This window comes from Enterobacter sp. EC_64 (genome assembly GCF_019584165.1).
In the GTDB taxonomy this organism is placed as follows: domain Bacteria; phylum Pseudomonadota; class Gammaproteobacteria; order Enterobacterales; family Enterobacteriaceae; genus Enterobacter; species Enterobacter roggenkampii.
Window position 1 is genome coordinate 57,113 of sequence record NZ_VDAS01000007.1, and the last position, 115,343, is coordinate 172,455.

Consider the following 115,343-nt stretch of genomic DNA (forward strand, 5'->3'; position numbering starts at 1 on the left):
GCGTGGACCTCGCCGCGGAAAATCGGGAAGCTCAGATGCAGGTCTTCAATCTTGAGAACCGGATCGGTCATCACTGTTTACCTCCTGACTTCGGATCCAGCAGATCGTGGATGCCATCCCCAAACAGGTTAAAGCCCACGGCGGTAATCAAAATCGCCGCTCCGGGAAACGCGCAGTACCACCACTGGTCCAGAACGTAGTTACGGCCGACGGCCACCATCGCGCCCCATTCGGCGGTCGGCTGCTGCGCGCCCAGGCCAATAAACCCCAGCGTGGCGGCCATCAGGATGGCGCTGCCGATGTCCAGCGACGCCTGCACGATCAGCGGCGGCAGGGCGTTGCGCAGGATATGCCAGCTGATCACATGCCAGCGGGATGCGCCAAAGGTGCGGGCCGCCTGCACGTAGGTAAACTGGCGCACCACCAGGGTTTGGCCGCGCGCCAGGCGGACGTAAAACGGAATGCGGACAATCGCAATCGCCAGCATGGCGTTAAACAGGCTTGGCCCGAGCGCGGCGGCCAGCGCCATGGTCAGCACCAGGGAAGGTATCGAGAGCATAATGTCCATCACCCGCATGATGACGGCGTCGCCGCGCCCGCCCAGCACGCCGGACAGACAGCCCAGCAGCGAACCGATGCCGCCCGCAATTACCACCACCGCCAGCCCGGCGGTAATGGACTGCTGGCTGCCCGCCAGCACGCGGCTGAACAGATCGCGGCCCACCTCGTCGGTACCAAACCAGTGCTGCGCGGACGGCGCCTGCAGGCGCGCGGTCAGATCCAGCGCGTTCGGGTCGTGCGGCACGATCCACGGTGCGGCCACCATAATGAAAAGCATCACCAGCATAACGACGCCGCCAACGATCGTGAGCGGACTTTGGCGCAGCATCCAGAACAGCTTTGCCCAGTTGATGCGTTGTCTGGCGGTTTTCACCGGGACGGGCGTTTCCTGCGTTAACATCATTCGGCACCTCCGCGCCCGATTCGCGGGTCAATCCACAGGTAAAGCAGATCGACCACCAGATTAACCAGCACGTAGGCCAGCGAAACAACGACGGCAAAGCCCATCACGGCGGGGAAATCGAGCGCCTGAATGGACGTCACCACCCAGGCGCCCATGCCCGGCCAGGCAAAGACGGTTTCGGTCAGCACGGCCCCGTAAAGCAGATCCCCCAGCGCCAGCCCGAGCACGGTAATCGACGGGATCATCGCATTCGGCAGGGCGTAGCGCAGGACGATATACCAGCCGGGCAGGCCGCTGGCGCGTGCCGTGCGGATGTAGTCCTCGCTAAGCTGCTCCAGCATTGCCGAGCGGACCTGACGCGCCACGATGCCGAGATGCACAAATGCCAGCGTCAGCGAGGGTAAAATCAGGTGCTGCAGCGCATTGAAAAAGACCTCGCCGTTGCCTTCCAGCAGCGCGTCAAGCAGATAAAAGCCGGTGACGTGCGTCGGCGGATCGAGCCAGTCGTCCAGCCTGCCGCCGCCCGGCAGGATTTGCAGGTGCCCGTAGAACAGCACAATGACGCCCAGCCCAAGCCAGAAGGCCGGGGTGGAGATCCCGGTCATCGCCATTAAACGCACCAGGTGATCCAGCCAGCGGTTGCGGTACACCGCCGATAAAACCCCCAGCGGCACGCCGATGACCAGCGCCAGCAGAAGGGAACAAAAGGCCAGCTCCAGCGTGGCGGGGAAAAAGGCCTTCAGGTCTTCCGCAACCGGGCGTCCGGTACGGATAGAGGTGCCTAAATCACCGTGGATCAGGGCGTCCACGTAGCGGCCAAACTGAACGTAGAGCGGCTGATCCAGCCCCAGCTGCTGGCGAATGTTCTGCACGATGTCGTCGCTGGCGCGGTCGCCGGCCAGCAGACGGGCCGGATCGCCGGGGATCAGGTGTGAAATAATAAAAGTGATAATACAGACACCGGCCACCACCAGGAGTAACCCCCAGCAGCGCTGGCGCACGATGCTCCAGAACGTCATACACTTTCCCCCGGCGAAACGGTTACTTGCTCATGGTGGCGATGTTAAACACCTGCTCGAGCATCGGATTAAAGGTGAAGCCTTTGACCTCTTTGTTCATCGCCAGCTGGTAGTTCTTCTGGAACAGATAAACGTAGGCCGCCTCGTCGATGACCACCTTTTGCGCCTGCTGGTAATCTTTGGTGCGTTCCGCCTGGTCCGTGGTTTTCAGCGCGGCCTGCAGCAGGAAATCGACCTCTTTGTTCTCATAGAACGAACGGTTGCCCGGCAGACCTTTCTTGTCCGATTCGAACCAGTAGTTCATAAACATGTACGGGTCGGCAAAATCCGGGCTCCAGTTGCCGATGGCGATGTCGTAATCGCCTTTGCCGACGCGGTCGCGCATGGTGGCGTTGGCCAGTTTCTCCAGCTTGACGTTAATGCCGATCTTGCCGAGGCTGGCCTGAGTCGAAAGGGCGATAGGCTCCCAGTTTGGATCGTTGTCCGAGTAGAGGAAGGTCAGGCTGGCGGGCTTGTCTTTGACCTTCTCCAGGGCTGCTTTAGCTTTGGCCTCGTCGAGGCTGTACTGCATTGCCGAGGCGTCAAAGCCCCACATGCCTTCCGGGATCGGGCCGCGCATCTGCTTGCCGTTGCCGCTCAGAATGCCTTTTACCATTCCCTGATAATCCGTCGCCCAGGAGATGGCCCGGCGTAAATCCACCTGATTGAGCGGCGCTTTGCTGTTGTTGAGATAGAGATAGGTCACGCGCAGGGAGGGGTATTCCGCGACGGCGACTTTGCCTTCCTGCTTCAGGGCCGCCAGCTGATCGACCGGCAGGGAGTCGGCAATGTCCAGATCGCCGCGGGAAAGCTGCAGACGGCGCGACGCGCTCTCACCGATAATTTTCACCGAGACGCGCTTGAAGTGAGGCTTGTCGCCCGACCAGTGCGGGTTTGGCACCAGCACCAGCTGCTGGCCTTTCTGCCAGCTTTTCAACATAAATGGCCCTGAGCCAGCGGTGTTTTGCGCCAGAAAGCCGCGCGCGTCGTCCGCGGCATTGGCCTTCAGCACCGTCGGGTTAATGATGGAGGCGCCGTCGTTCGCCAGGGTGTAGAGGAAAGGCGCGAACGGCTGGCTGAGGGTGAATTTCACCGTGTGCTCATCAACGGCCTCCACTTTCAGATCTTTCGGGAAGGCTTCAGACGGCCCCTGGCCGAGCTTCAGCAGGCGCTCAAAGGAGAGTTTGACCGCTTCGGCGGTGACCGGCGTGCCGTCGGAGAATTTGGCGTTATCCGCCAGGGTAAAGGTCCACTCTTTCTGGTCGTCGGACGCCTTCCAGCCCGTCGACAGATCGCCCTCCACCTCGGTAGAGCCGGGCTTGTACTTGACCAGACGCTGGTAGGACGGATAGGTGACGGTCCAGTCGTTGTTATCGATGGTGATGGCAGGGTCGAGCGTTTGCGGGTCGGCGGCTTTACCGATTGCCAGCATGTCTTTCGGAACGGCGGCCAGCGCCAGCGGTGCACTCAGGGCCAGCGTGGCGGCAATGACGGTCGAGAGAAGCGATGTTTTCATGGCAGTGCTCCAGGTTTAAAGAGGGGTGTGCGTCAGGGGAAAACAGGCAAAACGGTCATCAAGCAGCGGGTAGCTGGCGGCGTTCGGCAGTTCGAAGTGCCACCATTCGCTGCCGATCCCGACAAAACCGCCGCCGAACATGATGGCGTTCAACAGCAGACGGTTGCGCTGGGCGTGCGGCGGCACGGAAGGGTGATACGGATGCGAGCGGTCATGCATTTCGTCAAAACCGGCGCCCATATCCAGCACGACGTTATGCTCGTCCATCAGCGTGACGTCGATGGCCGTGCCGCGGCTGTGGTTAGAGCCAATCGCCACGTCGACCACATATTCCGGGTTCGGGCAGGCCTCCCACAGCTGGGCCTGCGCCTGCTGCGGGCGATAGGCGTCGTAGACCACCAGCTTCAGCCCGGCCAGCGTGGCAATGCTGATGGCTTTTGCCAGCGCGGTAGCAGCATCGGTATGCAGCAGGCACAGCGCCTCCTGATAGATCGGGCGGCCTGTGATGTTGTCGGCGGTGGCGTACTTCAGATCGATATGCAGCGTGGGGAACGTCTTCGCCACATCAATCAGTTCACTCTCTACGGGCATAGCTCCGCTCCTTTAGCGTTCGAATTGACCAAACTCTTGTTGTAATTGTCGGTTTACCGCCAGGCGCGCCGGGAGCGCATCGCCCAGCGCTTCCACCACGCCCGACAGGAGCAGGTTGAACAGACAGCTCACGGGGGCAAGTGAATCCCAGAAATGACCGGTATCGGTTTTCACCTGCAGTAAATCCATCGGGTAATCCCGCGCCCACGGGCACCAGATGTCGGTGATTAAGGCCAGCGGAATGCCTTTCTCGCTCGCGACGCGGCAGTACTGGCGGGCCATCGTGGAGTAGGTGCGCGTATCGGTCAGCACGACATAAGGGTGCGCAAACCCGGAGTTAAGGGATTCCACCCAGCTGCCGGAAGCGCCTTCGGCATAGCTCACCCGCGGGCGGAGGTATTCAAGGTGGCTGAAGAAGGCGTTGGCGATCCCGCGCGTGGACTGGATCCCCAGCACAAAAACCGCGTCCGCGTGGGCCAGATGGTGTACCACCTGGCGGAAGGCGTCCGTTTGTGCCAGCTGATACACCTGCGTGATGGCGTCCACTTCCAGCGACAGGGCGTGCTGAAGGCGGTTGGGCAGGGGGCGCTGCTGCTGCCAGGAGTCGAGGCGCTCGTTCATGCCCCAGGGCTGGTACGGATCGCGCAGGCTCTTTTTGGCATCTTCCAGGTTGCGATATCCCAGCTTGCGCAGGAAGCGTCCGACGGTGATCCCGCTGGTCCCGCTTGCCAGCCCGACGCTCTCCGCCGTTTCAAACGGGATTTGCGCGGCGTGCGCCAGTAGCCAGCTTCCGACCCGCTTTTCGCTGGGCGTGAGCTGGCTGAAGGTCGCCTCGATACGGCTTAACATCTCGGGTTTCGTCGTCATACCGCCTCGCTGTTAACAGGCTGTCAAAAGCTGAATATGTGTTACCGGGTTAACAATGCATGACGCGTGCCATGTTCACAGAAGGGCGAAAACCCGCTGCGCAATAAACTTCATGCAATATTTGGTTAACCAATGATCAACATTTGTGCAGCGTAGTTCACTTTTGGTGCACTGGCTGACCTGGCAGGGATGAATTTGGTGAATACGTCAGCCCGTTCACATTTTTGATAAGATAGAAAGACAGTGAACATAAAAGGGATCCCGGCATGGCGAATTGGCCCTGGCGAGTCAGCGTGCGCCTGGTGGCGCTTGCAAAGAAAACAGGGATGGTCGTGGGGATCGTCCTGGTCGTCCTGCTGGCGGTGCGGGTCTATCTCTCGCAGCAGGGGCCGGAACTGCACCCGTGGCACACCTGGCGGGGAGATGAGATGTCCGTGCGCGAGCTGGATAACGCCGATTTTGTCGGGTACCTCGCCCGGGAAAAAGCGATTTTCACCGATCTGGATAACGCGGTGACGGCGAAAGCAGCGGGTGAGGATCAAACCCCGTTAAACCGCTACTACCGCCAGAGCCTGGTGTGGCCCGGCCAGTTTGCCCCCGATGCCAACCGCTCCTTTGTGCTGATGCCAGCCGGGAAGCCCCGCGGCGCGGTGGTGCTGCTGCACGGCCTGACCGACTCGCCTTACAGCGTCAGGCACTTTGCCGTGAACTATCAGCAGCGCGGCTTTGTGGCCGTGGTCCCGCGTCTTCCCGGACACGGCACCGCGCCCGGCGCGCTGACGGACGTGGACTGGGAAATGTGGCTGGCAGCGACGCGGCTTGCCGTGCGGGAAGCCACGCGCCTGACGGGGAATAACGTGCCGCTGCATCTGGTGGGCTACTCCAACGGCGGGGCGCTGGCGATGAAGTATGCCCTCGATGCGCTGGAAGACCCTGCGCTGCGTAAGCCTCAGCAGATGATCCTGCTCTCACCGATGATCGGCGTGACGTCCTTTGCGCGGTTCGCCGGATTCGCCGGGCTACCGGCGCTGCTGCCGCCGTTTGCCAAAGCGGCCTGGCTGAATATCTCCCCGGAATATAATCCGTATAAATACAACTCGTTCCCGGTGAACGCCGCCCGCCAGTCGTGGCTGCTGACAAAGGCCCTGCAGGAGCAGATTGGCCGTGAGGCGCGGGAAAACAGGCTGGCGAATTTGCCGCCGGTGCTGGCGTTCCAGTCGGTGATGGACTCTACGGTCAGTACCCGCGCGGTGGTCAGCGGCCTGTTTGACCAGCTTCCGGCAAACGGCAGCGAGCTGGTAGTGTTTGATATCAACCAGGCGGCGAGCTTCCGTCCACTCTTTAAACCGTCGTCCTGGACGGCCACCACGGCGCTGCTGCCGGTCGCGCAGCGGCGTTACGGTGTCACGATTATCACCAATGCCGGCGAGCACAGTTTCTCGACGGTGGCGAAAATCACGCCGGCAGGCAGCACGCAGGAGACGGTCGTGCCGCTTGCCCAGTCCTGGCCGCAGGATGTTTATTCCCTGTCGCACGTTGCGGTGCCGTTCCCGCCGGATGACGATCTCTATGGTCGTGAACCACGCGTGAAAAACCGATATGGCATCAGCCTGGGGACGATTGCGCTGTGGGGAGAAACGTCCGTACTGAGCGTTGGTAAAGAGGCGCTTATGCGGGTCACCTCGAACCCGTTCTACGACTATATGCAGGAGAGGATTAACAGCCGGATCGGGGACCAGAAAAAGTAATGTTCCCTTGTGGCGTGAATATGTTAGGTCGCATTGATTAAGTATGTTACATAGTAGCTTCAAGGCACCTCTCTTTATCACTGGAACCCCTTTTTGTGCTGACGACGCTGATCTACCGAAGCCACTTGAATTTATCCCGCCCGTCCACCGAACTGCGGGAGCTGGTGGAGCGCGCCAGGGGCCGCAACGTAAAACTGGACATTACCGGCGTCCTCCTTGCTAAAGGCAACGACGTTCTGCAGATCCTCGAAGGGTCGGAAGAGAGTGTGGTCAAACTGTTCCATAAAATCCGCGAGGACAAGCGGCACAGCGGGGTAGTAGAACTGCTGCGGGACTATGGTCCGCGCAGACGCTTCGAAAACGTCGGTATGCTGCTGTTCGACCTGCAAACGCAGTCGCCGAAAGAGGTGCTGCAGTCGGTGCTGCGCTACAGCAAGCTGGACAGCTATCTGACCTCCGACGATCGGGTGTTCAAATTTATTCAGACCTTTATAACCGGTAAACGTCCGGTCCCGTCGGGGGCACGCTACACCGCGGACAAATGGACGCTCTCGACCGAAACGCTACCCTTTGGCGAACACCTGGGCCTGATTGCCGGACAAACCTGCCAGTTTGCGCTGCAGCCTATTGTCGAGCCCTCGGAAGGGAAGATCAGCTCCCTTGAGGCACTTATCCGCGGCAACGACGGCGGCAGCCCGGAGCATTTCTTCAGCACCGTCGACCCGGACAACGTCTACGAAGTCGATCTCCAGACAAAAGCCTATGCCTTTGCGCTGGCGGAAAAGCTGGGCATTGGCAGCCATAAAATCGCCGTCAACCTGCTGCCCATGTCGCTGGTGAATGTCCCTGGCGCGGTGGAATTTCTGGTCGATCAGATTAAAAAACATGGCCTTCAGCCGGAGCAGGTGGTCATTGAAGTCACTGAAAACGAGATGATCTCCGGGCTCAACCAGTTTAACAGCGCCATCAAGCAGCTTCGCGGCGAGGGGATTGGCCTGGCGATCGATGATTTTGGCTCGGGCTATGCCGGGCTTTCGCTGCTGACCCGCTTCCAGCCGGACAAAATTAAAATCGACCGTGAGATTGTCAGCAACATCCACCTGAGCGGCCCCAAACAGGCGATTGTGCGCTCCATCATCAGCTGCTGCTCCGATCTTGAAATCACCCTGGTGGCCGAAGGCATCGAGAAAATTGAGGAGTGGTGCTGGCTCGAATCGGCCGGGATCCGCCGCTTTCAGGGATTCCTGTTTGCCCGGCCGCAGCTTAATGGCGTCGGCGATATCCACTGGCCGCATCTGGTGCGGTAAGCCAATTTTCCCTCCCGTTATTTCCCCTTTGCCTAGCCTGTGCTTAAATAGCTAAAACGGTTTAACATAGTTTAGCTACGAGGATCACATGAAGAAAATCTGGGTACTTGGCGATGCGGTAGTGGATTTGCTGCCCGATGGAGAAGGTCGATTACTGCAGTGTCCCGGCGGCGCGCCGGCGAACGTCGCGGTCGGTATTGCCCGGCTGGGCGGCCAGAGCGCCTTTATCGGCAGGGTTGGCGACGATCCTTTCGGGCGCTTTATGGCGAAAACGCTCGCTGACGAGCGGGTTGACGTGACGTGGATGCGCCTTGACCCGGCGCACCGCACCTCAACGGTGGTGGTCGATCTCGACGACCACGGCGAGCGCTCGTTTACCTTCATGGTGCGCCCGAGCGCCGATCTGTTTCTCGAACCCGACGACCTGCCGACTTTCAGCGCCGGGGAGTGGCTGCACGTCTGCTCCATCGCCTTAAGCGCCGAGCCGAGCCGGACTGCGACGTTTCAGGCGATGGCCGCCATTCGTGAGGCGGGCGGTTACGTCAGCTTCGACCCCAATATTCGCCCGGACCTCTGGCCGGATGAGAACGCACTGCATGGCTGCCTGGAGCAGGCCCTGCAAAGCGCCGACGTGGTGAAACTTTCGGTAGAAGAGCTGGCCTTTTTCACCGGCAGCGCGGAGGTCAACGTTGGTCTGGAGGTGCTGATGCAGCGCTGCCCGGCACGTCTGGTGCTGGTTACCCAGGGAAAAGCGGGCGTAACCGCGTGGCATGAAGGTAGCGTAAAACACTACCCGGCAACGCCTGTGCAGTGCGTCGATACGACCGGTGCGGGCGATGCCTTTGTGGCGGGGCTGCTCTACGGGCTGGCCGCCGGACAGGACCTGACGCCGGTTATCGCGCTCGCCCAGCGCTGCGGCGCGCTGGCCACCACCGCCAAAGGGGCGATGACCGCGTTGCCCTGGCAGCACGACCTGTAATTTCTCCTCTCCTGGCCGCCATCCGGCGGCCTGAATTGTCGCCTCGATCACACTTACTAAATCGGTTTAGCAAAAAAGATTGCCGATCCAAAATTCACAGGTTTAGTATCAGCAACCTAAACCGGTTTAGCAATTTAGCACGTTTAATGACTTCTTTTAGGGATGCGACAAAATGTATAAAAAACGCAGACTTGCCGTGATGATAGGCATGCTGGCCGGAAGTACCTCTGTTTTTGCCCAGACGGATATGTCCAGTATTGAAGCGCGTCTTGCCGCGATGGAGCAGCGCCTTCAGGACGCGGAAACGCGCGCGCAGGTGGCTGAGAAGCGCGCTGCGGCAGCAGAACAAAAAACGCAGCAGCTGGTTGCCGCTCAGCAGCAGGCGCAAACGACAACCCAGGAGGTGGCGCAGCGCACCACCGCGCTGGAGAAGAAGGCGGATCAGACCGGCGGGTTTGAGTTCCACGGCTATGCCCGCTCTGGACTGCTGATGAACGATGCCGCCTCCAGCAGCAAAAGCGGGCCTTACCTGACCCCAGCCGGTGAAACCGGTGGTGCGGTAGGGCGTCTGGGTAACGAAGCAGATACCTACGTCGAGCTGAACCTGGAGCACAAGCAAACCCTGGATAACGGGGCGACCACGCGCTTCAAGGCTATGCTGGCCGACGGTCAGAGAACCTATAACGACTGGTCAGCCGATACCAGCGATCTCAATATTCGTCAGGCCTTCGCGGAGCTGGGCAACCTGCCTGATTTTACCGGCGCGCTGAAGGGCAGCACCTTCTGGGCGGGTAAACGCTTCGACCGCGACAACTTTGATATCCACTGGCTGGATTCCGACGTGGTGTTCCTGGCCGGTACCGGCGGCGGCGTTTACGACGTGAAGTGGAACGATTCGCTGCGCAGCAACTTCTCCATTTACGGCCGCAACTTCGGCAGCGTGGAGCAGACCGACAACAACGTTCAGAACTATATCCTCAGCATGAACCACTTCGCCGGCCCGTTCCAGCTGATGGTGAGCGGCCTGCGGGCGAAGGATAACGACGACCGTAAAGACACTAACGGCGATCTGATTAAAACGGATGCCGCCAATCATGGCGTTCATGCCCTGGTAGGCTTGCATAATGAGAGCTTCTACGGCCTGCGTGAAGGGACCGCCAAAACGGCGCTGCTGTATGGTCACGGGCTGGGGGCGGAGGTGAAAAGCATCGGCTCCGACGGCGCGCTGTTGTCTGAGGCGGATACCTGGCGCTTCGCAAGTTACGGTGTCACGCCAATCGGCGGTGGCTGGAGCGTTGCGCCCGCCGTTCTGGCACAGAGCAGTAAAGATCGCTACGTCAAGGGCGATAGCTATGAGTGGGTAACGCTCAATACCCGCCTGATCAAAGAGGTCACCCAGAATTTCGCGCTGGCGTTTGAGGGAAGCTACCAGTACATGGATTTAAACCCGGAGGGCTATAAGGACCGCAACGCCGTGAACGGCAGTTTCTACAAGCTGACCTTTGCGCCGACGTTAAAAGCGAGCAAAATCGGCGATTTCTTCAGCCGTCCTGAACTGCGCCTGTTTGCCACCTGGATGGACTGGAGCAGCAAACTGGATAATTACGCCAGCGATGATGCCTTTGGCAGCAGCGGCTTCAACGCCGGCGGGGAATGGAACTTTGGGGTCCAGATGGAAACCTGGTTTTAACCCATCACGCTCCCGCCTGGCGGGAGCGTTTCGCACATCATAAAAAGAAGTCAGGCAGAGGTATCTATGGATTTTAATCAAATCGCCCGCGAGCTTATTCCGCTGCTCGGTGGCAAGGAAAACATCGCCAGCGCGGCGCACTGCGCAACGCGTCTTCGTCTGGTGCTGGTTGATGACGCGCTGGCGGATCAGCAGGCCATCGGCAAGGTTGACGGCGTGAAAGGCTGCTTCCGTAACGCCGGGCAGATGCAGGTGATTTTTGGCACGGGCGTGGTCAACAAGGTGTACGCCGCATTTATTCAGGCGGCCGGGATTAGCGAATCCAGCAAATCGGAAGCCGCGGATCTGGCGGCGCGCAAGCTGAACCCGTTCCAGCGCATTGCCCGCTTACTCTCCAACATCTTTGTGCCGATCATTCCCGCGATTGTGGCGTCCGGTCTGCTGATGGGTCTGCTCGGCATGGTGAAAACCTACGGCTGGGTCAATGCGGATAACGCCATCTACATCATGCTGGACATGTGCAGCTCGGCGGCGTTTATCATTCTGCCTATTCTGATTGGCTTTACCGCCGCGCGCGAATTTGGTGGTAACCCGTACCTCGGCGCGACGCTGGGCGGCATTCTGACCCACCCGGCGCTGACCAACGCCTGGGGCGTGGCGTCGGGCTTCCACACCATGAACTTCTTCGGCCTTGAGATCGCGATGATTGGCTATCAGGGCACGGTATTCCCGGTATTGCTGGCCGTCTGGTTCATGAGCATCGTGGAAAAAAACCTGCGCCGCGCAATCCCGGATGCGTTAGACCTGATCCTGACGCCGTTCCTCACCGTCGTCATCTCCGGCTTTATCGCCTTGCTGATTATCGGCCCGGCGGGGCGCGCTCTGGGGGACGGTATCTCCTTTATTCTGAGCACGCTGATCGCCCACGCGGGCTGGCTCGCCGGGCTGCTGTTCGGCGGACTTTACTCGGTGATTGTGATCACTGGTATTCACCACAGCTTCCACGCGATTGAAGCCGGGCTGCTGGGGAATCCGTCGATTGGCGTTAACTTCCTGCTGCCGATCTGGGCCATGGCGAACGTGGCGCAGGGCGGCGCCTGTCTGGCGGTGTGGTTCAAAACCAAAGATGCCAAAATCAAAGCCATTACCCTGCCGTCGGCGTTCTCTGCAATGCTGGGCATCACCGAAGCGGCCATTTTTGGTATCAACCTGCGCTTCGTTAAGCCGTTTATCGCCGCGCTGATTGGCGGTGCGGTGGGCGGGGCCTGGGTGGTCTCCGTGCACGTGTACATGACCGCTGTCGGGCTGACCGCGATTCCGGGCATGGCCATCGTGCAGGCCAGCTCGCTGCTGAACTATATTATCGGCATGGTGATTGCCTTCGGCGTGGCGTTTACCGTCTCACTGCTGCTGAAATATAAAACGGATTCTGAATAATGACGTTACCTTCCCGCTGGCCTGCGATCCTGCAGGCCGTTATGACAGGTCAGCCGCGGGCGCTGGCGGACAGCCATTATCCGCAATGGCACGCCGCGCCGGTGACGGGGCTGATGAACGACCCGAACGGGTTTATCTGGTTTGCTGGCCGCTATCACCTGTTTTATCAGTGGAACCCGCTGGACTGCGGGCATCGCTTTAAGTGCTGGGGGCACTGGAGTTCTGCGGACCTGGTGCACTGGCAGCATGAGCCGCTGGCGCTCATGCCCGACGAAGCGTATGACCGCAACGGCTGCTACTCCGGTAGCGCCGTCGATAACCAGGGTGTACTGACCCTGTGCTACACCGGCAACGTCAAGTTCGATGACGGCAGCCGCACCGCCTGGCAGTGCCTGGCCGTGGAACAGCCGGACGGGACCTTCAGGAAGCTGGGGCCGGTGCTGGCGCTGCCGGAAGGCTACACCGGCCACGTGCGCGACCCGAAGGTGTGGCGGCACGACGGGGACTGGTACATGGTGCTCGGCGCGCAGGATGTGCAGAAGCGCGGCAAGGTGCTGCTCTTTAAATCAGCCGATTTGCACGCCTGGACATCCTGCGGGGAGATCGCCGGTCACGGGGTTAACGGCCTGACGGACGCGGGCTATATGTGGGAGTGTCCGGACCTGTTTTCCCTCGACGGGACGCACGTCCTGATCTGCTGCCCGCAGGGGCTGGCGCGCGAGCCGCATCGCTACCTCAATACCTATCCGGCCACCTGGATGAGCGGGGCGTTTGACTATGCCCGCGCGACGTTCGATCACGGCGAGCTGAACGAGCTGGACGCGGGCTTTGAATTCTACGCCCCGCAAACCACGCTGGCGGAAGACGGACGCCGCATCCTGATCGGCTGGATGGGCGTACCGGACGGGGAAGAGATGCTTCAGCCCACGCGGGCGCACGGCTGGATGCACCAGATGACCTGCCCGCGAGAATTGCGCTTCCGCGACGGCAGGCTCTGGCAAACCCCGGCGCGCGAGCTGGCGGCGTTGCGTGAAGATGAGCAGCACTGGCAGGGGCGCGCCAGCGACGCGCCCGAACTGGACGCGACGCGTCTGGAGTTTGAGCTGAGCGCATCGCAGGTGAATGTCGATTTTGGCGGCGCGCTGCGTCTCATGGTCGATGAGCAGGGTATACGTCTTGAACGCGCGAGCCTGAAAACCGGTGAAACATTGGCCCGCTACTGGCAGGGCGACGTCCGTCATTTGCGCGTCCTGTGCGACCGCTCCAGCGTCGAAATCTTCATTAACCATGGCGAAGGGGTAATGAGCAGCCGCTATTTTCCTGACCATCCGGCCCGGGTGCGATTCGAAGGTGCGTCCGATATCACATTACGCTACTGGTCGCTGCGCGCCTGCATGATAGAATGAGGGTTTTGGCAGCCGGATCTAAGTCGTTGTGAGAAAAACAAAACGCGTCACCATTAAAGACATCGCGGAGCTGGCGGGGGTGTCAAAAGCCACCGCCAGCCTGGTCCTGAACGGCCGCAGCAAAGAGCTTCGCGTGGCGGAAGAGACGCGCGAGCGCGTGCTGGCAATTGCAAAAGAGCACCACTATCAGCCCAGCATTCACGCCCGATCGCTGCGCGATAACCGCAGCCACACCATTGGTCTGGTGGTCCCGGAGATCACCAACTACGGTTTTGCCGTCTTTTCTCATGAGCTGGAAACGCTGTGCCGCGAGGCGGGCGTTCAGCTGCTGATCTCCTGCAGCGATGAAAATCCGGGGCAGGAGACGGTGGTGGTGAACAACATGGTGGCGCGTCAGGTGGACGGGCTGATTGTGGCCTCCAGCATGCTCAACGACGCGGACTACCATAAGCTGAGCGAGCAGCTGCCGGTGGTTCTGTTTGACCGCCACATCAACGACAGCGCGCTGCCGCTGGTGATCACCGATTCCATCACCCCGACGACCGAACTGGTGGCGGACATTGCGCGCCAGCACCCTGATGAATTCTACTTCCTCGGCGGCCAGCCCCGTTTATCCCCGACGCGCGACCGCCTGGAAGGCTTTAAGCAAGGGCTGCGTGAGGCAGGCGTGGCGCTGCGCCCCGAGTGGATCATTCACGGCAACTATCACCCGAGCTCCGGTTACGAGATGTTTGCTGAACTCTGCGCCCGCCTGGGGCGTCCGCCGAAAGCGCTCTTCGCTGCCGCCTGCGGGCTGCTGGAAGGGGTGCTGCGCTATATGGGCCAGCATAACCTGCTGCAAAGCGATATCAGGTTAGCCAGTTTTGACGATCACTATCTCTACGATTCGCTGACGATCCCGGTGGATACCATCCGCCAGGATAACCGCCAGCTGGCGTGGCACTGCTTTGATTTGATTAGCAAACTGATCGAGGGCGAGACCCCGGAACCGTTGCAACGCAAGCTGGCGGCCACCCTGCAGCGGCGCTATAAGTCAGCGAAATAGCCCGGTTCGATACTTCAATAACTTTAATTAATTTAAGTTTTGGAATGGCCGATAACCATAAGGAATAATTCTCCTTGAGGTATTGGTTTATGTCGTTGAAAAAGTCGTCCCTGATAGTCCTGTTCTCGCTGCTTTTCTTCTTTGTTGTCAGCACCGTCACCAGCGTTGGCCTCATCATTAAAAGTAATAATTCCCTGGATAACGTCAACAAAGAGATCCAGGTTGTGCTGTCCATTATTGACCCCATCAACCACAGCCGTACGCTGCGCGTGCGGGTGATGGAGTATGTGAAGATGGTGGAAGCGGGCAACGCGGCGGACGGCGCTGCAAAGCTGACCGCCGTGAAAGAGGCGCTGACCAAAGCGGACCACGCCTTTGCGGCCTTTATGGCGTCGCCGCGCCTGAGCGATGAAGCGTCGCTGGTCACTGCCTATCAGGACGCCTGGCAGAACTACCGCAACCAGGGGCTGGCGCCGCTGATCGACGCCGCCGAGGCGCACGATGTCGCCAAATTTAACGCGCTCATCCCGGAAGTCTCCCGCCTCGACCGCCAGTACGAGATCGTTCTCGACCAGGTCCTTTCCGTCCACCAGAAATACGCCAAAAGCCTGAACGAAGATGCGAGCAGTAGCTTCGTCTCCGGCCTGGCGATCGTTGCTGCTATCGCCAGCCTGTTTGTGGTGGTGATTATCGCCGTTAGCCTGCTGATGAAGCGCTTTGTCTTTGCGCCGATCAACCTGGCGCGCGAGCACTGCAGCCAGATTGCGGCAGGCAAGCTGGACATTCCGGTGCCGGTGAAGGGGAGTACAGGCAACGAAATCGACCATCTAATGGGCTCGATGGAGCAGATGCGTCAGGCGCTGCTGGCGACCATCGCCCAGGTGCGCGATGCGAGTCATACCGTGACGCACGCCGCCCAGGAGATTGCCTCCGGGAATATCGACCTGGCGTCACGCACCGAGCAGCAGGCTTCGGCGTTAACCCAGACGGCGGCCAGCATGGAAGAGCTGAGCGCGACGGTGGCGAACAATACCGATAATGTGTATCAGGCCGGGAAACTGGTGCAGGACGCGGTGAAAAATGCCCACACCGGTGAAGCGGTAACCCGTGAAGTCATCGACACGATGAATACCATCGCGGCGAACTCGAAGCGCATTGAAGACATCACCAGCGTGATTAACAGCATCGCCTTCCAGACCAACATCCTGGCGCTGAACGCGGCGGTTGAAGCGGCGCGCGCCGGTACGCAGGGACGCGGCTTTGCGGTGGTGGCCAGCGAAGTGCGCACTCTGGCGCAGAAAAGCGCGGTGGCGGCGAAAGACATCGAAAGCCTGATCGCGCAGTCGGTCTCCAGCGTGAAAAACGGTGCGGAGCTGGTGAGCCGCTCGGGCGAGGTGATTGACGCGATCATTTCGTCGGTGAATAAAGTGAATACGCTGATGGAGCAGATCTCCGTCGCCTCTGAAGAGCAGAGCCGCGGGATCGGCCAGGTCGGGCAGGCGGTGACCGAGATGGATGGCGTCACCCAGCAGAACGCCGCACTGGTGCAGCAGTCCGCCGCCGCAGCGGCCTCGCTGGAAGAGCAGGCGCAGCAGCTTTCACGGAGTATTTCGAGTTTTAGTTTGCCGGTGCAGGCTTGATTTTTTGAAATAGGCTTAAATAGGAAGTGACTGTAGAGCGAAATAGTCAATGTATTTTAACTTTGTTAATGATAATTAAAAGTTGAGTTTTATTTGGTGATTTCTAGCCCCAGCACTAAGTGTTGGGGCGGTTTTTTTATCGATTAAGAAATTCGTAAACAGGAGTTAGGTTTATTTGTAATTTTTTAGAACGATGTAAGTTTGACATTAATAAAGTGCATGTAACATCAGTATTACTGAATTTGCTTCCCAATTTAGTATTTAGCTTCATAACGCTATCTTTTAGATATCGCTGAAGTGCAACCTTTAACATTTTACCAGGGAAATCATAGATTATGTTTCCAGATGAATTATATTGTTCAGAATAATGCTGCTCTGCAGTTTCAACGTCATATCCATTTGGATATAACTTAGTAATAAGGTCGTCAACTTTTTTTGGACATACATTCCAACTATTATCCTTGCAAATGAATGCATCGCTCCAACTTTGCGCATCGCAACCTTCGTTATTTAATCTTACAGCCTCCACAGTTTGATAATAATATACGGCGTGAAAAAGTTTAATTAAAAGCGGAGTGCTATGTTCTATAAATTCGTCCATGTTAAACACGTCTTTTACAGCTTCTAATTTGAGCTTTATAGACATGGCGACAACAGCTTTTAAAACGTCTTCACAAAAATAGAAGTTTTCTATTGAATATCTTTCTAAGTGAACTAGTTTCTCATTATGACAGTCCAAAACATCAAAGTCGCGATCGATGATAAATATGCAATTACTCAGGCTAGGGTTTTCATTAATAAATGTTTTTATCCGAGGTTTGCCACCCGAATGAATAACATCGAAGTCTATATCTTCGTCCGTACTTGCCGATATGATATTTTCATAGATAGGAACATCATCGCTACCTTCAACGACAATAAATTTTAATGTTCGCTGCATGTCTATTCTTCGAAGGTTTTCTTCGATGTCATAAGTAGGAGTGCCAGCCATTATTTGCAGTCCTCTAGATTGATTTTGTTGATACCTTTAGTAAATATGGCGGGTGAATGTGTGGCAACTATTATCTGGGATAAAGGTGAAAGTTTTTTAATGGAATTTAATATTTTTCTTTGCCAGTCAAGATGAAGAGAAAGTTCAGGCTCGTCAGCTACAAATACCGCCCCATTCATGTTAGAAAGAGTTGCTCTGCCAAGTATGGTTATAATATGTTTTTCACCGGACGATAAGTCGGTTAATTCAATTTTTCTTTTTTTAGAGAAGATTTTAAAATCCCCATCTTCTGATAACTTGAATATTTTTGAATTGTTAAAATATGAGTTAACTTCATTTTCATAATCTGTGAATATTTTCCAGATTTGGTCTTTCTGATTTTGCATATTCTCAACGTCTTCCACAATCGATAGAAAACGGTCATAAATATTTGTGATGGAGAATAATGTCATGTAAGTATTATTGAACTTTTCTTGGGATCTTCGACGGGCTTCCAGTTCTTTTTCATTATTTGTGATTTTGAAACTTGAAAGTTCTGCATATTCTGTTCGGCATTTATAACCAAGATCAGACCATAATTGGAAATGCTCTTTTACTTTTTCTTCAGGTACATCAATGTTAGCATCTTTTAACTTCTTAAAATAGCTATTGCCATCAACAGTATTGTCTGGGCTATTCATTACTTTAGAAACAGAATGCAATGCTTTTTTAGACTGAGTAATGAGTTTTTGGTCAATCATTACTTTTTCAATTATTCTCGACTTAAGGTTTTCTAAAGAAGCTGTTATTTGTTTGCGACGAGCGTTAACTTCATCTATGAATTGTGACTGTATTGAGGAAATGACTCTAAAACTAGGGTCCATGATTTCAGTAATTTGTTTGTGATGGATTCTTTTCTTTCTAAGAACCATTTGTAAATATTCATCATGGCCTCCTTCATTAAAAATTTCGCTATCATGCACCCTTAATAATGGAACATGAGTGAGTGTAAGTTCGGAGAGTACCTTCTTCTTAAAATTCTCTATCTTGGCGGAAATGGAATTTTCAACTTCCTCCCAATAACCTGGTAGTTGATTATTTCCGTAAAAAGGGATTTCGATAAAATCAGGGTCATTAACGATTTCAATCTTTATGTACCCAGTTTCGAGCTTACTATCTATGATTTCAGGGTTTTTTTTGCGGACAATAATGAATTTTTTAGCCCTAACTTGTCCTGTTTTTGCTGTATATAAAGAAAGGGACTCAAAGGGCACAGTCTTAAGCTTATTTAAATCACAACTTAGCGAACTTACGATTAAATTAATTATAGAAGTCTTTCCTGTGCCGTTATCCCCATAAATACAATTGGCTCCTTCAATAAAATCAATAGAATAATTATTGTTTTTTCGAACAGTCCCTCGATTACAACTTTTCGTAAATAGTTTTCCATTTTATTCTCGATTAATGTTACTGGTATTTTGACTAACCTCTTGAAATGTTACCACATATACATGGAAGCTAAATAGTACCAACTAGAAATTTTAAAAAATCCTAAAAACCAGAAAGCACCTTGATTTACTATTTCATCTGAAACTATTTCATATCAAATTATAACGGTGGGTTGAGTTGATTTGTGATTGTTAAAAGTGGAGAATTAGGGAGTTTACTTCTGAGAGTTGAGGGTGATTTTTACAGTAAAAATCTTGAGTAATTGATGGATTTGAAACAATGGGTGCAACTAACAGATGTGTCTTTGTATGAACTCATACTATCAAATTAAATAACTTCACAGACCTCATGTGGAATGACTTAGCCAAACATATAAGACTCAGAGATTTCACGCACTAATCCTCAACTCGAACCTCAACATTTTTTCACTCATCCCAGCAATATTTCCCTCCCTCATCCGTCTACCTCATCACACGCCATAATCAATTACTGTAAACGAGGTAAACACCATGAGAGATTTTGAACTGCACGGCAGAGGTCACGGGCGCGGATTCGGTCGCCACCGTATGGGCAAAGGTTTAATCATCGGCGCGGTGATTTTCATCGTGCTCGGCCTTCTGATGATGTCCCTGTGGAACGCCTTGCTCCCGGCCATCCTCGGCGTGAAGGCCATCGGATTCTGGCAGGCGCTGGGCATTCTGGTGCTGAGCCGCATTCTGTTTGGCGGGCTGGGTTTCCGCCCCGGGATGTTTGGCGCGCACCGCCGCATGCACGAGCGCTGGATGAACATGACGCCCGAACAGCGTGAGGCGTTTATTCAGCAGCGCCGTGAAGGGTTTGGTCGCCACGGACGCGGTCACTGCGGCTGGCACGGCCATCGTGACGATAAGCGCGATGACGCTACGCCAAAAGCGCCGGACGCGGAGTGAGCGAGATGAAAGCCGGGGAGGCGGGCGGATCCATGCTGATGTCGGCGCTCAATGCCTGCCGCGCCCGGCTGAAAGCCTTCATTCGCGGACGGACCTCCGTGCGCGATGATGCCGACGACATTTTGCAGGAAGTGACGTATCAGCTGATGAAAGTGGAGCAGCCGGTCGAAAACGTTGCCGCCTGGCTGTTCCGCGCGGCGCGTAACGAAATGACCGACCGGGCGCGTAAGAAGCGCGAGGTGTCGCTCTCCGGCTATTTTACGGGCGAAGATGACGACGGTTATCCGGAAGACGAGCTGGCCGAAACCCTGTTCGGCGTACCGCACACGCCGGAGGAGGAGTACCTCAAAACGCTGCTGTGGGAAGAGCTGGGCCAGGCGCTGTCTGAACTCTCGCCGCCGCAGCGGGAGGTATTTGAAAAGACCGAGCTCCACGGCTACAGCATTAAAATGCTGGCAGAGGAGACCGGCGCCAGCGAACAGGCGCTGTTATCCCGCAAGCACAAGGCGGTGCTGTTTCTGCGCACGCGGCTGCGGGACGTCTATGACGCGCTGACGGGCGAATAGCGGCGGCAGACAAAACCTTACACTTCCGGCACTTGTAGATTCATCACTATCGTTTATGATCGGGGCGTCTTGTCACTCTGGAATGTTATGCGCAACCGTCAGCTCCTCGGAAAATGGCTTTTGATTATCACCTGTCTCGCGATGGCGCTTTGCCTCGTACAGCGTGCGGTGATGCTCAATCATTTTTTACAGGGACTGGATCCGCAGATTTCGCTGAGTGCTGATGCCCCAACGCAAACCAGCACCGAGCAGTCCGGGCCATCGCCCTGTCAGCTGGGCGCACACTCGCTTCTCTGCGCCCAGCCGCTGTTCTTCGACGGTGCGTTACCGGCCATTATTATCTTCTTCGCGCTGCTGCAGCTGTTTACGCAAGGGCGGGCACTGGTTCCCGTGGAACAGCCCGTTCAGGCGCCGCCTCCCCGAATACACCTGAAAAACTGCGTTTTCCGTGAATGAAAAACATCGTCCTCACACGATAATTTTTCACTGTTCACGGAGTACAACATGGTTAACCTCTTCAGGGGATTCGTCTTCCTGTGGCTGTCCTGCATCGGCATTGTCCATGCGGCGGACACCGGCTGGCTGGTCTCCCCACAAAACGATCACGCCCGCATCCGCTTTCAGGCGGAGAGGGAACAAACGCACATTAAGGGTCTGCTCACCGTTGAGCTAAAGCCCGGCTGGAAAACCTACTGGCGATCGCCGGGCGAGGGCGGCGTGGCCCCGAAAATCAGCTGGCCGGACGGCGTAACGGACAGCTGGTCCTGGCCGGTACCGTCGCGTTTCGATATCTCCGGCATGACGACGCAGGGCTATCACGATAAGGTCACTATCCCGATCGTTCTCGACGGGGTGAAGGGCGACACGCTCGACGGGACGCTCACGCTCTCCACGTGCAGCAACGTTTGTCTGCTGACGGACTACCCGCTGCATCTCGATTTTACCCAGCCGGTGGATGAGGGCTTCCGCAGCGCCTTCGGGCAAGCGATGCGCGCCGTTCCGGGCTCATCAGGCGTGTCGTCGGATCTTTCCGCCTGGCTCTCTGGCGACAAGCTGGTGATTACCGGCACCACGGACGGGAAATGGGACAATCCGGGGATCTACTTTGACCCGCTGGAGGGCGATATTCTGCCCGGCGAGCCGGTCATTAAACACGACGGCACTGCGCTTCGGGTGACGGTGCCCGTGACCGACGAATGGGGAGACAAACCCGCCTCGCTGGCAGGCAAGAGGCTGTCGTTTGTGCTGACCAACGGCGATCGGGCACAGCAAACCACCATGAGCGTTGGGACAACGCCCGAAGAGACCTCCGTGCCGGACGGGACGGGAAAAATGGTGCTCTTTGCGCTATTAGGCGGGCTGATCCTGAACCTGATGCCCTGCGTGCTGCCGGTAATGGGCATGAAGCTTAACAGCATCCTGCAGGCGGGATCGGACAGGCGTGCCATCCGGTTGCGCTTTCTGGCCACCAGCGCCGGGATCCTCACCTCCTTCATGCTGCTGGCCGGGATGGTCACCGCGCTGAAGCTGGCCGGAGCGTCGCTGGGGTGGGGCATTCAGTTCCAGAACCCGTGGTTTATCGGCCTGATGGTTGCCGTGACCTTCCTGTTTGCGCTGAACCTGTTTGGGGCGTTTGAAATGCTGCTCCCTTCTGCCGCCGCAGGACGGCTGGCGACGGCAGGGGGATCGGGGATTGGCGGCAGCTTCTGCGAAGGGATGTTCGCCACGCTGCTGGCAACGCCGTGCTCCGCGCCGTTCCTCGGTACCGCGGTCGCCTTTGCCCTTGGCGCGCCGCTGCACGCCCTGTGGCTTATCTTCATGATGCTCGGCGTGGGCATGAGCCTGCCGTGGCTGTTCGTTGCCCTGGTGCCGAAAGCGGCCATGCTGCTGCCGAAACCCGGCCGCTGGATGAACACGCTCAGGGTCATCCTTGGCCTGATGATGCTGGCCTCCAGCCTCTGGCTGGCGACGCTGTTGAGCGTGCATCTGGGCGAGGCGGTCAGCCAGATCGTGATGCTGGCGCTGACTGCCGCTGCGCTGGTGCTGTTCGCGCTGAAGGGGCAAAAATCTTCGCTCTTGTTCTGGCTGGTGGTCATCGCGCTGTCGGCGTTCGGCGGGTATCAGCTGCGCGGTCTGCTTAACGCGCCGCCTGACGCTCCTGCACAAAGCGTTGCGCAGACTATCCCGTGGCAGCCGCTCAGTGAAGAGGCTATCGAGAACGCGCTGGCGCAGGGGAAACGGGTGTTTGTGGATATCTCCGCGGACTGGTGCGTGACGTGCAAAGTTAACGAGCACCGCGTACTCAGTCAGCCGGACGTGATTGCCGCGCTGCGCCAGCCGGACGTGGTGGCCCTGCGCGGGGACTGGAGCCAGCCGTCCGCGTTTATCGCGGATTTTCTGGCGAAGCGAAACCGCTACGCCATTCCGTTTAACGCGGTGTATGGCCCCGGCCTGCCTGATGGCGAGATCCTCTCGCCGCTGCTGGACAAGCGCACCTTGGTCACCACCCTGAACAACGCAAAAGGCTAACTGTGTCATGAAAAAATTCCTTATTACGCTTCTGCTCCTGCTGGCCCCGCTTCAGGTATTCGCCGCGCAGCCGCTGACGCCGGACCAGGAGCAGCGCGCGCAGAAGATAATCGCTGATTTCCTGTTTAACGATCCAAACTCCCCGCGCATCGGCGCGAAAAACCCAAAGCTCACCCTGGTGGTGTTTACCGACTACAACTGCCCGTACTGTAAAAAATTCGATCCGTACCTGGAGAAGATTGTCGAAAAACACCCGGACGTGGCGGTGGTGTTTAAGTTTTTACCTTTCCGCTCGGACAGTTCGCTGACCGCCGCACGAGACGCGTTAACCGTCTGGCGTGCGCATCCTGAGCAGTTTATGAAGCTGAACCACACCCTGATGGCGAAAAAGGGGTACCACGATGACGCCAGCATTCAGGAGGCGCAAAAGCGGGCGGGCGTGAACGTGACGACGCCGGACGAGGAGAGTTTTCTGACGATCAGGCGCAGCCTCATTGTGGCGGAAAAAATGGGGATCCAGGGCACGCCCGCCACGCTTATCGGCGAGGGGCTGCTTCCCGGCTGGGTGCCGTTCGAACAATTCGACGAAATGGTCAGTGAAGCACTGAAAAACCGCTAACCTGAAGGGGGCGAAATGCCCCCGATAAACCGGAGAGGGAAATGAAAAAATTACTGTTACTTTCGGCGCTGGCGACGTCAGGGCTGGTACAGGCGGCTGAAGCCATACCGGATGTGGTGAAGCAGTTCAGCGAGCAGCAGCAGATCAACATCATCAAGAAGCTGGATGCGCCGGGCGGGGCGCCAGCCTGGCTGGGGCAGTATCAGGATATGGGCGTGACGCTCTTTTTAACCCCGGACGGCAAACACGTCATTTCGGGCTATCTGTACGATGACAAAGGAAAAAACCTCAGCGAAGGGGTTTTCCAGAAAGAGATCTACGCCCCGATGGGACGCGAGATGTGGAAGAACCTCAACGCGGCGCATCCCCTGAAGGAAGGGGCGGATAGCGCCCCGCGCAAGGTCTTTGTCTTTGCCGATCCGTTCTGTCCGTACTGCAAGCAGTTCTGGTCCGAGGCGCAGCCGTGGGTGAAGGCCGGTAAGGTGCAGCTCAATACGCTGCTGGTGGCGTTTCTCAACCCTAACAGCGGGCGCAACGCCGCCGCCATTCTGAATGCGAAAGATCCGGTTTCGGCCTGGCGCGAATACGAGCTTTCCGGCGGCAAAAAACTGCCCAAGCCTGAAGGGGACGCTTCTCGCGAAACGGTAGAGATCCTGCAGAAGCACCAGACGCTGATGGACAGCCTGGGCGCTAACGCCACGCCCGCAATTTACTATCTGAATGCGGAAAACGAGCTGCAGCAGGTGGTGGGGATGCCGGATGCGCAGCAGCTCGAGGCGATGTTCGGGCCGAAGCCGTAAAAAACAGGCAGAAACGGGCGTTTCTGCCTGGTGGTCACTCAGCTACCCCAGCGTCCACGGAGATAGTTTACCGCCTGCTGGGTCTGCGGCTGGTTCAGGTAATCTTCCCGGAACAGGATGGTGCCGTTGACGTTGGGCAGCGAATCGTTGAGATCGAGCTGCTTTTTCAGCTCCGGCACGCCGCCCTGAACCGTCCAGTCCGGCTCTTTTTTCGACGGCTCGCCCACCTTGTAGAACGCAATGCCGATATACAGGCGAGTGTGGGTCGGCTTCACCACGTCGGCCCACCATCTGGTCAGCACGTCGTAGCGCGCGGCATCCCGGGAGAAGGGCCAGTAAATCTGCGGCGCGATGTAGTCCAGCAGGCCCTGCTGCACCCACTGACGCGTATCGGCGTAGGATTCATCATAGGCCGCGGCGCCGCGGGTGTCGGAGCCTGCCGGGTCAAAGGAGCGGTTGCGCCACACGCCCGCCGGGCTGACGCCAAACTCCACGTTGGGTTTTGTCTGCTTGATCGCGCGGGAGACCTGGACAATCAGCTGCTGCGTGTTGTGTCTTCGCCAGTCGGCTTTTGAGGCAAACCCCTGGCCGTACTGCCGCCAGCTCTGCGCGTCATTGAGCGCGGATCCCGGCGATTCGGCATAGAAGTAATCATCAAACTGCACGCCGTCTACCGGGTAGTTCGCCACCACTTCGGTGACCACTTTGGTTATCCAGTCGCGCACCTCCGGAATGCCCGGGTCGAGCACAAAGCGGTCACCCGAGATGCGGACCCATTCCGGATGCTGGACATAAACGCTGGACGGCGTCTGGGATGACGTCCGGTTCAGGGCGGCGATGGTGGACGGTTTGGTGTTGGTCGACACGCGATAGGGGTTAAACCAGGCATGGACCTTCATGCCGCGCTTGTGCGCTTCATCAAGCATAAACTGCAGCGGATCGTATCCCGGATACTCACCGATGTTGCCGGTCAGCATATCTGACCACGGTAAAATTTTGGATGACCAGAGCGCCGTGCTGTCCGGCTTCACCTGAAAAAATACCGTGTTGATGCCGAGCTGCTTAAGGTTGTCGAGCTTTGCGATCAGCGCCTGCTTTTGCATCGCCATGCGCTGGTCCGCGCTGCGGCCATTCACCGAGGCCACCGGCGGCCAGTCAAGACGCGAGACGGTCGCCAGCCAGATGCCGCGCATCGGGGCGTTTGCCTGCGGCGTCGGTTTACTGACGGTGGGAAGAGGGGTAACCAGCGATTTGGGTGGTTTTGAGGAGCAGCTTACAAGTAAAAGCGCGCAGGCAGCCAGCGCACCAATCCGTTTTACGTGTCGCGTCATTTGCGTATTAGCTCTTGATAATCCTGCTGTTGGCCCAGGGATTAAAGGCGGGCGCCGCCTGCTCTGTATTTCCCTCATCGCTGAGAGAGTCCAGATACAGGGCTTCAACCTCCGCGCGCGCCCACGGGGTGCGGCGCAGAAATTTCAGGCTCGATTTAACGCTGGGGTCTTTTCTGAAACAGTTAATTTTGATGCGGTCACCCAACTCGCTCCAGCCATATTTCGCCACCAGGGCGTTGACCATCATCTCCAGCGTTACGCCATGCAAAGGATCTTTGGAAATATGTGCAGTCATAGGCGTCCGGATGTCTCGATTTTTAGGGGATTGGGGTAAACGCTGAAAGGGTACAAGAAAGCAGGGGAAGCGGCAATTTTCCTTTTCCCCTCGCTCACTTTATGACGGACTCCGTGCGCTGATTTTCGCCGACAATTTTTCCCGCGCTGTTTTCAATCGTAAACCGAATCGACACGTCGTCCTGGCCCACGGGCGTGGCCGTGACCGCTTTTACCATCGTTCCCGAGTCTGCTGCGATCGTCATCGTCGTCGTGCCATTTGCCAGCACCTTATCGCGCTGGGTGATGCGCCAGCTCAGACGGCATTCGCGGCACGGTTTCCAGGTGTCGTTGATGGCCCACAGACGCACGGTCGCCGCCGCCCCGGATTGCCACTGCGCCGTGACGGGTTCAATGGACGGCAAAACAGGCTGGTAGGCGCGTTTTAAGGCGTAAAACCCGGCTTTAGACTTACGCAGGTAGTCCACCACGCCCCAGTTGATGGAGGGCCAGGTTTCTACAAACATGAAGTGGAACAGGGCCGTCACCGGCTGGTAGCGCTGTCGACGGTAGCTCTCTGCCGCCGTGGCCACCAGCTGCGACTGGTACGCCTGAGTATTGCGGATCATCGCCTGAATGTTGTCCCCACGCGAAATACCGGCAAACTTAAAGGTCTGGAAGGGCTGAAAATTATGGTATTTCCAGACGGTCCAGCCGGGATCGTCAGCGGCGGTCGTTTTGGGCCAGAGTGACGCCGCCGGGATGATGGTTTTTAGCGTCGACAAGCGGGGAAGTGCCTGCGCGCCGAACTCGGTGATGATCCCCGTTTTGGCCGGAGCAAGCAGGTCGCGTACGGTACCAAAGTACCAGCCCGCCCAGTAATGCTCCTCAACGGCGGAAAAGCGGTGCACGATGCGTGAGGTATCTTCGGCAAGCGTATCCGCCACCTTTTGCGTGAGCTCGCGATTCAGATTTTTATTCCAGTCCGGGAAGCGTTTTTCCATCCACGGCGAGTTCCACGGCGGTTCGTTATGCCCGCCCCAGACGATGATGGCGGGGGAATTGCCGAACTGTTCGATCATCTCCCGCGTCTGTCGAACCGCATTTTCCGTGAAAGCCGCACTGTTGTTGTAACCCCACTGCAGCGGAACATCCTGCCAGATCATCATGCCCATCTCATCGGCCACGTCATACAACGCACGTCCGGCAACGTGTCCGTGCACGCGTATGGCGTTGGCGTTCATGGCTTCCACCAGACGAAGATCGCGACGGTATTTTTCTCGCGTCATGGTGCTGAGCCAGGGGGAACCGATGTAATTACTGCCCTTAATGAAAAGGCGTTTGTCGTTAATGAGCCAGCCCTTATTGTCGGGCTGCTCGACGATCTTGCGCAGCCCGGTGCGGGTGACCGCCGTATCCATCAGGCCGTTTTCATCCCGCAATGCCACGCGAATGGTATACAGGTGGGGTTTTCCGGTACCGACGGGCCACCACAGTTTTGCCTTCGGCATGGGCAGCGTCAGCTGCACGGAATGGGCGCCGCTTTCGAGGGTAACCGGAAAGTCAGCCTGGAAGCGCTTGCCGCTGAAATTGGCGGGCGTGGCGGTGAGCCGCACGGTCGCCGGGCCCTGATCGAGCGCGCGATAGCGAATGTCTGCTTTCAGCGCGGGGTGCGTCAGCCCCTGTGACCAGTCTGGCCGCAGGATGGTCTCATCAAGGGTAGCGCCCCGGCTAAGATGCAGCCTCACCGGCGCCCAGATGCCGCCCGAGTTGGCGTCCTGTCCTTGCGGCGACCAGGCCCCGCCGGGACGGGTGTCATGCTGGTTAAGGATCCCCTTCATGACCGTTTTATGCAGCGGCCAGATCTTAGTGGGATCTTCGTAAGGGCTGTCCACCCTGACCACCAGTCGGTTGTGACGTTGTAACGCTTGACCGGCATCCAGCGAAAAGCGCTGAAAATAGCCCTCATGCTGGCCGAGCGGCTGGCCGTTCAGGGTGACCTCGGCCAGGTAGTCGACGCCGTCAAACACCAGGGTGCTCATTACGTCGGGCGGCTGCACGGGCAGGGAAAACGCGTGCTTGTACCACAGCGCGCCCTGATGATCGTACCCGGCGCTGTACCAGTTGGCGGGGACCTGAAGCGGGCGCCAGCCTGATGCGGCAGGACGCGCGCTATCATTGGCGTCCTGAACCTGCCATTCTCCGGCCAGAGACCAGCTGACCGGCGCAGCGTTCGCCACCGTATGGGTGGTCAACAGGGCAACGAGCAGCGCGCAGTTGCGAGTCATCATGCGTTTACCCCGCGCGCGTTGAGCCACGCCATCAGGCGCAGCGATTCCTTTTGAAGCTGCTGGTTTAGTATCGCAAGCTGTTGCCCTTCCAGCGTGTGCGCCTCGCTCTCCAGCGCCTGCAGCTGACGGGCGAGTCGCCCGAAATCCAGCGTGACGGCTTCTCCTCGCAGCTTGTGGGCGGCGCGGCGCAGCGCTTCACGATCGTCGCTGTCGATAGCCAGGGTGATGGCCTTCATGGCCTCCTCCAGCCCTTCGCCAAACAGGGCCAGCAGTTCCTGGACCAGAGCAGGGTCGTCAGCGCACTGCTTCAGCAGGCGTGCTTCATCCGGGAAGGCGGAAGGGTCATCGTGGCGCGGGAGCACCCGAGCAATCTCCTCAGCGAGACGCTCCTGGCTGATGGGTTTGGCAATGTAGCCGTCGAAACCCATCTGAAGACAGCGCTCTTTATCCCCCTGCATGGCGTGTGCCGTCATGGCGACGGTGGGCTGCGCCGGTCCGGGCCGGGCGCGTTCTTCTTCACGCAGCAGGCGAATGGCGGTTTCACCGTCCATCTCAGGCATCTGAAGATCGATCAGCAAAACGTCCCACACGCCCGCGCGCCAGCGTTCCAGCAGTGCGACGCCATTATCGACGATCTGACAGGTGTGCCCGAGCCGCTCAAGCAGGCGCGCGGCGACCTTCTGGTTGACCAGATTATCTTCCGCAAGCAGGACCCTGAGCCCGGCCGTGTCCGGCGCGACGGTGGGCGCGGGCGCGCTTTCACTCACCGTCTTTGGTGCACGTTCAAACGCCGCGGCAATCGCCTGATGCAATTCATTCTGGGCGATAGGTTTGTGCAGGTAGTTCTGGATACCGATCCGCTTCAGCATATTGATATCAAAATGTCGGCTCATGGAGCTCAGCATGATGATATGGCTTTCAGCAACCTGCGGCAGCACCGAAAGTTCGAGAGCCAGCGACACGCCGTCCATATCCGGCATCTGCGCGTCCAGCAGGATCAGGGGCCATGCCGTTCCGGTTTTAACCCGGTTGATGGCCTCGCTGGCGTTATTAACGCAGGTGGGTTTCAGCCCCATCTGGCTAAGCATGGCGGCCAATAGCCGCAGGTTGGTCGCATTATCATCAACCACCAGCACGGGTTCCCCGTTAAAGCGATGGCTATGCCGGCGTTCCTCCGGGCCGGGCGCCTGGGCCGCAAGCGGTAGCACGAAGGAAAATTCGCTGCCTTTCCCCGGCTCGCTGGAGACCGTTAATTCGCCGCCCATCGCCGCGACCAGTCGCGCTGAGATGGTTAGCCCGAGCCCCGTACCGCCATAGCGTCGGGTGGTTGAGTTATCCGCCTGGCTGAAGGCTTCAAAGATGGCTTTCTGCTTATCTGCCGGTATGCCAATGCCGCTGTCGCACACCCGGAAACGCCATCGATCCGGGCTATCGTCGGGCTCAACAATCAGGATAACTTCCCCCTGATGGATAAATTTCAGCGCGTTACCCAGCAGATTGGTCAGGATCTGGCGCAGCCGCGCGCCGTCGACCAGCAGCACGTCGGGAACGTCGGGCGCAATATCGACCAGCAGCTCAATGCCTTTTTCGCTCGCCCCCGGCATGTGGGGGCGAATAAGCGACTGAATGAAGGGGCGGACCGGGACGGGCTCCGCCTCCAGCTCCACTTTGCCGGCTTCGATTCGGGAAAAGTCGAGAATGTCGTTGATGATATGCAGCAGAGACTGGGCAGAACTCATCACCAGCGTCAGGTAGTCGCGCTGATCGGCACTGAGAGAGGTATCGAGGCACAGCTGGGTCATGCCAATAATGCCGTTCATGGGGGTGCGAATTTCATGGCTCATATTCGCCAGGAACGCGCTTTTCGCCTCATTGGCTTTTTGTGCCTCAATGGCCGAGGCGAACGCCTGAATTTCAGCCTCCTTGCGGCGCGTAATATCCTGCAGCGTGCCAATCACGCGCTCGGCGTTTCCCTCAATGGAGAGCGTGACCACCTGGCCGGAGAGCAGCATCCAGCGCAGACCTTCGGTAGGGTGATGCACGCGAATTTCGCATTCAAAGACCGGACGATGATCCTGCTTCGACGCGTGCAGCGCCTTGCGCAGCGCAGCGCGATCGTTCTCGTGGACCTGATTGAGCAGAAAACGCACCGGATATCGCCACTGGGTGCGCGACTGGCCCAGCATGGCCAGCAGGGTATCGTTGACCTGGAGCGTGTCGCCAGACACCTGCCAGTCCCAGATCCCGATATGGATGGATTCCGCCGTCAGCAGAAAATCGTCATGCAGCTGATGACGCGCCCGCTGTGCTTCATCCAACTCCGTGACATCGCTGTGCAGGCTGACAATGCCGCCGTCCGCAAGGCGCTGGTGCTGGACGAAGATCCGCCGCTGGCCTGCCTGCCGCACTTCGCAGTGTTTATCCTGCCGACAGTTGCGCACGATCGACTCGCGCAGCGTCTGGCGAAGGCCAGGGTCGACGTTGTAAACGGCGTCGATAAAGCGTTCCGCCAGCGACTCCAGCGTTGTGCCCACCTTCAGCCACGGGGTGATGACCGGATAAAAAAGGGCCACGTTGTGATTCCAGGCCTGCAGGCGTTCCTCGGCGTCATAAATCATGACGGCGGCCGGCAGCGCGTTAAGATCGTACGTGAATGCGCTCATCGTGATCCTCCTACGCGCGGTAGTGCAGTTCTGCCTGTCGGCGCAGGTATTCCAGCCCGGGCGCGATCGCCATGGCCCAGGCCGTCAGGATCTCATCGTCGCACTGCGGATCGCGCAGGCTCACGGTGTTCAACATCGCTTCGCGCCACAGGGCGAAAAAACGCGGGGGGAGGTGGAGACCGTCGTCGCTTTGCTCCCGCGCCAGGCGCTCGAGAAAATCAGGCACGATTAACGCGCCGTCTACCGCAAGCATGGCGAAGAAACTCTTAAACAGAGTCTGCTGACCCTCGCTATCCGGCAGGCGAGAAAAATGCTGCTCCGTCTCGGGTGACATATGGACGAAGGCGTCATAGAACGTCTGAAAAAACGCCGTTTTATCATTATCCGGAAAGACGCGGTTCAGACTGGATTCAAACAGATCGCGGTAAAATTTCACGGCGTCCTCCTTACGGCATTTTCGCCCGGTAGACAGTGCCCGACGGGCGTATAGTCATCTGCCACACGGCGCGTAAAGTAGCTCTCTTTTTTAGCCCGGCGGGCGTCAAACAGGGGGCCCGCGTTGTGTTTGAAGAACAGGGCTTCCAGCACCGTGGCATTGGTGGAAAGGGTGAGCGCAGCGTTAGTATCGCCCGTGGCTTCCTGTCGGCCTTCGTACCAGCCTTTTTGCGGATCGTTAAGATGCTTTGTCACCGCCATCAGCACGTCGGTGTATGGGGTGTCCCACAGGGCCCACAGGGCAAAGACCGCCTTGGTCGATACCTGCGCGAAACGGGTGTAGTCCCGGCCATCGTCACCGACAGAGTTCCAGGCATAGCCATTTCCCCAGACCGTATCCTGGATATGCCAGGGCGCCTGCGGGAGCGAGAAATCTGCCCTGGCCGTCAGGATCTTATCGGTCTCCCAGCGGCTCTTCTGGCTCAGCCAGACGTTTTCGGCCTGCTTGCGCAGGTGCTTTTGCCGATCGGCCGCAACGCCTTCGGGCTCCCAGCCAAACTCCAGGCCCGGCAGCATATAGGGAAGGGTGGTAATCAGAGAGGGCTGCCACGTGGTGCGCGGATCCCGGGCATCAACAGCCAGACGCCGTTGGGCGATGATGACGTGGTGCGCCGGGGGCGTAAACGCTTTCTCCGGGGAAAACCCCCACAGCTGAAACGCCGTTGCGGCATATTCGCTCTCGCCCAGGCGCAGCTCCTCGCGCACCACCGGCTGGCCGTTTTGCAGGGAAGATGACCACAGTTCGCCTTCTCCGTCGATGACCGGACAGAAATTCCAGCGCAGGATGATTTTATCGAGGTATTCGCTGTACTGCGGTTCCCGCTCTGCGGTGAGGCGCAGGGCGAGCATCAGACGCGCCATATCGCGCGCGGACCAGCCATTTTTAACGGGCTTGCCGCTAAAGTCGATCGGCGTCGCCGTCTGGCTGGAATAGAGTCGACCGGGCGTCCGGGCCTCGGTCAGCATCATGCGGTTGAGGGTGCCCATCAGCCGCGTCAGGCGAGCGTCATACTCGGCCTCCTCAATCAGCCCCAGCTCTTTGGCCGCCAACAGGGCGATAAACGTATCGCCCATTTGCCAGAGCGTGACGCGGGGCTGTTTGTCGCTGCCGTTGACCAGCCCGGTTTGCGGCTGGGTATTATTGACGAAATAGCGCCAGGCGATCGCCGCCCACGTCTGCTCTTCCGGCGTCAGGGCGGCAATGCGCGCGCTGGAGTGCCAGCCGCCACTGATGAGCCAGCGCCAGCCTGCGCCCTGATGGGCAAACAGCGCAAAGACGATCGCGCCTGCAAGGAGTAATCCCGCAAGCCCTCTGGCTATGGTTTTAAGCATTGCGCAGTCACCGGAGGCAGTTTAACGGGCTCGTCCGCGCTGCATGACGCGCACTGACAGGCCTGGCAGGCGGGTTTGGTGCGCTGCGTGACGCCGGTCCGGTCGCACCAGCTTTTTACGGCCGGGGTGCTGGCAAGGAACGGGCGGCTGCGCAGCGCGTTGTTCTCTTCAAACTGATCGAGCAGCTTTTGATCCCACAGAGACGGGGCAAAATCCTTGCTCTTCGGGTTGTCGGTGTTGAAGGCCAGCAGTTTTCCCTCTTTTTTGAACAACAGGGCCTCCAGCATGATGCCGTTATTGTTCGCGGTGAACTCTTTGATCGGGCCGTCGCCGTTTTCATACAGCCCTTCGTAGTAGCCTTTTCCCTCTTCGTTGGCATTCTCAATGGTGTTCAGCAGGCGGTCGGTATAGGGGGAGTTCCACAGCACCCACATGCCCAGCGCCGCCTTCAGCGAAATCGCGGCAGCGTTAGGGACGAACTGGCCTTTATCGGTAATGGTGTTCCAGTTGTACCCGTCGCTGAAGACGGTGTCATAGACGAAGTAAGGGGCCTTATCGAGCTGGTGCTCGGAGCGCGCGGTCAGGACGCCGGTAATGGTATAGCGGTTCTCCTGAGCCTGATAAACGCGGTCGGCAAAGTTTTTCATCCACGTCAGGGAGTAGTCGCGCGGGGCGTTATCCCGGTCGGTCGGTTTATCAAAGCCGAACTCCAGCCCGTAGAGCAGGTAGGATTCCGTCACCACGTAGTTATGCTGCGACGTGTTGCGCGGGTCGCGCGTATCGTACGGGACCAGCACGCAGTAGATCTCGGCCAGCTCGTAAGGCTGCGGACGGCTGGCTTTGCAGGTATTGAACCCCCACAGCTGGAAACCGGCCGCGCCGTACTCTTCATAGCCCAGTCGACCTTCCTGAACGTACTTCGGCTGGCCGTTCTCCAGATAGGCCCCGTACAGCGTGCCGCAGGGGTCGATCGCGTGGCTGAAATCCCAGCCGAGCACCACGTTATCAATGCTGTTGCCGTATTCCGGGTAACGCTCCTTGATGATTTTTAGCCAGACCAGCATTCGCCCGATATCCAGCGCCGAGAAGCCAATTTCGCCGGGCTTGTTGGTGTAGTCCACCTTCTGGCCGCTGATGGTGTTATAGGCCTTGTTGGGCAGCTCGTTGCGGAACAGTACCAGGGTGTTTAACGTGGCGAGAAACTTCAGCATCCGGCGGTCAAATTCCGCTTTATCAATGATCCCCAGCTCGCGCGCCGCCGTCAGGGCGGCCAGATAGGAGGCGCTGTCCCACATGGTGGTGGAGGGATATTTGTTGACCGCATTCACCAGGCCCGTCGTGGGCTGATAGTTGGTGACGAAATACTGCCAGGCGTTTTTCGCGATGGTCATCTCCCGGGCCGTCAGCTCGCCGCTGCGCGGGGAGTAACCTGATGCAGGCAGCTCGGTGTCCGCACGCACGGTCGATAGCGCCAGCCAGCAGATCGTTATTCCCGTGAGCAGGTGGAAAAGGATCGGGGATCGTGGCTTCATGGCGTTGCTCCTGCTGAGGGGGAAGTGTAGAGGCAGGCCAGACAGAGCATCTGGCCATGCGCGATGTAAGACAGACTTTCCAGCACAATGGCATTGGTATCGGCGTCCACGACGGCATTGACGCTGTTGTTGAGATTTAACCCGCGCTGCCAGCCTTTACCCGGCACCTGAAGCGGCAGTACCTGCTGGCGCAGCGCTTCGCTCCAGCTGTTGCGGAACAGGGCATACCAGGCAAACGCGGTGCGGGTGGAGGTCATCGCCACTTTCTCCGGCACCTCGTCGCGCAGATTACGCGCCTGAACCGGCTGCCTGTCCGGCAGATCGTTAACGTAATCCGGCGCGGGTTCGGCATAATCCGTGCTGACGGGGGGTTTTGGCGCGCGCAGGTCGTGGCGCCGCTGCTGGATCTGCATAATCCGCCACGCAATTTCAGCGCTCTGCGCATCAAAGCCCAGTTCAAGACCGGTTAACAGATAGGGGAGACTGATCAGCGAGGTTTGCTTGCCCCAGGGCGTGCGAAGCCCTTCATCGGGCACCATTACGCCATCCAGATCGATCATCTTTTGCCCTTCAGGCGGATTGGTCACCGCGAGTCCTGCCGCGCTGTCAATCAGGCGCAGCGTATGGCTGGCATAGAGACGGTAGCCAAAAGTGTCCCGCTGTTCATCGTCGGCCAGCGTCCAGTGGTGGAGCGGCACCGCAGCCTGGCTTTGGGTGTTATTTTCAATCAGCGCCGCGGTGCGCCACACGCTCAACAAATCGCGTATGGCCGCCGCGTGCTGGGGATAGCGCCACAGCAGGGTCTGTAATGCCGTCAGCAGCCGGCTCAGACCGATTGCGGAGGCGTCAGGTTTGCCCAGGATCTTGAGCGTGTCCGCATGGTAATAGGCGGCGGGGAGACCCTTGTCATTGAGCGGCAGTTGCCCCAGCGTGAACACGGCGGTGCTGACCCTCTCGTCAAACTCATCGGCGGAAATGATATTGAGCTGCTCTGCGGCAGCGGTCGCAAAGAGGTAGCTTCCCACGCTCCAGAGGCTCAGCCAGGGTTCACCGTCGCTGGCGTTCGCCAGCCCGTTTGGCTGGGTATTATTCACGTAGTATTGCCAGGCGACCCGCGCCCAGATGGCTTCGTCATAGGTCAGCGCCCGTGTTGTGGGCAGCGGCGGGAAGTCTTTACTGAGCGCGATGCCACCGCTGCTTTCCACGCGCGTGGGCATCTGTTTCTCCACCCAGACCACAATGGCAAAGCCGATCAGGAAGCCGAGCAAAATGGTGAGGTAGCTGCGCGCGGGCAGCAGGGCATCACGTATCCTCATTGAGTGACCTCGTCCTCTTCAGCGGGCGTCCACATGGCCGCGAAAATCAGCGGCAGCATGGCGGCGATGTTCACCCCTCCCCAGAAAATATTGATGACGTAGCCGGAGGGGTCGTCCACCTGCCCACGCGCCACCTGAATACCGCCCCAGATAAGCCCTGCGAGGGTCAGCACCACGATGGCAATCTGCGGCTTCACCAGGTAGAGAAAACGGCCCGTCTGCCGCTCTTTTGGCGTGACGTGAAATTTGATCTGCTCGCCCCGCAGCACCGTATTGAGCGCGCGCAGGTTCATGGAAAAGAAGGAGAGGTATGAGGCCCTGCCGTCCCAGGCCGAGATCCCCCAGGTGCCGAACATAAATGCCAGTTCAGAGAAGATAAAAAAAGGGAGAAAGTGGAGATAGAACGGCGTCGACCAGGCGGACACCGGCGGAATGCCGGTGAACAGATAGATAATGGGCGAAATCAAAAACACCGTGTTCCACACGCAGGCCATGTAAGACCAGAAGGTGGTGGCATACATCAGCGTCTGGGGGAGTGAAAGCCTGAAGCGGCGACGGCTGAAGATGTTGTCATGAAACAAAATATCCAGCGAGCCGGCGGCGTACTTAAAGCGCTGGATCATCCAGGTGAGCATATCCTGCGGAGAGAGCATCTTCGACTCAACCCGCGGATGCATAACCGAGCGCCAGCGCCGTGCGGCGTCACCGTGCAGCAGCACCGAGGTGTAAATATCTTCCGAGACGTGGAATTTGTAGGGGGTAAGCTCGGTGTCAAACGCCACGTGCGGACGCATTGCATTCTGCAGCGCGTCCCGGGTCTCCTCATCGCGAATGTCGCGCGTATGACGATGGATCTCCTCTTCGACGGACCAGACATAGCTTCTCAGCGCGGCCTGCATGACCGCCTCGCGACGGTGAATGGACGCTGCGCCGCAGCAGAAAGCCGCGTTCGCCCAGTTGCGCCGCCGCAGGATCACGTCATAGAACATGCGCGGATCGTTAAAAAACGGGTCGCGGCCAATCGTGATCGGGCCAACACACTTTTGAATCAGCCAGCCCAGACCGTAGCCCACTTTTCCGGCTTTTCGCTGGCCCCAGCGCGACAGGTTTTCTCCTTCCGGAAGATCGAAGAACCACTGCGGCGTCTGTACCCAGGCCACGTCCGGATCGCGAAAATAGCCCAGCGTATGGCTGAGCAGGGTGGGAAATACCCGGGTGTCGGCGTCGCAGATAACAATAAAATCGCCGTCGGTTTGCTCAAGGCCGTTGCGCAGGTTGCCGGCCTTAAAGCCGATGTTGGTCTGGCGAGTGATATAGTTAACGCCTTCCTCTTCGCAAACGGCTTTCATCTCGGGGCGGCGGCCGTCATCAAGCACGTGGATGCGGTAGTCAATCGGGAACGGGTACATCATCTTCAGGGCATCGCGAATGGACAGCCTGACCAGCTCGGTGTCTTCCGAGTAAGTGGCAATGAACAGATCCACCTTGACGGGACGGGGCTCTACGGCCTCCTCAGGCGACAGGCATTCGTTAATTTCGCCGGGCGGCGGACTCTGAGGAGGATCCTGTTCTTTCCACAAATTGATGGTAAACAGCACGGTGCCAATCCACGCCAGGGTTTCGGCGAGGACCAGCGGAATGGCGTACCATAATGCGTCAGTATTCAGGGAGGCGGTCCAGCGCCAGTAAATATAATTGGCACCCAGAATAAGCGCCGCGACCGCTAACACCTGCCAGGTGAACATGACCCAGCGCGGTGTTGTTAACGGTTCCGGAGGACGACGATGTTCAAAACGGGAAAAATAAAAATCCATAGTTCCGGCGTTCCTGATTCCGTGAAAATGCAGACCCATTCTGCTGCGCAGACAGTTGCCTAAAAGCGAAAGAAAATAGCGATTAAACAAGATTTAAGATAAGTGTAGAACGCCGAATAAAAGTGTCCAGCCACGTTTTTGTTAATATTTAGCGGTGGTTAATTCAGCTTAAATTCTGCTTAATGATGTTTCATCGGCCGTCGATAAATTGCGGTTACTATTCCTTTAGGCTATCTACTTTATTTAGACCTTAATTTTCGTTTTCAGGCAAAGGACACCCTATGAGCCATGTTGCGCCGTCGGTAGCGCAAGAAGATGACGCTAAATCAACAGCATGGCGGTATGCCGTTGCAGGTGCCAGGGACCTGAGAATCGACTTTATGCGCGGCATTGCCCTCGTCATGATGGTCGTGGCGCATACGGAGGTGATGTCGGTATTTAATATATTCTCCTGGGAGCGTTTTGGGTTAACAACCGGCGCAGAAGGTTTTGTTATTCTCTCGGGGTTTATGCTTGGCATGCTGAACCGCGCGCGTCTGCAAAAAGTGGTTTTGCTCACGGTTTCCTGGGGGCTTTATCTCAGGGCATGGAAAATATATCGTGTAAATATCATTATCATAGTGTCGTTTATTCTTCTGGCCTATATCCCACATATTAATGTTTTCGAGGTCACCCATTTTACCGACCGTTTTTCGGGTGAAAGCTGGTCGCTTTATCCGGTTACGCCGCAAATAAAAGAGACCTGGTTCAACATTATCCTCTATTTGCAGATTGGCCCTCATCAGACGCAAATTCTGGGGCTGTATATCTTTTTAATGCTACTCAGCCCGCTATTTTTGGGGATGCTGCAGAAAGGAAAAGTCTGGTGGCTGCTGGGGCTGTCGCTGCTGGTGTACAGCCTGTGGCAGCGCTGGCCGCTTCGGCTGACGCCGTCGGAATTCGAATTTGCCTTCCCGCTGCTCGCCTGGCAGTTCATCTTTGTGCTGGGCATGGCCAGCGGCTGGTATAAAGCCGAACTGCTCTCTTTCGCCCGGACGCCTCCGGGGAAAGGGGTGGTAGTGGCGCTGGTCATGGTGTCGCTGATGCTGGGATTTGTCGCCCAGAACCATACCAACCCGTTTATGCCGCCCGCGCTGCTGATGCACGTCATCCCGCCTGACAGCTTCAATTCGTTTTATCACACCTGGGCGGCGAAGAACGGGCTGGGCCCGGTGAGGGTGTTGAACGATATCGCCCTGATGGTCACCGTCTACCTGGTGCTGACGTATTGCTGGACGCCGCTCAATCGCCTGCTGGGATGGTTCCTGATCCCGCTCGGCCAGCACTCGCTTTATACCTTTATTTTGCATGTGTACGTGGTGCTGCTGGTGAGCCAGTTCATCACCTTCGATTTATGGCGTCAGGCCTGGATAGAGAACACGTTAGTGCATGCGGCGGCACTGGGTATTTTGTGGCTGATGGCAAAATACGACGTCGGCGCACGCTGGATACCTAACTAAGGATGGCGGTTATGCGCGAAAAATGGCTTCTGGCGGGCGTGCTGCTCGCCGCGATCCCCGCCGCAGAGGCGGCGAAAAGCAGTGAAAATGAATCCCTGCGCGATAAGAACGGTGAACCTGTTCAGGCTGGCGTCTTTACCAGCCGCTGGGGGCGCCTGTTCTCGGGTAACGACAAGAAATTCTCAGGTGCGCTGAGCTTTAGCTCGGGACTGAAAGAGCAGTGGATGAGCATTCCTAACAGTTCAGACACCGCCACGGAAAAGAAAAAGATTAACCAGACGCTGAATCTCAGCCTTCAGTATTCCCCCTACAGCTTCTGGTTTGCCAACATTACGTCACGACTGCCGGTCAGAGACACCAGCCGCTACACCGCCGATTTTCGCTACAGCTTCGGCTACGATGACTGGCACGCCAACACCGTCAGTCTGGTTTACAGCAACTACGGCGATAACCATTTCTGGACATCGGGCAGCCGACGACACACCTATTTCGAACAGGGCGCCTTCACGCTGGCCTACAAGTTTTCGCTACCGAAACCGGTCGAAAACACGCTCCTGATTAATAAAGGGGATTCTATCATTTGCCAGGTCGGGTACAGCTGGGTGCCGCGCTACTACGACCTCAGCAGCGATGACATCCGCAAAAATAAAAACGTCATGCTCGGCGGCTGCGGCTACACCTTCAAACAACATTTCTTCGTTCGCGCGACGGCATTCTGGTTCCCGGACAGCAGCCAGCAGCAGCCCTGGAACGGCGATTACAGCTACAGCTTCGGTTATGCCGGCTATACGCCGGGTTCGTTCTCCATCCAGTACGCGAACTATGCGGGAACGCGCTATCCGGGGCACGGCAACGGGAATGCAAAATTCAGGGAAGGGACCGTGAGCCTCATCTGGTTCTTACCGCTTTAGGAGGGATGTATGTCGGCGCTGCACGTTTTAATCGTTGAAGATTCGCTGATTTATCGTCGGTTACTCTCCCGAATGCTCACCCAGTGGGGGTATATCGTGAGCGAGGCGGAAAATGGCGTCGCCGCGCTGGAAATACTGTCCAGCCAGCCGATCAGCATGGTGATAAGCGACTGGGACATGCCGGAAATGGATGGACTCACGCTCTGTCAAACCATCCGCAACCGTCAGTTTGGCCACTACGTCTATGTCATTCTGCTCACGGCACGCGAAAATGCCGGGGATTTAACGCAGGGCTTTGATGCCGGAGCCGATGATTTTTTAAGCAAGCCGGTCGAGCAGGATGAACTGCGGGCGCGTCTGCACGCCGGGGTCCGTATTTTAACGCTGGAAGCGACCCTCGCGGCGCACAATAAGCGCCTGAGTGAAGCGTTGCATCAGATTGAACAGGATCTTGAACTCGCGGCGCGCGTTCAGCACTCCGTGCTGCCTTCGCACCGCTTACGCTTTGGGAACTACTTTTCCGACTGGCTTTTCATGCCGTCTGCGTGGGTCTCAGGCGATGTGTTCAATATTTTTCCACTCGATTCTCACATTGGGTTCTATTGCGTGGATGTGTCCGGTCACGGCGTGGGGGCCGCGATGATGTCCCTCGCGGTGGCGCGTCAGTTCTTACATGGCCGGGTGGTAGACCGTTTTTTGTTTACCGATCAGGGCGGCATTCAGTCGCCTGCGGAGGTGATCAGGATCCTGAACAGCCGCTTTTGCAGTGAAGAGAGCGACATTACCAGCTATTTCACCATTATCTACGGGGTGATCGACCCCGAGAGCGGACGAGGGGTGTTGTGTCAGGCCGGGCATCCAACTCCCGTTATTGTGAACGCAGACAGCGCCGTCACGTCCGTGGGCAACGGCGGCCCGCCGGTCGGGCTGATGCCTGACCTCAGCTGGGAGGACGTCGAGTTTACCCTCAATCCGGGGGATCGCTTATGCTTATTCAGTGACGGTATTACGGAGTGTGAGAACGTCAGCAGCGAGCAGTTTGGCCCGCAGCGTCTCGAACGCTGGCTTCATGACCATGCCCGACTTCCGGTTGACCAGCTCCTGGCGCGGTTCGGTGACCACTTGACCGGCTGGCGCAACGCAAATCGTGATGAACCGACCGCCTTAACCGATGACGTTTCACTGCTCGTGATCGAGCGTCAGGGAGAACAGAATGATTATTAACACTGAACGACTACCGCATGCCAACATCCTCACGCCCGCAGTCCGGCGGCTGGATGCCTCCGTTGCCGCGACGTTTAAAGCGTCCGTGACGGAAGAAATTGGCGACGATCGCAAGGCTTTGATTGTCGACTTCAGCAAAGTGGATTTTATCGACAGCAGCGGGCTGGGAATGCTGGTGTCGTTGTTTAAGCTGATGAACGGGAAAGGCGACATGGCGCTGTGCTCCCTGAACCCCGGGATCATGAACATGTTCACCCTGACCCGCATGGACCGCATATTCCGCATCTATCCGGACAAAAGCAGCGCGCTTGCGCAGCTGGGGCTGTAGATGCAGACGCCGGTGCAGGCAGAATTTCCGGCGGTGCTCGGTTCCCTGACGCCGCTGGCCGGCTGGCTGGAAGCGCGGCTGAGCGCGCTTCCCGTAGATGATGAGTGGCGTTTCGCGCTCGATCTCGCCGTCTGTGAGGTGGCGACGAATATCATCCGGCACGCGCTGCATGAGGATGCCTCACGCACATTCAGCGTACGCTTCGATATCCGCGACAGCGACGTCTGCATTGTTTTTACCGACGCGGGCGACGCGTTCCCGCTGGCGCGGCTTGAGGCCGCCAGGCGAGACCGTTTTTGTGAAATCTCGCCGCTGCTGGAGAGCGGCAGGGGGCTGATGCTCATTTTGCTGAGCGTCGATCGTTTCTCGGTGGAGCGAGCGGCGGGTGAAAATATTGCCACGCTTGAAAAGAAAATCAGCGTATGACCTGCGGGCCATACGCGTGCTGTTTCTATTTCGTGTTGTCAGCAAACAGCTCTGGCGCCCACGGGCGTGGGTCTACCTCCATAAACGGCGCCCGTTCGAAGCGATCCTTCAGCGCCCACGGCACCGTGCAGTCGAAGATCGTCTTGCAGGAAATGCCGTTGCCGCGAATCGAGGTGCTGTAATCCGGCGACTGGGACGGATCCAGCTGGTGGCCGCGGATCCCAGGAATATGGGTGATGCTCACATCGCCCTGCATGCGCGTCGTCATCGCCCACAGGATGTCGTCGCTGTCGAAAATATCCACGTCCTCGTCGACCAGAATAATGTTCTTCAGCTCCGAATAGGTGGCTAAGGCGATAAGCGCCGCCTGGCCCTGACGTCCTTCGTCTGACGGCTGGCGTTTTTTCACCTGCAATATCCCGAGGAACTTGCCGCCGCCCGCGGTATGGGCATAGACGTTTTGCAGGAAGCCCGGAATAGCCTCCTCTACGGCATTGCGGATGCTGGCCTCGGTCGGCAGTCCGGCCAGCGTGGTATGTTCTTCCCCCGGTCCCACCAGCGTTTGCAGGATGGCGTGGTTTCGCATGGTCACGGCTTTCACTTTGATCACCGGCAGGGAGGGATTCGCCTCGCCGCAGTAGCCCGGGAACTCCGGCATCGCGTGGCCGGTGTTGGTGTGCTGATCCTCTCTCACACGCACGCCCGGCAGCAGTTCACCTTCGATGATGATCTCCGCCCGCGCGATGGCTTTCTCTTTGACCGCCACGCCCTGCACCAGCTCGACCGGCTGCTGGCGCAGCGCCCCGGCGACGCCCAGCTCGTTGTAGCCAAACGGCGTGGTAGGGGCCTCAAAGCACGCGCCGATGTAGATGGCGGGGTCGAGACCCATGTTGATCGTCACCGGCAGCGGTTTTCCTGCCTCCTCCGCTTTTTTGCGGAAGACTTCGATATGGCGCCCGGCGGCAAGGAACATGGAAAGCTCGTCGCGCTCCTGAACGCAGAGGCGGTGGATGGTGACATCCGTCAGCGAGCTGTCTTCCGGATCGCTTGCCAGCACCAGCCCCAGACAGAAGAACGGACCCGCATCAATCGGCGTGTTGGTTGGGGCCGGCAGCAGCTTGCGCAGGTCGAAGTCAGGATCGTCAGCGTAGAAGACCTGCTCCTGGCAGGGTGCCTGCGGGGCCGGAACGACAACCGGCGCAACCGGCTTTTTCACCGCCTGGCCGACGTGTTTTGCCAGTTCAGAGGGCTCGCAGCCCAGAAGGAGCGCCGCGCGCTCGCGGCTGGCGTGCATGCCAACCAGGATGCGGGAGTGCGGATAGCCCTTAATGCTGTTGAACATCATGGCCGGGCCCGTACGGGTTGGACGTTTGACCGTGCCGCCTGCGCCAATATGGCGGTAGACGCCTGCCAGTTCCGCGTTGGGGTCGACCGGACGATCGGTTTCAATGTACTGCCCTTCGTGGCGCTGCAGTAAGGCGATGGCGCTGCGGAGATCGTTAATCTGGTTTTCCATATTTTCCTCCCTCGGTTGAATACCTCCATTTTTATGGCAATGACCAATAGCATCAATTGCATCATTACTGTTAAATTGATAAGTAAATTCATATCAATTCAGGAGGTCGTCTCGTGCAGTTTCGCCAGATGCGCCACTTCATCGTCGTGGCCGAAGAGCTCCATATGCACCGGGCCGCCGAGCGTCTGAACATGGCGCAGCCGGCGCTGAGCCAGCAGATAAAGGCCCTGGAAGAACGTTTAGGCGTCACGCTTTTCAGCCGGGCGAACCGCCGCTTGACCCTGACGCCCGCGGGCGAAGCATTTCTCGTGAAAGCCCGGCTTGCCATCTCGCTGACCGAACAGGCGGTGCTGGACGCCAGACAAACGGCACGGGGCGAGCAGGGTGTGTTAAACCTCGGGTGCGTGTCGAGCGCGATGTTTGACGGCAGGCTGCCCGCCGCGCTGCGCCAGATGCACAGCCGCTGGCCCGCCATTACCATGTCGCTGATGACGGGAAACGTGCAGACGCTCTACGCCGCCGTGCAGAGCAACCAGCTGGATGTGGCCATCATCCGCGCGCCGCTGCCGTCGCTGCCGGACGATCTGCAAAGCCGCCCGTTCGCCTCGGAGAAAACGGTGCTGGCGCTGTATCGTCAGCATCCGCTGGCCGGGTCCGCCGCGCTGACGCTTTCGTCGGTGAAAGACGAAAAATGGATCTCCCTGCGCGACCCGGAGGGAATGGGGCTGGAGCAGTACTTCTATGACGCCTGCAGCGGGGCGGGCTTTCAGCCGGACGTGGTGCAAAATGCGACCGACGTGCCCACGGTCATCAGCCTGGTTTCGGCAGGGTTTGGGGTGGCGCTGCTTCCCGCGTCGGCAAAGGCGGTGAGCGTTGAGAACGTCGTCTACGTGGACATCCTTGACCGGCTGCGGGAGAGCGAACTCACCCTGGTTTGCCACCGGATTATTCGTTCAGAAGTGCTAAAAAAGTTTCTGGTTACGCTCGATCACACCTGACGTCCTGCTGCCCGCAGGAGCTGCTCGCGCAGCCAGGCGTTCGCCGGATCCTGGCTGTTTTTCGGGTGCCAGTACATGTTGATGGTAATGGGCTGGAGCGGCAGCGGTGGTGCAAAGAGATCCAGCGTGCTGGCAAACTGCTTCAGCATCCGTTCCGGCAGGGTGCACACCAGGTCGGTACCGGCAACCAGCGCAGGCGCCATAGCGTAGCTCTGGGTGGACATGGCAACGTGTCGCTGATAGCCCAGCCCGGCGAGGGTTTGGTCGACAAATCCGGTAAACGGATCGCCCGCCGACGACACCACCAGATGAGAAAGCGCGCAGTAGATCTCCAGATCTAACGCACCCGTTCCGCGCGGATGGCCTTTTCGCTGGGCGGTGGCAAACGCGTCGTCGAGGAGTTTGCGCCTTACCCACCCGTCATGGGCGCCCGCGCTCACGCCGATGTAGAGATCCACATCGCCGTTCTCCAGCTGCTGCGGCAGTTCGGCCATCTCGGGCAGGGCGAAGCGCAGGCGAATACCGGGAGCATCGGTACCCACCTGGTTAAGCAGCGCGGTGCCGAGCATCAGCGCCGGGTTTTCATGCAGCGCGATGACAAATGTCCGGCTGCTGGTTTGCGCGTCAAACGCGGTGGGCGCAAACATCGCGCTGATGCCGCGCAGCACGCCTGTCACCTGCGGCCTGAGCGCTTCCGCGCGCGGCGTGGGTAACACCCCGCGTCCATGCGGGGAGGGGATAAACAGCGGTTCGCCAAACAGCGTGCGCAGACGCGCGAGACGAGCGGACAACGCGGGCTGGCTGATGCCCAGCCGCGCGGCCGCATGGGTGATGTTCCTGTCCTGAAGCAGGGCGTCCAGCGTCAGGAGCAGGTCTATGTCCATGTCAGATATCCGCGTCATCTTATTTCGCGCTACTGGCGTCCCGGTTGGTATAGGTCACAGGGACCCAGGCATAGCCGCCTTTCTCGCCTTTCGTCACATAGCCGATGCCCGGGAAAGGCAGATGGGGCGCGGCAATGAGGTCCTTGTTTTTCACAAAGTCAGCGAACGCATGCTCGCGTACGCTTGCCGCTTTGTTCTCATCTTCATCGTAGGTGATGGTCACCGCAGGCTGCGGAAACTGGACCGCCGCGGCGTGAATGATGTCGCCGACAAAGGTGATCTTCTCGCCTTTGCTTGTCAGGGTGTAGAAGGCTGAACCCGGCGTGTGTCCGGGATGAACCGTGCCGGTAAGCCCCGGAAGAATCTCCGATGTGCCGCTAAACGGCACCACTTTCCCCGCGTCAAGGTAGGGTTTTAAGGTCTTCTGCGCGACGTCGAAGTAGTTCTTGCCGTAGCCGGTTTTCTTTTGGTTGTCGTCGTTAAAGAAAAAGTCGATGTCCGGTTTGCCAACGAAAACGCGCGCGTTGCTGAACACCACCTTGCCGTCTTTCACCAGGCCACCCGCATGATCGGAGTGGGCGTGGGTCAGCAGGACTTCAGTGATGTCCTCGGGTTTTATTCCCTGCGTGGCGAGGCTCTCAACCAGACGTCCGCCGGTATCAGGACCAAAGAGCTGGCCCGAGCCGGTATCCACCAGGATTTTATGTCCGGGTATCGCAATCAGAAAAGCGTTGATGGAGACCTCAGCCGGGTTGGTCTGAAAGTTTTTTGCGAGCAGCGCATCAATGTTTTGCGGCGTTGTCCGGCGCAGCAGCTTGTGCAGATCCTGCGCGACGGTCCCGTCGGTAAACGAGGTGACAAGCACGTCGCCGACCTGCACGCTGTAACCGCCCGCCGGTTGTTTAACGACGTGCTGCGGCGTTTCTGCAGAGGCCTGGAGCGCAGGGTAGAAAAGCAGTGAACTGGAAATCAGCGTGGAAAGAGCAAGTTTTTTCACGGTAAGCATACGAGTCTCCTTTGAAAGTGCTCATCTTACTGCTCCGTAAAATTATAAGAACCTGCTCAGAAATGATAGGACCTATAAACGGGATGGATAGGAAACCGAAGGGCCGGGAAGGCGCGCGATAGCTTTCCCGGCCCGTAGACATTATTTTTTCAGCGGTGCGTTCCAGCTGTCCGGCGTGGCTTTGGACCATGAGCCATAAGCGGCATTAGGCAGCACAATCCAGTCGTTGCCGAAGTGGTCCGCGCTGGTCTCAACCAGTTCACGCTGCTGTTCGCTCGGCTTTTTGTTTTTAAACTGCACGGCGAAATCCGGCAGGCTGTCGCCGAACAGCATCACGATCTGCTGCTTTTTGAGGATGCTCTGACGGCGCTCTTCCTTGCTGACCGTATCCAGCAGCACGCTTTCGTCAGATACCTGCGGCAGGCCGAGAGCGTTTAACGTCTTCAGCGTGTCGGCTTTGTTTTCCTGCATACGATCCGAGACATAGTAGATGCGGACCTTGCTTTGATTCACGTGGTCAAGAAACGCTTTCGCCCCCGGAATTAAGCCGGGTTTTCCCTGTTTCTCCCAGTCGCTCCAGGTGTCCCATTTCGTATAGTCGTGACACTGCTCCATGTCGCGCACCAGCAGAGGGGTGTTATCCAGTACCGTTTCATCCAGGTCCATTACCACGGCGTAATTTTCGGGCGTTTTCAGATCCTTTAACTTTTCGTTGAAACGCTCGGTGGCAAACCGATAGGTTTGCAGCTGAAGGGCCATAATCTCTGCCGATTTCTGCTGATAGCGCAGCGCCATTTCGTACGCTTTCGGTTCACACAGGTCGTGCTCCGCGGCCGTCGCCGCTGCCGCTGCACTCAAAACCGGTAATGCCAGCAGTAATGCCTTAGCCATTGAATTCACACTTCTTTCCTCAACACCGTGGTTAAAATCCCGAAAGCGTAATGAAATTCAGTGACAGAAATATGACCGTGATGTGGCAATGTGTTTCCGCTAGACCAGCATGTAATACCAGAACAGAGCGACCTCGTCTTTTTCCGGTAGGGCATTGTAGAGATAACGATCGTATCCGCCTAGGGTAAATCCGTAGTGACGGTAAAACAGGCAGGCAGAGACGTTCACATTTTGTGTTTCAAGCCGTAATCCCGGCGCGTTTACGCTGCGGGCCCACACGTGCGCGGCGGCCATTAATTTATGCGCAGCGCCGGTTCTGCGTTTGGAGCGCTCAACGGCAATATAATCCACTGAAATAAATTTGTTCCAGCCGACTGACGCGGTAATAAATCCGGCTATTTCACCGTCGTCCGTTTCCGCGACAAGAAATATGGCGTCCGGATTAACGCAGTGATTTTCAAGCGTTTGAATGTCGAGTTCGTAGGTTTTTATCCACGGCTCTGCCACGGCTTCAATATGCAAATCACAGTGGATAAACGGCTCCCGGGCAATGTGGCTAATGGTGAAAGAAAAGTCACAGCATTCAAGGCGTGCGAAGTCGGTATTGAGTCCTTTTCGAATCTGCATAGTGTTCCCGTTAGTGAGTTATTTCATAAAGAATAGACGAAGCGGTTAAATCCGCTGAGCTCACGCACTTTTAATCCTGAACTAAGCTTGTACTTCGTTCCGCGTAAAATGTGGGTCATTCGAGGACAATGAATGGAATTCAGGACATTTCAAAAGCAGTGGGGTGCTGAGTTTATTTCCGATGACGTTGTACGTTTTCGCGTCTGGGCAGAAGGACAGAAAGAACTTACGCTACGTCTTGCCGCCACCGACGTGCCGATGACGGCAACCGGCGACGGCTGGTTTCAGGCGGACGTCCCCGGCGTCAGGCACGGTGCAGAATATCAGTTTGTTCTTCAGGACGGCACGGCGGTGCCCGATCCCGCCTCGCGGGCGCAAAAGGGTGACGTTAACGGCCCCTCCGTAGCGATCGATCCCCGACATTACCAGCCGGTCAACCGCGACTGGGCAGGGCGGCCGTGGGAAGAGACGATCATTTACGAACTGCACATCGGCACGTTTACCCCGGAGGGCACCTTCCGGGCGGCGATCGACAAGCTGCCGTATCTGGCGGAGCTGGGGATTACCCAGCTTGAAGTCATGCCCGTCTCCCAGTTTGGCGGTTCCCGCGGCTGGGGGTACGACGGGGTGCTGCTGTATGCCCCGCACTCTGCGTACGGCACGCCGGAGGATTTCCACGCGTTTATCGACGCCGCGCACGGGCTGGGGCTTTCCGTGGTGCTGGATATCGTGCTCAACCACTTCGGCCCGGAGGGGAACTATCTCCCTCTGCTGTCGCCCGCGTTTTTTGATGCGCAGCGGATGACGCCCTGGGGCAACGGCATCGCCTACGAGCGCGAGCCGGTGAGGCAGTACATCACCGACGCGCCGCTCTACTGGCTGACGGAATACCGTCTGGACGGCTTGCGCTTTGATGCCATCGACCAGATTAAAGACGGCTCGGACACGCACATTCTCGAGGAGATTGCCGCAAAAATTCGCGAGGCGATCCCCCACCGGCACGTTCACCTGACCACGGAAGACAGCCGCAACGTGATTTTTCTGCATCCGCGCGATGAACAGGGCCACACGCCGCTGTTTACCGGCGAATGGAACGATGATTTTCACAACGCTGCCCACGTGTTTGCCACCGGTGAGACGCACGCCTACTACCAGGACTTTGCCTTTGAGCCGGAGAAAAAGTTCGCCCGGGCGCTGGCGGAAGGCTTTGTCTACCAGGGCGAGATTTCGCTGCAAACCGGCGAATCCCGCGGCGTGGAGTGCCGCACGCAGCCGCCGCAGTTCTTCGTCGATTTCATCCAAAACCACGATCAGACCGGCAATCGCGCCCAGGGCGAACGGCTTATCTCCCTGGCGGGTGCCGACAAGACGCGGGTGCTGCTTGCCGCGCTGCTGCTTTCCCCCCATATCCCGCTGCTGTTTATGGGCGAGGAGTTTGGTGAAACGCATCCGTTCCTGTTCTTCACCGATTTTCACGGCGAACTGGCAAAGGCGGTGCGGGAAGGGCGCGCGAAAGAGTTTAGCGGCCATGCCGGGCACGATGAAACCGTCCCGGACCCGAACGACGTGAACACGTTTATCCGCTCAAAGCTCGACTGGAACAAAATCGCCACCGACGAGGGCAAAACGTGGCTGCGCTATACGCGCCATCTGTTGACGCTGCGCCATCGCTATATCGTTCCGCTTCTGCATCCGGGCGGCGCCGTTGAGGGCCATGTGCTCAAGACCGCGCCCGGCATGGTGGCGGTGAGCTGGCGCTTCCCGTCAGGCACGCTTTCTCTGGCGCTGAATATTGGAACGAAGCCCGTCGACCTGCCCGCGCTCGCGGGGGAGACGCGCTTCGCCTGGCCGGAGCTCAACGACGTTTTACCCCCGAACGGTATTGTCGTTCGCTTTGCTGATGGAGAAGCATCGTTATGATCCCTTCCGCCACGTACCGTATTCAGTTCCGTAACGGCATGACCTTCGACCGCGTTGTGGCGCTGGTGCCGTATATGAAGGACCTCGGCATCAGCCACCTTTACGCGTCGCCCGTGTTCACTGCCACGACGGGGTCTACCCACGGCTATGACGTGACTAACCCGAATGAAATCGACCCCGCGATTGGCGGACGAGAAGGCTTTGACCGCATGGCCGCGGCGCTTAAGCAGGCCGGCATGGGGCTGATTCTGGATATCGTCCCTAACCATATGTCCACCTCGCTGGAAAACCTCTGGTGGCGGGACGTGATTGAATATGGCCAGCAAAGCCGCTATTTCCGCTATTTTGATATCGACGGGTCGAGGCCGCTGACGCTGCCGTTTCTTGGCGATACCTTTGAGGCAGAGCTGGAGAAGGGTGCCATCACCTTGAAACGTGACCCTGTCACGAAAAAGGCCGCCCTGGTCTACTATGACGCCGAGTATCCGCTCAACCCGGGTACGTACAGCGAGGAGAAAAGCATTGCAGAACTGCACGAGGCGCAAAGCTGGCGGCTGATGTCCTGGCGGGAGGCGCCGAAGCAGCTCTCGTGGCGGCGCTTCTTTGAGATCACCGGGCTGGTCGGCGTCCGGGTTGAAGATGATGCGGTCTTCGACGATACGCACCGGCTGATCCTTGAGCTGGTCCACGCGGGCGTGGTGGACGGCCTGCGCATTGACCATGTCGACGGTCTGGCGGATCCGCTGGGCTATCTGCAGCGCCTGCGGCAGGCCGCCGGGCCCGACTGCTACATCACGGTCGAAAAGATTCTCGCCAAAGGGGAACAGCTCCCCGCTGACTGGCCGGTATCCGGCACCACCGGCTACGAGTTTATCGCCTCGCTGGCGGAGGTGCTGGTCGACGACGATAACCTCTCGCGCCTGGAGACAATCCACGACGAGACGCTGGGCGTGACGGTCGATCGCCACGCCGAGCTGCGCGATGCCAAAGGCCTGATGACCGATCGCAATTTTGAGGGTGAATTCACCACGCTGCTAAACCTTGCTGAGGATCTGGCCCGCCGCAATGAGGTTGCGCTGCCGCGCGAGGATATCCGCCACGCGCTGCGCGAGCTGCTTATTGCGTTTCCGGTCTACCGCACCTACGGCACTCGCGAGGGGTTAACCCCGCCGGACGTGGCGCTGCTCAACCGCGTGGTTGCCTGCGTGGAGACGTCGGAAGCGGCGCTCAGCCTGATCGTGCGCATTCTTACCGGCGACCTGCCGGAAGATTGCCGCGAGAGCGCCTCGCTGTTCAGAACCCGCTTCCAGCAGCTCACCGGGCCGCTGATGGCGAAGTCCGTTGAAGACACGCTGTTCTTTCGCCACAACCTTGAGCTTGCGCTCAATGAAGTGGGGGCCGACCCGACGCCGCGCGCGTTTTCCTTATCCCGCTTCCACCAGGAGATGCGCATTCGTCTGGCCCGTCAGCCCGACGCGCTGCTGGGTACCTCCACGCACGATACCAAGCGCGGGGAAGATGCCCGGGCGCGCCTTTACACCCTCACGGAAGCCCCGGAACGCTGGGGCGAGAACCTTACCCGCTGGCGGCAGATGAACCAGACCCAGGTACGTTTTCTCAATGACGGTACCGCGCCGAACGCCGCCGATACGTGGATGATCTACCAGGCGCTGGCGGGCGTCTGGCCCGCCACGCTGTCACCGGACGACGCTGAAGGGCTTAAAGCACTCGAAACGCGGTTCCTCGGCTTCCTCGAAAAAGCGCTGCGCGAGGCGAAACAGCGCACCGACTGGATCGACAGCAACGAGAGCTATGAGAGCGTGGTGTTGAGCTACGCGCGGCACCTGCTTTCGCCGAACAACACCCCGTTCCTGCACGATTTCAGCGAGGCGATGCAGCCCTTTATTCGCGCCGGGCTGATGAACAGCCTCAGCCAGACGGCGATCAAGCTGACGGCGCCCGGCGTGCCGGATATCTATCAGGGCAGCGAGGCGCTTAACTTCAGCCTTGTCGACCCGGATAACCGACGCGAGCCGGACTTTCCGGCCCTGGTGCAACACCTCAGCGCGGCGGATGCCGGGGTGTTTGACAACCCGGCCTGCTGGCGGGACGGACGGGTCAAACAGTTTGTTACCGCCACGCTGCTGCGGCTTCGACCGCACTACGACGCGCTTTTCCGCTACGGCGGCTGGCTGCCGCTTAAGGTCACCGGCGAGCGGGAGGAGAACCTGATTGTTTATGCGCGCGTTAAGGACGAGGAGGCGCTGATTGTCGCCGTGCCGCGTCTGGTTTTTGGCGTCACGGATAATCATCAGCTGTGGGTCAATACCACGGTGGCGATACCCGACGAACTGGCAGGGAAGCGCTATCGGGATCTGTTCAGCGGTGAGAGCCGCATTCTGCAAAAGACGCTGGATTTAACGTCAGAAAAGGGATGTGTACTGGTTCTGCTTACCTGCGAATAATCGTGGAGAACGAAAATGGCAAAGGATACAACGTTTGAAATTCGGGCCGGTCATGGCCAGCAGTTGGGGGCGAATTATGACGGGAAGGGCGTTAACTTCGCGCTGTTCTCCGCGCACGCTGAACGAGTGGAGCTCTGTCTGTTTGACCCGTCCGGGAAAACGGAAATCGCCCGGCTGGAGCTGCCGGAGTATACCCATGAGATCTGGCACGGCTATGTGCCTGACCTGAAGCCGGGCGCGCTGTACGGCTATCGCGTCTACGGCCCCTACGACCCGGAAAATGGTCATCGCTTTAACCCGCATAAGCTGCTCATCGACCCGTACGCTCGCGAACTGGTGGGTGACATCGACTGGAACGACGCCCATTTCGGCTATGAGCTGGGGCATGACGAGCTGGATTTGAGCTTTGATACCCGCGACAGCGCGCCGTTTACGCCGAAAGGCAGGGTCATCGACCCGAACGCCTTTGACTGGCAGGACAACAACCGGCCAAACGTCCCCTGGCCGCATACCGTTGTCTATGAGAGCCACGTGAAAGGCTTTACCCAGATGAACCCGGCCATTCCGCCCGAGCTGCGCGGGACGTTTGAGGGGATGGGGCACAAAGCCTCGGTCGACTATATCAAAAGCCTGGGCATTACCTCGGTGGAGCTGCTGCCGGTTCACTGGTTCCCGGACGACCAGCACCTGCTCGACCGCGGCCTGAAGAACTTCTGGGGCTATAACACGCTTGGCTTTTTTGCTCCGGCGTCGCGCTACTACGGCCCGGCGGGGATCCAGGGCTTTCGCGATATGGTGCGCGCCTATCATGACGCGGGCATCGAGGTCATTCTGGACGTGGTGTACAACCACACGGCGGAAGGGAACGAGCTTGGCCCGACGCTCTCGTTTAAGGGGATTGATAACTACAGCTATTACCGCACGCTGCCCGACCAGCACCGGTACTACATCAACGACACCGGGACGGGAAACACGGTCAACACCTCGCACCCGCGCGTGTTGCAGATGGTGATGGATTCCCTGCGCTACTGGGCGGAATCAATGCACATAGACGGTTTTCGTTTCGACCTTGGGACGATCCTGGGCCGCGAGCCCGAAGGATTTGATCCGCGCGGCGGTTTCTTCGACGCCATGACCCAGGATCCGGTCTTATCCCGACTGAAGCTGATTGGTGAACCCTGGGATATTGGCCCCGGCGGCTATCAGGTGGGCGGATTCCCGCCGGGCTGGGGGGAGTGGAACGACAAATACCGCGACACCGTTCGCGAGTACTGGAAGGGGGACAACGTCTCCACGGACTTTGCCGCGCGGCTTCTCGGCTCCGGCGATCTGTACGATCTGCGTGGGCGTCGCCCGTGGGCCAGCGTCAACTTTATCACCGCCCACGACGGCTTTACGCTGAATGACCTGGTGTCGTACAACGAGAAGCACAACGCCGACAACGGCGAGGACAATAACGACGGGCATAACGATAACCGCTCGTACAACTACGGCGAGGAAGGGCCAACCGAGAACCCGGACATCATCGCTACCCGGGAGCGGCAAAAGCGTAATTTCCTGACCACGCTGCTGTTTTCCCACGGCACGCCGATGCTGCTGGCGGGGGACGAGTTTGGCCGCACGCAGAAGGGGAACAACAACGGCTACTGCCAGGACAGTGAGATCTCGTGGATCGACTGGAAGGGGCTCTCCGAAAATGACGCCGCGCTGCGCGAGTTTACCCGTCGTCTCATTGCCCTTCGCGCGCAACAGCCGCTGCTGCGCCGTGAAAGCTGGCGCGACGGGCTGGAGATCCGCTGGTTCAATGCCGGGGGCGGTCCGCAGCAGGCCGAGCAGTGGGATGAAGGCTCAACGCTCGGGGTCTCCATCAGCAGGCCGGATCTTCAGCAGGAGGACGGCATCTGGCACGACGTGCTGATGCTGTTCAATCCGTTTGAAGGCACCGTGCCGTTCCAGATCCCGCAGTTTGGCGAAGGGGGATGGGTGCTGGAGCTGTCTACGGCGGATGACGCCGCCACCGGAACAGCGATCACCGAAACCGTTGAGTACGCGCTGGCCGGACGGAGCATTACGCTGTTCCGCCGTCCTTAGTTACAGTGACGCCGCCGCCCGTGCGGCGGTGTCATACAGGGAGGCGATCGTGCGTAACAGCTGCGCGGTCTCGCCAATCGACTTCCCGGCAATGCCGCTCTCCGCGTGGATCGCAATCAGACACGCCTCCCGCACGTCCCGGTATTTCATGCACAGCGCTTTCCCTTCCTCGGTGGTAGAGAAAAAGAGCTCTTTGCCCGCTTTCTCGCTCGTCACGTAGCCTGCTTTGACCAGCTTTTTCAGCGCATAGGTCACCACGTGGGTGTCTTCCACGTTGAGGACGAAGCAGATATCGGCCAGCTTTTTCTTGCGGTCGCGGTGGTTCACGTGATGCAGCAGCGAAACGTCAAAGGCGCCCATATCGGGCTCGCCGGCAGCCGTCATGCAGCGCACCATCCATTTGTTAAACGCGTTGCCGGTCATGATCAGCGCATATTCCAGCTCTGATAACTCCGCGCAGCGCTCGGATACCAGATGGCGGGAAGAGACGATCCGGCCCTCGTTGATATCGTCGCGATCGGGTGAAGCACTCTTTTCTGAAGTCATAACGTTCCTTAGCCAGAAATGTAAACTCATCGATAAAATAAGAACATTTTATTGATAATTTGTTTACATGTTTTTGAGGTTCAGATATAGCTTTTTAGCGCAGGTTTTGCGAAGCCTGCCAACAAAACACAACATCGCTCGCCGCAAATTAAAAAAATAGCCGTCGGCGCGCAACGCTCACTTTCGATAGGGTAAACGTTATGGACGGTACTACGCTGCTGCCGCTGATCGGGATACCGATCGTGGTTATTGGTTTTGCACTGCGCTTCAACCCGCTGCTGGTGGTCGTGGTGGCGGGGCTGGCGACGGGTCTGCTGGTCGGCATGGATTTCGGGATGCTGCTGGAGACCTTTGGCGAGAAGTTCGTCAATAGCCGATCGCTGGCCACCTTCATCCTGATCCTGCCCGTGATTGGTCTGCTGGAATATTACGGGCTTAAGGAGCGCGCCCAGGCCTGGGTGGCGAAGATCGCCAGCGCCACTTCGGCGCGTATTCTGATGCTTTACTTTGTTGCGCGGGAAGGCACCGCCGCGCTGGGACTGATGTCGCTGGGCGGCCATGCCCAGACGGTGCGCCCGCTGCTGGCACCGATGGCCGAAGGGGCGGCGCTGAACGAATATGGCGAGCTGCCGCAGCACATTCGCGACAAAATCAAAGCCCACGCCGCCGCGTGCGACAACATCGCGGTCTTCTTTGGGGAAGATATCTTTATTGCCTTCGGGGCGGTACTGCTGATCGACGCGTTCCTGAAAGAGAACGGTATTCCGGGCATTGAACCGCTGCATATCGGCCTGTGGGCTATTCCGACCGCCATTGCGGCATTGATTATTCATATGACGCGCCTGCTGCGCCTCGATGCGAGCATCCGTCGCGACGTGATGGCCTGGCGGGCAGAGCAGGGTACGCAGGAGGCCGCGCAATGATGACGCTTATCACCATTAACCGCGTGTACTACCTGATTGGCTTTGTCGTAATGCTGCTGGTTGTCATGACCCTGCGCGATCGCGCCAACCCGAAGCGCTTTACCACCGCGCTGTTCTGGTTCTTGTTTGGCGGGATCTTCCTGTTTGGCGATCTGATGGTGCAGGAACTCGGCAAATCGCTGGCGTACCGGATTATCGGCGGCGGCGTTATCGTTATCGCGCTGCTGGCGGGGTTTGGCCTCGTCGGGAAAGGGCACTATAAAATGTCCACCGAGGAGGAGCGCGTCGCGTCGTCAAATCGGCTTAAAAACTGGCTGTTTCTGCCGGCGCTGATGATCCCGGTGGTGACGGTGCTGGGCACGTTATTCCTGAAGGGCGTTTCGGTCGGCGGCGTGTTTCTGCTCGATCAGAAACAGCTCACCCTGGCGGCGCTGTGCGTGGCCTGCGTCGCGGCGATCCTCACCGGCTGGTGGCTGACCAAAGGCACGCCGCTCCATGCCGTTCGTCAGTCCCGCCGTCTTGTCGATACCATCGGCTGGGCGGTGATCCTGCCGCAGATGCTGGCCATGCTTGGCGGCGTGTTCGTGGTGGCCAACACGGGTGACTCGGTGCAGAAGGTGGTGAGCCTGTTTGTGAACCCGGATAACCGCTTCATGCTGGTGGTGATTTATTGCGTGGGCATGGCGCTGTTTACCATGATTATGGGTAACGCCTTTGCGGCCTTCCCGGTGCTGAGTGCGGGGATCGCCTTGCCGTTTCTGATCAACGTGCATCACGGCAACCCGGCGCCGCTGCTGGCGATTGGCATGTACGCAGGCTACTGCGGCACGCTGATGACGCCGATGGCCGCGAACTTCAATATCGTTCCCGCCGCGCTGCTGGAGCTGAAAGACAAATATCAGGTGATCAAGATCCAGATCCCGACCGCGTTAACCCTGCTGGTGGTGAACGTGTTCTTAATGTATTTCCTCGTGTTTCGCTAAGGAGCTGTCATGGAATTAACGCAACATCAGGCCGACGCGTTTGCCCGCATGCCTTTGACTTATTTGCGCCAGGAATACCCGAACCACATTATGCACCTGCTGAATGATGATGGTGACGTTCTGCCGCCGCGCGAGCTGCATCCCATTTTCTACGGCTGTTTTGACTGGCATTCGGCGGTGCACGGTTACTGGCTGCTGCTGCGCTGCGTGCGCCTCTATCCAGAATTACCGTGCCGGGACGCGATCGTCGCGCTTTTTGACGAGCACCTGACCGAAGAGAACGTGGCGAAGGAGCTGGCCTATTTTACCGCGCCGTTCCGCGCCTCGTTTGAGCGACCGTATGGCTACGGCTGGCTGCTGGCGCTGGCCCAGGAGCTGAAACAGTCGTCGCTGCCGCAGGCCGCGGGCTGGTATCAGATGCTGGAGCCGTTAACTCAGGACATTCGCAACCGGCTGGTGGATTACCTCGGCAAGCTCACCTATCCGATCCGCGTCGGGACGCACTACAACACCGCGTTTGCCCTCGCGCTGGCGCTCGATTACGGTCGCGCAGTGGGAGACAAGGCGCTTGAACAGGCGATTGTGGCAGCGGCGGAGCGGTTTTATCTCGCCGACACGCGCTATCCGGCTCATTATGAGCCCGGCGGAGACGAGTATATTTCCGGCGCGCTGACGGAGGCGCTGCTGATGAGCAAAGTGTCTGAAGACTTCCCGGCCTGGTTTGACGCGTTTCTGCCGGAGGTGGGCGCCGTTACGACACTCATGAACCCGGCGGAAGTGAGCGATCGTACCGACCCGAAAATTGCCCATCTCGACGGGTTAAACCTCAGCCGCGCGTGGTGTATGAAGCACATAGCGAAAGCGCTTCCTGCCAGCCACCCGGCGCAACCGGCATTGCGCGAGGCGGTAACGAAACATCTGGCCGCCAGCGTCGGGCATGTGGTTGGCAGCCACTACAGCGGCGGGCACTGGCTGGCGAGCTTTGCGCTGCTGGCGTTGGAGTAAACAAACGCGCCGTCTTTCTTGCCGGGTGGCGCTGCGCTTACCCGGCCTACATTGTGCAACGCTTGCCTGGAGGCCTCGCAGGGCGCAGCCTGCTCAGGCTAAATACCACCGAACCCGTCGAGGCGATGACGGCTAACCACAGTGCAACCTGGATAGCATGTTGATGGTCCCATCCTGCCGCCGCTCCCAGCAGAACGCCCACCACGGCGGCGCCGAGACACTGGCCGAATGTTCTGACGATCGACAACACGCCGGAGGCATAGCTGGCATGTTCCCGCGCCACGTTAGCGAGCATTTCCCGATTATTGGGACTCTGGAAGCAGCCAAATCCCATCCCGCATACCAGACTGCGCAGACAGATATTCCAGGCGGAAGGATTGTCCGGCAACGTGGCCAGCAGGACCAGCCCGCCGACAAAAACCATCAGCCCGAGGGTCGAGATGAGCGGCGCGGAGATCGTATCCGCCCAGCGACCCGCGTGCGGCGCGATCAGCACGATGCCAATCGGCCATGGGGTGAACAGCAGCGCGGACGCTACAGGGCTGTAGCCGTATACGCTCTGAAACAGGAACGGCAGCGCGACAAACGTGATCCCCTGGCTGACAAACGAGGCCAGCGAGGTCAGCGCGGCGAGGGTGAAGCGCCCGTTTCTGAACATCACCGGCGGCAGTAACGGATGTTGCGCGCGCCGGATACGCCAGGTAAAGGCGAAGGCGCTGACCAGCGCGAGAACGCTCCAGCAGACGGCCTGCAGACTAATGTGTTGCGCCACGTGCTGAAGGCTGTCCGCCAGCATGATCGCGGAACCTAACAGGACGGCGGAGAGCACGGCGCCCGGCGCATCAAAGGGCGGTCTGTCAGCAACCGATTCCCGCGGCAAGGCTCGCCACGCCAGCAGCAGGGCGATGCTGCCCGGAATGAGGTTAATGGCGAACAGCCATTGCCAGCTCAGGGCGTCCAGTATTGTTCCACCGAGTACCGGGGCGATCGCCGTGCTGGAGGCGATAAGCAGGGCGTGCAGCCCCAGAATACGGCCCAGCAGTCGGCCCGGAAAAACGGACCGCAGGATCGCCGGAGCAATACTCAGGGTCGCCGCCCCGCCGATGCCCTGCAGAATTCGCATCCCGGTTAATATTTCCGGCGTTGTTGCCAGCGCGCAGCCGAGCGAGGTGAGCGTAAAGGTGGCAAGCCCGCTCAGAAAGACCGGGCGATAGCCCACGCGGGCCGCCAGCGCGGCGAAAATAGCCAGCGTCATCGCCGCTGACAGCAGATAACCGTTAGCGAACCAGACCGCAACGTTCGCGGGGACCTGCATCGCTCTAGCCATGGAGGGGAGCGCGATGTTGATCATGGTGCCGTCAAAGACGCCCATCAGCGTGGTGGTCATGACGGCGGCCAGGACCCGGGCGCGTTCATGCCCGGGTAAACCTTCATCGCCGGGCTGGTTGGTAAATAGCGTCATTGTCGTTACTCCGGATAAGAATAGTGATGACGAAACTATAATCATGCGCTATACAGGGCGGAAGACGCAGCATTTGCACTTAATCGTTGCATATAACGCCTTATCTGAGGAGCCATCGTGTCCGATCCTGACTTTAACCTTCTGGTTGCGCTCGACGTTTTGCTGGCCGAAGCCAGCGTGGCGGGCGCGGCGCGACGTTTAAACCTGAGCACCTCCGCCATGAGCCGCACCCTGAGCCGGCTGCGGGAGGTGACCGGCGATCCTATTCTGGTGCGGGCCGGGCGTCATATGGTGCTGACGCCCTGGGCCGAAGCCACCCGGGATCGCGCCAGAAGCGCCGTGCACGAGGCGAGGGCGGTGCTGCAGCCCTCCACCGACACGCTGAAGGTGGAAAGCCTTGAACGGCTGTTCACTATTCGGGCCAACGACGGTTTTGTGGTGGCGTTTGGACCTATGCTCATAGCCGCGGTGGCGAGGGTTGCGCCCGGGGTCTGCATCCGCTTCGCTCCCAAACCTGAAAAAACGTCGCGCTATTTACGGGAGGGGCTTGTCGACCTGGAGATTGGCGTGCAGAGCAACATGGGGCCTGAAATACGGCTGCAAAGGCTCTTTCAGGATCGGTTTGTTGGCGCGGTGCGCAAGGGACATCCGCTCTCTTCACAGCCTGAGGTCAGCCTTGACGATTATGTTGGCTGGGGCCATGTGGTGGCGTCGCCTGATGGGGCGTTACACGGGTCTGTGGACGACGCGCTGGCGGAGCGGGGGATGAAACGAAAGATCGCCAGCGTGGTGCCTGGATTCCCGACGGCGTTATCCGTAGCGCTGGCCTCCGACCTGATTGCTATGGTACCGGCGTTGTACCTGCTCAATCAGGCGATGACCGAGCGCGTGCACGTCTTTGAACTGCCCTTTAAGACCCGCACTATTACGGTATCCCAGATGTGGCATCCGCGCATGGAACGGGATCCGGCGCATCGCTGGCTCAGGGAAAAGGTCCTTGAAGTGTGCCGCGCGGTTTGCTGACGCTCAGAGCACTTTCCCCGGCACCGTGAGGATGAAGCGCGTCGACACCGCATCCGATTCCACGCGGACTTTTCCGTGGTGCGCGGTGACGATGGACTTCACGATGGCAAGCCCAATCCCGCTGCCTTCGCCCTTACGCTGCCTGGACGGGTCGACGCGATAAAAACGGTCAAACAGCTTTGGCAGATGCGCCTGCGGGATCGGCGTGCCGGGGTTTTCTGTTACCAGCTCAACGTCGTTATCCCGTTTTCTGATGGAGACCGTTACCGTTTTCCCTTCCGGCGTATAGCGCAGGGCGTTGGAGAGCAGATTATTGATTGCTCTTCTGAACATCTGCGGATCGCCTTCTATCAGGCAGGGCATCCCGTTAAATTTCAGCGAGACGTGGCGTTCTTCCGCCCAGGCTTCGAAGAAATCGAAGACTTTCATCACCTCGGCGCTTAAATCAAACATCACCCGATCCGGGATGAGCTGATTATTATCCGCCTGCGCCAGGAACAGCATGTCGCTGACCATGCGGGTCATCCGGTTGTACTCTTCGAGGCTGGAGTAGAGGACATCTTCCAGCTCTTTCTGGGAGCGGTTCTGACTTAACGCGATTTCCGTTTGCGTCACCAGGTTGGTGATGGGCGTCCTGATTTCATGCGCGATGTCGGCGGAAAAATTCGCCTGTCGGGTAAAGACATCTTCAATTTTCCCAATCATATGGTTGAAGGAGATCACCAGCTGTTCCAGCTCAACGGGCACGCGGGACGGCTCCAGTCGCGCATCCAGATTTTCGGAGGTGATATTTTTAATGGCGGTGCTGACGTTACGCAGGGGCAAGTGTCCCTGACGCACCGCGATACGAATCACCAGCACAATCAGCAGGCTGATTGCCGCGGCAATGGCAAAAAGATTCTTCTTCAGCGCCTCAAGGTAGTGGAGATGAAAATTAATCGAGAGCCCGATCAGCATGACGTAGTCCTGGGTTTTTCCCTGCAGCGTTGTCCTGCCTGAAGAGGCGATAATCCGGTACGTTTCCATTTTCATGTCGGACCCGGCATGCATAGGGTTGACCGGGTCTTCTACCGTCCAGAGAAACACATCCTGTGCCTGAAGGTGTTCGCTAAAGTTCGCTGTGTTCATCGCCGGGCGCAATGCCGCGCCTTGCGCCGAGCTGAACAGGGTATTGCCCTGCGGATCCAGAAGCAGGACGGCCACGTTGCGGTAGCTGGCGACCGACTCTTTGAGCTTGCTGATTTTCTTTTGGTCGGGATCGGCCGGAGACTGGAGGATGCGGTGCATTGCGCTGCTAATCTGCTGTAAGTCGCTGATATCCTGCTCGGCAAAGTGCTTCTCAACGGAATGCAGCATAAACCAGGTAAAGGCGAAGAAGGCCAGTATGGTGGAGAGGCTGATAAAAAAGGTCAGCCGCAGCGCAAGCGAGAACGGGCGTCGGAGGGGCTTAACGGGCATCCGGTACCTCCAGCATATAACCCACGCCGCGCACCGTCTGGATCAGCTTGGGTTCAAAATCGTTATCGATCTTTGCGCGCAGGCGCTTTACCGCCACATCTATTGCGTTCGTGTCGCTGTCAAAGTTCATGTCCCATACCTGGGAGGCAATCAGGGAGCGGGGCAGCACCTCGCCCTGATGACGCATGAAAAACTCCAGCAGGCTGAACTCCTTGCTGGTTAACAGGATGCGATTGCCCGCCCGGCTGACCTTCCTCGATACAAGGTCAACCGTCAGGTCAGCCGCCTGAAGCTGGCTTTCCGCGATCACCGTATTTCCGCGTCTTAGCAGCGTCCTGACCCGGGCGAGCAGCTCCGCAAAGGCGAAAGGTTTAATCAGGTAATCATCCGCGCCCAGCTCAAGCCCTTTAACCCGGTGCTCTATCGTCCCGAGGGCCGTGAGTAACAGGATGGGCATTCCTTTGCCGGCAGAGCGAAGCATGCGGACAATATCCCAGCCGTTCACGTCGGGCAGCATGATATCCAGAATCAGCAGGTCATATTCCGCGGTCATGGCGAGGTGGTACCCGGTCAGGCCATTATCCGCGTGGTCCACGACAAACCCCGCTTCCGTCAGCCCTTTGCTGAGGTATTCCCCGGTTTTCATTTCGTCTTCAACGATCAGTATTTTCATCTTGCTCCCCAGACTGGCTGCTGATGACATTCTAGTGAGCCCGCGATCGTTAACAATGACTTACGCCATAAATGACAACATTGTCATTATCCTGTCACCGGTCAAACAGGATGCGTTCAGTAGAGTAGCCCTAAAAATCCTCTGGACTTGATTTGAACCGCTATGTTCCTGTTAAAACGACTCAGCATCAGTACGGTATTTATCCTGGCAGGCTGCGTCTCGCTGGCGCCTGACTACCCGCGCCCGGCATCACCGGTACCCCGGCAGTTTTCGCTCTCGCGCAACGGCCTGACGCCCGCGGCGGCCGGGTATCAGGACACCGGCTGGCGCAACTTCTTCGTCGACCCTCAGATAGCTGGATTGATTACAGAAGCCCTGAAAAACAACCGCGATATCAAAATGGCCGCCCTGAAGATTGAAGAGGCCCGGGCGCAGTTCAACGTGACGGAGGCGGATCGTTATCCGCAGTTGAATGGATCCGCGGGTATCACGTACAGCGGTGGGCTAAAAAGTGACAAACCGACCTCACGGCAGTACGACGCCGGTCTTGCGCTTAGCTACGAACTCGACTTTTTCGGCAAGCTGAAGAACCTGAGCGAGGCCGACCGACAAAACTATTTCGCCAGCGAAGAGGCCCGTCGCGCGGTGCATATTCTGCTTGTCTCTAACGTGTCGCAGAGCTATTTCAACCAGCAGCTGGCGTATAAACAGCTGCGCATCGCGCGGGAAACGCTGAAAAATTACCGGCAGTCTTATGCGTTCGTTGAGCACCAGCTGGCGACGGGGAGCACCAACGTGCTGGCGCTGGAACAGGCCCGGGGACAGATCGAAAGCACGCAGGCAGAGATTGCCAAACGAGAGGGGGAGCTGGCGCAGGCCAACAATGCTCTGCAGTTGCTCCTCGGCACCTATCGCGGATTGCCGGGCGACAGCGGAATGAACGCCCGCGATATTGCGCCGGTAAAACTCCCGCCCCATCTTTCTTCAGCGATACTGCTGCAGCGCCCGGATATTATGGAGGCGGAGCATCAGCTTAAAGCGGCCGATGCGAATATCGGCGCCGCGCGTGCCGCCTTTTTCCCGTCAATTTCCCTGACCAGCGGGCTTTCAACAGGCAGTACGGAATTATCCAGCCTGTTTACCGCGGGCAGCGGGATGTGGAATTTCATTCCTAAAATTGAACTTCCGATTTTTAATGCGGGCAGGAATAAGGCCAACCTGAAGCTGGCTGAAATTCGTCAGCAGCAGTCGGTTGTGAATTACGAACAAAAAATACAGGCTGCCTTCAGGCAGGTTGCCGACGCGCTCGCGCTGCGGGACAGCCTCAACCAGCAGCTTGCTGCGCAAGAACGGTATCTTGATTCGCTAAATATTACCCTGCAGCGGGCCAGAGGATTATATACCAGCGGTGCGGTGAGCTATATCGAAGTATTAGACGCGGAACGGTCGCTGTTTTCCACGCAGCAAAATATTCTCGACCTTATTTATGCCCGGCAGGTTAATGAAATTAACCTCTTCACCGCGCTGGGCGGCGGTTGGGCCGAATAACCTCATTTAATTAAAAAGGATATTAAACATGCGCAATTCACTTAACGCCGTCGTATTTGGTGCAATCATTATGTTTTCTGCCGGTCTTCAGGCTGAGGTTCATCAGCACGAGGCGATGAGCGCCGCCAGCGAAGGTGCCTCAGAGCAGGTCATCACCGGGACCGGCATTGTGAAGGATATTGATCTCACGAATAAAAAAGTGACGATTTCACACGAAGCCATCCCGGAAATTGGCTGGCCCGCGATGACCATGCGTTTTACTTTTATGCAGGCCGACGCGAGTATTACTGCCTTAAAAGTCGGCAGCCACGTGAATTTCTCGTTTGTTCAGCAGGGCAATCTCTCTTTACTCAAGAGCATTAAATAGCGAGAAACGGCATGGCCTCATTAAAAATAAAATACGTTGCCATGATAGTCAGCAGCCTTATTGCCGGAGGGCTGATATCCGTGACGGAATGGCAGACACTTTATTCATCTGAAAAAACAGCAAATAGCGTTGCGGAAAGAAAGGTCCTTTTCTGGTATGACCCGATGAAGCCTGACGTGAAATTCGACAAGCCCGGTAAATCACCGTTTATGGATATGGATCTGGTGCCGAAATATGCCGATGAGGATGGTAAAAGCAGTGACGGTATCCGTATCGATCCGACCCAGGTTCAGAACCTGGGATTAAAAACGCAAAAAGTGACGCGCGGAAAGCTGAATTATGCCCAGACGATCCCGGCCAACGTCAGCTATAACGACTATCAGTTTGTCATTGTGCAGGCGCGTGCGGAAGGGTTCGTTGAGAAAGTGTACCCGCTGACGATTGGCGATAAGGTGAAAAAAGGCACGCCGCTGGTTGATATCACCATTCCGGACTGGGTCGAAGCGCAGAGCGAGTTCCTCCTGCTTTCCGGTACCGGCGGAACGCCCACGCAGATAAAAGGCGTTCTGGAGCGTCTGCGCCTGGCGGGTATGCCGGATGACGATATTCAGCGGCTGCGTGCGACCCGCACTATCCAGACCCGGTTTACCATCAAGGCGCCCATTGACGGGGTGATCACGGCCTTTGACCTGCGCACCGGGATGAATATTTCCAAAGAGAAGGTGGTGGCGCAGATTCAGGGGATGGATCCGGTCTGGATCGGCGCGGCGGTCCCTGAATCCATTGCTTATCTGCTGAAAGATACCTCGCAGTTTACTGTTTCGGTACCGGCTTATCCGGATAAATCCTTCCCGGTTGAAAAATGGCGTCTTCTGCCGAGCGTGGATCAAACCACCCGTACGCTGCAGGTGCGCCTGCAGGTCTCCAACAAGGATGAACTGCTGAAACCGGGCATGAATGCCTACCTGAAGCTGAATACCCAAAGTCAGGAAATGTTGCTCATTCCGTCTCAGGCCGTTATCGATACCGGGAAAGAACAGCGCGTTATTACCGTTGATGCGAACGGGAAGTTTGTACCGAAAAAGATCCACGTTCTGCATGAATCACAGCAGCAGTCCGGCATTGGTACCGGACTGGAAGAGGGGGAGTCGGTGGTGGTCAGCGGTCTGTTTCTGATTGACTCGGAGGCCAATATTACCGGCGCGCTGGAGCGCATGCGCCACGCTAAAGCCGCTGACGACGCGCATTCAGGCCATTAAGGAGACGATGATGATTGAATGGATTATCCGGCGTTCGGTTGCCAACCGTTTCCTGGTGATGATGGGCGCGCTGTTTCTCAGCGTCTGGGGGACATGGACCATCATCAACACCCCGGTCGATGCCTTGCCCGATCTGTCTGACGTTCAGGTGATTATCAAAACAAGCTATCCCGGCCAGGCCCCGCAGATTGTTGAAAACCAGGTGACCTATCCACTCACCACCACCATGCTGTCTGTTCCTGGCGCGAAGACCGTGCGCGGTTTTTCACAGTTTGGTGATTCGTATGTGTACGTTATTTTTGAAGACGGGACCGATCTGTACTGGGCCCGCTCGCGCGTGCTGGAGTACCTGAATCAGGTTCAGGGCAAACTCCCCGCCGGGGTGAGTTCCGAAATCGGCCCGGACGCCACGGGCGTAGGCTGGATATTTGAATATGCGCTGGTGGACCGCAGCGGAAAACACGATCTCGCCGAGCTGCGATCATTGCAGGACTGGTTCCTGAAATTTGAGCTGAAAACAATCCCGAACGTGGCCGAGGTGGCCTCCGTTGGCGGCGTGGTGAAGCAGTATCAGATTCAGGTTGACCCGTTAAAGCTGGCGCAGTTCGGCGTCAGCCTGCCGGAAGTTAAGCAGGCCCTTGAATCGTCTAATCAGGAAGCGGGGGGATCGTCCGTAGAAATCGCGGAAGCGGAATATATGGTGCGGGCCAGCGGCTATCTGCAGACCATCGATGATTTCAATCACATCGTCCTGAAAACCGGTGAGAACGGTGTGCCGATTTGCCTGCGAGATGTTGCCCGCGTACAAACGGGGCCGGAAATGCGCCGTGGTATTGCCGAGCTGAACGGGCAGGGTGAAGTGGCGGGCGGCGTGGTGATCCTGCGTTCGGGTAAAAACGCGCGCGAGGTCATTACGGCGGTAAAAGACAAGCTGGAGACGCTGAAGGCCAGCCTGCCGGAAGGCGTTGAGATTGTGACCACCTACGATCGCAGCCAGCTCATCGACCGGGCCATTGATAACCTGAGCAGCAAACTTCTCGAAGAGTTTATCGTAGTGGCCATCGTCTGCGCGCTGTTCCTCTGGCACATTCGCTCGGCGCTGGTGGCGATTATCTCTCTGCCGCTTGGCCTGTGTATTGCCTTTATCGTCATGCATTTCCAGGGGCTGAACGCCAATATTATGTCGCTGGGAGGCATTGCCATCGCCGTCGGCGCGATGGTGGATGCCGCCATCGTGATGATTGAGAACGCGCATAAGCGGCTGGAAGAGTGGGATCACCAGCACCCGGGAGAGCAGATTGATAACGCCACCCGCTGGAAGGTGATTACCAACGCCTCTGTAGAGGTTGGACCGGCGCTGTTTATCAGCTTGCTGATCATCACTTTATCCTTCATTCCCATCTTTACCCTTGAGGGGCAGGAAGGACGGCTGTTTGGTCCGCTGGCCTTCACCAAAACGTACGCCATGGCAGGGGCGGCCGCGCTGGCCATCATCGTGATCCCCATTCTGATGGGATTCTGGATCCGGGGTAAAATCCCCGCCGAGACCCGTAACCCGCTGAACAGGCTGCTGATTAACGCCTATCATCCGCTACTGATTCGGGTGCTCAACTGGCCCAAAACAACCCTGCTGGTTGCGGCCTTATCCATCTTCACGGTGATCTGGCCCCTGAGCCAGGTAGGCGGCGAGTTTTTACCGAAGTTCAACGAAGGCGATCTGCTGTATATGCCGTCGACGTTGCCCGGCGTCTCTCCGGCAGAAGCGGCGGCATTGTTACAGACCACGGACAAGTTAATAAAAACCGTCCCTGAAGTGGCCTCTGTCTTCGGCAAGACCGGCAAAGCCGAAACGGCAACGGATTCCGCGCCGCTCGAAATGGTGGAAACCACCATTCAGCTTAAGCCTGAGGATCGGTGGCGTCCCGGGATGACGATTGACAAGATCGTTGAGGAGCTTGATAAGACCGTTCGTTTGCCCGGTCTGGCGAATCTCTGGGTTCCGCCCATTCGCAACCGCATTGATATGCTGTCGACCGGGATTAAAAGCCCGATTGGCATCAAGGTGTCTGGTACCGTTCTGGCTGATATCGACGCCACGGCGCAAAGCATTGAAGCGGTAGCCAAAACGGTGCCGGGCGTGGTGTCAGCCCTGGCAGAACGTCTGGAAGGCGGGCGCTACATCGATGTCGATATCAACCGGGAGAAAGCCTCCCGCTATGGAATGACGGTGGGCGACGTGCAGCTGTTCGTCTCCTCGGCCATCGGCGGTGCGACGGTGGGTGAAACGGTGGAAGGCGTGGCCCGCTATCCGATTAATATTCGTTACCCTCAGGACTACCGGAATAGCCCGAGCGCGTTGAAGCAGATGCCGATCCTGACGCCAATGAAACAGCAGATTACGCTGGGTGATGTGGCGGATATCAACGTTGTTTCAGGCCCCACGATGCTGAAAACGGAGAATGCCCGGCCTGCGAGCTGGATTTATATCGATGCCCGCGGCAGGGATATGGTGTCGGTGGTGAACGACATTAAGACGGCCATCAGCCAGAACGTGAAGCTCAGGCCGGGTACCAGCGTGTCATTCTCCGGGCAGTTTGAACTGCTTGAGCACGCCAACAAGAAACTGAACCTGATGGTGCCGATGACGCTGATGATCATTTTCGTTCTGCTCTATCTGGCGTTCCGTCGCGTGGATGAGGCCCTGTTGATCCTGATGAGCCTGCCGTTCGCGCTGGTCGGCGGGATATGGTTCCTGTACTGGCAGGGCTTCCATATGTCCGTGGCAACCGGCACCGGGTTTATCGCCCTGGCCGGGGTGGCAGCAGAGTTTGGAGTGGTCATGCTGATGTATTTGCGTCATGCCGTTGAAGCACATCCGGCGCTGTCCCAGCGCGAAACGTTCACTGAACAGGGGCTTGATGACGCCCTTTATCAGGGCGCCGTGCTGCGCGTGCGGCCAAAGGCGATGACCGTCGCGGTGATTATTGCCGGTCTGCTGCCCATTCTCTGGGGGACCGGGGCAGGCTCAGAAGTCATGAGCCGGATAGCGGCGCCCATGATTGGCGGGATGATCACGGCACCGCTGTTGTCGCTGTTTATTATTCCTGCGGCGTATAAGTTAATTTGGTTGCGCAGGCATAAACCAGAGACAGCCGTTGGTGAAGATGACAGGGGAGTCAATACCTGATAAATTAGCTATTCAATAACCTATTCAAAAAGCTATTCAAAACTATGATTAATCGATCCGAAACACTACGACAATTGCTGAGGCAAGGCCCGGTATCGGTAAGGCAACTGACTGATATTATGGGTATTAGTCAGCCTACCGTTTCACGATCGATTAAAGCGCTTGGCGATGAGGTTGTTCGCATTGGCTCCGGTCCATCTATTCACTATGTGCTGCGGGATACACATCGAGGATTCAGTTCGGCTCCTGTCTACCGCATCACGGAAGAGGGTCAGGTTAAATCGCTGGGTAAACTCATTCCGGTTTATCCAGACGGTTTTGTAATGGCGCAAACGGACAATGTGTGCCTCCATAGCGATGGGTTGCCGTGGTGGTTGTTTGACATGCGGCCTCAGGGATACCTTGGCCGCGCGTACGCCTCGCGATTTTCATCCGAGCTGGGCCTGCCGCCGAATCCAGAGAACTGGAGTGATACTGACGTTATCAGGGCTTTGCTCGCTCATGGGCACGATGCGGTGGGGAACCTGTTAATCGGAGAACAGGCGAGGAATCATTTTGTAGAGATGCCGTCGCCTGTTGCGGTGGACCGCGCAACCGCCTACCCGTCGCTGGCGCAGGCCGTGAGCGCGGGCGAAGTACCGGGCTCCTCTGCTGGGGGTGAACAGCCGAAGTTCTGTACTTATACAGAACGTGGCCACGTCATTGTGAAATTCACGGCACCGGACGATAACCCTGTAAGCGAACGCTGGCGAGACCTTTTGTTAGCAGAACATCTTGCGTTAAGCGTGCTTGGCGTCGAAACCGAGGTGTTTGATTTTGGCGGACAGCGCTTCCTTGAGATCCCGCGGTTCGACCGTACGGGACCCCTTGGTCGTAAGGGACTTTTTTCTTTACGTGCGCTCGAGGCGGAGTTTGTCGGCAGGGCAAGAGAATCCTGGCCGGTACTGGTGAATGAGCTGGCAAAGCAGGGCTGTGTTCACCAGGATGCGGTCGCCAGCACGTCAAGGCTTTGGGCGTTTGGTATGCTGATCGGTAATACCGACATGCACCACGGTAATCTGTCGTTTATCAGTTCCCATGGACGGCCTTACGATCTTGCTCCTGCCTATGACATGCTGCCCATGGGATTTGCCCCGAAATCAGGAGGCGCACTGGTGAATACGCTGCGTCCGGCTACGCTTATTGACGCGATCGCGGGAGAAACCTGGCATGAAGCACTGGCGCTGGCCGAGCGCTTTTATACGCTGGCCAGTAGTTGCGGCCGCTTTTCTGCCAATTTTGCGCCATGTCTTGCCGCATTGCGCACCCATCTGGACGAGGCGAGATTGAAGGTGTCGCGTCTTGGATAATGAGCGAGTTTTTTTACGCGGTGCATCCTTAGTGCGGTGTGTGTGCATCGCGAGTTTGCCCGCTCAGCTTGCGCCATGCACGATTATGCAGAGTAAACAGCAGCATCTTATAAAAGGCTGTGGAGAGGATACAGCTGCCGCTACCTGCGAACAGCAGGGCGATCAGCACAACCCACACGGTTTGTAATCAACGGTGGATTTTATAGAGAAGGGAGGACACTTGTGCTATCAACGGTGTTGGTAGTTTTATTCCCTATCACATTAAATGTAAACGGATTAAATTTTGGCATCATATTGGTGAGCACAAAATGTCGTTGATGGAGAATAACTTCTGGAGAAGCAACAGAGAGTAATACTTTAAGGAGCTGGGTAGAGATTGTAAGTATCCCGTATAATCGTGCCATTCACATTTAGAGATCATCCGGCATAATCAATCTGCCAACGAAGGAGATCGCTATGAGTAAAGCCCGTTTTACTGAGCATCAGATCATCGCCGTGATTAAGCCGGTTGAAGCCGGACCAACCGTTAGTGATGTCCGTCCTCGGTTAGTGTGAATGGATCTTCTACTTGATCCCACTTGGTGCAACGGTAGTCTACGAACTGACCGTGTTTGATGTGATCCCTGGCACGGCGAAGGCGACATTGGCGCTATAATCTCCGGGGCAGGATACTATGCACATGACAACATGTGCGTAGTGCAGCGGTTTAACTCAGACGTTGCGAAATAGAGGGTTGCTACGCCTGACAGTGGCGTTTACATAAAAATCTGTCTGCGGGGCGGATACAGGAACAGAAATGGATATTAACGATTTTCAGGGTTTTGGTTTTTCAGCATACCGAAGTATCGGAGAGCAAACGGTAAAAATAGGTCCACTCAAAAAAATAAATTTTATTATCGGTCAGAATAATACAGGCAAATCTAACATCATTAACTATCTACACCAGCATTACAGCTATGTTCTGGGGAAAATAAATCATGCGCAAAACTATTCAGCGACTGACAAATCAACATTTGGAGAACTGGATAAGACAATAGGTTCGAACAGTGGAAAAAGGGCTGCTGCATTTGCTTTAGATGAGAAACAGTTGAGCAAATTTATTGACTCATTAATTTCACCTCAAATGGATGCGGGCAATAAAGGCTATTATACTTCTTCACTAAAAAAAATTCTTTCTACATTCAGGGAAGAAAATGGTCTGTACTGGTTTGAGTACCATACGGCGACCTCTCGTAATGAATTTATACTGAAATATGATCAGGACTTGTTGGTCAATGTACTGTCACAGCAGGAATGGAATTCTTTATGGACGAAGTTGACCAACCAAACTGGCGGGGATTTTCGTGCACACTGGTTCCCTGAAGTGATGAGAAAACTGGCGTACCGACCCGATTATGCACCCAGAATTGAAGTTATTCCTGCAATCCGCAGGATTGGTGAATCGGGTAGTGTCAGTGAGGATTTTAGTGGTATCGGTATTATTGACCGTCTTGCAAAGCTTGAAAGTCCGGCTTTGAATGAACGCTATAATCGGGATAAATTCAACAAAATTAACCGATTTCTACAGACTGTTCTCGATAATCCTTCAGCCACGCTTACTATCCCTTACGAGAGGGATACGATCCTGGTTGAAATTGATAGGCGGATGCTACCGTTGACATCGCTGGGAACAGGTATTCATGAAGTTGTGATCTTGGCCTCGGCATCCACGATTCTTGAAAACACCATCGTTTGTATTGAAGAACCTGAGCTTCATCTTCATCCATTGCTGCAGAAGAAACTGGTAAAATATCTGGCCATTAACACCAATAATAAGTACCTTTTCACGACCCATTCTGCCCATTTGTTGGATGCCGTTGATGCTGAGATTTTTCATGTTACTCAGTCACAGGGGATTACATCTGTTGCGGCTGTCGACAGTACCCGCTCTCGTTCTGGCATTTGTCAGGATCTTGGTTACCGTGCTTCCGATATCCTTCAGGCAAACTGTGTGATCTGGGTAGAAGGGCCCTCTGACCGCATCTACCTCAACTACTGGCTTGCCTCGATGAATACGGGATTCGTAGAAGGCATACATTATTCCATCATGTTTTATGGCGGTAGGCTATTTAGCCATTTAACGGCTCTGGACAGTGATGATGAGCAGGTGGAGGACTTTATTTCTGTCAGGGATCTGAACCGCAACGCGGTGATTATGTTCGACAGCGATGCGTCATCGGCAAGATCATCTCTTAACGAAACTAAATTACGGCTTCAGGGTGAATTCAATGCCGGGCCTGGGTTTGCTTGGGTAACCAAAGGGCGAGAAGTGGAGAACTATCTGGATCCAAATAGGGTACAGGAGTGCATCATTAAGGTTCACCCGTCGGCGATACTGGCAGAAGAAAAGGGGGTCTACACCAATCTGTTGAACTACAGCACACGAAAGAAAGATGTGGTTACCGCGAATAAAGTTCGGGTGGCTCGTGAGTACATTCAAGCATATCCGGCAGATTTATCTATTCTTGATTTGAAACCGATGATGGAAAAACTTTGTACCTTTATTGCAAGCTGTAACTGAAACAGCAATGGCCTGCCGTGCGGATGATGTACTGATTAACACATTATCCGCACCGATAAGATACTATTCTGCTATCAACCAATTTGATCTACTCGGCGGGTTTATTTTCCATTTCGTCCACTAACTGTTTTACGTACTCTGTAGTGGTTTACTGAATTTAGCAATCTTGACAGAGGTGCTAACCTCAGAACAACACAGGTGATCCAATGAAAAAAAGAAATTTCAGCGCAGAGTTTAAACGTGAATCAGCCCAACGGGTTGTTGACCAGAACTCGATGCTGCCCATGCAATAACAGACTATATCATTGGATATTATAGTGCACTCAGGCATCATGAATATAATAATGAATTATCACCGAACAGGATCCATTGCCGTTTGCAACCCGAGATAACCAACTGATTTAGTGAATACACAGCCTTTACCTTATGATTAACATGGATATGAAGGGAATGTACTCTGAACCTAACGAAAGAAACGGGAGGGAAGTCAGAAATCACAACGTATTGATTTATCTATGTGTGGATGTGAATGGTGAAGTAAAGCACCTTCGTAGGCAATTTAACTATTCTGGGTTTGAGGAATATACATAATTTACGACAGCACCAGAAACAGTATAACAAACTGTTTTAAATGGATATTAATCAAATGGCGATTCAAACTCACAGTTATGAACTCAGTTTTGGTTCATAACTGTGTTAAACGCTGTCCATAAATCACTCGATGTCACGTCTGTTGGTTCATGAACTGTTCGTTCTAATTTTGTGATGTGCGTCAGGTTTTAGTGTTCAGTAATGTTACCTTTTACTCGATGATCGATTGTTTAGCACCTCTCCCACAACCGGAGCTGCGGTAAATGCGTTTGGCCAGCCAGCATAGAAGGCGGCCTGGGTAACGATCTCACCAGCTTCCTCAACAGAAAGTCCATTATCCATTGCTCTATTGAGGTGATAGCCAATCTGCGCGCTCTGTCCGGATGCGATTAAGGCGCTGACCGTAATCAGGCTTCTGTCGCGGGGTTTCAGCGCGGGTCTTTGCCAGAGATCCAGGAACAGTGGATCTGCAGTGAATTTAACCAGGCCCGGAGATATTGGGCCAACATTTTTTTCCACTGTCTCTGAACGCTGCTTTTCTGCTGCCTGATTGAGAGGAAGCAGGTCCGGAGAAGCGTCAGGAAGTGCATCTGCCGTGACGCCACGAGTTTCAAATACTGCTTTGGTCACGCTGACGGCTGACATGGCATTTGGCCAACCTGAGTAGAACGCCAGATGGGTAATGATTTCTGACAATTCCGCTGGCGTAACGCCATTATCAAGGGCAATGTCTATATAGTGCTTAAGGTCGCCAGGCTGGTTTCTGGCAATTAGCATGGCGACGGTCACCATACTACGATCCCTGGGCGAGAGGGCATCGCGTGTCCACAGATCTTCAGTAATCGCTTCTCGACCAAAGCGCGCAAGAGCCGGTGAGACGGAACGAATATCAGCTTCCGAAATTGTTGAAGGTTCAATTTTCATCATCGCTTTACCTCTTGTTTCCTCAGCAGTAGCAAAATCAGAAATAACAAGCGACATGGCCGCCGCTGCAATTACGCTTTTCATGTTAATCCTCACTGGTCAACGGTGCGGATCCTGTTTGATTCCGCTTTTGTTACGAAGAAATACCGGTTTTACCGGGATAGCGTTCTTACTGGCGCTCATATGCGCCGTTTGCCTGAGATAGTCACGGAAGTGTGGTGTTTGTCGGTGCAGTTGATACGCTTCCTCACTGGCGTAAATCTCATAGAAATACCAGCGGTTCGGAGTCTGTGAGTCTGTAGCGGCATACATCGCTAATACGCCTTTCTCTACTTGGAGCGATTCCGCCATTTCGGGCAGGACGATGTTTTTAAATTCGGTCTGAAATTCAGGCTTTACCTCGACGATCACCAGATTATTAATGGTTCGCTCATCCGGTATGATGTGTTTGTCCCCCAGAAATTGGGGCTCCAGAGTGATTTTATTTTTCTGATCGATAATGTCAGGTGCCCGGGCAGCGAATGCCTTGTATGGTTCGGCATTCAGATGTTTGCGGTAAGCACTCTCGTTTTCATAGAGTTCGACCATGAATGCCTGACGTGGATTGTCGCTGCGGTGCAGGGCGTACATCGCCAGCGTACCTGCTTCATGATCAACCGAAGCGGAAATCGTCTGTCTGGCTACGTCTGCAAAATCTTTGTCCCGATCGGGCCTGACGCCGAGCTCAAAGAGATTCATCACTCGCTTATCGGGCGCGTCCAGTTTTGTTGCAAAGACAGGGCTGCTTATCAGCATGCAAATTAAAAGCATAAGAGTCTTTTTCACGATGATCCTTTTACTGAAATGGCTGTTTAAGACGTTCTATAAGTTGGTGTTGGTAAGAAGGTAACCGATCGCTGCTGGCGCTCTCAAAGACCAGTGGAGGAAGCCACGTCATACCTGCGTGCAGGGCGCTTGCCTTCATCGGTAAAAACACATCCGCAAGCGATACCCCGATCCTGCCGTCCGGCCCGTAAGTGGAGCTTCCCCCCGCAGCCGTACTGACAATAAACATCTCCTTTCCCTGCCAAAGACCGGGTCCGACACTTCCCCAGGTTTCATTCAGCCAGGCCTTCATCATTGGTGTAATGTTGAACCAGTGTGTCGGGAAGATAAAAACAACACGCCTGTGCTCACGCATCATTTTTCGCTCCGCGTCGCCATTAATCCGACGTGTGTCATAGCCATACAGCGTCTCAAGGTTGCGAACCGTCACGCCTTCCAGACTCTCAGCGGCTTCCTGCAGCCCTTTTGTCAGAACTGAGCGTTCCGGATAAGGGTGAGAGACGATAACGAGCGTTTTAATGTCGGTCTTTTCACGGCTATGAGCATGACTAGCGGGCATGAGGAAGATAAAGGCAAACAAAAACAATGCTGCTGCTCTGCGCTGAAGTAACACCATCATAAACCTCCTTTGTCTTAACAGGACTGTAAAACGCTATGGTGTAACAGGAGCCAGTTCTGGCAATCCTTCTACGATATAGGTTCGCGAATTGCCGGCACGGTGTCGGATAGGAATGATCTTCTGGTATGCAGCCGAGCTATACCAGTCCTGGGCATTTTTGAGACTCTCAAACTTGATTACAACCAGTCTGCCCTGTGCTCCAAACCCTTCTTTAACATCGGGTTCACCTCCTCTGACGATGAAGCGTCCACCAAAAGGTCTGAAGGTAGATTCAACCTGAGCGCTGTACGGTTTGATAGCGTCAAGATCGGTCGCCTGAAACTCTGCGATGTAATAAGCAGGCGTTGCTGCCAGGGCTGACGCGAGCCCGGAGAGGGTGAAAAGAGTGGCTACCACTGTTTTAAAAATCATCCTTCCTCCTCATAAGCTTTCATGAAAGTGAATAAGGGCTACCGCGTCCAGACCTGCCTGGCGTCTTTCGTTTGCGGCGTGTTTTGCGCCATGATCCCCGTCAGAACGTGCGGCTGGTAGGTTTCTTCCAGAAACCGGATTTCCTCCGGGCTCAGTTGAAGATTTACGGCGTTTACCGCGCCATCGACGTGATCTTTTTTTGTGGCCCCTACGACAGGTGACGTGACTTTTGTCAGCAGCCAGGCGAGTGAGATTTCCGTCATGGACACCTGATGCCGTTCGGCAAGCTCGGCGACGCGCTCGATAATGCTCCGATCCTGTTCAGCCGTGCTGTCATATTTTCCGCGGGCATAGGCATCCTCGGAGGCTCGCCGCGTGTGGCCTTCTTTCCGGGCGAGACGGCCGCTGGCAAGCGCGCTATAGGGGGTCATGGCGATATCATCTTCAGCGCACAGACCGAAGAGCTCTCGTTCATCTTCACGCATAATCAGGTTGTAGTGGCTTTGCATGGAAACAAAGGCCGTCAGCCCTTCGCGTTCGGCAAGGGCGTTCGCTTTCGCAAGCTGCCAGGCATAGCAATTGGATATACCAATAGCGCGCACTTTGCCCTCAGTAACGGCGGCATGAAGCGCTTCAAGCACCTCAATAACTGGCGTGTTGTAATCCCAGATGTGGTAAATGTAGAGGTCGATGTAGTCCATCCCCAGATTCTGCAGGCTCTGATCGAGCGATCGGGCTATTGCCTCTTTTCCGCCGATCCCCGCGGCAATTTGCGCGGCGGTTCGCGGCAGAAACTTGGTGGCCAGCACCACGTCCTCGCGTTTTGCCATCTCCCGCAGCGCCCGGCCAACGTATCGCTCGCTGGAGCCGTTCTGATAGGCGATGGCGGTATCGTAAAAATTGATACCCTTTTCGAGACCGTAGCGGATGATGTCCCGGCTTGCTGTTTCGTCCAGCGTCCAGCGATGCTGGCCCGTTAACGGGTCGCCAAATCCCATACATCCCATACAGATGCGGGAGACCAGTAAGTCACTTTTACCGAGCCGGGTATACTGCATCGTTATTCTCCCTCTGGATTATTCACGACGGAATTGAGCAGCTCGACAAGCCTTGAAGCGTGTTCCCGGGCAAGCGTTTTTTGCTGCGCGATTTTGTCGGCATCCCGGTCGGCATAGCTGATACCGCAGGTATAAACCGGCGCCAGCAGCTCAAGATTGCACAGCCTTGCCGTGGTCTCGAATGGAATAAGATACTCTTCTATGGCATGGCCAAAGAAACCGTCAGCGGTATAGAGCACCTGCGGCGCCCCTGTAGTGAAGGAGAGGATCAGCTTTTTACCGCCCAGTTTCGCCGTTGAGCCATGCGCGAAGCCGTGGACAAAGACCTCGTCCAGCCATTGTTTCATTAACCCGGGCAGCCCATACCATGAAAAAGGAAACTGCCAGACAATCACATCGACCCTGAGCAGGCTTTCCTGCTCCGCAGCGATATTGAATTTTCCGTCCGGATAGAGCCAGTCCAGACGACGAATTTCAGCCTCGGGAAAGGCGGTCGCCACTTCGTCAAGGATAGTGGCGTTGGCGACAGAATGGTTCAGCTCAGGATGACCTGAAATAACAAGGATATTTTTCATTTCAATAAGTTAAAGAGGCTGGTGGATTTTTAAACCAGTATAGAGTGACACCATTATTTTTTTTAGCGCAGTAAAGGCTCATTCACTTTTAGGCAAAAACTAATAATGGTCGACTGTTCTCATTGTACCGGTCATCATGAACCCGTGAACTACGCTGTGATGCCCAGTAAACGTTCTGCATTGCGAAACGCGATGGCCTCTTTTTCAGCCTTATTGACCGGCAGACAGTCGATAAATGTTTTTACACCGTCCAGGGTCTGATAGGGATAATCAGCGGAGAACAGGATCCTTTCTGCCCCCATTAACGCGTAGATAAACTGGAAGTGCGGCAGCGTCAGCATACCTGACGGGGTAACGTAAACGTGCTCCTGGAAGGTTCTCGTTAGCGTGCGTGACAGACCCGTTGCACCCAGTGGAAGGCTGTCATCAAGACGCTGCAGCCAGAAGGGCAGCATCTCCCCCCAGTGGCCACTGATTACCTGCAGGTGGGGATATTTATCAAATGCGCCCGATAACATAAGCCGTAACAAATGGATCCCGGCTTCGTGATGCCAGCCCCAGCCAAACATAGAGAGCCGGGAGTTGACCTCTGCGCTAAAGCCCGTGAAGTAGGCCTGTTGCACGCTTTTAAACGGTAATCCGGGATGAAGATAGAGTGGCACATTCAGTTTATTAAAGCGGGAAAGCAGGGAGTCATAGTCAGGATGATCGAGAAAGCATGAAGAGGGTCGGCCATTCAGAAGTGCCCCCTTAAACCCCAGTTTTTCAACTGCGCGGACAAGCTCATTTTCAGCATCTTTCGGCTGTGCCCAGGGAAGTGTGGCAAATGCCGCGAAGCGATCCGGGTGATTTCTTACCGCCCCGGCAAGGCGATCGTTTGCCGCCGTATTTAATGTTACCGCTTCATCCTCGGGTGCCAGCTGGGGGAATCCGCCCACAGAGAGTATCTGCAGGGTAATTCCAGCCTCATCCATATCCCTGAGGCGGCGGCTTCCCAAATCAGCGCCTTTCGCGTTTATCAGCGCATTCTTTTCTATCTGCGGCCGGCTTCGGTCAGGATTATGACCATCAGCGACGGTTTTCCCCCAGTCGCCAAGGAAAGGCGCCTGCTCAAGCGCAACAGGCATACACGCTCGCCCTAACTCGCTGTCGAGATAATGTTCTTCAAGGCAAATGATTTTCATATTCTCACCCTTCATACAAAGCAGTAAAAGTGATACAGATTAGGATCGCCCTGAACTGTCCATACGTGAATGTGATTCATGACAGTCTGTTCCGGATGGGCTTTACACCATCGGTTTTTCCCAGGCGCCTCGTGTATCCACTCTGGTCTCTGCGGCGAGTTGTTCCAGCAGGATGATTTCCTCATCGCGTAACTGGATGTCTGAAGCGCAGGCGGCGTCCAGCACGTGATGGGCTTTAGTCGCACCAACGAGGGGAAGGGTACCTTTTGCAATAGCCCATGCGATGGCTATCTGTGCAACGCTGGCATTCCTTTCGGCTCCCATTTTTTTCATGGCGGCGGTTAATCTTTCAATCTGCGGCAGTACAGAGTTATAACTTTCGGCCCGGCCACTCCCGGCAGGCATGGGATGATTTGAATCATAACGACCACTGAGCGCGCCTTGCTCCAGGACCATGTAAGCAAAGAACGTGATGTTATTTTGTCGGCAATAATCAAGGATCCCGGCCTCTTCAGAAGCGCGATAGAGCAGGCTGTAGTGATTTTGTACTGCACTGAGGGAATAACCGGAAGCGTTAAGGATTTCGTTGGCGCGTCTGATTTGTGCCAGATTGTGGTTGGAAACACCTACGCGTTTGACCTTACCGCTTTGTAAAAGTGGGATCAGTCCTGGCGTCCATTTCTCAACGTCGAGGGGATTATGGATCCAGTAGATATCAATCGCGTCCACACCCAGACGTCCGAGGCTGGCCTCAAGCATATCGCTGACAGGCTGCGCTGACTGTTCGTTCGCAATCTGCGGTGTGAATTTGGTGGATAAAATCATATCCTCGCGGGGGAACTGACGGACTAATGCTCCCAGCGCTGCCTCGGAACTCCCCATGCCATATACTGCTGCGGTATCCCAGAGATTGAGGCCCTTACTCATGGCCGTGGTGAACACGTCTGCCATCTGAGTATCAGAAAGATGATTGCCGAAGACGGTGTCGCCACCGGCGAAACCTGTGCCCCAGGACCATGTGCCCAGCGCGACGGAAGGTAGTGTTTTCATATTCAGCTCCTGTAAAAAGGCCGGAACATTGCTGACGTAAACCGGCCAAAGAGGGTGAGTAACGATGAAAGACAGATGAATGAATTAAGTTGGCTGGCGGAGCGCATTTAATAGCGCCACACCCACACCGTGTGCTGAAGCGGGATTCTGCCCCGTGATAAGGCGTCCGTCGGTAACCACGTTTTCAGACCAGTTCGGGGCTTCATGATGAAGCGCGCCATGCTCGCGTAGTGCAGTCTCAAGCAGGAAGGGAACCACATTTGTGGTGTGAACTTCTTCCTCTTCCTTGTTGGTAAAGGCTGCCACGTTTTTGCCTTTCACCAGGTATTCGCCGCTACTGAGCTTTGCGTCAACCAGTGCCGCAGGTCCGTGGCAGACGGCTGAGACAATCCCATCACTTTCATATATTTCGCGGATAATACGCTGGGCATCCTGGCTATCACGGAAATCCCACATGGTTCCATGGCCGCCCGCAAAGAAAACGGCGCTGTAATCGGTACCGTTCAGCTCGGATAACGCTGGTGTTGTTGCCAGGCGCTGCTGAAAATCGGTTTCGTTCCAGTACCAGGCGTTGACAGGATCGCTGAGGTCAAATCCATCCACCGGCGGCTGTCCCCCGCGAATGCTGGCTATCGTCGTTTTTAGTCCGGCATCTTCCAGTACTTTCAGCGGATGCGTCAGCTCGGCCAGGAAAAAACCGGTTGGTACACCGGATGCGCCTTTAATCGGATGGCTGGAAACGACACACAGCACGGGTTTATCTGCAGGTTTCATATCGGGCCTCACTCTATATTTTTAAATTCAGCGGCAAAGAGATTTTCCCAGTTAATAAAGGAGCCAAGCGGAATGCACTCAAAGCTTAATAAGCCTGCTTTTGCCAGCGGGAATTCGGCCATTACGTTCATCTCTTCATCGACAGAGTCACTTTCAAGAAAAATAGCGACACCAGGCCTGTCCTGACGGAAGTAGATGTCGCGGATGAAGCCGGATTTATACAATCCCCAGGCGTGCAGCGCTTCAGCGTTAAGGTGTGGAGCATATTTTTCCAGCGATGCTCCAGGTGCGGGGATATCCAGACATAAAATTCGCATCATAGTCTCCTGAACTCAGGTCGTTGTAGAAAGAGATAAAAGTATAAGAGGCGAATTTCACGAAGATTAGAGGAGCATTGACTTAAGCATCTTTAGACTGTACTTAATAATCAGGCGGAGATTGCTTTAGGAAAACATTATGAATAACGCCCTGTATAACCAGATACGGATCTTTCAGAGCATTGCACGTGAGGGCAATATTTCGGCAGCCGCAAGAAAACTGGAAATTACGCCTCCCTCCGTCAGCAATGCGCTTAAGCTGCTGGAAGATCATATTGGCCATCCGCTTTTTGTGCGTACGACCCGCCGTATTGAGCTGACGGAAACCGGGCAGCTGTTGCTGGAACAGACCGCTGCGGCGGTGGAGTCGCTGGAAAATTCGCTTGAAAGCATTCGCGACCAGAATCAGGAGCCCTCTGGTATCGTGCGAATCACGCTCTCGCGTTTTGCCTATCTGTTAATTCTTAAGCCTGCAATGGCGAAATTCTGTCAGCAATATCCGGGTATACAGCTTGAAATTTCTGTTTACGACGGTACCGTGAATGTTATCGAAGAGCGTTTTGATCTTGGGATCCGTTTTGGCGATATCCTCGAAGGTGGGGTGGTGGCGCGGCCGTTAATGAAACCCTTTCGTGAAGGGTTATATGCATCCTCAGCTTATATCAGCGAGCATGGAATGCCCGAGGTGCCGGCTGACCTCAGTCAACACAAGCTGATTGGCTACCGTTTTATTACTAACAACCGCATCCTTCCGTTGATTCTGAACGATCGCGGAGAGCAGTTGACGGTTGAGATGCCCGGGCAGTTAATCAGCAACGATATTGACGTTATGGCAGACGGGATCCGTAACGGCCTGGGAATCGGACGTTTGTTTGAACCCATCTTGCAGTTACAGCCGGACAGGGAGCGCTTTATACCCGTGATGGAGAGCTACTGGAAAACCTACCCGCCAGTGTATCTCTATTACCCCAAAAACGCGGGTAAAACGAAAAGAGTGAAGGCCCTGATTGATTTTCTGATATCCGCTACGGGACGATAACGCCTCGTTCAGTATGGAGGCGCTATTTCACAACCCCAGCGGCCGGGCCTCCTGTATGAACTCAATCAGAAGGCGAAGCCCGGTCGGTAGTTGCCGGCGGCTTGAATAATAGATATGAAAACCTTCCTCCAGCGGGGACCATTCCGTAAGCACCAGGCGGAGTCGTCCATCCTTCACATAGGGTGCAACAAGAGGCTCCGGAAAGTACATTAGGCCGGCTCCGCCTAAGACGGCCACAAGGCCCGTTTCAGCCTGATTGACCGTCACAGAGCCTGGCACAGTGATTTGGTACGTTTCGCCGTCTCGCTCAAGTTCCCAGCGATAAATCCGATCGTCGCCGAGACGGTTGCTTATACAGCGATGGTGTAATAAATCATCAGGATGTTCAGGCGTTCCGTAACGTTCAAGGTAGTCGGGGGATGCTGCGATAACCCAGCGAATATCGGCAGATAAACGCCGGGCAACCATGTCTTCCGGGACGGTGCCACCATAGCGGATACCGGCATCGAAGCCCGCATCAGTGACGTCAACCATACGGTTGCTGGCCACAATATCGATTTCAATATCGGGATAGCGATCCATAAACGCGGGCATAACCGGCGCAAGCAAAAGATTGGCAGCTTCAACGGCAGCATTGATGCGGATACGTCCGGTAGGGGTATTACGATACCGGTTAAGCGATTCAAGCGCGCCTTCTATCGTGTCGAAAGGCTGAAGGACAGACTGAACCAGTTCTTCACCTGCAGCCGTAGGTGTAACGCTCTTGGTCGTGCGATTAAGGAGGCGAACCCCGAGCCGGGTTTCCAGTCCCTTCAGGGCATGACTAAGCGCTGATGCACTGACACCTAATTCAATCGCCGCACGGCTGAAACTGCGATGACGTGCAATAGCCATGAAATAAATGAGATCGGCGACATCAGCTCTGCTTATTTGCATACAGAATCGTTTTCCTTGTGCGTTAAGGCCCGAATGTGTTGATACGGAAATGATATACACCATAGACCGATTAGCGCTAATCCGTTGCTGAATTTATTTCACAAGTCCATCCGCTCATCGCCTCTCACTGAACACGTTGTGCTTCGTTATTCTTGAAAATTATGCGCTCTGGCCGTCGGTCAGGGCGGAACATTCACCTAACGGAGCCGTGTATGAACTATACGCATCTTGGCCGCACCGGCCTGAAAGTCAGCCGCCTTTGTCTCGGAACCATGAATTTTGGTGACGTCACCGACGAGAAAACCAGCGCCCGCATTCTGGATGAAGCGCTTGAGGCGGGTATAAATTTCATTGATACAGCAGACGTGTATGGCACTGAGCAATCACCCGATATCCAGCAAGGTTCGGGGCTGTCCGAGGAAATTATTGGTCGCTGGCTCCAGCAGGGTGGCCGCCGTGACCGTATTGTTTTGGCGACGAAAGTCTATCAGCCTATGGGGCCAGGTCCGAACGATCGCCGTCTTTCTGCTTATCATATTCGCAAGGCCTGCGAGGACAGTTTGCGACGGCTTAAGACGGACCATATTGACGTCTATCTGATGCATCACATCGATCGCTATACGCCATGGGAAGAGGTCTGGCAGGCCATGGAACTCCTTGTTCAGCAGGGAAAAGCGCTTTATATCGGTAGCAGCAATTTCGCGGGCTGGGACATTGCGACTGCGCAGTCAGTTGCCACGGCTCGTCATTCTCTGGGCCTGGTTGCTGAGCAAAGTCTCTACAATCTGACTGCCCGGACTGTTGAGCTGGAGGTCATTCCCGCATGCCGTCATTTTGGCCTGGGACTGATTCCCTGGAGTCCACTTGCCGGAGGGTTGCTTGGCGGCGTACTGAAAAAGATGGAAAGCGGGCGCCGTGCAAGGCCCGCGTTTTCCCGTCTAATCGAACAGTATCGTCCACAGCTGGAAGCCTACGAAGGATTATGTGAGGACCTCGGCGAAACCCCTTCCGATGTGGCGCTTGCCTGGCTCCTGCAGAATCCTGTCGTTACTGCTCCACTTATCGGGCCTCGTACGGTCGAACAACTCCAGCAGGCGCTGCACGCAACGACAATCACGCTATCAGACGACACCATGAGCTGTCTCGACGAACTCTGGCCCGGACCCGGGGGAGAAGCGCCACAGGCTTATGCCTGGTAATGACCAAATTAATGAATCCTTTCTTCGCTATAGGGAGTTCCAGTTTATGAGCAAGATGATGCATGACCAGCATTCTGCTTCCGTACCCGCTTCCCGGGATCGTCGCAATTTTCTGATCGCCGGAGCCGGTCTGGCGTTGGCCGCAACCCCGGGTACGACGCAATATCCGCACCTAATAGAAAACAGCGGTGCACCGCAAGTCCGGTTGACGGACAGCGAGCTACGCGAAATCGATGCGGCGCTGGCCAAAATCCCATTGCAGGGCGGTCGCGCCGATCCGTTTACCGAAAGTCAGTTTGATAAAAGTTAAACGGTAATGGCCACCTTTTTCACATCAGTGGCCAGGGAGACCCGGCAACGCCGGGCCAGGGAAGGGTGTTAACGGTTCTGTATTGCTGAAGGCGGCGTGAGTGAAGGGGGCGTATCAGGAAGCGGGGGAATGATCCCGTCGACGGGGTGCGGCAGATAGAGTGCCTCGAGTTCCGTGATTTCAGCATCGCTAAGTGTAAAGTCCAGTGCGCTGATAGCCGTGGAAAGATGTTCTGGTTTGGTCGCGCCAATGATCGGGGCTGTGATGACCGTTTTTGATAGCAACCAGGCAAGTGCAACATGGGCTCTTGGCACATGGTGCTTTTCAGCAATGCTGGCGACAACATCAATAACGGGCTTATCCAGAAGGGCTGCGTTCTCGTACATTTTTAATGCAAAGGCATCGTTTTGCGTTCGTCGGGACGTGACACTCCAGTCGCGCGTAAGCCTGCCGCGCGCCATCGGACTCCAGGGGATCACTCCAACGCCCTGGTCTTCACACAGGGGCAGCATCTCGCGCTCTTCTTCCCGGTAAAGCAGGTTGTATTGCGGTTGCATCGTAATAAATCGGGTCCAGCCGTTACGCTCTGCAGTATGCTGCATTTTTGCAAAGCGCCAGGCTTCCATAGATGATGCGCCGATGTAACGTACTTTTCCTGATTTAACGAGGTCATGCAGAGCCTCCATGGTCTCTTCAACAGGCGTAGAGTGGTCAAAGCGGTGAATCTGAAAGAGATCCACATAATCCATACCTAAGCGCATCAGGCTATCGTCAATAGACTGAAAAATGGCCTTGCGGGAAAGAAACCCGGTATTGGGTGAGTTGCGCCACGGAAAGAAGGTCTTTGTCGCCACAACGATCTCATCGCGTCTGGCCATTTCTCTCAGCGCTTTTCCAGTGATCTCTTCAGAACTTCCGCCCGAGTAGATATTCGCGGTATCAAAAAAATTAATGCCTGCTTCAAGCGCCTGACGGATGAGCGGTCGTGACGCTTTTTCATCCAGGGACCAGGGTTGAGGCAGGCGTTCAGGTTCACCATAGCTCATACAACCGAGGCAAAGACGGGAGACTTGCAAACCGCTACGACCCAGATTCACATACTTCATTCTGTGTTCCTTCTTTTATTGCCAGCAATTCTTTATGTGACAGGGTATTGCACTGACATGAAGGGAACCAGCATGCGCCATCGAATGGTGTTATGAGTTTTTTTCACAAATCGTCGTTATCGACAGTGAAAGACGAGAAGCGAGAGGGTGGTCAGAATTAATAACAGATTGATGTATCGGCTCGTGATTAGCTATCAGATGTCATTTAACATAATATACATTATGCGCACTAACATAAGTGGAGGCAAAATCTGCATTTCTGCGGTCATGATTGACCTGGTCCATTGAATCATGTGAAGCCACCTTTTCAGGCATGATTTGTGTCGAGGCCCCGCACGACCCAACGTCTACGTTTACACATGGTTGAAAGACGTTTGATATACTTCAGCCTTTGCCCACTGCTGCCGTAAACTTATGGAAATTGAATTAGATAAAAGCTTTAGAGAAAGGATTTTCCACGCGGTCATTTTTGAAGTCACGGCCAACATTATCATCGCGCTGTCGCTTGCCTGGCTGATGAACGTGTCGGTACTCCAGTCTGGCTCGCTGTCCGTGATATCCGCGCTTACCGCCACGGCATGGAATTTTGTGTTTAACAAATTCTTTGACGCTCTTCAGAAAAAATACCAGTTTGAAAGAACGTTCCTCGTCCGCGCGCTCCATGCGGCCTGTTTCGAAGCCGGACTTATCATCACGTTAATTCCTGTGGCCATGGTGATGCTGCATTTAACGATGACGGAGGCATTTTTTGTTGAGATTGGTTTGGTACTGTTTTTCCTGCCGTACACGATGCTGTTTAACTGGGTTTACGATTACCTGCGCTGGACATTTGTTGGACGGAAACGGTCTGCTATGTAACGAGATATCTGTCACATAGACGCACCTGTGCTCATATTCGACTCCTGTCACCTTCTATACTCTTCATTTCTCTATCGCTTTCAAGGAGTCGATAATGTTTGATCATGTGAAATTTGGCGTCAGCGATTATGAAAAAAGTAAAACCTTCTTCCTCGAGGCGCTTCGTCCGCTTGGTGTAGAACTCATCGATGAAGGCGCGCCGGATTATGGTGTTGAGATGAGCTCTGGCGACGTTTCGCTTTGCCTTTTCCAGACAAATGACAAACCAGCGCCTCTGCATCTGGCGTTTGTGGCCAAGACCCGTCAGCAGGTAGATGATTTTTACCATGCCGCGCTGGGCGCTGGCGGACGTGATAACGGTGAGCCGGGGCTACGTTCCTATGGTGAAAATTACTATGCCGCTTTTGTCATCTCGCCTGATGGTCATAACATCGAAGCCGTATGCCATGCGCCGGAAAGTCATTTAGAAGCTAAATCCTGACAGCCAGTCGCTGGCTGTCAGAGGCTGTCACGATCTGAGGCCAGCACGACGGATACCCCCTTTTCCGATACCGCGCGGATCCACTCCTTATCTGTACCGTCATCAACGATGATGGTATTCACTGAAGATACATCGCCAATCACAAACGACGACGCGGTGTTGATCTTTTCCGGAGACGCCAGAACGACCGTTTCCGCGGCTCTGCCGGAGAATGCACGTTTGATGCATGCCTCTTCGAAATCGCCGGTTGTCAGCCCCGCATCCGGATGAATACCGGTCACGCCCATAAAGAACAGATCTGCATGAATATTCTCTATGCCTTCGATGGCCGCCGCGCCGACCGCAACAATCGAGTGTTTATACAACCGTCCGCCGATCAAAATCACCTCAATGGCAGGATGATCAACAAGCCCCAGAGCAATACTCGGGCTGTGCGTCACCACGGTGATGCGCAAGTCAGGCGGGAAAAAGGTAATCAGCTCCGAGGTTGTCGTGCCACCGTCGATAATTACCACCTGGCCTGATGAAATCAGCTGTGCCCCTTTCCGGGCCACCCTTTTTTTTGCATCCATCTTCACGGATTGCCGTTCGGCAAACGGAGCAATTGCGGAAGATGACGGTAGTGCGCCGCCGTGAACACGCTGCAAACGCCCTTCTGCCGCCAGCTCGCGGAGATCGCGCCGGATAGTATCTTCAGAGACGTCGAAAAGAATGCTGAGCGCTTTTGACTGGACCTGACCTTCGGCACCCAGCTTTTCAAGGATCAATTGTTTTCGCTGACGAGTGAGCATCCTGTTTTCCTGATGTTGCATGTTTTACCTTGAAAGTGCATGATATTGCTGTTTATGAGTATTACTCTACGTAAGGAGGAACAATCGTGCAATCAAAACGTGCAGATGTGCGCATCATTAACAGTGAAACCCTGTCAGATAACTGGTACATCCTTAAAAAATACACCTTCGACCTGCAGCGTCGTGATGGCGAATGGCAGCGGCAACAGCGGGAAGTGTATGACCGTGGCAACGGCGCGACGATTCTTCTCTACAACCGTGAGAAAAAGACGGTCATCCTGACGCGCCAGTTCCGCTTCCCTGTTTTTATTAACGGCCATGAGGACGATTTAATTGAAGCGGCGGCGGGATTGCTGGACAACATGGATCCTGAAAGCCGCATCAAAGCAGAAGCGGAAGAAGAGACCGGATTCCACGTTACGCGCGTAGAGAAAATCTTTGAAGCCTATATGAGCCCGGGCTCTGTCACGGAAAAACTCTATTTTTATCTTGCCGAGTATCAGCCGAAAGACAGAACCGGCGTCGGCGGCGGGATCAAGGCTGAGGGAGAAGATATCGACGTGCTGGAAATGACGCTTGAAGAGGCATTACGCCGCATTGAAACCGGCAGGATTGTCGACGGTAAAACCATCATGCTGCTTTATCATATTGCCCTGAAAGGCATTCTGTAACCCACTGGTTTAAATCCTGATTTCAATTTGTATGAACCTGGGGGAAAAGCGTAAAACCTCCTAAATGTTGCAGCCTACTATATTTAGTGAACGATTTCGAAATTCGATAAAAACATCAACAATTCCCTAAGTCATCTGCATTTACCATTCAAAAATCCCAAACGTTCACGAGGCTGCCAGTTGAGGCAGCCTGTCTTATCTGTTGACTGGATTAAAATGCGACTCGCTACAGATAACGAAGCATATTATACTTGCTCCTCCACTCGTACAGGAGGCAGCAACTCACGTGAAGGATACATATTACAACGACTTAACGATCAATACGCAAATTCAGAGTGAGCTGGACGCGTTTTTTGAGGACTTCAAAGGGATCGTCTTCGCCTACGCCATTATGAACAAGAAAGATCCCTCACAGATGAGGATAATCAATAACAGTCCAGAGTGGTTTACTATCTACCTTGAAAAAAAATATCAGTTCATTGACCCTGTTATCATTCGGGCTTTACGCTGTGTGGAAGATTTTTTCTGGGAAAGTGATGTTGTCCTGTCAGATGGTTATAACCTGACGCGTATTTTCGACGAAAGTGTCCAGTATGATATTTATCAGGGACAGACGTTTCCTCTGCATGACTATTTGAATAATCTTGTTGTCTTATTCGTCATCAGTCCTAAGCATTCTGGGATTGACATTGAAAAATATCGGCCGCATTTTCTACGTTTCCTTGTTCAGTTACACCAGAAGACACTCAATCTGTATAGTCAGCATCAGCAGAAAAAGAATGTTTTCCTGTCGCCACGTGAGCGCCAAATCCTTAAATGGGTCAGCGCCGGAAAAACGTACGCAGAAATTTCTGTTATATTGTCTATTGCTGAGCGCACCGTTAAATTCCATATGGGCAACATCATGAAAAAGCTCGGCGTGAATAATGCAAGGCACGCAATAAAACTTGGAACGGAACTCCGGTTACTGGAGGACTGAGCCTCAGCCACTGGTTATAAATGGCGTAAGTGCTCGAGCATTTCGCGAAGCCAGTGACTGGATTTGTCTTTGCTAATAATGTCTTCAATAATGCTGGTGCTGGCGGGCATATAAATATAGTAAATGACCTCGCCTTTTTCAGAAACACCACGCTGTATAACTTCAACTTTCCAGTTCGCATGGCGAAATATGGCGTACATTCCACGACTGGCTACAGCATACATTCCATGATATTTGTTCTTCATGCAATAAATATTCATTGCAAGAAACAATGCTTTACTGGCGGGCACGCCATGCAGACTTGCGGAATCTCGTATTTCTTTATCTAAAAATAAACGGCTCACTTCACAACAAGGAACATCTGCGGGAAAAATAATGGGGTTGTCGAAATAATTATGAAAAATTTCGCTTATCATCGTGGGCTGCGTTGCGTTAATAAATCGTGCGCCGCATAACAGTTGTCCATCATACATACCCAGTAAATATGTCGTGTTATGGGAATCAAATTGATCCTTCTCCATACCTTCGACGCATTCCACTTTCCAGTCGAGTCGGTCCCGAAACGTTTTTCTCCGGAGTCGGTAAAGTTCGCGCGCTAATGCTGGGGGTAAATCATCGTAGTCGTGTAAAAAAAATTCAATGACAGAATTCATGCTCTTGTTCCTGATAATAACACCTGAAACTATTATCACCTGTCTTTAAGGACAGCTTTCATTGTGCCGCATATTCCCTATACTTAAAAAGTACCTGACCACGAAGTTCTCGCAAAACTAAGCGGCCAGGAGGTCAAAGACCTACGAAACACCAGGGATATACCCATCGATGATTATCTAATATTTAAAGTTTCGGGTACAGAGCATAAGAAGCACTTTGCCGATAAAATATTAAAAAACAATAATCATAAAATAATTACAATAAATGTATTGCCCCTTAATCTTTTAAGGGGTAATATTTCCTTTTTATTATTTTTTTGCACATCTCTTCATTTTCAGACTCTGCTGGCTTCTTCTGGCCAAACACCCTCGCCACTACCGCTTTGCAGGCATCTGCCTGTGCTATTCTTGCAGAAACATGCAAAACGGAGAATTGATAATGGCCGACTGGAACCCTTCTCTTTACCTGCAATTTGGCGCAGAAAGAACGCGTCCGGCCGTAGAACTGCTCGCCAGAGTTCCTCTGGATGAGGCCGCTACCATCGCGGATTTGGGCTGCGGACCGGGAAACAGCACCGCGCTGTTGAAGCATCGTTGGCCTTCTGCTCACATCACCGGGGTCGATAACTCCCCTGCCATGCTCGAGGAAGCACGCGCCGCCTTACCCGATTGCCATTTTGTAGAGGCCGATATTCGTCAGTACACGCCCGGCCAGCCGCTGAGCCTGATTTATGCCAACGCGTCGCTGCAATGGATTCCGGACCATTACGATCTCCTGCCGCATCTTGTTTCCCTGCTTAAGCTAAATGGCGTGCTGGCGGTCCAGATGCCTGATAACTGGCTGGAACCCACCCATGTGGCGATGCGTGAAGTGGCGCTGGAGCAAGACTACCCAGATCGTGGCCGCGAACCGCTGCCGGGCGTACACGCTTATTACGATATTCTGTCTGAAGCTGGCTGTGACGTGGATATCTGGCGGACAACCTATTATCACAAAATGAGCTCTCATCAGGCGATTATTGACTGGGTAAGCGCCACCGGCCTTCGCCCCTGGCTTCAGGAACTTAACGAGAGCGAGCAGAAACGGTTCCTGAAACGCTACCATGAACTGCTGGAAGAGCAGTATCCGCTCCAGGAAAACGGGCAGATACTGCTGGCTTTTCCAAGGTTGTTTATCGTGGCTCAACGCCAGCCCTGATCCGATTATGAGCGGGCTTCTTTGAGCAGCTGCTGGATAACCTTTTCCTGTTGCTCATAGTCACCTTCGCCAAAGGCGGTATAGCGCAGCTGCCCTTTGGCATCAAAATAGTAATGTGCTGGCCAGTACTGATTGCCGAACGCATTCCAGATTTGATAGTTGTTATCCGTCACCACCCGATACGGCAGTTGCCATTTATTCACCGCATTTTTAACCGACGACAGCGGTTTCTCCCAGGGATATTCCGGGGTGTGAACGCCAATCACCACCAGACCCTGCGGCTGGTACTTTGTGGCCCACTCCCGCACATGGGGGAGCGTATGCTGGCAATTAATGCAGTCCCACGTCCAGAAATCAATCAGTACAACCTTTCCCCGTAACGATTCAGACGTGACAGGGTCACCGTTTATCCACCCTGTTCCACCGCTTAGCGAAGGCAGCTGGCTGCTGGGCTCTGTCATGACTACCGGCTGGAGCTTCACCGGCGCGGTGGCAGGTTTCGTTAGATTCAAGAGCGCCGTCTCAAGACGGTCCGCGACGCCGTTTGCCCCTTTCAGTAGCGAAGTCATCCCCGTCGCGTTCAGGACGACTGCGGCTAACATCGCCACCCCCGCACCCTGACGCAACTTCGCCATTAGCGCCGATTTTGCTCTCAGTGGTGCCATCAGCGAGCGTCCGCCGAACACGAGTAGACCCAGCATCAGCGCGCATCCGCTGCCATAGGCGGCAAGCAGTGCGCCTGTGGCGATGGCCGAATGCCCCGCAATATTAATGCTGAAAATCGCGCCCAGAATAGGCCCGGCGCAGGGAGACCAGAGCAGCCCAACCGCTAGCCCGGCCAGAAAAGCCGATGCCATTCCGCGCGTTTGCCCGCTACGGCTGTTGAGAACATGTCCCGCGCTGACGGCCGGTCCCGCAATACGCTGGGCGAAAGACGGGAAAATCAAGGCCAGCGCGGCGGTGGCCAGAATGACGAGCGCGATCCAGCGCCCGACAATGGTTGCCTCTGTTATCCACTCGCTGGCGACGGTGATGACCATTGCCACCAGAGTGAACATCACGATCATCCCCGCAAGCAGGGCCAGAATATGCCGACGCTGCCCCTGGAAACCGGCGAACAGGAGTGGAATAACCGGGAGCGTACATGGGCTGAGCAGGCTTATCATCCCGCCCAGAAAAGCGATTACCAGAAACATAGTGACCTCACATGACATGTCCTGCGACACTGCAGTGAGGCTATTTCATCGTGCGGATGTGTTCAGGGTATGTGTAAACGCGTGGGTTTTGTCTGGCTCTGTATCGCCCAGGCCGGGAGATACAAAGCCGTACAATTCTACGAACGACGCGGTAGCGTAATGGCGACATCCAGTCCGCCCCCGGCGCGGTTCGCCAGCCTGAGTTTTCCTTCCAGCTGTGCGGTCAGCTGCGCGGCAATCGCCAGGCCGAGTCCTGTCCCGCCGGTATCGCGGTTACGCGAGGTTTCAACCCGATAAAACGGCTGCAGAACCGCCTCCAGCTCGGCTTCGGGTATTCCCGGTCCGTCGTCCATAATGTGAATAATGACCTCGCTGTCCGACGAAACGTCTATCGCAATCGCAGCACGCTCGCCGAATTTGAGGGCGTTATCCAGCAGGTTGGTCATCACCCGGCGAAGCGCCTGCGGCCGCGTGACGATGGGCAAGCGGGTTTCGCTTGCCTGAAAGTGCACGTTTTTACCGATGTCCTGATAATCGCAGGCGATGCTGTTGATCCAGGCGTTCAGCTCCAGCTTCAGAGACGTCTCCTCCAGTGATTCCGATGACCGGGCATACGCAATGCCCTCCCGCACCAGACGAGACATGTTATCAAGGTCGTTCAGGAGCTTGTCGCGAAGTTCAGGCTCTCCGGCCATTTCGACGCGCAGCTTCATGCGGGTAATGGGCGTCTGGAGATCGTGAGAAATCGAGGCCAGGATCTGCGCGCGTTCCCGGAGATAAGACTGAATGCGCGCCTGCATGGCGTTGAAGGCATGCGCTGCCCGCTGCACCTCAAGCGGCCCTTTTTCCGTCATAGGCGTGCTGGCCGCCGGATCCAGCGCATCCACCGCGCGGGTAAAGTGTGAAAAAGGCCGTACCACCTGCCGCACGGCGATCCAGGCGCAGACGGCCAGCACGAGCAGCTGCAGGATGAGGACGACCGGGAGCCAGCTGGCGACGGGCGGCATGCGTGGGATCAGGTCAATGGTCAGCGGTGCGCCATCACGTAACGTAAGGTGGGCCTGAATATGTGAAATGGCGCCAGGAACGGCGGTAAAGCTAACCGGGTAATGCGCGGCCAGCGTCGCTTTTAAGGTTCTGATGGCGTCCTGCGAACGCTTATCCGTCGGCGCTGCGCCGGGTTCCCCTGTGCCCAGGATATAACGATAGTTACCTCGTTCAAGCCGCGGCAGCCAGGCGGCGCGTTCGCTGGCCGGTAAGCGGTCTAAAATGGCGACGCTGGTTGCGACATCGTTTTCCAGATTACCGAGCATCACCGTGCGGGCGCTGTGCATGCGTTCAACCATGACCAGCGTCAGGCTCAGGGCGTTAGCCAGCAGCAGACCGGCCAGCACGACGAGCAGCAAACGGGCCAGCAGCGAGCGCGGCCAGATCGTCATTCGTTAACCTCTTTGATGGTCACCGGCATCGTAAAGACGTAGCCTTCGCTGCGCACGGTTTTGATATAGGCGGGCGTGCGGGCATCTTCATTGAGACGCTGGCGAACCCGGCTAACCAGCAGGTCGATTGAGCGTTCAAACAGCTCGGCGTCTCGCCCCTGCGTCAGGTTGAGCAGCTGGTCTCGGGTCAGCACGCGCTGCGGATGGTCAAGGAAAACGCGCAGCAGACGATACTCCGCTCCGCTGAGCGCGACGATCACCCCTTCCGGGTCGATTAAGTGGCGAGCGACGGTATCGAGCTGCCATTCACCGAACATCACCAGCCGCCCTGCTTCCGTCACCTGTAAATTGGGCGGCATCGCGCGAAAACGCCGTAAAATCGCTTTAATGCGTGCCAGTAGCTCACGTGCGACAAACGGCTTCACGACGTAATCATCCGCCCCCATCTCCAGCCCCAGGATCCTGTCCGTCTCCTCGTTACGCGCGGTCAGCATCAGAATGGGCAAATCTTTATACTTCCCGACGCGCAGCTCTCGACACAGCGTAAGGCCGTCGTCACCGGGCATCATGATATCCAGCACTACCAGATCGATATGCTGTTTATCCAGCACGGCACGCATCTCTTTGCCGTTCGCCGCACCGGAGGCGCGATAACCGGACTTAACGAGATAGTCGACAATCAGTTCACGAATATCCCTGTCGTCATCGACGACAAGGATGTGGTCAATATGTTCCACCGAACTCTCCAGACCGAAGGGTAACGTACTGAAAATAGCACATTTCACAGCTTATCCGCGTCGATAACCGCCTTAACGAAATCCTGCGGATCTTCCTGAGGCGGATTGTGCCCCACGGTTGCGCCGAAGGTGCGGTGCTCATATTTGCCGGTAAATTTAGCTGCATAGGCCTGCGGTGCCGGATGCGGCGCGCCGTTGTTGCCGCCTTCGATGGTGATCGTTGGTACGGTGATATTCGGCAGCGTGGCCAGTTTTTGCTCGTAGCGGTCGTATTTGCGCTCGCCTTTTTCCAGCCCTAAACGCCAACGATAGTTACTGAGCGTCACCGCGACGTGGTCCGGGTTATCGAGGGATTTGGCGCTGGCGTTAAAGACCGCGTCGCTGAATTTCCAGTCAGGCGAGGCCTGCGACCAGATTAAGCGCGCAAAGTCATGCGTGTTTTTGGCATAGCCTTCCGCACCGCGCTCTGTCGCAAAATAGAATTGATACCACCACTGCTGCTCTGCTTTTGGCGGCAGCGGCTGTTTGCCAATCTGCTGGCTGCTGATGAGATACCCGCTCACCGACACCAGTGATTTTACACGCTCAGGCCACAGCGCCGCGACGATATCCGCCGTCCGGGCGCCCCAGTCATATCCTGCAAACACCGCCTGCCGGATATTCAGGGCATCCATCAGGTTGACGATGTCTTTCGCCATCGCCGAGGGCTGGCCGTTGCGCGGTGTGTTTGCTGACAGGAAGCGCGTGGTACCGTAGCCGCGCAGAGACGGCACAATGACGCGGTAGCCTTTTGCCGCCAGAGCGGGTGCGACCTCGGCGTAGCTGTGAATATCGTAGGGCCAGCCGTGCAATAAAATAACCGGCTGACCGTCTTTCGGGCCAATGTCGACATAACCGACGTTCAGATCGCCAGCGTTAATTTGCTGGGGATGATCAAAGGCGGCCGCGAAATTCGTGCCGGTGGCTTCCGCCTGACAGGACATCACGGTGCCAAGCGAAACGGTCAGTGCGAGGGTTGAGTAAGCAAGTTTGCTGAACATGTTGGTATCTCCGGTTGAGTACAATTCACGGGGATATCACAACACCTCAATGTATAGCGGATATGTGCGAAAGCGGGTTTATTGCAAGCCTGTGTATGTATCCGGGACGCTGATACAGTGTGATACAAACACAGGCCTTGAAGTCTTAGAGGGAGAGACGGTAGCGGACGTAGTCGTCAGCTTCACCATATTTGTCATAAAGTTTACGCGCCGGATTGTTCTCCCGGGTGACCCAGTACAGTTTCGACCACCCTTCGCGCTTGCCTTCCTCAATCAGAGCGTCAATGAGCGCCTTACCGGCCCCCGCCCCGCGTTCGGCAGCATCAACAAACAGATCTTCCAGGTAGCAGATGGGTGCGGTTGACCAGGTGCCTTCGTGCAGAACACACATTGCGAAACCGATGATCTTTTCGTCTTTCTCCACGACCCGGCAGAACATCGATGAATGCGCTGAGAGCGCCCTTTCCCACGTCGCTGCGGTGACGGATTCCTCAAGGTAGCAATCATAAAAATGGGTATAGCCGTCCCACAGCGGTCGCCATTGGGAATAATCGTCTATGTATAGCGGTCGTACCGTAACAGCCATGTTTTCCTCACATTACAGAGTAATCGCCATTTCAAAACAGCGTAAATCAGCCCCGGCCATACGCGAGTGATGATAGTTTTCGCGCAGCGTCACAAACCCCAGCTTCTGATAAAACGACTGGGCGTTAGGCGTTGCATCAAGCGTCAGGCGGGTTATCCCCCGGCTACGGGCCTCATGTTTGAGGGCCTCAATAATCCGGGTCGCCATGCCTTTGCCGGATGCTGCGGGCAAGGTGAAAATCGCCTCCAGGCAATGGGTATCCAGATCGAGGTAGCCGGTTGCCGCAACATCGCCCTTTTCATCTTCAACCACGTAAAAAGGGTATTCAATGACCATTTGCCGATAGCGTTCGGGCATCAGATCGGGCGTCCAGCGCGCAATGACCTCAGCGTCGTAACTGGTTGTACAGCCGTGACGAATCGCCTGATTGCGTATATTCCAGAGTGTTTCGGCTTCCTGTGGGTTGGCCCGTCTTAATGCCATGCTGACCTCTGCAATTGTTAGTAGTATGGGAAAAGAGTTCGCTGGGATAGAGTGCCGTAAAGATGAAAATACCAGAACGCAAACAAAAGCATAACGCCTAAAAAGGGAGATCCGCGCATGACGATACCGACGCTCACGACAGAACGTTTACTGCTGAAACCGCTGGTTGCCGAAGATGCCGTCCAGATACAAACGCTGTATCCGCGCTGGGAGATTGTCCGCTATATGGTCTCTTCCGTGCCCTGGCCCTACCCGGATAACGGCGCGGAAAACTATGTCAACAATGTGGCGCTGCCGGATATGGCAAAAGGGATTGCCTGGTTCTGGAGCATCCGGCGACGTGAGGTGCCGGATGAATTGATGGGCATTATTTGCCTGTACGACGTCGAGGATAACAACCGCGGGTTCTGGCTCGCGCCGGAGTTTCAGGGTTTCGGATATATGCGCGAAGCCAGTATTGCGGCGACGGATTACTGGTTCAACACGCTAAACAAATCCGTTTTGCGGGCCCCGAAGGCCGCCGCCAACAGCCGCTCCCGTCGTATTTCTGACAGTAGCGGCATGCGGCTTATCAGAACGGAGAAGAAAGCCTACGTCAGCGGGATGCTGGACTCCGAGCTGTGGGAGATTACCCGCGACGAGTGGAACGCCCGTCAGGTCAGCTGATAGTGCTTATCCGGCATCAGCCTGTCCGGAATGTTCTCTTCATCATTCATCTGCAGCAGATCGCGTTCCATCATGTTGCAGATGGCGTCCAGCGGCAGGTCGTTATCTTCCGTGCCAAACGGGTCTTCCAGCTCTTCCGCCAGGGTGTCCAGCGAAATAAAGGTATAAGAAATCAGCGCAGAGACAAAGGGCGTCATGTAGTGCAGGTCCACAACCAGTGCGAACGGCAGCATAATGCAGAACAGATATACCGTGCGGTGCAAAATCAGCGTGTAGGCAAACGGCACCGGCGTGGTCGCAATGCGCTCGCAGCCGGAAAGGACGATAGACATGTCGTTCAGACGGTTGTTCAGGCTATGGAACAGAATGTCTGAGAGTTGCCCGTTTCGCCGCCGCACGGCCAGCCACTCCCCCATGATCAGCAAAATACGGTTCGCCGGTGAGTTGGCGTCCATGACTTTACGTAAATCCTCCGCAGCAAGATAACGAGAGAGCTGCTCAGCATTCAGTTCCCGGCGCAGGGTCATGCGCAGACAGTTGGCGAAAGCAATCTGCAGGCGGACAAATTCGCCGAGGTGCTTATCGTCGGGTAAGGTGTTTTTTACCTCGCGAAACAGCGAGCGTGCCGCTATCATCAACTGCCCCCAGAGCAGCCTTGCCTCAACGTAGCGGGAATAACAGGCGTTGTTTCTGAAACCCAGAAAGATAGCGATCGCCACGCCGAGAATGCTGAATGGCGCCACGGTAAATTTGATACCGAGCGAGGTATACCACGGTAACATCAGGATAACGGCGATAGAGAGCAGGAAGTTGAGCAGCAATCGGGTATAGATCTTGGGAAGTACCGAACCGTGCCAGACAAAAATCAGTTGTAGCCAGTGCTGTTTAGGACGAACGATCATAGTGAGTTTCAGGCAAGAAAAGAGCGAGGCTATTAAACGTGATCCCCGTCACCGTTGCAAGCTTGTTAACGGGACATTGCATTTTCTCCCCTGATTAGCGAAATTCGCACGGTGCTGCATGTCCTTTTTAAAAACAAAGCACATAGTATGTTGTAACTAAATAGGGCCTATTCAAACCCGGCCGAAGCCGGGTGAATGCATTAGCAAAGCGGTTTAACCGCGGCGCGCATGCCCTTAAGCAGAATGGCATCCAGATCCAGCGTCACCTGGTCGACAAGACCGCTTACCTGCGTCAAGTCCTGCTCCCAGTGGTCGCGTGCGCTGAGCACCGACTGCACCAGTTCACGGGTGCTAAGCTGTCGATCGCGGTGCTGCGCCCACAGCTGCTGATAACGATCCAGCCAGCGTGCATCATCCTGCACCGGATAGCTCTCCCCGTTACGCTCCGCGCGATAAAACGCGATCAATGCGGCCAGAGCAAACGTCAGGCGAGCCGGTAATTGCCCCGTCGCCGTCTGCCCTGCCAGCAGCTGCGGCAGGATGCGGGTGCGGTATTTGGTCATACCGTTAAGCGCGATGGAGAGCAGCTGGTGTCTGATGTAGGGATTACGAAAACGTCCTGTCACCGCACTGGCGAACGATTCCAGCTCTTCACGCGGCAAATCGAGGACCGGAATGATCTCCTGATAAATCGCTTTTTCGACGAACGCGCAGACCTCGGCATCATTCATCGCCTCGCCTACCGTATCCAGCCCGGCCTGGAAGGCGACCGGCACCAGCGCCGTGTGCGCGCCGTTCAGAATGGCCACCTTGCGTTCTTTGTAGGGCCTGATGTCATCGACAATCAACACGTTTAACGGGTACTTATCCAGACGAAGTTCGTGCGAAAGAGATGCCGGCCCCTGAATCACAAACAGATAAAAATGTTCGGCCGTGTCGAGGAACCCATCGTGATAACCCAGTTTAGCCTCCAGTGCGGCCGCTTCATCGCGGGGATAGCCTGTCACGATACGGTCAACCAGCGTCGAGCAGAAGCTGTTGGCGTCGTTGAGCCACTGCATAAAGGCGGCAGGCAGCGCCCACTCCTGCGCATAGCGCAAGACGAGTTCACGCAGTGCGTCACCGTTGTAGTCAATCAGCTCGCAGGGAATGATGATCCAGCCCTTGTCAGCCGCACCGTTGAAGTGGCTAAAGCGCTCAAACAGCAGACGCGTCAGCTTCGCCGGATAGCTCACCGCAGGGGCATCGTCGACGCTGTCACCCGCGTGGTAGCTGATACCCGCTTCGGTGGTGTTCGAGAATACAAACCGCATATCGGGATTGTGAGCCAGTTTCAGAAATGCGCCATAGTCGTCATAGACGCTGATTTCCCGGTTAACGGAGCGGATCAGCCGGGCCTCGCTCACCGCCTCGCCCTGCTCATTCAGGCCACGAACGATCGTGGTGTACAACCCATCCTGGGTGCTTAACGACGGCGGGAAGTCGCTCTGAATCGGGCGAACGATTACCACGCCAGCGTCAAGATCGGTATGTTCGTTTAACAGGTCAATTTGCCAGTCGACAAACGCACGCAGGAAATTGCCTTCACCAAACTGAATGATGCGTTCTGGATAGTGCGCACCGGGAAAATCACGACGGTTGAGCGTGTTCACAAGGGGGTTCCTTTTATGATTAGTCATACAGCCTGATAAGATTGGTACGATAACTTATCAAAACTTAACGACCAGAAACCCTGTTTTGATCAATCCGCGGTGCGGTTGTGCAAAATAATTATAAGAACTTATAAAACACAGAGGTGGCGGTCAGGGCGCCGTCAGGCATCAGCGCGTAGCGCGGGATCTCACCAACCTTTTGCCAGCCGGCACGCAGGTAGAAGGTTTCGGCCCCGCTGCCGGTAGAAGTATCGAGCACCAGCACAGAAATGTCTCTGGCCCGGGCCTCAGCTTCCAGCGCTTCCATTAACGCCATTGCGGCCCCTTTTCGACGCGCTTTTTCATGCACCAGCAGCTTCGCCACATCCGCCCGGTGCGGCTGGTTTTCCGGCTGGTCTGCGATCAGCTGCACCGTTCCAATGACCCCGTCCTGCGCATCGACGCAGGCAAGCACCAGCCGCTCGCCTCGCGCGACGCTTTCGGCAATACCGCGCCAGAAAGTACGGGCCTTGTCGAGGCTAAAAGGGAGCATAAAGCTGACGGATGCCCCGCCGTTTACGCAGTTTTCGAGGATCCCGGCCAGCGCATCAAGATGGATGAGGATCTCTTCCCGGGTGAGGGTTTTGATTTGCAGTGAGGTATTCATTGTTTTTCCTTACGTTGAATACGCTCACTTTGGGTTTAACAACTTATTAACGCAAGCGGTTCGGACATAGGCTTTTATTATGTCACCGGGCGCGCTGGCGCTGCTGCTTCATGGCATACATCTTTCCATCGGCATCTTTTAACCACTGTTGCAGGTCGTTGCCGTTATGATCGAATTCACTGAGCCCCCATGAGAAGTGTAGCGACCACGGGTGAAGCTTGCGGGCGTTATAGCTTTCCACCTGCTCGGCGAGATACTGCATGGCTATCCAGGCGCCCTGCTCGTCGGTATCCGCGAACAGCACCGCGAACTCATCCCCGCCAAAACGCACCAGCATATCGGCCTCACGGAAAGCGCTGCGCATCAGCTGCGCCATAACTTTAAGCGCCTTATCGCCCTCTTCATGCCCGTAGCGATCGTTAATCTCCTTAAAGCGATCCAAATCCAGCCAGCCGAGCGTCAGCGGCTCCGCCCGGCGTCGGGCAACCGAAAGCGTAAACCGCACCAGCTGATTAAAGCCCCGGCGGTTGAATAAGCCGGTTAACTCATCCGTGGTCGCCGCGCTGATGGCGGCAAACTCATCTTCTGCCAGCGCGCCCAGGTCTCCCAGCACGGCAAGATCGGCCGCCGAGAACTCACGGGGGGCGTAATCAATCAGACACAGCGAGCCCACGCTGGCGCCGTCACGCAGGCGCAGCGGGAAGCCCGCATAAAAACGCACGCGAGGTTCACCCGCCACCAGCGGATTATCCGCAAAACGATCGTCCTGCAGCATATCCCCTACCACCAGCGGTGCTTCGGTGAGGATCGTATGGCCACAAAACGAGATATTACGCGGAACGGTGTCAGGCGCCTTGCCATCGGCCGACTTCACGATCAGCGAGTGCTCATCAATGAGGTTGACCATTGCCAGCGGCACCTGGAAGAAGCGCTTCGCCAGACGCGTAAGCCGGTCAAACGCCGGGGAACTGTCGATCTCAAGCAGACCTGATTCGCGCAGCGAGTTCAGTCTGTCTGTTTCATTTTCAGGGGTTGCAGGTGCTTTCATAATGTCTCCTGACGTAAAGCGTTACTAAAAGCGTAGCTTAAACAGTGACATTGTCAGTGTTCTGACAGTCTGTTAAGCCACTTGCTATTCACGTCAATGCCTTATGACGATTAACGCAGCTCTGTTTCATGCCCGGTGGCGGCAGTAATATGCTCGTCCGCGACCCGGGCGCTGGTACGATTTCGACCCGCTTTTTTTGAACGATAGAGGTGATCGTCCGCTTCGGTCATGAGTTTGTTGAAGACCTCGGTCAACTGCCATGCCTCCGCCTTCCCGCTTCCAAGGCCAATACTGACCGTCAGAGAGAGCGTTTGCTGACGCCATGTAAAAGGATTGTTAGCGACGGTAGTTCTGATACGTTCCGCCAGTTCATAACCGTGTCGAGCGTCGCCAGAGTTGACCACCACCGCGAACTCTTCCCCGCCCATACGCGCGACCATCCCGTCTTCACCGACCACCTGCTGAACCTGCCGGGCGAATGACGCCAGCACGCGGTCGCCACACTCGTGGCCGTAGTTATCGTTGATGCTTTTGAAGTAATCGATATCCAGCAGCATAACGGTCAGGAAACGCGAATGGCGGTGCGTCTCTTCGTGTTTTAACGCCTCATAAAGCCCGGAACGCGAATAAACCTGCGTTAAAAAGTCATAATCCGCCCGCAGGGAAACCTGACGGATCAGGGAATTAATGGCTGCCATGCTGACGGAGACCAGAACCGGACAGATCGCCATCGTGGCAATACCCAGCCGGGCAGAAAACATCATTGGGGTGGTCAGCGGTGTCGCCACGGCAATATTAATCACCGAGTTGGCGACCAGAATAATTTCAATGGCGCCCGTGACAAACGTCAGCAAGCAGGTCACAGGCAATGGGTAGCGTACCGCACACCAGATAAGCGCAGGCAGTGGAAAAGAGAGGCTCCCCGCGCCGCCAATCACGACTGACGCGACCACCGAGACGATCAGCGCAATAACCGGTAATAGCTGCTCCAGACGTAACCTGAATTCGCGCACGGGCATGCCTATCGTGAGCATACACGGCACAACAAGCACGCCGGTTGAGAACTGCTCGCTAAACCAGTCGGCAAAGAGCGGCCAGAAGGTGTGGCTGTCAATCCCGACCGACCCTACCGCGCCGAGCAGTGCGCACAGCAGCGCAGCAATCAGGCAGTAGTTGAACAGGCGTAATGCGTTAAGCGGATCCGGGGTTTTCTTCATCAGCCGCCTGTCACGCTGAATCAGCACGGCGACCACGACGATAAAGACCATGTTAGACAGGTTGATCACCACGGAGGCTATCCCCCAGCTGGTCGTCACCGCGTCGTACATCAGCATGGCGACATAGGATACCGCGTAGTAATGCAGGCGATTCAGAAAAACATAGCGGGCAAAGATCCCTGCCATCACGCCGTTGAGGGGCCAGAACAGCGACAAGGCCTCCACGAGACGTAATTCCGCACCCACAAAATAGAACAAAGTGGTGAGGATAAAGATCGTCGATGCATTTCGCAGCGGCGTGTCAGGCTGGAACGGCCTGAAAGCGGTAAGAGCAGAACGCATTAAATTTCATTCCATATGAAAGCTTATGGCAGTTATTGCGGTCGTCAGCACGATCGGCGCTCACTTAGGATGAATCTATAACACAAATATAACGGGATCATAACTCGTCAAATTTAGGCGTTCATCTGGAGCACCAGCCAGTGGTGAATCACGCTGACGATATACTGCTGCTGCTGCGCGGTGAGCTGAACACCGTGAGGAATATTATGCCATTTCGCCAGACAGCCCCGGCAACAGGTGGCGGTGGCATGCTGGGCGATAAATACCGGGTGACCGCGCATGGGCGTCTGTTTGCCGTCATTCGCGGGTTGTGCAGGGGCAAGGCGCTTTTCGACAAAATCAGCGGCATGCTGATCAATGGTATCGGGGCCTTTGTCCCAGCAATACTGCCGTTCCTTATCGCCTAAGCGGAAGCGCGAGCGAAACGTCGATCGCGCCAGACGGGAAAAAAGGGGATCCAGGTCAGACATCAGTAAACGGAACGTCCCATACGCTGGGTCAGTTTCTCCAGAACCGCGACACCGGCAAGGGAATTTCCCGTTTCATCCAGCTCGGGGCTCCAGACCGCAATCGCCATTTCATGCGGTACAATCGCCACCACTCCGCCGCCCACGCCCGACTTGGCCGGGAGACCAACGCGCCAGGCAAACTCGCCGGCGTTTTGATACATCCCGCTGGTTGCCATCAGCGCGTTGACCTGGCGCGCCTGCAGAGGAGAAACCACCTCCTGATCGAGGTGCGGCGCGTGCCCCTGATGCGCAAGGAACAGGAACGTCTGAGCCAGCTCAACGCAGCTCATTTTCAGGGCGCAGTAGTGGAAGTAGTTTTGCAGGACGGTCGCCACGTCGTTATGGAAGTTGCCGAAGGATTTCATCAGCCACGCGATGGCCGCGTTACGGGCAGAGTGTTCGAACTCCGAGCGGGCCACCACCGGATCGTAGGCAATGTCGTCAACCCCCGAGAGCTGGCGTACTATCTCCAGCATTCGCTGACGCGGCGCGCTGAGGCGGCTCTGCAGCATGTCGCAGACCACCAGCGCCCCGGCGTTGATAAAGGGATTTCGCGGTTTACCCTGCTCGATTTCAAGCTGAAGCAGCGAGTTAAAAGGCTGGCCGGACGGATCTTTACCCACGCGCTGCCAGATTTCGTCTTCTTCATACTGGCGCATCGCCGCAACCAGACTGAGCACTTTCGAAATGGACTGAATGGAAAAACGTTCTGTTGCATCCCCTGCCTGGAATCGCTGTCCGTCGATGGTGCAGATAGCAATACCCAGCTTATTCCCGCTGACCGAGGCAAGGGCCGGAATATAGTCGGCAACCTTCCCCTTTCCAATTAACGGACGAACCTGCGCCAGAATCTCGTCCAACATCTCATTATGGATGACCGCAGCCACACTTTGCTCCTTGCCCTCAGGCTAAAACGGGCTGCGAGTATAACAGAGGCTTATGTATTGCGTCAGGCGCTAAGACGAAAACGCGAAACGGCCTGCAATAAAAGATCGGATTGCTTTTGCAGCCGCTCAGAGGCCTCCGAGGCGTCAGAGACCAGCTGGTCCGTCTGACGGGAGACCTGGTTCAGCGCCTGAAGCTGACGCGTCATCAGGTGAATACGCTCTCCCTGACTGAGCGTGGCGGTGGAGATCTCATTCAGCAAACTGCTCAAATTGCCCACCAGACCGGTGACCTGCTGCAAATTCTCTTCCATCAGGGTGACGGCACGGGAACCGTCTTCGATACCCTGCAGTGAACGGTTGATCAGCTCCTGAATGGTCTGCGTCGAGTGGCTGCTCTTTCTGGCCAGGAGTCCAACCTCCCGGGCGACGACGGCAAACCCGCGCCCCTGATTTCCGGCATGGGCGGCCTCAATGGCGGCATTCAGCGCCAGGATGTTCGTCTGAAACGCCACGCTGTCGATCATCGCCACGATCCCGCGCATCTCAGACGATCGGTCGACGATCGCCTGCATAGACGCATTTACGGTCGACATCATCTGGTCGCCGCCCACGGCTGCCTGGCGCGCTTCATCGGCCCGGGAGCAGGCGAGTCTGGCATAGCCGGTATTTCCTTCCACGTGGCTTTCCAGCGCCGCAATATGCGCCGTCACATCCTCAAGCTCTTTCGCCTGGCGTGCCGACTGCTGATACAGCTTCTGGTTACCCTGCGCCAGAGAATCAATGTTCTCCACCATGGTCGCCGTGGCGTGGCTGACCTGCGTCACCAGCTGCTGCAGGCCGTGCTGCATCGTGGCAATGCTGTCGCTAAGCTGCCCTATCTCCCGGTTGAAGCGCATGACGTTCGGCGGCGTGCCGGAGAGATCCCCTGCTGCCAGCCGGTTGATATGCGCGATGAGCCGACGCAGCGGCGTAATCACCCATCGGGACATACCGAACCAGACGACAGCGGCAATGGCGACTAACAGCAACGGGGCAAACAGGAATAACGTTTGCAGGTCAGAGAGCTGCGCCATGAGGCTCTGACGCCCCTGCATGGCCTGCTTCTCGCTTGCCTGCTGGTAGCGCGCATAGTTGTCGTTAAAATCCGTCTGAAACGCCTGCGCCGGGACGGCAAAAAAAGCGTCGATGGTATTGGTTTTGACCAGACCTTCCGCCTGCTCTTTGATCGCGCCGTAGAAGAGCTGATAGCTGTTTACCAGGGCGTCGTCTTTCGGTGGATTCAGCGCCAGCCAGGCCTTCCACGCCTGCTGAGACACCGTCAGCGCCTTTTGCGCGTCATCCATCAGGCTGTGCCAGCTTCCGTCGGATCCGGTCTCTTTATCCTGCATAAACCATACCCCGGAGCGGTTAAGGAGATCGCTTGCCGCCAGCAGAGAGACGCGGGCCAGATCCAGCTTGCTCTGCTGCTGCCACGCCAGCAGGTTTTGCTGCTCGTTGCGCTGGGCTTCGTTCAGGGAGGCGTTAAGCAGGAATGACGAGGAGAGCTGCAGCGCGGAGAAAAGGCCAATAATGCAAAAGATCCCTGTCAGCAGGCCAAAGTGACGGGGAGTGAGACGCTGCGCAATACGGCGAAAAATTTGCGTTAGGTTCATAATTAGCTTCATTTACAAGGCGTTAGACGCGAGCGAGTCTACGAAATGAAAATGACAGAACCATTGCAGATTAATGACAACGGCCCTCGAGATGAGGGCCGACATCGCGGGATTACACGCGATCCTTCCACACCGTCTGCACGTTGCAGAACTCGTGCAACCCAAAGTGGGAAAGTTCGCGGCCAAAGCCACTTTTCTTCACGCCGCCAAAGGCCACGCGCGCATCGCTGGCGCTAAAGCCGTTGATAAACACCCCGCCGCACTCCAGCTCGCGGGAGAAGGTCTCTGCCAGCGCATCACTGGCGGTAAAGACCGTGGCAGACAGGCCAAAATCGCTGTCGTTGGCAAGCATCAGGGCATGCTCCGCGTCTTTCGCGATAGTAATGGCCGCGACCGGACCAAACAGCTCCTGCCGGAAGGCCGTCATCGCCGGGGTGACGTTCGCCAGCACGGTTGGGGCGTAATAATTCCCCTCACTGCTGATTTTCTCACCGCCCAGCAGCAGCGTTGCACCTTCCGCCAGCGTCGCCTGCACCTGCTGATGGAGTTCATCGCGCAGGTCAAAACGCGCCATCGGGCCAATATAGTTTTCTTCCTGATCCGGCGCGCCCAGCTTCAGCGCAGCAACCGCGTCGACAAAGCGCTGGGTAAAGGTCTTCGCAATACCCTCTTCCACAATGAAGCGTTTGGCCGCCGCGCACACCTGTCCGGTATTCTGGTAGCGGCCTGCTACAGCCGCCTTCACGGCAAGATCCAGGTCGGCATCGTTGAGAACGATGAACGGGTCTGAGCCGCCCAGTTCAAGAACACATTTCTTCACCGCGGCCCCCGCCTGAGCACCAATGGCTGCCCCGGCACGCACGCTGCCGGTGACGGTCACCGCCGCAATACGACGATCGTTAATCGCCTGGCTGACGCCGTCGTTGGTGGCATTCACCCAGCCGAACACGCCTTCAGGGAAACCGGCATCCGCAAAGATCTGCGCGATAAGCTCCGCCGAGCCGAGGACGTTGGGCGCGTGTTTGAGCAGATAGCTGTTACCTGCCAGCAGAATCGGCACCGCGCCGCGCAGCACCTGCCAGAGCGGAAAGTTCCACGGCATGACCGCGAGGATCGGCCCCAGCGGACGGTATTCAATGACCGCATTCTGGTTTTCGACCAGCGTCGGTTCCGCGTGCAGCATCGCCGGGCCGTGCTCGGCGTACCAGTCGCACAGGCCGGCGGATTTTGCCACTTCTGCCCGCGCCTGCTGAATGGGTTTGCCCATTTCACGGGAGATCGTCTGCGCCATCTCTTCAGAGCGATGACGCAGCGCGGCGCCAAGATCGCGCAGCTTTTGCGCCCGGTGGGAGGCGCTTTCGCGACGCCACAGGCGATAGCCCGCATCGGACTGAGAAATCGCGCGGTCAACCTGTTCCGACGTCGCCCACGGATACGCGGCGAGGGTTTCACCCGTTGCCGGGTTGACAGAGAAGGCATGTGTTGCAGAGGAATAAGTCATGGTGTTCTCCACGTTTTTCGGTTGATTCATTGTGGCTCACTCTGCTATTTCTTAAAAATGAATAATACTAACCACCTTATTCACGAAACGAGAACGCTATGGATTTAACCCAGCTTGAAATGTTTAACGCCGTCGCGCTGACGGGCAGTATCACCCAGGCGGCGCAGAAGGTGCATCGCGTGCCGTCAAACCTGACAACCCGCATCCGCCAGCTGGAAGCCGATCTTGGCGTTGAGCTGTTTATTCGTGAGAACCAGCGTTTGCGTTTATCCCCGGCTGGCCATAACTTTTTGCGCTACAGCAAGCAGATCCTCGCCCTGGTGGATGAAGCGCGCATGGTCGTCGCGGGTGATGAGCCGCAGGGGTTATTTGCCCTCGGCGCGCTGGAAAGTACCGCCGCCGTGCGCATTCCTGAAACGCTGGCACAGTTTAACCAGCGCTATCCGCGCATTCAGTTTGCCCTTTCTACCGGGCCGTCCGGGACGATGATTGATGGCGTACTGGAGGGAACCCTGAGCGCCGCCTTTGTCGACGGGCCACTCTCGCACCCGGAGCTGGAAGGAATGCCGGTCTACCGGGAAGAGATGATGCTGGTCACCCCTGCCGGGCAGGCGGAAATCTCACGCGCCGCGCAGGTGAGCGGCAGCGACGTTTATGCCTTTCGCGCCAACTGCTCTTATCGTCGGCACCTGGAGAGCTGGTTTCACGCTGACCGCGCCACGCCCGGCCGCATTCACGAGATGGAGTCCTATCACGGCATGCTCGCCTGCGTCATTGCGGGCGCGGGCATCGCGCTGATGCCGCGCTCGATGCTGGAGAGTATGCCCGGGCATCATCAGGTTGAAGCCTGGCCGCTGGCAGAAAACTGGCGCTGGCTCACCACCTGGCTGGTGTGGCGACGCGGGGCAATGACCCGCCAGCTGGAGGCCTTTATAGCGCTGCTAAACGAACGTCTTCAACCAGCGCCTTCTCCATAAACAGGCTGAGCGGGTCGTCAACGTACGGGGGAAACGCCGGACGCAAATCGTATCCGCACTGTTCATAAAGACGCACCGCGGCGCGCTGCTTGATGCCCGTCTCCAGCCGTACCGTATGGCAATGACGGCTCAGGGCCTCATCTTCCAGGGCGGCCAATAGCGTCTCCCCAAGGTGCTGCCCACGATGGGCCGGATCGATATAGACCCGCTTCATCTCCCCCGTACCGTCGCCGTTGAGCACGATGGCGCCACAGCCAACGGCCTGAAGCTGCTGGTCGCGAATGACCATCAGGATCAGCGACGTTTCCGGCAGCGCAGCCAGATCGATCAGATGATTGCTTTCGGCGGGATAGAGTTCGCTCTGATAGCGGTCCAGCGCCGCGATCAGGCTGAGAATGTCCGGGTGACGTGCAGATTCAGAGGTAATGGAATACATGGCAGGCTCCTTGCTTTTTTTGTGAGGCTAAATGTCAACATAGCGCAGGCCTGCCAGGGTGCTTCATACAATTAACTTATCGTACCGCTCCGTTAGCGCAAAAAGATTTTCCCTTTCAGGTACAGGGTGGCCTGACCGCCAATCAGCACGCGGTCGCCCTTCATTTCGCAGCGCAGATCCCCGCCACGGTGCGCCCCCTGGTGGGCATAAAGTGACGTTTTACCCAGCTTTTCGCTCCAGTATGGGATCAGCATGCTGTGGGCGGATCCGGTAACCGGATCTTCCGGCACCCCTTCCCCCGGGCAGAAGAAGCGGCTGACGAAGTCATATTTTTCGCCCGGCGCCGTCACGCAGACCATTTTATCCAGCGGGATCATCGCCCCAATATCCGGCGTTAACGCTTCCACCTGCTGCTGGCTCTCCAGCACCACCAGGTAATCACGTCCGACGCGCACCTCTTTTGCGTCTGGGATGCCCAGCGCGCTAAACAGCAGCGCAGGTGGGTTCTCGACCACCTCGGTTGACCACGCGGGGAAGTTCAGCGTCAGCCAGTCGCCGCTGCGTTTCACCGTCAGCTCGCCCACGAAGCGCGTGGTGAAGGTAATTTCAGTGTGCGGATAGTCAAGGTATTCGAAAATAACGTGCGATGCGGCAAGCGTAGCATGGCCGCACAGGTTAATTTCATCGAGCGTGGTAAACCAGCGCAGTTCAAACCCACCGTCGGTGCGTACAAAAAAGGCGGTCTCAGACTGGTTATGCTGCTGCGCCATTTTGAGCAGCGTCTCGTCCGGCAGCCACGCTTCCAGAGGACATACCGCTGCCGCGTTGCCGCCAAAGGTTTTGTCGCTGAAGGCATCTACCAGATAAAAATCAATTTCCTGCATTGTCTCATCCTCTCTTGTTATGGGTTATTTAGCGCAGAAAAACTGTGCCTTTCAGATAAAGTGAAGCCTGTCCGCTCATCAGCACGCGCGAGCCTTTCAGCTCACAGCGCACGTCGCCGCCGCGCGCGGAAACCTGACGGGCAAGCATGGCTGTTTTCCCCAACCGTTCACCCCAGTATGGGATCAGCATGGTGTGCGCGGAGCCGGTGACCGGGTCTTCCGGAACGGATACCCCGGGGGAGAAAAAGCGGCTGACAAAATCGTATTCCCCCTCACCCCGTGCCGTCACGCTCACCTTATGCTCGCCCGGCGTCATCGCCGAAAAGCGTGGCGCGAGTGCTTCAACCTGCTGGCGATTGTCAAGCACGATCAGCCAGGCGCGCCCTTTGCGGGCTGCAACGTAATGACGGATACCGAGCGCCGAGAGCATCTCCGGCGGCGGCGTCTCTTCATGGGTTGGACATGCCGGGAAGTCCAGCGTCATCCACTCCCCCTCCCGGCTGACCGTCAGGCGGCCAGAGGCGCTATCAAAGTGGATCCGCGAGTCGGGATAATCCAGTTCATTAAACAGAACGTACGCGGCGGCTAGGGTGGCGTGGCCGCAGAGATTGACTTCGGTAAGCGTGGTAAACCAGCGTAGCTCAATGCCTCCTTTAGTGCAGACAAAAAAGGCCGTTTCCGACTGATTATGCTGCTGTGCCATTTTCAGCAAGGTCTCATCGGGTAACCATTCCTTGAGCGGACAAACGGCGGCCGGGTTGCCGCCAAACGTGGTATTGCTGAACGCATTGACCAGATAAAAATCAATCTCCTGCATTGTCTTACCGCCTGTTTTTATTGTGTTGTTCTTTTATATTCAATGAAAACAGCGCTCCCGGCTACCGCTTTCATAAGGTAAATATTGAGATCTGCGTCACATAATGGTTGAGTTTTCGCCATTCAACGTTTTAAGATCGTCTCCTCTTCTTTTCAGCAACGAATCTCCGACATCCCTATGACAACGAACACAGTTTCCCGCAGGGTTGCGTGGCTACGCGTGGTCACGCTGGCCATTGCCGCGTTTATTTTTAACACCACAGAATTTGTGCCGGTTGGGCTGTTGTCTGACATCGCTGACAGTTTCCAGATGGAAACGGCGCAGGTGGGCATTATGTTGACCATTTACGCCTGGGTGGTGGCGCTGATGTCCCTGCCGTTCATGCTGCTGACCAGCCAGATAGAGCGGCGCAGGCTGCTGATCGGTCTGTTTGTCTTGTTCATCGCGAGCCACGTGCTGTCGTTTATGGCGTGGAATTTTACGGTGCTGGTCATCAGCCGCGTCGGTATCGCCTTTGCCCATGCGGTGTTCTGGTCGATCACCGCGTCGCTGGCGATTCGCCTGGCACCGGCGGGTAAACGCGCGCAGGCGCTAAGCCTGATTGCTACCGGTACCGCACTGGCGATGGTGCTGGGCCTGCCGATTGGCCGCATCGTGGGGCAATACTTCGGCTGGCGTACCACCTTCTTCGCCATCGGCATGGGCGCGCTGGTGACGCTGGTGTGTCTGATTAAGCTGCTGCCCGCGCTGCCGAGCGAACATTCCGGCTCGCTGAAAAGCCTGCCGCTGCTGATGCGTCGCCCTGCGCTGCTGAGCATCTACCTGCTGACCGCCATCGTGGTAACGGCCCATTACACGGCGTACAGCTACATTGAACCGTTTGTGCAGGTGGTAGCAGGCTTTAGCGCCAACTTTGCCACCGTCTTACTGCTGATCCTCGGCGGCGCGGGGATTATTGGCAGCGTGCTGTTCGGCAAGCTGGGTAACCGGCACGCCTCCTCGCTGGTAAGCAGCGCTATCGGCCTGCTGCTGGCCTGTCTGCTGTTGCTGATGTCCGCCGCGGGCAGTGAAAGCCATCTGGCGATCCTCAGCCTGTTCTGGGGCGTGGCGATCATGATTATTGGCCTGGGCATGCAGGTGAAGGTGCTGGCCCTGGCGCCGGATGCGACGGACGTCGCCATGTCGCTGTTCTCGGGAATTTTCAATCTGGGGATTGGCGCGGGTGCGCTGGTGGGAAACCAGGTCATCCTGCACGTATCGATGTCGGCGATTGGCTATCTGGGTGCCATTCCGGCCCTGATGGCGCTGATCTGGTCAGTGCTTATCTTCCGTAAGTGGCCGGTGGCGCTGGAGGAACAGGGGCAGCACGGGTGAGGTTTGTTTGTGCCGGGTGGCGCTGCGCTTACCCGGCCTACAAAAAGACGGATTTCGTAGGCCGGGTAAGGCGAAGCCGCCACCCGGCAATGAACTTAATGATAGGTCTTAATAATTTCCAGCACGCCGTTAATAATAAACTGCACGCCCATACAGACCAGTAAGAAGCCCATCAGACGGGAAATCGCCTCGATACCGCCCTTGCCTACCCAGCGCATGATGGCGCCGGAGCTGCGCAGCGATGCCCACACGATAATCCCGATAATCGCAAAAATCAGCGGCGGTGCCACCGTCAGCACCCAGTCCGGGAAGGTTGCGCTGTCACGCACCGTCGACGCGGAGCTGATGATCATCGCGATGGTCCCCGGCCCCGCCGTGCTCGGCATGGCAATCGGCACGAAGGCGATATTCGCGCTCGGTTCGGTTTCCAGCTCTTCCGATTTGCTGTTCGCTTCCGGCGACTCATGCGCTTTTTGCGCCGGGAACAGCATGCGGAAACCGATAAAGGCCACGATCAGCCCCCCGGCGATGCGCAGGCCAGGGATGGAAATCCCGAAGGTATTCATCACCAGTTGCCCGGCGTAGTAAGCCACCATCATGATGGCAAACACATACACCGAGGCCATCATCGACTGATGATTGCGCTCGGCGCTGTTCATGTTCCCTGCCAGCCCGAGGAAAAGCGCCACCGTCGTTAACGGGTTAGCCAACGGCAGCAAGACCACCAGCCCAAGGCTGATTGCTTTAATCAAATCCAACATAGTGCGTTGTCGTCCTTATCCATATTTAACACAGCAATTATAGGGGGAAAGTGTGACATTCAGCCATGGGCGCAACGTAACGATTATTTTCCTTCTGAAAAGATAACTGGAAGTTATCTCTATGATTTGAAACACCTTAAAAAAAGTTCATGAAACGTTTTAGCAATTCGTGGCATCGGCTGATTCATTCAGTTGACTTATACTTGCCTGAGCAATAATATCTGCCGTGACTAATTACTTGCCAGGGCAACCATTGTGAAAAGCACCAGTGATATCTTTAACGACGTTGTTCCGCTGGGTCGTCTTATTCATATGGTCAATCAGAAAAAAGATCGCCTGCTCAATGACTATCTGTCACCGCTGGATATCACCGCAACACAGTTCAAAGTGCTGTGTTCCATTCGCTGCGAAGTGTGTATCACGCCGGTTGAGCTGAAAAAGGTGCTCTCTGTCGATCTGGGTGCGTTAACCCGCATGCTCGATCGTCTCGTCTGTAAAGGATGGATAGAACGAAGCCCTAACCCGAATGACAAACGCGGCGTACTGGTGAAGCTGACCAGCGATGGCGCGGCCATGTGCGAGCAATGTCATCAATTAGTAGGACAAACACTGCATCAGGAACTAACAAAAAACTTAACGGCAGATGAAGTGGCAACCCTTGAGCTTTTGCTGAAGAAAATCCTGCCGTAAACAGAAAAAAGAGGTATGACGATGTCCAGACGCAATACTGACGCTATCACCATTCATAGCATTTTGGACTGGATCGAGGATAACCTGGAATCGCCGCTCTCCCTTGAAAAAGTGTCAGAGCGTTCGGGTTACTCCAAATGGCACCTGCAACGGATGTTCAAAAAAGAGACCGGCCATTCATTAGGTCAATATATTCGCAGCCGCAAGCTGACGGAGATTGCCCAGAAACTGAAAGAAAGCAATGAGCCGATCCTTTATCTGGCGGAGCGTTACGGATTTGAATCGCAGCAAACCCTGACGCGTACGTTCAAGAACTATTTTGACGTGCCGCCTCATAAGTACCGAATCACCAGCGTGCCGGGCGAATCCCGATACCTGTATCCGTTAAAACACTGTAGTTAATCATCGCCTGTCACAGACGTAACCGAGGAAATCATGAAAGTTATCGCCTCCGCCGCCCTCGCCTTGCTGGTGCTGTTCTCCAGCCAGACCTTCGCGGAGCAAACCCCTCGTGCAACGCAGCAAAATAATCCTGATACGATGATTTTGCCGTCCGCACATGACCAGTCGCCCTATGATTTCAACCACATGGGTGCTGGTAGCGACAAATCCGACGAATTAGGCGTGCCTTATTATAATCAGCACGGCTTCTGATTCGTTTTTGCCCCGCAGACGCGGGGCTTTTTTTATGCCTTTTCGCTTACCCGCGTCGTCCGACGAACCCGCAGACCAAACACGTTAATGTACAGCCCGGCCATGATCAGCACGGCACCCAACAGCTGCAGCGCGCTTAGCGTTTCATCCAGCAATATCGCCGCACTGGCAAGCCCTACCACCGGCACCAGCAGAGATAACGGCGCGACGCGCCAGGTCTCATAACGCCCCAGCAGCGATCCCCAGATCCCGTAGCCCACAATGGTGGCGACAAAGGCCAGATAGACGAGAGAGAGGATCGTGGTCATATCGATGTCGACCAGACTGTTCAGCATCACCGCCGGACCGTCCAGAATACTCGACGCCAGCAGAAACGGGATAACCGGGATCAGTGCGCTCCACACCACCAGCGACATCACCGCCGGGCGCGCCTCGTGCTGCATGATCAGCTTGTTGAAGATATTCCCGCAGGCCCAGCTCAGCCCCGCCGCCAGCGTCAGCATAAACCCGAGCAGCGCCACGTGCTGACCATTCAGGCTGGCCTCGATCAGCACCAGCACGCCAAACACCGCCAGCGTGATCCCCGCCAGCTGTTTGCCCTGCAGGCGCTCGCCAAACACAAACGCCCCGAGAATAATGGTAAAGAACGCCTGCGCCTGTAACACCAGCGAGGCCAGACCGGCCGGCATACCGAACTTGATGGCGCAAAAGAGAAACGCGAACTGGCCAAAGCTGATGGTCAGACCGTAGCCCAGCAGCAGTTTAAAGGGGATCTTTGGACGCGCCACAAAGAAGATGGCCGGGAAAGCGACCAGCATAAAACGTAAGCCGGCCAGCATCAGCGGCGGCATGTTGTGCAGCCCCAGCTTGATGACCACAAAATTGAGCCCCCATACTACGACCACCAGCAATGCCAGCAGCCCGTCTTTCCGCGTCATATCCCGCCCCTGAATTATTAATAATTTGTTAACACTTCAAGGTAACAGAAAAAAGTGCGTCACGAGAAGATCATTATTTCTGGCAGGCAGCTGAAGCACTTAGGGATAAATCGGGTGCTATACAAGCCCCTTATGTCATGGTAATCCTGTTAACACACATCGAATAAAAGCATAAGCAACTGTCGGGCAGGAATATGAAACCATCTCTCAGGCGCTCAACCGCAGCGCTGCTGGCATCGTCATTGTTGTTAACCATCGGTAGAGGGGCAACGCTGCCGTTTATGACCATCTATCTCACGCGCGTCTACAGCATGAGCGTCGAGAATATTGGTTATGCCCTGACCGTGGCGCTGACCATTGGCGTGGTGTTCAGCCTGGGATTTGGCATTATGGCCGATAAGTTTGATAAAAAACGCTACATGCTGATCGCGATTGTGGCGTTTATCGCCGGATTTGTGGCGATCCCGCTGGTCA

The 115,343-nt window shown here is 56.1% G+C and carries 107 protein-coding genes and 1 pseudogene (2 of these 108 running past the window's edge); 48 read left to right on the plus strand and 60 right to left on the minus strand.

The window, feature by feature from the left end:
- The 6 genes in view from FHC52_RS07415 to FHC52_RS07440 are tightly spaced (at most 22 nt apart) and all read right to left on the minus strand, a layout consistent with a single transcriptional unit that may run on beyond the window.
- On the minus strand, positions 1-71 hold the beginning of the coding sequence (locus tag FHC52_RS07415) for an ABC transporter ATP-binding protein (protein ID WP_023327531.1). It extends 916 nt beyond the left edge of the window; the window shows 71 of its 987 coding nt (coding positions 1-71); its start codon is at positions 69-71; its stop codon lies off the left edge, out of view.
- Positions 71-964, minus strand: coding sequence for a D,D-dipeptide ABC transporter permease (ddpC, locus tag FHC52_RS07420; RefSeq protein WP_032651904.1), 894 nt, complete (start codon positions 962-964; stop codon positions 71-73). The genes FHC52_RS07415 and ddpC overlap by 1 nt, the downstream gene beginning before the upstream one ends.
- On the minus strand, positions 961-1,983 hold the full coding sequence (locus tag FHC52_RS07425; RefSeq protein ID WP_032651902.1) for an ABC transporter permease: 1,023 nt from the start codon (positions 1,981-1,983) through the stop codon (positions 961-963). The genes ddpC and FHC52_RS07425 overlap by 4 nt, the downstream gene beginning before the upstream one ends.
- A gap of 22 nt (positions 1,984-2,005) precedes the next feature.
- Positions 2,006-3,538 carry an ABC transporter substrate-binding protein gene (locus FHC52_RS07430; protein ID WP_126287866.1) on the minus strand — a complete coding sequence of 511 codons (1,533 nt, stop codon included), beginning with the start codon at positions 3,536-3,538 and terminating at the stop codon, positions 2,006-2,008.
- Between the two features lie 15 nt (positions 3,539-3,553).
- A complete protein-coding gene (gene ddpX / locus FHC52_RS07435) occupies positions 3,554-4,129 on the minus strand; it encodes a D-alanyl-D-alanine dipeptidase (protein WP_063435428.1) in 576 nt (191 codons plus the stop codon).
- A gap of 12 nt (positions 4,130-4,141) precedes the next feature.
- Positions 4,142-4,996, minus strand: a complete 855-nt coding sequence (locus FHC52_RS07440) for a MurR/RpiR family transcriptional regulator (RefSeq protein WP_023327526.1) — start codon at positions 4,994-4,996, stop codon at positions 4,142-4,144.
- Between the two features lie 266 nt (positions 4,997-5,262).
- On the opposite strand from FHC52_RS07440, the gene FHC52_RS07445 reads away from it, so the two are divergent.
- The 8 genes from FHC52_RS07445 (at position 5,263) to FHC52_RS07480 (ending at position 16,248) form a co-directional block, all read left to right on the plus strand.
- Positions 5,263-6,744 (plus strand): carboxylesterase, encoded by a 1,482-nt coding sequence (locus tag FHC52_RS07445; RefSeq protein WP_126287868.1) that lies wholly within the window; start codon positions 5,263-5,265, stop codon positions 6,742-6,744.
- 95 nt (positions 6,745-6,839) lie between these two features.
- On the plus strand, positions 6,840-8,051 hold the full coding sequence (locus tag FHC52_RS07450; RefSeq protein WP_126287871.1) for a diguanylate phosphodiesterase: 1,212 nt from the start codon (positions 6,840-6,842) through the stop codon (positions 8,049-8,051).
- 88 nt (positions 8,052-8,139) lie between these two features.
- Positions 8,140-9,030, plus strand: a complete 891-nt coding sequence (locus FHC52_RS07455; RefSeq protein WP_032674834.1) for an aminoimidazole riboside kinase — start codon at positions 8,140-8,142, stop codon at positions 9,028-9,030.
- 172 nt (positions 9,031-9,202) lie between these two features.
- Complete coding sequence (locus tag FHC52_RS07460; RefSeq protein ID WP_021240175.1) at positions 9,203-10,720, plus strand: carbohydrate porin; 1,518 nt, start codon at positions 9,203-9,205, stop codon at positions 10,718-10,720.
- Positions 10,721-10,786: 66 nt separating this feature from the next.
- Positions 10,787-12,157, plus strand: a complete 1,371-nt coding sequence (locus FHC52_RS07465; RefSeq protein WP_023619263.1) for a sucrose-specific PTS transporter subunit IIBC — start codon at positions 10,787-10,789, stop codon at positions 12,155-12,157.
- Positions 12,157-13,563, plus strand: coding sequence for a sucrose-6-phosphate hydrolase (locus tag FHC52_RS07470; RefSeq protein ID WP_126287874.1), 1,407 nt, complete (start codon positions 12,157-12,159; stop codon positions 13,561-13,563). The genes FHC52_RS07465 and FHC52_RS07470 overlap by 1 nt, the downstream gene beginning before the upstream one ends.
- A 28-nt stretch (positions 13,564-13,591) precedes the next feature.
- Positions 13,592-14,608 carry a LacI family DNA-binding transcriptional regulator gene (locus FHC52_RS07475; protein WP_047748887.1) on the plus strand — a complete coding sequence of 339 codons (1,017 nt, stop codon included), beginning with the start codon at positions 13,592-13,594 and terminating at the stop codon, positions 14,606-14,608.
- Positions 14,609-14,697: 89 nt separating this feature from the next.
- Entirely contained in the window at positions 14,698-16,248 is a 1,551-nt protein-coding gene (locus tag FHC52_RS07480; RefSeq protein WP_126287876.1) for a methyl-accepting chemotaxis protein, read from the plus strand.
- Positions 16,249-16,384: 136 nt separating this feature from the next.
- Here the strand turns inward: FHC52_RS07480 and FHC52_RS07485 are convergent, their stop codons facing one another.
- Both FHC52_RS07485 and FHC52_RS07490 read right to left on the minus strand, forming a co-directional pair.
- A complete protein-coding gene (locus FHC52_RS07485) occupies positions 16,385-17,239 on the minus strand; it encodes a DUF4435 domain-containing protein (RefSeq protein ID WP_126287878.1) in 855 nt (284 codons plus the stop codon).
- The gene (locus FHC52_RS07490) at positions 17,239-18,606 is read right to left on the minus strand and encodes an AAA family ATPase (protein ID WP_220420018.1); all 1,368 of its coding nucleotides are present in this window, start codon (positions 18,604-18,606) and stop codon (positions 17,239-17,241) included. Before FHC52_RS07490 ends, FHC52_RS07485 begins: the two co-directional genes overlap by 1 nt.
- A 570-nt stretch (positions 18,607-19,176) precedes the next feature.
- Here FHC52_RS07490 and FHC52_RS07495 point away from each other — a divergent pair.
- The 6 genes from FHC52_RS07495 (at position 19,177) to dsbG (ending at position 24,110) form a co-directional block, all read left to right on the plus strand.
- On the plus strand, positions 19,177-19,596 hold the full coding sequence (locus tag FHC52_RS07495; protein WP_220420002.1) for a hypothetical protein: 420 nt from the start codon (positions 19,177-19,179) through the stop codon (positions 19,594-19,596).
- Positions 19,597-19,601: 5 nt separating this feature from the next.
- Complete coding sequence (locus tag FHC52_RS07500; protein WP_126287985.1) at positions 19,602-20,162, plus strand: RNA polymerase sigma factor; 561 nt, start codon at positions 19,602-19,604, stop codon at positions 20,160-20,162.
- A gap of 87 nt (positions 20,163-20,249) precedes the next feature.
- On the plus strand, positions 20,250-20,618 hold the full coding sequence (locus tag FHC52_RS07505; protein ID WP_126287882.1) for a hypothetical protein: 369 nt from the start codon (positions 20,250-20,252) through the stop codon (positions 20,616-20,618).
- A gap of 48 nt (positions 20,619-20,666) precedes the next feature.
- Positions 20,667-22,691: a protein-disulfide reductase DsbD gene (locus FHC52_RS07510; protein WP_128299274.1), complete on the plus strand. Its 2,025-nt coding sequence runs from the start codon at positions 20,667-20,669 to the stop codon at positions 22,689-22,691.
- Positions 22,692-22,698: 7 nt separating this feature from the next.
- On the plus strand, positions 22,699-23,310 hold the full coding sequence (locus FHC52_RS07515; RefSeq protein ID WP_126287886.1) for a DsbA family protein: 612 nt from the start codon (positions 22,699-22,701) through the stop codon (positions 23,308-23,310).
- A 41-nt stretch (positions 23,311-23,351) separates the two neighbouring features.
- Complete coding sequence (gene dsbG, locus FHC52_RS07520) at positions 23,352-24,110, plus strand: thiol:disulfide interchange protein DsbG (protein WP_126287888.1); 759 nt, start codon at positions 23,352-23,354, stop codon at positions 24,108-24,110.
- Between the two features lie 38 nt (positions 24,111-24,148).
- On the opposite strand, the gene FHC52_RS07525 is transcribed toward dsbG, so the two are convergent.
- The 9 genes from FHC52_RS07525 to FHC52_RS07565 form a co-directional block, all read right to left on the minus strand.
- Positions 24,149-25,441 carry a glycoside hydrolase family 10 protein gene (locus tag FHC52_RS07525; RefSeq protein WP_126287890.1) on the minus strand — a complete coding sequence of 431 codons (1,293 nt, stop codon included), beginning with the start codon at positions 25,439-25,441 and terminating at the stop codon, positions 24,149-24,151.
- Positions 25,442-25,448: 7 nt separating this feature from the next.
- Complete coding sequence (locus FHC52_RS07530; RefSeq protein ID WP_023292372.1) at positions 25,449-25,736, minus strand: VF530 family DNA-binding protein; 288 nt, start codon at positions 25,734-25,736, stop codon at positions 25,449-25,451.
- 94 nt (positions 25,737-25,830) lie between these two features.
- Positions 25,831-28,005, minus strand: coding sequence for a glycosyl hydrolase 2 galactose-binding domain-containing protein (locus FHC52_RS07535; protein ID WP_220420003.1), 2,175 nt, complete (start codon positions 28,003-28,005; stop codon positions 25,831-25,833).
- Positions 28,002-30,668, minus strand: a complete 2,667-nt coding sequence (locus FHC52_RS07540) for a response regulator (RefSeq protein ID WP_220420004.1) — start codon at positions 30,666-30,668, stop codon at positions 28,002-28,004. The genes FHC52_RS07535 and FHC52_RS07540 overlap by 4 nt, the downstream gene beginning before the upstream one ends.
- A gap of 10 nt (positions 30,669-30,678) precedes the next feature.
- Complete coding sequence (locus FHC52_RS07545) at positions 30,679-31,104, minus strand: globin (RefSeq protein ID WP_008501676.1); 426 nt, start codon at positions 31,102-31,104, stop codon at positions 30,679-30,681.
- Positions 31,101-32,495: a DUF3131 domain-containing protein gene (locus tag FHC52_RS07550; RefSeq protein ID WP_126287896.1), complete on the minus strand. Its 1,395-nt coding sequence runs from the start codon at positions 32,493-32,495 to the stop codon at positions 31,101-31,103. Before FHC52_RS07550 ends, FHC52_RS07545 begins: the two co-directional genes overlap by 4 nt.
- A complete protein-coding gene (locus tag FHC52_RS07555) occupies positions 32,480-34,027 on the minus strand; it encodes a DUF3131 domain-containing protein (RefSeq protein ID WP_126287898.1) in 1,548 nt (515 codons plus the stop codon). Before FHC52_RS07555 ends, FHC52_RS07550 begins: the two co-directional genes overlap by 16 nt.
- Complete coding sequence (locus tag FHC52_RS07560; RefSeq protein WP_021240159.1) at positions 34,024-35,343, minus strand: DUF3131 domain-containing protein; 1,320 nt, start codon at positions 35,341-35,343, stop codon at positions 34,024-34,026. Before FHC52_RS07560 ends, FHC52_RS07555 begins: the two co-directional genes overlap by 4 nt.
- The gene (locus FHC52_RS07565; protein ID WP_047748898.1) at positions 35,340-37,157 is read right to left on the minus strand and encodes a glycosyltransferase; all 1,818 of its coding nucleotides are present in this window, start codon (positions 37,155-37,157) and stop codon (positions 35,340-35,342) included. The genes FHC52_RS07560 and FHC52_RS07565 overlap by 4 nt, the downstream gene beginning before the upstream one ends.
- A gap of 281 nt (positions 37,158-37,438) precedes the next feature.
- Between FHC52_RS07565 and opgC the strand changes: the two genes are divergently transcribed.
- The 5 genes from opgC to FHC52_RS07590 are packed head-to-tail and all read left to right on the plus strand — an operon-like array spanning position 37,439 to position 41,545.
- Complete coding sequence (gene opgC / locus FHC52_RS07570) at positions 37,439-38,656, plus strand: OpgC domain-containing protein (protein ID WP_126287900.1); 1,218 nt, start codon at positions 37,439-37,441, stop codon at positions 38,654-38,656.
- 11 nt (positions 38,657-38,667) lie between these two features.
- Positions 38,668-39,567 (plus strand): hypothetical protein, encoded by a 900-nt coding sequence (locus FHC52_RS07575; protein ID WP_008501670.1) that lies wholly within the window; start codon positions 38,668-38,670, stop codon positions 39,565-39,567.
- 9 nt (positions 39,568-39,576) lie between these two features.
- On the plus strand, positions 39,577-40,791 hold the full coding sequence (locus tag FHC52_RS07580; protein ID WP_220420005.1) for a PP2C family protein-serine/threonine phosphatase: 1,215 nt from the start codon (positions 39,577-39,579) through the stop codon (positions 40,789-40,791).
- On the plus strand, positions 40,781-41,119 hold the full coding sequence (locus tag FHC52_RS07585) for an STAS domain-containing protein (protein WP_021240155.1): 339 nt from the start codon (positions 40,781-40,783) through the stop codon (positions 41,117-41,119). The genes FHC52_RS07580 and FHC52_RS07585 overlap by 11 nt, the downstream gene beginning before the upstream one ends.
- Positions 41,120-41,545: an ATP-binding protein gene (locus FHC52_RS07590; RefSeq protein WP_021240154.1), complete on the plus strand. Its 426-nt coding sequence runs from the start codon at positions 41,120-41,122 to the stop codon at positions 41,543-41,545.
- 25 nt (positions 41,546-41,570) lie between these two features.
- On the opposite strand, the gene FHC52_RS07595 is transcribed toward FHC52_RS07590, so the two are convergent.
- Positions 41,571-43,061, minus strand: a complete 1,491-nt coding sequence (locus FHC52_RS07595; protein ID WP_126287907.1) for a UbiD family decarboxylase — start codon at positions 43,059-43,061, stop codon at positions 41,571-41,573.
- Between the two features lie 113 nt (positions 43,062-43,174).
- Between FHC52_RS07595 and FHC52_RS07600 the strand changes: the two genes are divergently transcribed.
- The gene (locus tag FHC52_RS07600) at positions 43,175-44,059 is read left to right on the plus strand and encodes a LysR substrate-binding domain-containing protein (protein WP_045354115.1); all 885 of its coding nucleotides are present in this window, start codon (positions 43,175-43,177) and stop codon (positions 44,057-44,059) included.
- Here FHC52_RS07600 and FHC52_RS07605 read toward each other — a convergent pair.
- The 4 genes from FHC52_RS07605 to FHC52_RS07620 all read right to left on the minus strand — a co-directional run bounded on the left by FHC52_RS07605 (position 44,050) and on the right by FHC52_RS07620 (position 47,467).
- Complete coding sequence (locus FHC52_RS07605) at positions 44,050-44,961, minus strand: LysR family transcriptional regulator (protein WP_031274893.1); 912 nt, start codon at positions 44,959-44,961, stop codon at positions 44,050-44,052. The genes FHC52_RS07600 and FHC52_RS07605 overlap by 10 nt on opposite strands.
- 1 nt (position 44,962) lies before the next feature.
- Entirely contained in the window at positions 44,963-45,949 is a 987-nt protein-coding gene (locus FHC52_RS07610; protein WP_008501663.1) for an MBL fold metallo-hydrolase, read from the minus strand.
- Positions 45,950-46,090: 141 nt separating this feature from the next.
- Positions 46,091-46,840, minus strand: coding sequence for a 5'-nucleotidase, lipoprotein e(P4) family (locus FHC52_RS07615; RefSeq protein ID WP_259279900.1), 750 nt, complete (start codon positions 46,838-46,840; stop codon positions 46,091-46,093).
- Between the two features lie 99 nt (positions 46,841-46,939).
- A complete protein-coding gene (locus tag FHC52_RS07620) occupies positions 46,940-47,467 on the minus strand; it encodes a GNAT family N-acetyltransferase (RefSeq protein WP_021240150.1) in 528 nt (175 codons plus the stop codon).
- A gap of 132 nt (positions 47,468-47,599) precedes the next feature.
- Between FHC52_RS07620 and treZ the strand changes: the two genes are divergently transcribed.
- The 3 genes from treZ to glgX are packed head-to-tail and all read left to right on the plus strand — an operon-like array spanning position 47,600 to position 53,943.
- Positions 47,600-49,387, plus strand: a complete 1,788-nt coding sequence (gene treZ / locus FHC52_RS07625) for a malto-oligosyltrehalose trehalohydrolase (RefSeq protein WP_126287911.1) — start codon at positions 47,600-47,602, stop codon at positions 49,385-49,387.
- Positions 49,384-51,852, plus strand: a complete 2,469-nt coding sequence (gene treY, locus FHC52_RS07630; RefSeq protein ID WP_128299270.1) for a malto-oligosyltrehalose synthase — start codon at positions 49,384-49,386, stop codon at positions 51,850-51,852. Before treZ ends, treY begins: the two co-directional genes overlap by 4 nt.
- Positions 51,853-51,867: 15 nt before the next feature.
- Positions 51,868-53,943, plus strand: coding sequence for a glycogen debranching protein GlgX (gene glgX, locus FHC52_RS07635; RefSeq protein ID WP_126287915.1), 2,076 nt, complete (start codon positions 51,868-51,870; stop codon positions 53,941-53,943).
- Here glgX and FHC52_RS07640 read toward each other — a convergent pair whose 3' ends face one another.
- Complete coding sequence (locus FHC52_RS07640; protein ID WP_039025330.1) at positions 53,944-54,489, minus strand: winged helix DNA-binding protein; 546 nt, start codon at positions 54,487-54,489, stop codon at positions 53,944-53,946.
- A 200-nt stretch (positions 54,490-54,689) separates the two neighbouring features.
- On the opposite strand from FHC52_RS07640, the gene FHC52_RS07645 reads away from it, so the two are divergent.
- Genes FHC52_RS07645 through FHC52_RS07655 form a run of 3 tightly spaced genes read left to right on the plus strand, consistent with a single transcriptional unit; the run spans position 54,690 to position 57,400 of the window.
- Complete coding sequence (locus FHC52_RS07645) at positions 54,690-55,412, plus strand: DUF969 domain-containing protein (protein WP_021240145.1); 723 nt, start codon at positions 54,690-54,692, stop codon at positions 55,410-55,412.
- Positions 55,409-56,395 carry a DUF979 domain-containing protein gene (locus FHC52_RS07650; RefSeq protein WP_021240144.1) on the plus strand — a complete coding sequence of 329 codons (987 nt, stop codon included), beginning with the start codon at positions 55,409-55,411 and terminating at the stop codon, positions 56,393-56,395. The genes FHC52_RS07645 and FHC52_RS07650 overlap by 4 nt, the downstream gene beginning before the upstream one ends.
- 9 nt (positions 56,396-56,404) lie before the next feature.
- A complete protein-coding gene (locus FHC52_RS07655; RefSeq protein WP_126287917.1) occupies positions 56,405-57,400 on the plus strand; it encodes a DUF2891 domain-containing protein in 996 nt (331 codons plus the stop codon).
- Between the two features lie 46 nt (positions 57,401-57,446).
- On the opposite strand, the gene FHC52_RS07660 is transcribed toward FHC52_RS07655, so the two are convergent.
- Positions 57,447-58,862, minus strand: coding sequence for an MFS transporter (locus FHC52_RS07660; RefSeq protein WP_126287919.1), 1,416 nt, complete (start codon positions 58,860-58,862; stop codon positions 57,447-57,449).
- Between the two features lie 117 nt (positions 58,863-58,979).
- Here FHC52_RS07660 and FHC52_RS07665 point away from each other — a divergent pair, with 117 nt between their 5' ends.
- A complete protein-coding gene (locus FHC52_RS07665) occupies positions 58,980-59,885 on the plus strand; it encodes a LysR family transcriptional regulator (protein WP_126287921.1) in 906 nt (301 codons plus the stop codon).
- 3 nt (positions 59,886-59,888) lie between these two features.
- On the opposite strand, the gene FHC52_RS07670 is transcribed toward FHC52_RS07665, so the two are convergent.
- Positions 59,889-61,343, minus strand: coding sequence for a Cu(+)/Ag(+) sensor histidine kinase (locus FHC52_RS07670; protein ID WP_126287923.1), 1,455 nt, complete (start codon positions 61,341-61,343; stop codon positions 59,889-59,891).
- Positions 61,333-62,016 (minus strand): copper/silver response regulator transcription factor, encoded by a 684-nt coding sequence (locus FHC52_RS07675; RefSeq protein ID WP_008503517.1) that lies wholly within the window; start codon positions 62,014-62,016, stop codon positions 61,333-61,335. Before FHC52_RS07675 ends, FHC52_RS07670 begins: the two co-directional genes overlap by 11 nt.
- Before the next feature lie 162 nt (positions 62,017-62,178).
- Between FHC52_RS07675 and FHC52_RS07680 the strand changes: the two genes are divergently transcribed.
- The 6 genes from FHC52_RS07680 to FHC52_RS07705 all read left to right on the plus strand — a co-directional run bounded on the left by FHC52_RS07680 (position 62,179) and on the right by FHC52_RS07705 (position 72,286).
- Entirely contained in the window at positions 62,179-63,564 is a 1,386-nt protein-coding gene (locus FHC52_RS07680; RefSeq protein ID WP_126287925.1) for an efflux transporter outer membrane subunit, read from the plus strand.
- A gap of 28 nt (positions 63,565-63,592) precedes the next feature.
- The gene (gene cusF / locus FHC52_RS07685) at positions 63,593-63,931 is read left to right on the plus strand and encodes a cation efflux system protein CusF (protein WP_032651860.1); all 339 of its coding nucleotides are present in this window, start codon (positions 63,593-63,595) and stop codon (positions 63,929-63,931) included.
- Between the two features lie 11 nt (positions 63,932-63,942).
- Positions 63,943-65,190: an efflux RND transporter periplasmic adaptor subunit gene (locus tag FHC52_RS07690; protein WP_126287927.1), complete on the plus strand. Its 1,248-nt coding sequence runs from the start codon at positions 63,943-63,945 to the stop codon at positions 65,188-65,190.
- 10 nt (positions 65,191-65,200) lie between these two features.
- The gene (gene silA / locus FHC52_RS07695) at positions 65,201-68,377 is read left to right on the plus strand and encodes a CusA/CzcA family heavy metal efflux RND transporter (RefSeq protein ID WP_220420006.1); all 3,177 of its coding nucleotides are present in this window, start codon (positions 65,201-65,203) and stop codon (positions 68,375-68,377) included.
- Positions 68,378-68,421: 44 nt separating this feature from the next.
- Entirely contained in the window at positions 68,422-69,726 is a 1,305-nt protein-coding gene (yjjJ, locus tag FHC52_RS07700) for a type II toxin-antitoxin system HipA family toxin YjjJ (RefSeq protein WP_072058566.1), read from the plus strand.
- 796 nt (positions 69,727-70,522) lie between these two features.
- Positions 70,523-72,286: an ATP-binding protein gene (locus FHC52_RS07705; protein WP_045354073.1), complete on the plus strand. Its 1,764-nt coding sequence runs from the start codon at positions 70,523-70,525 to the stop codon at positions 72,284-72,286.
- A 795-nt stretch (positions 72,287-73,081) separates the two neighbouring features.
- Here FHC52_RS07705 and FHC52_RS07710 read toward each other — a convergent pair.
- From FHC52_RS07710 to FHC52_RS07755, 10 genes are all read right to left on the minus strand, one after another.
- The gene (locus FHC52_RS07710; protein ID WP_126287929.1) at positions 73,082-73,885 is read right to left on the minus strand and encodes a carboxymuconolactone decarboxylase family protein; all 804 of its coding nucleotides are present in this window, start codon (positions 73,883-73,885) and stop codon (positions 73,082-73,084) included.
- A 15-nt stretch (positions 73,886-73,900) separates the two neighbouring features.
- A complete protein-coding gene (locus FHC52_RS07715) occupies positions 73,901-74,596 on the minus strand; it encodes a putative quinol monooxygenase (RefSeq protein ID WP_206513383.1) in 696 nt (231 codons plus the stop codon).
- 40 nt (positions 74,597-74,636) lie between these two features.
- Positions 74,637-75,242: an NAD(P)H-dependent oxidoreductase gene (locus FHC52_RS07720; RefSeq protein WP_126287989.1), complete on the minus strand. Its 606-nt coding sequence runs from the start codon at positions 75,240-75,242 to the stop codon at positions 74,637-74,639.
- A 36-nt stretch (positions 75,243-75,278) separates the two neighbouring features.
- Positions 75,279-75,656 (minus strand): DUF1330 domain-containing protein, encoded by a 378-nt coding sequence (locus tag FHC52_RS07725; RefSeq protein WP_023292403.1) that lies wholly within the window; start codon positions 75,654-75,656, stop codon positions 75,279-75,281.
- Positions 75,657-75,694: 38 nt separating this feature from the next.
- Complete coding sequence (locus FHC52_RS07730; RefSeq protein ID WP_128299268.1) at positions 75,695-76,714, minus strand: aldo/keto reductase; 1,020 nt, start codon at positions 76,712-76,714, stop codon at positions 75,695-75,697.
- A 2-nt stretch (positions 76,715-76,716) separates the two neighbouring features.
- A complete protein-coding gene (locus tag FHC52_RS07735; protein ID WP_126287933.1) occupies positions 76,717-77,289 on the minus strand; it encodes an NAD(P)H-dependent oxidoreductase in 573 nt (190 codons plus the stop codon).
- A gap of 149 nt (positions 77,290-77,438) precedes the next feature.
- A complete protein-coding gene (locus FHC52_RS07740) occupies positions 77,439-78,473 on the minus strand; it encodes an amidohydrolase family protein (protein WP_126287935.1) in 1,035 nt (344 codons plus the stop codon).
- Between the two features lie 102 nt (positions 78,474-78,575).
- On the minus strand, positions 78,576-79,523 hold the full coding sequence (locus tag FHC52_RS07745; RefSeq protein WP_126287937.1) for an aldo/keto reductase: 948 nt from the start codon (positions 79,521-79,523) through the stop codon (positions 78,576-78,578).
- 84 nt (positions 79,524-79,607) lie between these two features.
- Complete coding sequence (locus FHC52_RS07750) at positions 79,608-80,297, minus strand: type 1 glutamine amidotransferase domain-containing protein (RefSeq protein WP_126287939.1); 690 nt, start codon at positions 80,295-80,297, stop codon at positions 79,608-79,610.
- A gap of 8 nt (positions 80,298-80,305) precedes the next feature.
- Positions 80,306-80,614 (minus strand): superoxide dismutase, encoded by a 309-nt coding sequence (locus FHC52_RS07755; RefSeq protein ID WP_126287993.1) that lies wholly within the window; start codon positions 80,612-80,614, stop codon positions 80,306-80,308.
- A gap of 139 nt (positions 80,615-80,753) precedes the next feature.
- On the opposite strand from FHC52_RS07755, the gene FHC52_RS07760 reads away from it, so the two are divergent.
- Complete coding sequence (locus FHC52_RS07760; protein ID WP_032663514.1) at positions 80,754-81,653, plus strand: LysR family transcriptional regulator; 900 nt, start codon at positions 80,754-80,756, stop codon at positions 81,651-81,653.
- 27 nt (positions 81,654-81,680) lie between these two features.
- Here the strand turns inward: FHC52_RS07760 and FHC52_RS07765 are convergent, their stop codons facing one another.
- Complete coding sequence (locus tag FHC52_RS07765; RefSeq protein WP_126287941.1) at positions 81,681-82,589, minus strand: LysR family transcriptional regulator; 909 nt, start codon at positions 82,587-82,589, stop codon at positions 81,681-81,683.
- A gap of 212 nt (positions 82,590-82,801) precedes the next feature.
- Here FHC52_RS07765 and FHC52_RS07770 point away from each other — a divergent pair, with 212 nt between their 5' ends.
- Positions 82,802-83,788: an aldo/keto reductase gene (locus tag FHC52_RS07770; protein WP_047748912.1), complete on the plus strand. Its 987-nt coding sequence runs from the start codon at positions 82,802-82,804 to the stop codon at positions 83,786-83,788.
- A gap of 148 nt (positions 83,789-83,936) precedes the next feature.
- A pseudogene (locus FHC52_RS07775) lies at positions 83,937-84,098 on the plus strand (aldo/keto reductase); the annotation flags it as partial.
- Between the two features lie 68 nt (positions 84,099-84,166).
- Here the strand turns inward: FHC52_RS07775 and FHC52_RS07780 are convergent.
- Entirely contained in the window at positions 84,167-85,204 is a 1,038-nt protein-coding gene (locus FHC52_RS07780; protein WP_063418585.1) for an aldo/keto reductase, read from the minus strand.
- A 414-nt stretch (positions 85,205-85,618) separates the two neighbouring features.
- Here FHC52_RS07780 and FHC52_RS07785 point away from each other — a divergent pair, with 414 nt between their 5' ends.
- Both FHC52_RS07785 and FHC52_RS07790 read left to right on the plus strand, forming a co-directional pair.
- On the plus strand, positions 85,619-86,062 hold the full coding sequence (locus FHC52_RS07785; RefSeq protein WP_008503221.1) for a PACE efflux transporter: 444 nt from the start codon (positions 85,619-85,621) through the stop codon (positions 86,060-86,062).
- 94 nt (positions 86,063-86,156) lie between these two features.
- Positions 86,157-86,543, plus strand: a complete 387-nt coding sequence (locus FHC52_RS07790; RefSeq protein WP_045354045.1) for a VOC family protein — start codon at positions 86,157-86,159, stop codon at positions 86,541-86,543.
- Between the two features lie 17 nt (positions 86,544-86,560).
- Here FHC52_RS07790 and FHC52_RS07795 read toward each other — a convergent pair whose 3' ends face one another.
- On the minus strand, positions 86,561-87,334 hold the full coding sequence (locus FHC52_RS07795; protein ID WP_126287995.1) for a DeoR/GlpR family DNA-binding transcription regulator: 774 nt from the start codon (positions 87,332-87,334) through the stop codon (positions 86,561-86,563).
- Between the two features lie 86 nt (positions 87,335-87,420).
- On the opposite strand from FHC52_RS07795, the gene FHC52_RS07800 reads away from it, so the two are divergent.
- Together FHC52_RS07800 and FHC52_RS07805 are read left to right on the plus strand one after the other, a co-directional pair.
- Positions 87,421-88,005: an NUDIX domain-containing protein gene (locus FHC52_RS07800; RefSeq protein WP_126287943.1), complete on the plus strand. Its 585-nt coding sequence runs from the start codon at positions 87,421-87,423 to the stop codon at positions 88,003-88,005.
- A gap of 286 nt (positions 88,006-88,291) precedes the next feature.
- On the plus strand, positions 88,292-88,984 hold the full coding sequence (locus FHC52_RS07805) for a LuxR family transcriptional regulator (protein WP_220420007.1): 693 nt from the start codon (positions 88,292-88,294) through the stop codon (positions 88,982-88,984).
- Between the two features lie 14 nt (positions 88,985-88,998).
- On the opposite strand, the gene FHC52_RS07810 is transcribed toward FHC52_RS07805, so the two are convergent.
- Entirely contained in the window at positions 88,999-89,637 is a 639-nt protein-coding gene (locus FHC52_RS07810; RefSeq protein WP_032674790.1) for an acyl-homoserine-lactone synthase, read from the minus strand.
- Positions 89,638-90,076: 439 nt separating this feature from the next.
- Between FHC52_RS07810 and tam the strand changes: the two genes are divergently transcribed.
- Entirely contained in the window at positions 90,077-90,835 is a 759-nt protein-coding gene (gene tam, locus FHC52_RS07815; protein WP_032674789.1) for a trans-aconitate 2-methyltransferase, read from the plus strand.
- Positions 90,836-90,840: 5 nt separating this feature from the next.
- On the opposite strand, the gene FHC52_RS07820 is transcribed toward tam, so the two are convergent.
- From FHC52_RS07820 to FHC52_RS07845, 6 genes are all read right to left on the minus strand, one after another.
- On the minus strand, positions 90,841-92,031 hold the full coding sequence (locus FHC52_RS07820; RefSeq protein WP_126287945.1) for a cytochrome c biogenesis protein/redoxin: 1,191 nt from the start codon (positions 92,029-92,031) through the stop codon (positions 90,841-90,843).
- Between the two features lie 137 nt (positions 92,032-92,168).
- Positions 92,169-93,470, minus strand: coding sequence for an ATP-binding protein (locus FHC52_RS07825; RefSeq protein WP_044596431.1), 1,302 nt, complete (start codon positions 93,468-93,470; stop codon positions 92,169-92,171).
- On the minus strand, positions 93,467-94,207 hold the full coding sequence (locus FHC52_RS07830) for a response regulator (protein WP_045335759.1): 741 nt from the start codon (positions 94,205-94,207) through the stop codon (positions 93,467-93,469). Before FHC52_RS07830 ends, FHC52_RS07825 begins: the two co-directional genes overlap by 4 nt.
- Positions 94,208-94,251: 44 nt before the next feature.
- Positions 94,252-95,247, minus strand: coding sequence for an alpha/beta fold hydrolase (locus FHC52_RS07835; RefSeq protein ID WP_021242489.1), 996 nt, complete (start codon positions 95,245-95,247; stop codon positions 94,252-94,254).
- Between the two features lie 145 nt (positions 95,248-95,392).
- Complete coding sequence (locus FHC52_RS07840) at positions 95,393-95,833, minus strand: GNAT family N-acetyltransferase (RefSeq protein WP_126287947.1); 441 nt, start codon at positions 95,831-95,833, stop codon at positions 95,393-95,395.
- Between the two features lie 12 nt (positions 95,834-95,845).
- Positions 95,846-96,316, minus strand: a complete 471-nt coding sequence (locus FHC52_RS07845; protein ID WP_126287949.1) for a GNAT family N-acetyltransferase — start codon at positions 96,314-96,316, stop codon at positions 95,846-95,848.
- A gap of 117 nt (positions 96,317-96,433) precedes the next feature.
- Between FHC52_RS07845 and FHC52_RS07850 the strand changes: the two genes are divergently transcribed.
- Positions 96,434-96,982: a GNAT family N-acetyltransferase gene (locus FHC52_RS07850; protein WP_047748923.1), complete on the plus strand. Its 549-nt coding sequence runs from the start codon at positions 96,434-96,436 to the stop codon at positions 96,980-96,982.
- Here FHC52_RS07850 and FHC52_RS07855 read toward each other — a convergent pair.
- From FHC52_RS07855 to sad, 9 genes are all read right to left on the minus strand, one after another.
- On the minus strand, positions 96,970-97,884 hold the full coding sequence (locus tag FHC52_RS07855; RefSeq protein ID WP_023292420.1) for a bestrophin family protein: 915 nt from the start codon (positions 97,882-97,884) through the stop codon (positions 96,970-96,972). The two genes, FHC52_RS07850 and FHC52_RS07855, sit on opposite strands and share 13 nt — an antisense overlap.
- Before the next feature lie 200 nt (positions 97,885-98,084).
- Entirely contained in the window at positions 98,085-99,536 is a 1,452-nt protein-coding gene (locus FHC52_RS07860; RefSeq protein WP_032674781.1) for a tagaturonate reductase, read from the minus strand.
- Positions 99,537-99,654: 118 nt separating this feature from the next.
- Complete coding sequence (locus FHC52_RS07865) at positions 99,655-100,182, minus strand: GNAT family N-acetyltransferase (protein ID WP_023327468.1); 528 nt, start codon at positions 100,180-100,182, stop codon at positions 99,655-99,657.
- A gap of 82 nt (positions 100,183-100,264) precedes the next feature.
- On the minus strand, positions 100,265-101,230 hold the full coding sequence (locus FHC52_RS07870; RefSeq protein ID WP_032674780.1) for a sensor domain-containing diguanylate cyclase: 966 nt from the start codon (positions 101,228-101,230) through the stop codon (positions 100,265-100,267).
- Positions 101,231-101,340: 110 nt separating this feature from the next.
- A complete protein-coding gene (locus FHC52_RS07875) occupies positions 101,341-102,789 on the minus strand; it encodes a GGDEF domain-containing protein (protein WP_220420008.1) in 1,449 nt (482 codons plus the stop codon).
- 113 nt (positions 102,790-102,902) lie between these two features.
- A complete protein-coding gene (locus FHC52_RS07880; RefSeq protein ID WP_021242499.1) occupies positions 102,903-103,259 on the minus strand; it encodes a DUF4186 domain-containing protein in 357 nt (118 codons plus the stop codon).
- On the minus strand, positions 103,259-104,185 hold the full coding sequence (gene glsB / locus FHC52_RS07885; RefSeq protein ID WP_008503201.1) for a glutaminase B: 927 nt from the start codon (positions 104,183-104,185) through the stop codon (positions 103,259-103,261). The genes FHC52_RS07880 and glsB overlap by 1 nt, the downstream gene beginning before the upstream one ends.
- A 62-nt stretch (positions 104,186-104,247) precedes the next feature.
- Positions 104,248-105,837, minus strand: coding sequence for a methyl-accepting chemotaxis protein (locus FHC52_RS07890; RefSeq protein WP_126287953.1), 1,590 nt, complete (start codon positions 105,835-105,837; stop codon positions 104,248-104,250).
- A gap of 112 nt (positions 105,838-105,949) precedes the next feature.
- Positions 105,950-107,338 (minus strand): succinate-semialdehyde dehydrogenase, encoded by a 1,389-nt coding sequence (sad, locus tag FHC52_RS07895; protein ID WP_220420010.1) that lies wholly within the window; start codon positions 107,336-107,338, stop codon positions 105,950-105,952.
- A 98-nt stretch (positions 107,339-107,436) separates the two neighbouring features.
- On the opposite strand from sad, the gene FHC52_RS07900 reads away from it, so the two are divergent.
- Complete coding sequence (locus FHC52_RS07900; RefSeq protein WP_032651796.1) at positions 107,437-108,315, plus strand: putrescine utilization regulator PtrR; 879 nt, start codon at positions 107,437-107,439, stop codon at positions 108,313-108,315.
- On the opposite strand, the gene FHC52_RS07905 is transcribed toward FHC52_RS07900, so the two are convergent.
- From FHC52_RS07905 to FHC52_RS07915, 3 genes are all read right to left on the minus strand, one after another.
- Positions 108,269-108,751, minus strand: coding sequence for a GNAT family N-acetyltransferase (locus FHC52_RS07905; RefSeq protein ID WP_023292427.1), 483 nt, complete (start codon positions 108,749-108,751; stop codon positions 108,269-108,271). The genes FHC52_RS07900 and FHC52_RS07905 overlap by 47 nt on opposite strands.
- 92 nt (positions 108,752-108,843) lie before the next feature.
- Positions 108,844-109,635, minus strand: coding sequence for a PhzF family phenazine biosynthesis protein (locus tag FHC52_RS07910; protein WP_021242504.1), 792 nt, complete (start codon positions 109,633-109,635; stop codon positions 108,844-108,846).
- 28 nt (positions 109,636-109,663) lie between these two features.
- Positions 109,664-110,452 carry a PhzF family phenazine biosynthesis protein gene (locus tag FHC52_RS07915; RefSeq protein WP_126287957.1) on the minus strand — a complete coding sequence of 263 codons (789 nt, stop codon included), beginning with the start codon at positions 110,450-110,452 and terminating at the stop codon, positions 109,664-109,666.
- Positions 110,453-110,629: 177 nt separating this feature from the next.
- Between FHC52_RS07915 and FHC52_RS07920 the strand changes: the two genes are divergently transcribed.
- Positions 110,630-111,826 carry a sugar transporter gene (locus FHC52_RS07920; protein WP_045354025.1) on the plus strand — a complete coding sequence of 399 codons (1,197 nt, stop codon included), beginning with the start codon at positions 110,630-110,632 and terminating at the stop codon, positions 111,824-111,826.
- A 95-nt stretch (positions 111,827-111,921) separates the two neighbouring features.
- Here the strand turns inward: FHC52_RS07920 and FHC52_RS07925 are convergent, their stop codons facing one another.
- Complete coding sequence (locus tag FHC52_RS07925; protein ID WP_220420011.1) at positions 111,922-112,587, minus strand: MarC family NAAT transporter; 666 nt, start codon at positions 112,585-112,587, stop codon at positions 111,922-111,924.
- 255 nt (positions 112,588-112,842) lie between these two features.
- Here FHC52_RS07925 and marR point away from each other — a divergent pair, with 255 nt between their 5' ends.
- Genes marR through marB form a run of 3 tightly spaced genes read left to right on the plus strand, consistent with a single transcriptional unit; the run spans position 112,843 to position 113,931 of the window.
- Complete coding sequence (marR, locus tag FHC52_RS07930; RefSeq protein ID WP_008502236.1) at positions 112,843-113,277, plus strand: multiple antibiotic resistance transcriptional regulator MarR; 435 nt, start codon at positions 112,843-112,845, stop codon at positions 113,275-113,277.
- 21 nt (positions 113,278-113,298) lie between these two features.
- Positions 113,299-113,679, plus strand: coding sequence for an MDR efflux pump AcrAB transcriptional activator MarA (gene marA / locus FHC52_RS07935; protein ID WP_008502237.1), 381 nt, complete (start codon positions 113,299-113,301; stop codon positions 113,677-113,679).
- A gap of 33 nt (positions 113,680-113,712) precedes the next feature.
- Positions 113,713-113,931, plus strand: a complete 219-nt coding sequence (gene marB / locus FHC52_RS07940) for a multiple antibiotic resistance protein MarB (protein WP_008502238.1) — start codon at positions 113,713-113,715, stop codon at positions 113,929-113,931.
- Between the two features lie 32 nt (positions 113,932-113,963).
- Here the strand turns inward: marB and eamA are convergent, their stop codons facing one another.
- On the minus strand, positions 113,964-114,869 hold the full coding sequence (gene eamA, locus FHC52_RS07945; protein ID WP_021242508.1) for an O-acetylserine/cysteine exporter: 906 nt from the start codon (positions 114,867-114,869) through the stop codon (positions 113,964-113,966).
- A 194-nt stretch (positions 114,870-115,063) separates the two neighbouring features.
- Between eamA and ydeE the strand changes: the two genes are divergently transcribed.
- Positions 115,064-115,343, plus strand: the beginning of a protein-coding gene (gene ydeE / locus FHC52_RS07950) for an efflux MFS transporter YdeE (protein ID WP_219983802.1). The gene runs 914 nt beyond the window's last position; only the first 280 of its 1,194 coding nucleotides appear in the window; its start codon is at positions 115,064-115,066; its stop codon lies beyond the right edge, outside the window.

Excerpts from the sequence above, each read along its gene's own strand:
- ddpC (WP_032651904.1), bottom strand. The coding sequence starts at position 964 with ATGATGTTAACGCAGGAAACGCCCGTCCCGGTGAAAACCGCCAGACAA.
- FHC52_RS07425 (WP_032651902.1), bottom strand. The coding sequence starts at position 1,983 with ATGACGTTCTGGAGCATCGTGCGCCAGCGCTGCTGGGGGTTACTCCTG.
- FHC52_RS07430 (WP_126287866.1), bottom strand. The coding sequence starts at position 3,538 with ATGAAAACATCGCTTCTCTCGACCGTCATTGCCGCCACGCTGGCCCTG.
- ddpX (WP_063435428.1), bottom strand. The coding sequence starts at position 4,129 with ATGCCCGTAGAGAGTGAACTGATTGATGTGGCGAAGACGTTCCCCACG.
- FHC52_RS07440 (WP_023327526.1), bottom strand. The coding sequence starts at position 4,996 with ATGACGACGAAACCCGAGATGTTAAGCCGTATCGAGGCGACCTTCAGC.
- FHC52_RS07445 (WP_126287868.1), top strand. The coding sequence starts at position 5,263 with ATGGCGAATTGGCCCTGGCGAGTCAGCGTGCGCCTGGTGGCGCTTGCA.
- FHC52_RS07455 (WP_032674834.1), top strand. The coding sequence starts at position 8,140 with ATGAAGAAAATCTGGGTACTTGGCGATGCGGTAGTGGATTTGCTGCCC.
- FHC52_RS07460 (WP_021240175.1), top strand. The coding sequence starts at position 9,203 with ATGTATAAAAAACGCAGACTTGCCGTGATGATAGGCATGCTGGCCGGA.
- FHC52_RS07465 (WP_023619263.1), top strand. The coding sequence starts at position 10,787 with ATGGATTTTAATCAAATCGCCCGCGAGCTTATTCCGCTGCTCGGTGGC.
- FHC52_RS07470 (WP_126287874.1), top strand. The coding sequence starts at position 12,157 with ATGACGTTACCTTCCCGCTGGCCTGCGATCCTGCAGGCCGTTATGACA.
- FHC52_RS07480 (WP_126287876.1), top strand. The coding sequence starts at position 14,698 with ATGTCGTTGAAAAAGTCGTCCCTGATAGTCCTGTTCTCGCTGCTTTTC.
- FHC52_RS07485 (WP_126287878.1), bottom strand. The coding sequence starts at position 17,239 with ATGGCTGGCACTCCTACTTATGACATCGAAGAAAACCTTCGAAGAATA.
- FHC52_RS07495 (WP_220420002.1), top strand. The coding sequence starts at position 19,177 with ATGAGAGATTTTGAACTGCACGGCAGAGGTCACGGGCGCGGATTCGGT.
- FHC52_RS07500 (WP_126287985.1), top strand. The coding sequence starts at position 19,602 with ATGAAAGCCGGGGAGGCGGGCGGATCCATGCTGATGTCGGCGCTCAAT.
- FHC52_RS07505 (WP_126287882.1), top strand. The coding sequence starts at position 20,250 with ATGCGCAACCGTCAGCTCCTCGGAAAATGGCTTTTGATTATCACCTGT.
- FHC52_RS07510 (WP_128299274.1), top strand. The coding sequence starts at position 20,667 with ATGGTTAACCTCTTCAGGGGATTCGTCTTCCTGTGGCTGTCCTGCATC.
- FHC52_RS07515 (WP_126287886.1), top strand. The coding sequence starts at position 22,699 with ATGAAAAAATTCCTTATTACGCTTCTGCTCCTGCTGGCCCCGCTTCAG.
- dsbG (WP_126287888.1), top strand. The coding sequence starts at position 23,352 with ATGAAAAAATTACTGTTACTTTCGGCGCTGGCGACGTCAGGGCTGGTA.
- FHC52_RS07525 (WP_126287890.1), bottom strand. The coding sequence starts at position 25,441 with ATGACGCGACACGTAAAACGGATTGGTGCGCTGGCTGCCTGCGCGCTT.
- FHC52_RS07530 (WP_023292372.1), bottom strand. The coding sequence starts at position 25,736 with ATGACTGCACATATTTCCAAAGATCCTTTGCATGGCGTAACGCTGGAG.
- FHC52_RS07535 (WP_220420003.1), bottom strand. The coding sequence starts at position 28,005 with ATGATGACTCGCAACTGCGCGCTGCTCGTTGCCCTGTTGACCACCCAT.
- FHC52_RS07540 (WP_220420004.1), bottom strand. The coding sequence starts at position 30,668 with ATGAGCGCATTCACGTACGATCTTAACGCGCTGCCGGCCGCCGTCATG.
- FHC52_RS07550 (WP_126287896.1), bottom strand. The coding sequence starts at position 32,495 with ATGCTTAAAACCATAGCCAGAGGGCTTGCGGGATTACTCCTTGCAGGC.
- FHC52_RS07555 (WP_126287898.1), bottom strand. The coding sequence starts at position 34,027 with ATGAAGCCACGATCCCCGATCCTTTTCCACCTGCTCACGGGAATAACG.
- FHC52_RS07560 (WP_021240159.1), bottom strand. The coding sequence starts at position 35,343 with ATGAGGATACGTGATGCCCTGCTGCCCGCGCGCAGCTACCTCACCATT.
- FHC52_RS07565 (WP_047748898.1), bottom strand. The coding sequence starts at position 37,157 with ATGGATTTTTATTTTTCCCGTTTTGAACATCGTCGTCCTCCGGAACCG.
- opgC (WP_126287900.1), top strand. The coding sequence starts at position 37,439 with ATGAGCCATGTTGCGCCGTCGGTAGCGCAAGAAGATGACGCTAAATCA.
- FHC52_RS07575 (WP_008501670.1), top strand. The coding sequence starts at position 38,668 with ATGCGCGAAAAATGGCTTCTGGCGGGCGTGCTGCTCGCCGCGATCCCC.
- FHC52_RS07580 (WP_220420005.1), top strand. The coding sequence starts at position 39,577 with ATGTCGGCGCTGCACGTTTTAATCGTTGAAGATTCGCTGATTTATCGT.
- FHC52_RS07585 (WP_021240155.1), top strand. The coding sequence starts at position 40,781 with ATGATTATTAACACTGAACGACTACCGCATGCCAACATCCTCACGCCC.
- FHC52_RS07590 (WP_021240154.1), top strand. The coding sequence starts at position 41,120 with ATGCAGACGCCGGTGCAGGCAGAATTTCCGGCGGTGCTCGGTTCCCTG.
- FHC52_RS07595 (WP_126287907.1), bottom strand. The coding sequence starts at position 43,061 with ATGGAAAACCAGATTAACGATCTCCGCAGCGCCATCGCCTTACTGCAG.
- FHC52_RS07605 (WP_031274893.1), bottom strand. The coding sequence starts at position 44,961 with ATGACGCGGATATCTGACATGGACATAGACCTGCTCCTGACGCTGGAC.
- FHC52_RS07610 (WP_008501663.1), bottom strand. The coding sequence starts at position 45,949 with ATGCTTACCGTGAAAAAACTTGCTCTTTCCACGCTGATTTCCAGTTCA.
- FHC52_RS07615 (WP_259279900.1), bottom strand. The coding sequence starts at position 46,840 with ATGGCTAAGGCATTACTGCTGGCATTACCGGTTTTGAGTGCAGCGGCA.
- FHC52_RS07620 (WP_021240150.1), bottom strand. The coding sequence starts at position 47,467 with ATGCAGATTCGAAAAGGACTCAATACCGACTTCGCACGCCTTGAATGC.
- treZ (WP_126287911.1), top strand. The coding sequence starts at position 47,600 with ATGGAATTCAGGACATTTCAAAAGCAGTGGGGTGCTGAGTTTATTTCC.
- treY (WP_128299270.1), top strand. The coding sequence starts at position 49,384 with ATGATCCCTTCCGCCACGTACCGTATTCAGTTCCGTAACGGCATGACC.
- glgX (WP_126287915.1), top strand. The coding sequence starts at position 51,868 with ATGGCAAAGGATACAACGTTTGAAATTCGGGCCGGTCATGGCCAGCAG.
- FHC52_RS07640 (WP_039025330.1), bottom strand. The coding sequence starts at position 54,489 with ATGACTTCAGAAAAGAGTGCTTCACCCGATCGCGACGATATCAACGAG.
- FHC52_RS07645 (WP_021240145.1), top strand. The coding sequence starts at position 54,690 with ATGGACGGTACTACGCTGCTGCCGCTGATCGGGATACCGATCGTGGTT.
- FHC52_RS07650 (WP_021240144.1), top strand. The coding sequence starts at position 55,409 with ATGATGACGCTTATCACCATTAACCGCGTGTACTACCTGATTGGCTTT.
- FHC52_RS07655 (WP_126287917.1), top strand. The coding sequence starts at position 56,405 with ATGGAATTAACGCAACATCAGGCCGACGCGTTTGCCCGCATGCCTTTG.
- FHC52_RS07660 (WP_126287919.1), bottom strand. The coding sequence starts at position 58,862 with ATGACGCTATTTACCAACCAGCCCGGCGATGAAGGTTTACCCGGGCAT.
- FHC52_RS07670 (WP_126287923.1), bottom strand. The coding sequence starts at position 61,343 with ATGCCCGTTAAGCCCCTCCGACGCCCGTTCTCGCTTGCGCTGCGGCTG.
- FHC52_RS07675 (WP_008503517.1), bottom strand. The coding sequence starts at position 62,016 with ATGAAAATACTGATCGTTGAAGACGAAATGAAAACCGGGGAATACCTC.
- FHC52_RS07680 (WP_126287925.1), top strand. The coding sequence starts at position 62,179 with ATGTTCCTGTTAAAACGACTCAGCATCAGTACGGTATTTATCCTGGCA.
- cusF (WP_032651860.1), top strand. The coding sequence starts at position 63,593 with ATGCGCAATTCACTTAACGCCGTCGTATTTGGTGCAATCATTATGTTT.
- FHC52_RS07690 (WP_126287927.1), top strand. The coding sequence starts at position 63,943 with ATGGCCTCATTAAAAATAAAATACGTTGCCATGATAGTCAGCAGCCTT.
- silA (WP_220420006.1), top strand. The coding sequence starts at position 65,201 with ATGATTGAATGGATTATCCGGCGTTCGGTTGCCAACCGTTTCCTGGTG.
- yjjJ (WP_072058566.1), top strand. The coding sequence starts at position 68,422 with ATGATTAATCGATCCGAAACACTACGACAATTGCTGAGGCAAGGCCCG.
- FHC52_RS07705 (WP_045354073.1), top strand. The coding sequence starts at position 70,523 with ATGGATATTAACGATTTTCAGGGTTTTGGTTTTTCAGCATACCGAAGT.
- FHC52_RS07710 (WP_126287929.1), bottom strand. The coding sequence starts at position 73,885 with ATGAAAAGCGTAATTGCAGCGGCGGCCATGTCGCTTGTTATTTCTGAT.
- FHC52_RS07715 (WP_206513383.1), bottom strand. The coding sequence starts at position 74,596 with ATGCTGATAAGCAGCCCTGTCTTTGCAACAAAACTGGACGCGCCCGAT.
- FHC52_RS07720 (WP_126287989.1), bottom strand. The coding sequence starts at position 75,242 with ATGGTGTTACTTCAGCGCAGAGCAGCAGCATTGTTTTTGTTTGCCTTT.
- FHC52_RS07725 (WP_023292403.1), bottom strand. The coding sequence starts at position 75,656 with ATGATTTTTAAAACAGTGGTAGCCACTCTTTTCACCCTCTCCGGGCTC.
- FHC52_RS07730 (WP_128299268.1), bottom strand. The coding sequence starts at position 76,714 with ATGCAGTATACCCGGCTCGGTAAAAGTGACTTACTGGTCTCCCGCATC.
- FHC52_RS07735 (WP_126287933.1), bottom strand. The coding sequence starts at position 77,289 with ATGAAAAATATCCTTGTTATTTCAGGTCATCCTGAGCTGAACCATTCT.
- FHC52_RS07740 (WP_126287935.1), bottom strand. The coding sequence starts at position 78,473 with ATGAAAATCATTTGCCTTGAAGAACATTATCTCGACAGCGAGTTAGGG.
- FHC52_RS07745 (WP_126287937.1), bottom strand. The coding sequence starts at position 79,523 with ATGAAAACACTACCTTCCGTCGCGCTGGGCACATGGTCCTGGGGCACA.
- FHC52_RS07750 (WP_126287939.1), bottom strand. The coding sequence starts at position 80,297 with ATGAAACCTGCAGATAAACCCGTGCTGTGTGTCGTTTCCAGCCATCCG.
- FHC52_RS07755 (WP_126287993.1), bottom strand. The coding sequence starts at position 80,614 with ATGCGAATTTTATGTCTGGATATCCCCGCACCTGGAGCATCGCTGGAA.
- FHC52_RS07760 (WP_032663514.1), top strand. The coding sequence starts at position 80,754 with ATGAATAACGCCCTGTATAACCAGATACGGATCTTTCAGAGCATTGCA.
- FHC52_RS07765 (WP_126287941.1), bottom strand. The coding sequence starts at position 82,589 with ATGCAAATAAGCAGAGCTGATGTCGCCGATCTCATTTATTTCATGGCT.
- FHC52_RS07770 (WP_047748912.1), top strand. The coding sequence starts at position 82,802 with ATGAACTATACGCATCTTGGCCGCACCGGCCTGAAAGTCAGCCGCCTT.
- FHC52_RS07780 (WP_063418585.1), bottom strand. The coding sequence starts at position 85,204 with ATGAAGTATGTGAATCTGGGTCGTAGCGGTTTGCAAGTCTCCCGTCTT.
- FHC52_RS07785 (WP_008503221.1), top strand. The coding sequence starts at position 85,619 with ATGGAAATTGAATTAGATAAAAGCTTTAGAGAAAGGATTTTCCACGCG.
- FHC52_RS07790 (WP_045354045.1), top strand. The coding sequence starts at position 86,157 with ATGTTTGATCATGTGAAATTTGGCGTCAGCGATTATGAAAAAAGTAAA.
- FHC52_RS07795 (WP_126287995.1), bottom strand. The coding sequence starts at position 87,334 with ATGCTCACTCGTCAGCGAAAACAATTGATCCTTGAAAAGCTGGGTGCC.
- FHC52_RS07810 (WP_032674790.1), bottom strand. The coding sequence starts at position 89,637 with ATGAATTCTGTCATTGAATTTTTTTTACACGACTACGATGATTTACCC.
- tam (WP_032674789.1), top strand. The coding sequence starts at position 90,077 with ATGGCCGACTGGAACCCTTCTCTTTACCTGCAATTTGGCGCAGAAAGA.
- FHC52_RS07820 (WP_126287945.1), bottom strand. The coding sequence starts at position 92,031 with ATGTTTCTGGTAATCGCTTTTCTGGGCGGGATGATAAGCCTGCTCAGC.
- FHC52_RS07825 (WP_044596431.1), bottom strand. The coding sequence starts at position 93,470 with ATGACGATCTGGCCGCGCTCGCTGCTGGCCCGTTTGCTGCTCGTCGTG.
- FHC52_RS07835 (WP_021242489.1), bottom strand. The coding sequence starts at position 95,247 with ATGTTCAGCAAACTTGCTTACTCAACCCTCGCACTGACCGTTTCGCTT.
- FHC52_RS07840 (WP_126287947.1), bottom strand. The coding sequence starts at position 95,833 with ATGGCTGTTACGGTACGACCGCTATACATAGACGATTATTCCCAATGG.
- FHC52_RS07845 (WP_126287949.1), bottom strand. The coding sequence starts at position 96,316 with ATGGCATTAAGACGGGCCAACCCACAGGAAGCCGAAACACTCTGGAAT.
- FHC52_RS07850 (WP_047748923.1), top strand. The coding sequence starts at position 96,434 with ATGACGATACCGACGCTCACGACAGAACGTTTACTGCTGAAACCGCTG.
- FHC52_RS07855 (WP_023292420.1), bottom strand. The coding sequence starts at position 97,884 with ATGATCGTTCGTCCTAAACAGCACTGGCTACAACTGATTTTTGTCTGG.
- FHC52_RS07865 (WP_023327468.1), bottom strand. The coding sequence starts at position 100,182 with ATGAATACCTCACTGCAAATCAAAACCCTCACCCGGGAAGAGATCCTC.
- FHC52_RS07870 (WP_032674780.1), bottom strand. The coding sequence starts at position 101,230 with ATGAAAGCACCTGCAACCCCTGAAAATGAAACAGACAGACTGAACTCG.
- FHC52_RS07875 (WP_220420008.1), bottom strand. The coding sequence starts at position 102,789 with ATGCGTTCTGCTCTTACCGCTTTCAGGCCGTTCCAGCCTGACACGCCG.
- FHC52_RS07880 (WP_021242499.1), bottom strand. The coding sequence starts at position 103,259 with ATGTCTGACCTGGATCCCCTTTTTTCCCGTCTGGCGCGATCGACGTTT.
- FHC52_RS07890 (WP_126287953.1), bottom strand. The coding sequence starts at position 105,837 with ATGAACCTAACGCAAATTTTTCGCCGTATTGCGCAGCGTCTCACTCCC.
- sad (WP_220420010.1), bottom strand. The coding sequence starts at position 107,338 with ATGACTTATTCCTCTGCAACACATGCCTTCTCTGTCAACCCGGCAACG.
- FHC52_RS07900 (WP_032651796.1), top strand. The coding sequence starts at position 107,437 with ATGGATTTAACCCAGCTTGAAATGTTTAACGCCGTCGCGCTGACGGGC.
- FHC52_RS07905 (WP_023292427.1), bottom strand. The coding sequence starts at position 108,751 with ATGTATTCCATTACCTCTGAATCTGCACGTCACCCGGACATTCTCAGC.
- FHC52_RS07910 (WP_021242504.1), bottom strand. The coding sequence starts at position 109,635 with ATGCAGGAAATTGATTTTTATCTGGTAGATGCCTTCAGCGACAAAACC.
- FHC52_RS07915 (WP_126287957.1), bottom strand. The coding sequence starts at position 110,452 with ATGCAGGAGATTGATTTTTATCTGGTCAATGCGTTCAGCAATACCACG.
- FHC52_RS07920 (WP_045354025.1), top strand. The coding sequence starts at position 110,630 with ATGACAACGAACACAGTTTCCCGCAGGGTTGCGTGGCTACGCGTGGTC.
- FHC52_RS07925 (WP_220420011.1), bottom strand. The coding sequence starts at position 112,587 with ATGTTGGATTTGATTAAAGCAATCAGCCTTGGGCTGGTGGTCTTGCTG.
- marA (WP_008502237.1), top strand. The coding sequence starts at position 113,299 with ATGTCCAGACGCAATACTGACGCTATCACCATTCATAGCATTTTGGAC.
- marB (WP_008502238.1), top strand. The coding sequence starts at position 113,713 with ATGAAAGTTATCGCCTCCGCCGCCCTCGCCTTGCTGGTGCTGTTCTCC.
- eamA (WP_021242508.1), bottom strand. The coding sequence starts at position 114,869 with ATGACGCGGAAAGACGGGCTGCTGGCATTGCTGGTGGTCGTAGTATGG.